The 115,343-nt window shown below is 35.9% G+C and carries 104 protein-coding genes, 1 tRNA gene and 2 pseudogenes (2 of these 107 only partly in view); 43 read left to right on the plus strand and 64 right to left on the minus strand.

All coding sequences use genetic code 11. The features are described from left to right. A protein-coding gene (hemB, locus tag COMX_RS03100; protein WP_034336854.1) for a porphobilinogen synthase crosses the window boundary here: on the minus strand, positions 1 to 57 show its beginning. The gene continues 936 nt to the left of window position 1, outside the view; 57 of the gene's 993 nt are visible here — the first part of the coding sequence; the start codon lies at positions 55 to 57; its stop codon lies off the left edge, out of view. A gap of 27 nt (positions 58 to 84) precedes the next feature. Continuing rightward, positions 85 to 1,548, minus strand: a complete 1,464-nt coding sequence (locus COMX_RS03105; RefSeq protein ID WP_034336856.1) for an amino acid permease — start codon at positions 1,546 to 1,548, stop codon at positions 85 to 87. A 179-nt stretch (positions 1,549 to 1,727) separates the two neighbouring features. On the opposite strand from COMX_RS03105, the gene glyA reads away from it, so the two are divergent. From glyA to COMX_RS03135, 6 genes are all read left to right on the plus strand, one after another. Then, the gene (glyA, locus tag COMX_RS03110; RefSeq protein ID WP_034336859.1) at positions 1,728 to 3,017 is read left to right on the plus strand and encodes a serine hydroxymethyltransferase; all 1,290 of its coding nucleotides are present in this window, start codon (positions 1,728 to 1,730) and stop codon (positions 3,015 to 3,017) included. 57 nt (positions 3,018 to 3,074) lie between these two features. Beyond that, positions 3,075 to 4,277: a glycosyltransferase family 4 protein gene (locus COMX_RS03115; protein ID WP_051461824.1), complete on the plus strand. Its 1,203-nt coding sequence runs from the start codon at positions 3,075 to 3,077 to the stop codon at positions 4,275 to 4,277. After that, the gene (locus COMX_RS03120; RefSeq protein ID WP_034336864.1) at positions 4,274 to 5,380 is read left to right on the plus strand and encodes a glycosyltransferase; all 1,107 of its coding nucleotides are present in this window, start codon (positions 4,274 to 4,276) and stop codon (positions 5,378 to 5,380) included. Before COMX_RS03115 ends, COMX_RS03120 begins: the two co-directional genes overlap by 4 nt. A gap of 12 nt (positions 5,381 to 5,392) precedes the next feature. Continuing rightward, on the plus strand, positions 5,393 to 6,319 hold the full coding sequence (locus COMX_RS03125; RefSeq protein ID WP_034336866.1) for a mitochondrial fission ELM1 family protein: 927 nt from the start codon (positions 5,393 to 5,395) through the stop codon (positions 6,317 to 6,319). 167 nt (positions 6,320 to 6,486) lie between these two features. Then, positions 6,487 to 7,689, plus strand: coding sequence for an NO-inducible flavohemoprotein (gene hmpA / locus COMX_RS03130; protein ID WP_034336869.1), 1,203 nt, complete (start codon positions 6,487 to 6,489; stop codon positions 7,687 to 7,689). 140 nt (positions 7,690 to 7,829) lie between these two features. Further along, the gene (locus COMX_RS03135; protein ID WP_034336872.1) at positions 7,830 to 8,648 is read left to right on the plus strand and encodes a DUF3108 domain-containing protein; all 819 of its coding nucleotides are present in this window, start codon (positions 7,830 to 7,832) and stop codon (positions 8,646 to 8,648) included. Between the two features lie 14 nt (positions 8,649 to 8,662). Here the strand turns inward: COMX_RS03135 and COMX_RS03140 are convergent, their stop codons facing one another. From COMX_RS03140 to COMX_RS03150, 3 genes are all read right to left on the minus strand, one after another. Beyond that, on the minus strand, positions 8,663 to 9,907 hold the full coding sequence (locus tag COMX_RS03140; RefSeq protein WP_034336875.1) for a chloride channel protein: 1,245 nt from the start codon (positions 9,905 to 9,907) through the stop codon (positions 8,663 to 8,665). A 75-nt stretch (positions 9,908 to 9,982) separates the two neighbouring features. Beyond that, entirely contained in the window at positions 9,983 to 11,305 is a 1,323-nt protein-coding gene (locus COMX_RS10570; RefSeq protein ID WP_051461825.1) for a hypothetical protein, read from the minus strand. 31 nt (positions 11,306 to 11,336) lie between these two features. Next, positions 11,337 to 12,017 (minus strand): HAD family hydrolase, encoded by a 681-nt coding sequence (locus COMX_RS03150; protein WP_034336878.1) that lies wholly within the window; start codon positions 12,015 to 12,017, stop codon positions 11,337 to 11,339. 74 nt (positions 12,018 to 12,091) lie between these two features. Between COMX_RS03150 and glmU the strand changes: the two genes are divergently transcribed. The 11 genes from glmU to COMX_RS03205 all read left to right on the plus strand — a co-directional run bounded on the left by glmU (position 12,092) and on the right by COMX_RS03205 (position 26,097). Further along, positions 12,092 to 13,402 (plus strand): bifunctional UDP-N-acetylglucosamine diphosphorylase/glucosamine-1-phosphate N-acetyltransferase GlmU, encoded by a 1,311-nt coding sequence (gene glmU / locus COMX_RS03155; RefSeq protein ID WP_034336880.1) that lies wholly within the window; start codon positions 12,092 to 12,094, stop codon positions 13,400 to 13,402. Positions 13,403 to 13,431: 29 nt separating this feature from the next. Continuing rightward, positions 13,432 to 15,255 (plus strand): glutamine--fructose-6-phosphate transaminase (isomerizing), encoded by a 1,824-nt coding sequence (glmS, locus tag COMX_RS03160; protein WP_034336884.1) that lies wholly within the window; start codon positions 13,432 to 13,434, stop codon positions 15,253 to 15,255. 317 nt (positions 15,256 to 15,572) lie between these two features. After that, positions 15,573 to 17,006, plus strand: a complete 1,434-nt coding sequence (locus COMX_RS03165) for a glycoside hydrolase family 1 protein (RefSeq protein ID WP_051461826.1) — start codon at positions 15,573 to 15,575, stop codon at positions 17,004 to 17,006. Positions 17,007 to 17,261: 255 nt separating this feature from the next. Continuing rightward, positions 17,262 to 18,539 (plus strand): HAAAP family serine/threonine permease, encoded by a 1,278-nt coding sequence (locus tag COMX_RS03170; RefSeq protein WP_034336888.1) that lies wholly within the window; start codon positions 17,262 to 17,264, stop codon positions 18,537 to 18,539. Between the two features lie 162 nt (positions 18,540 to 18,701). Then, on the plus strand, positions 18,702 to 20,069 hold the full coding sequence (locus COMX_RS03175) for an L-serine ammonia-lyase (RefSeq protein ID WP_034336891.1): 1,368 nt from the start codon (positions 18,702 to 18,704) through the stop codon (positions 20,067 to 20,069). 166 nt (positions 20,070 to 20,235) lie between these two features. After that, positions 20,236 to 20,682, plus strand: a complete 447-nt coding sequence (gene cynS / locus COMX_RS03180) for a cyanase (RefSeq protein ID WP_034336894.1) — start codon at positions 20,236 to 20,238, stop codon at positions 20,680 to 20,682. A 360-nt stretch (positions 20,683 to 21,042) separates the two neighbouring features. Continuing rightward, entirely contained in the window at positions 21,043 to 22,074 is a 1,032-nt protein-coding gene (locus tag COMX_RS03185) for a hemin-degrading factor (RefSeq protein ID WP_034336896.1), read from the plus strand. Further along, the gene (locus COMX_RS03190) at positions 22,071 to 22,907 is read left to right on the plus strand and encodes a heme/hemin ABC transporter substrate-binding protein (RefSeq protein ID WP_034336899.1); all 837 of its coding nucleotides are present in this window, start codon (positions 22,071 to 22,073) and stop codon (positions 22,905 to 22,907) included. Before COMX_RS03185 ends, COMX_RS03190 begins: the two co-directional genes overlap by 4 nt. Then, the gene (locus COMX_RS03195) at positions 22,900 to 23,898 is read left to right on the plus strand and encodes a FecCD family ABC transporter permease (protein WP_034336901.1); all 999 of its coding nucleotides are present in this window, start codon (positions 22,900 to 22,902) and stop codon (positions 23,896 to 23,898) included. Before COMX_RS03190 ends, COMX_RS03195 begins: the two co-directional genes overlap by 8 nt. Then, positions 23,895 to 24,677 (plus strand): heme ABC transporter ATP-binding protein, encoded by a 783-nt coding sequence (locus COMX_RS03200; protein WP_051461827.1) that lies wholly within the window; start codon positions 23,895 to 23,897, stop codon positions 24,675 to 24,677. Before COMX_RS03195 ends, COMX_RS03200 begins: the two co-directional genes overlap by 4 nt. 148 nt (positions 24,678 to 24,825) lie before the next feature. Then, positions 24,826 to 26,097 (plus strand): aromatic amino acid transport family protein, encoded by a 1,272-nt coding sequence (locus COMX_RS03205; protein WP_034336903.1) that lies wholly within the window; start codon positions 24,826 to 24,828, stop codon positions 26,095 to 26,097. Positions 26,098 to 26,265: 168 nt separating this feature from the next. Here COMX_RS03205 and COMX_RS03210 read toward each other — a convergent pair whose 3' ends face one another. Next, complete coding sequence (locus COMX_RS03210; protein ID WP_034336904.1) at positions 26,266 to 27,657, minus strand: sugar porter family MFS transporter; 1,392 nt, start codon at positions 27,655 to 27,657, stop codon at positions 26,266 to 26,268. A gap of 142 nt (positions 27,658 to 27,799) precedes the next feature. After that, positions 27,800 to 28,639 (minus strand): undecaprenyl-diphosphate phosphatase, encoded by an 840-nt coding sequence (locus COMX_RS03215; RefSeq protein WP_034336906.1) that lies wholly within the window; start codon positions 28,637 to 28,639, stop codon positions 27,800 to 27,802. Positions 28,640 to 28,818: 179 nt separating this feature from the next. Between COMX_RS03215 and COMX_RS03220 the strand changes: the two genes are divergently transcribed. Continuing rightward, entirely contained in the window at positions 28,819 to 29,277 is a 459-nt protein-coding gene (locus tag COMX_RS03220) for an MlaD family protein (RefSeq protein WP_034336909.1), read from the plus strand. 423 nt (positions 29,278 to 29,700) lie between these two features. Here COMX_RS03220 and surE read toward each other — a convergent pair whose 3' ends face one another. The 10 genes from surE to mutM form a co-directional block, all read right to left on the minus strand. Beyond that, entirely contained in the window at positions 29,701 to 30,462 is a 762-nt protein-coding gene (surE, locus tag COMX_RS03230) for a 5'/3'-nucleotidase SurE (protein ID WP_034336914.1), read from the minus strand. A gap of 150 nt (positions 30,463 to 30,612) precedes the next feature. After that, positions 30,613 to 31,572, minus strand: coding sequence for a thiamine-phosphate kinase (thiL, locus tag COMX_RS03235; protein ID WP_034336917.1), 960 nt, complete (start codon positions 31,570 to 31,572; stop codon positions 30,613 to 30,615). Positions 31,573 to 31,579: 7 nt separating this feature from the next. Continuing rightward, a complete protein-coding gene (gene nusB / locus COMX_RS03240; RefSeq protein ID WP_034336920.1) occupies positions 31,580 to 32,086 on the minus strand; it encodes a transcription antitermination factor NusB in 507 nt (168 codons plus the stop codon). A gap of 41 nt (positions 32,087 to 32,127) precedes the next feature. Continuing rightward, entirely contained in the window at positions 32,128 to 32,586 is a 459-nt protein-coding gene (gene nrdR, locus COMX_RS03245; protein WP_034336923.1) for a transcriptional regulator NrdR, read from the minus strand. A 130-nt stretch (positions 32,587 to 32,716) separates the two neighbouring features. Further along, positions 32,717 to 35,164, minus strand: a complete 2,448-nt coding sequence (gene gyrB, locus COMX_RS03250) for a DNA topoisomerase (ATP-hydrolyzing) subunit B (RefSeq protein WP_034336926.1) — start codon at positions 35,162 to 35,164, stop codon at positions 32,717 to 32,719. Between the two features lie 105 nt (positions 35,165 to 35,269). Continuing rightward, positions 35,270 to 36,376 carry a DNA replication/repair protein RecF gene (gene recF, locus COMX_RS03255; RefSeq protein WP_034336929.1) on the minus strand — a complete coding sequence of 369 codons (1,107 nt, stop codon included), beginning with the start codon at positions 36,374 to 36,376 and terminating at the stop codon, positions 35,270 to 35,272. Between the two features lie 31 nt (positions 36,377 to 36,407). Then, positions 36,408 to 37,535 (minus strand): DNA polymerase III subunit beta, encoded by a 1,128-nt coding sequence (dnaN, locus tag COMX_RS03260; protein WP_034336931.1) that lies wholly within the window; start codon positions 37,533 to 37,535, stop codon positions 36,408 to 36,410. Positions 37,536 to 37,631: 96 nt separating this feature from the next. Next, the gene (gene dnaA, locus COMX_RS03265) at positions 37,632 to 39,131 is read right to left on the minus strand and encodes a chromosomal replication initiator protein DnaA (RefSeq protein WP_034336933.1); all 1,500 of its coding nucleotides are present in this window, start codon (positions 39,129 to 39,131) and stop codon (positions 37,632 to 37,634) included. A gap of 217 nt (positions 39,132 to 39,348) precedes the next feature. After that, on the minus strand, positions 39,349 to 39,618 hold the full coding sequence (gene rpsT / locus COMX_RS03270) for a 30S ribosomal protein S20 (protein ID WP_034336935.1): 270 nt from the start codon (positions 39,616 to 39,618) through the stop codon (positions 39,349 to 39,351). A 112-nt stretch (positions 39,619 to 39,730) separates the two neighbouring features. Beyond that, positions 39,731 to 40,579 (minus strand): bifunctional DNA-formamidopyrimidine glycosylase/DNA-(apurinic or apyrimidinic site) lyase, encoded by an 849-nt coding sequence (mutM, locus tag COMX_RS03275; protein ID WP_034336938.1) that lies wholly within the window; start codon positions 40,577 to 40,579, stop codon positions 39,731 to 39,733. A gap of 23 nt (positions 40,580 to 40,602) precedes the next feature. Here mutM and COMX_RS03280 point away from each other — a divergent pair, with 23 nt between their 5' ends. The 5 genes from COMX_RS03280 to COMX_RS03300 all read left to right on the plus strand — a co-directional run bounded on the left by COMX_RS03280 (position 40,603) and on the right by COMX_RS03300 (position 46,692). Continuing rightward, positions 40,603 to 41,376, plus strand: coding sequence for a class I SAM-dependent methyltransferase (locus COMX_RS03280; RefSeq protein WP_034336941.1), 774 nt, complete (start codon positions 40,603 to 40,605; stop codon positions 41,374 to 41,376). Between the two features lie 459 nt (positions 41,377 to 41,835). Next, on the plus strand, positions 41,836 to 43,038 hold the full coding sequence (gene coaBC / locus COMX_RS03285; protein WP_034336943.1) for a bifunctional phosphopantothenoylcysteine decarboxylase/phosphopantothenate--cysteine ligase CoaBC: 1,203 nt from the start codon (positions 41,836 to 41,838) through the stop codon (positions 43,036 to 43,038). An 18-nt stretch (positions 43,039 to 43,056) separates the two neighbouring features. Beyond that, positions 43,057 to 43,515 (plus strand): dUTP diphosphatase, encoded by a 459-nt coding sequence (gene dut / locus COMX_RS03290; protein ID WP_034336945.1) that lies wholly within the window; start codon positions 43,057 to 43,059, stop codon positions 43,513 to 43,515. A gap of 103 nt (positions 43,516 to 43,618) precedes the next feature. Beyond that, positions 43,619 to 45,352 (plus strand): ABC transporter permease, encoded by a 1,734-nt coding sequence (locus COMX_RS03295; protein WP_034336947.1) that lies wholly within the window; start codon positions 43,619 to 43,621, stop codon positions 45,350 to 45,352. A gap of 14 nt (positions 45,353 to 45,366) precedes the next feature. Next, positions 45,367 to 46,692 (plus strand): ABC transporter ATP-binding protein, encoded by a 1,326-nt coding sequence (locus COMX_RS03300; protein WP_034336950.1) that lies wholly within the window; start codon positions 45,367 to 45,369, stop codon positions 46,690 to 46,692. A 4-nt stretch (positions 46,693 to 46,696) separates the two neighbouring features. Here COMX_RS03300 and msrA read toward each other — a convergent pair whose 3' ends face one another. The 4 genes from msrA to COMX_RS03320 all read right to left on the minus strand — a co-directional run bounded on the left by msrA (position 46,697) and on the right by COMX_RS03320 (position 52,201). Next, on the minus strand, positions 46,697 to 47,245 hold the full coding sequence (gene msrA, locus COMX_RS03305) for a peptide-methionine (S)-S-oxide reductase MsrA (RefSeq protein WP_034336952.1): 549 nt from the start codon (positions 47,243 to 47,245) through the stop codon (positions 46,697 to 46,699). Positions 47,246 to 47,350: 105 nt separating this feature from the next. Next, positions 47,351 to 50,026, minus strand: coding sequence for a valine--tRNA ligase (locus tag COMX_RS03310; protein ID WP_034336955.1), 2,676 nt, complete (start codon positions 50,024 to 50,026; stop codon positions 47,351 to 47,353). A gap of 41 nt (positions 50,027 to 50,067) precedes the next feature. Beyond that, the gene (locus COMX_RS03315) at positions 50,068 to 51,522 is read right to left on the minus strand and encodes a TolC family outer membrane protein (protein WP_034336958.1); all 1,455 of its coding nucleotides are present in this window, start codon (positions 51,520 to 51,522) and stop codon (positions 50,068 to 50,070) included. A gap of 31 nt (positions 51,523 to 51,553) precedes the next feature. After that, positions 51,554 to 52,201, minus strand: coding sequence for a protein-L-isoaspartate O-methyltransferase family protein (locus COMX_RS03320; RefSeq protein ID WP_051461829.1), 648 nt, complete (start codon positions 52,199 to 52,201; stop codon positions 51,554 to 51,556). A 138-nt stretch (positions 52,202 to 52,339) separates the two neighbouring features. Between COMX_RS03320 and COMX_RS03325 the strand changes: the two genes are divergently transcribed. Further along, a tRNA-Cys gene (locus tag COMX_RS03325) sits at positions 52,340 to 52,414 on the plus strand. A gap of 10 nt (positions 52,415 to 52,424) precedes the next feature. On the opposite strand, the gene COMX_RS03330 is transcribed toward COMX_RS03325, so the two are convergent. Beyond that, the gene (locus tag COMX_RS03330) at positions 52,425 to 53,201 is read right to left on the minus strand and encodes an SDR family NAD(P)-dependent oxidoreductase (RefSeq protein WP_051461830.1); all 777 of its coding nucleotides are present in this window, start codon (positions 53,199 to 53,201) and stop codon (positions 52,425 to 52,427) included. A gap of 158 nt (positions 53,202 to 53,359) precedes the next feature. Here COMX_RS03330 and COMX_RS03335 point away from each other — a divergent pair, with 158 nt between their 5' ends. After that, positions 53,360 to 54,538: a hypothetical protein gene (locus COMX_RS03335; RefSeq protein ID WP_034336966.1), complete on the plus strand. Its 1,179-nt coding sequence runs from the start codon at positions 53,360 to 53,362 to the stop codon at positions 54,536 to 54,538. Here COMX_RS03335 and hflX read toward each other — a convergent pair. From hflX to dusB, 7 genes are read right to left on the minus strand one after another with little or no spacing between them, the layout of a single operon-like run. Next, the gene (gene hflX, locus COMX_RS03340) at positions 54,535 to 55,827 is read right to left on the minus strand and encodes a GTPase HflX (protein WP_034336968.1); all 1,293 of its coding nucleotides are present in this window, start codon (positions 55,825 to 55,827) and stop codon (positions 54,535 to 54,537) included. The two genes, COMX_RS03335 and hflX, sit on opposite strands and share 4 nt — an antisense overlap. Continuing rightward, positions 55,827 to 56,084 (minus strand): RNA chaperone Hfq, encoded by a 258-nt coding sequence (hfq, locus tag COMX_RS03345; protein WP_034336970.1) that lies wholly within the window; start codon positions 56,082 to 56,084, stop codon positions 55,827 to 55,829. Before hfq ends, hflX begins: the two co-directional genes overlap by 1 nt. Before the next feature lie 9 nt (positions 56,085 to 56,093). Then, positions 56,094 to 57,512 (minus strand): nitrogen assimilation response regulator NtrX, encoded by a 1,419-nt coding sequence (gene ntrX, locus COMX_RS03350; RefSeq protein ID WP_034336974.1) that lies wholly within the window; start codon positions 57,510 to 57,512, stop codon positions 56,094 to 56,096. Between the two features lie 7 nt (positions 57,513 to 57,519). After that, positions 57,520 to 59,694, minus strand: a complete 2,175-nt coding sequence (locus COMX_RS03355) for a sensor histidine kinase NtrY-like (RefSeq protein ID WP_084051503.1) — start codon at positions 59,692 to 59,694, stop codon at positions 57,520 to 57,522. 40 nt (positions 59,695 to 59,734) lie between these two features. Next, on the minus strand, positions 59,735 to 61,114 hold the full coding sequence (locus COMX_RS03360; protein ID WP_034336978.1) for a sigma-54-dependent Fis family transcriptional regulator: 1,380 nt from the start codon (positions 61,112 to 61,114) through the stop codon (positions 59,735 to 59,737). Between the two features lie 19 nt (positions 61,115 to 61,133). Beyond that, the gene (locus COMX_RS03365; protein WP_034336980.1) at positions 61,134 to 62,216 is read right to left on the minus strand and encodes a two-component system sensor histidine kinase NtrB; all 1,083 of its coding nucleotides are present in this window, start codon (positions 62,214 to 62,216) and stop codon (positions 61,134 to 61,136) included. A gap of 11 nt (positions 62,217 to 62,227) precedes the next feature. Beyond that, complete coding sequence (dusB, locus tag COMX_RS03370; protein ID WP_034336982.1) at positions 62,228 to 63,262, minus strand: tRNA dihydrouridine synthase DusB; 1,035 nt, start codon at positions 63,260 to 63,262, stop codon at positions 62,228 to 62,230. Between the two features lie 130 nt (positions 63,263 to 63,392). Between dusB and COMX_RS03375 the strand changes: the two genes are divergently transcribed. Further along, a complete protein-coding gene (locus COMX_RS03375) occupies positions 63,393 to 64,553 on the plus strand; it encodes a bifunctional 2-C-methyl-D-erythritol 4-phosphate cytidylyltransferase/2-C-methyl-D-erythritol 2,4-cyclodiphosphate synthase (RefSeq protein WP_034336984.1) in 1,161 nt (386 codons plus the stop codon). A gap of 49 nt (positions 64,554 to 64,602) precedes the next feature. Here the strand turns inward: COMX_RS03375 and COMX_RS03380 are convergent, their stop codons facing one another. The 6 genes from COMX_RS03380 to COMX_RS03405 form a co-directional block, all read right to left on the minus strand. Next, a complete protein-coding gene (locus COMX_RS03380; protein ID WP_034336987.1) occupies positions 64,603 to 65,388 on the minus strand; it encodes a DUF3050 domain-containing protein in 786 nt (261 codons plus the stop codon). 110 nt (positions 65,389 to 65,498) lie between these two features. Further along, entirely contained in the window at positions 65,499 to 66,224 is a 726-nt protein-coding gene (locus COMX_RS03385; RefSeq protein WP_034336990.1) for an ATP12 family chaperone protein, read from the minus strand. A 30-nt stretch (positions 66,225 to 66,254) separates the two neighbouring features. Next, positions 66,255 to 68,426 (minus strand): AsmA family protein, encoded by a 2,172-nt coding sequence (locus COMX_RS03390; RefSeq protein WP_034336994.1) that lies wholly within the window; start codon positions 68,424 to 68,426, stop codon positions 66,255 to 66,257. After that, positions 68,423 to 69,400, minus strand: a complete 978-nt coding sequence (locus COMX_RS03395) for an RluA family pseudouridine synthase (protein WP_034336996.1) — start codon at positions 69,398 to 69,400, stop codon at positions 68,423 to 68,425. Before COMX_RS03395 ends, COMX_RS03390 begins: the two co-directional genes overlap by 4 nt. Beyond that, a complete protein-coding gene (locus COMX_RS03400) occupies positions 69,397 to 70,731 on the minus strand; it encodes a replication-associated recombination protein A (RefSeq protein WP_034336999.1) in 1,335 nt (444 codons plus the stop codon). Before COMX_RS03400 ends, COMX_RS03395 begins: the two co-directional genes overlap by 4 nt. 57 nt (positions 70,732 to 70,788) lie before the next feature. Next, positions 70,789 to 71,049, minus strand: a complete 261-nt coding sequence (locus COMX_RS03405; RefSeq protein ID WP_235176750.1) for a hypothetical protein — start codon at positions 71,047 to 71,049, stop codon at positions 70,789 to 70,791. 332 nt (positions 71,050 to 71,381) lie between these two features. Between COMX_RS03405 and COMX_RS03410 the strand changes: the two genes are divergently transcribed. Beyond that, positions 71,382 to 71,753: a hypothetical protein gene (locus tag COMX_RS03410; protein ID WP_034337002.1), complete on the plus strand. Its 372-nt coding sequence runs from the start codon at positions 71,382 to 71,384 to the stop codon at positions 71,751 to 71,753. A 43-nt stretch (positions 71,754 to 71,796) separates the two neighbouring features. Here the strand turns inward: COMX_RS03410 and COMX_RS03415 are convergent. The 6 genes and pseudogenes from COMX_RS03415 to COMX_RS03440 form a co-directional block, all read right to left on the minus strand. Continuing rightward, positions 71,797 to 74,162 (minus strand): annotated as a pseudogene (locus tag COMX_RS03415) (phosphoketolase family protein). A gap of 66 nt (positions 74,163 to 74,228) precedes the next feature. Further along, positions 74,229 to 75,443 (minus strand): acetate/propionate family kinase, encoded by a 1,215-nt coding sequence (locus COMX_RS03420; RefSeq protein WP_034337005.1) that lies wholly within the window; start codon positions 75,441 to 75,443, stop codon positions 74,229 to 74,231. A gap of 188 nt (positions 75,444 to 75,631) precedes the next feature. After that, positions 75,632 to 76,114: an SsrA-binding protein SmpB gene (gene smpB / locus COMX_RS03425; RefSeq protein WP_034337007.1), complete on the minus strand. Its 483-nt coding sequence runs from the start codon at positions 76,112 to 76,114 to the stop codon at positions 75,632 to 75,634. 3 nt (positions 76,115 to 76,117) lie between these two features. Continuing rightward, positions 76,118 to 77,008 carry a 4-hydroxy-tetrahydrodipicolinate synthase gene (gene dapA, locus COMX_RS03430; protein ID WP_034337010.1) on the minus strand — a complete coding sequence of 297 codons (891 nt, stop codon included), beginning with the start codon at positions 77,006 to 77,008 and terminating at the stop codon, positions 76,118 to 76,120. Between the two features lie 52 nt (positions 77,009 to 77,060). Continuing rightward, complete coding sequence (locus COMX_RS03435) at positions 77,061 to 77,912, minus strand: prephenate dehydratase (RefSeq protein WP_034337013.1); 852 nt, start codon at positions 77,910 to 77,912, stop codon at positions 77,061 to 77,063. A 6-nt stretch (positions 77,913 to 77,918) separates the two neighbouring features. Further along, positions 77,919 to 78,650 (minus strand): 3-deoxy-manno-octulosonate cytidylyltransferase, encoded by a 732-nt coding sequence (locus COMX_RS03440; RefSeq protein ID WP_034337015.1) that lies wholly within the window; start codon positions 78,648 to 78,650, stop codon positions 77,919 to 77,921. 125 nt (positions 78,651 to 78,775) lie between these two features. Between COMX_RS03440 and COMX_RS10575 the strand changes: the two genes are divergently transcribed. From COMX_RS10575 to COMX_RS03465, 5 genes are all read left to right on the plus strand, one after another. After that, the gene (locus COMX_RS10575; protein WP_051461831.1) at positions 78,776 to 79,648 is read left to right on the plus strand and encodes a c-type cytochrome; all 873 of its coding nucleotides are present in this window, start codon (positions 78,776 to 78,778) and stop codon (positions 79,646 to 79,648) included. Positions 79,649 to 79,652: 4 nt separating this feature from the next. Then, the gene (locus COMX_RS03450) at positions 79,653 to 80,447 is read left to right on the plus strand and encodes an inositol monophosphatase family protein (protein ID WP_034337017.1); all 795 of its coding nucleotides are present in this window, start codon (positions 79,653 to 79,655) and stop codon (positions 80,445 to 80,447) included. Between the two features lie 29 nt (positions 80,448 to 80,476). Continuing rightward, the gene (gene serA / locus COMX_RS03455) at positions 80,477 to 81,730 is read left to right on the plus strand and encodes a phosphoglycerate dehydrogenase (protein WP_034337019.1); all 1,254 of its coding nucleotides are present in this window, start codon (positions 80,477 to 80,479) and stop codon (positions 81,728 to 81,730) included. Between the two features lie 73 nt (positions 81,731 to 81,803). Further along, positions 81,804 to 82,451, plus strand: coding sequence for a hypothetical protein (locus COMX_RS03460; protein WP_034337022.1), 648 nt, complete (start codon positions 81,804 to 81,806; stop codon positions 82,449 to 82,451). 315 nt (positions 82,452 to 82,766) lie between these two features. After that, positions 82,767 to 84,242, plus strand: coding sequence for a YifB family Mg chelatase-like AAA ATPase (locus COMX_RS03465; RefSeq protein ID WP_034337024.1), 1,476 nt, complete (start codon positions 82,767 to 82,769; stop codon positions 84,240 to 84,242). Positions 84,243 to 84,247: 5 nt separating this feature from the next. On the opposite strand, the gene metC is transcribed toward COMX_RS03465, so the two are convergent. After that, complete coding sequence (metC, locus tag COMX_RS03470; RefSeq protein WP_034337026.1) at positions 84,248 to 85,471, minus strand: cystathionine beta-lyase; 1,224 nt, start codon at positions 85,469 to 85,471, stop codon at positions 84,248 to 84,250. 107 nt (positions 85,472 to 85,578) lie between these two features. Here metC and COMX_RS03475 point away from each other — a divergent pair, with 107 nt between their 5' ends. Both COMX_RS03475 and COMX_RS03480 read left to right on the plus strand, forming a co-directional pair. Beyond that, the gene (locus tag COMX_RS03475) at positions 85,579 to 86,613 is read left to right on the plus strand and encodes an AI-2E family transporter (protein WP_034337029.1); all 1,035 of its coding nucleotides are present in this window, start codon (positions 85,579 to 85,581) and stop codon (positions 86,611 to 86,613) included. Positions 86,614 to 86,686: 73 nt separating this feature from the next. Continuing rightward, entirely contained in the window at positions 86,687 to 87,343 is a 657-nt protein-coding gene (locus COMX_RS03480) for an endonuclease/exonuclease/phosphatase family protein (RefSeq protein WP_034337031.1), read from the plus strand. A 4-nt stretch (positions 87,344 to 87,347) separates the two neighbouring features. Here COMX_RS03480 and cls read toward each other — a convergent pair whose 3' ends face one another. Next, complete coding sequence (gene cls / locus COMX_RS03485) at positions 87,348 to 88,784, minus strand: cardiolipin synthase (protein WP_034337034.1); 1,437 nt, start codon at positions 88,782 to 88,784, stop codon at positions 87,348 to 87,350. Between the two features lie 95 nt (positions 88,785 to 88,879). Between cls and COMX_RS03490 the strand changes: the two genes are divergently transcribed. Beyond that, the gene (locus COMX_RS03490; protein ID WP_034337037.1) at positions 88,880 to 89,254 is read left to right on the plus strand and encodes a YraN family protein; all 375 of its coding nucleotides are present in this window, start codon (positions 88,880 to 88,882) and stop codon (positions 89,252 to 89,254) included. Positions 89,255 to 89,257: 3 nt separating this feature from the next. On the opposite strand, the gene COMX_RS03495 is transcribed toward COMX_RS03490, so the two are convergent. The 9 genes from COMX_RS03495 to purB form a co-directional block, all read right to left on the minus strand. Continuing rightward, entirely contained in the window at positions 89,258 to 89,578 is a 321-nt protein-coding gene (locus COMX_RS03495; protein WP_034337040.1) for a hypothetical protein, read from the minus strand. Positions 89,579 to 89,735: 157 nt separating this feature from the next. Beyond that, positions 89,736 to 90,065, minus strand: coding sequence for a Grx4 family monothiol glutaredoxin (gene grxD, locus COMX_RS03500; protein WP_034337043.1), 330 nt, complete (start codon positions 90,063 to 90,065; stop codon positions 89,736 to 89,738). Between the two features lie 19 nt (positions 90,066 to 90,084). After that, a complete protein-coding gene (locus tag COMX_RS03505; RefSeq protein ID WP_034337045.1) occupies positions 90,085 to 90,315 on the minus strand; it encodes a BolA/IbaG family iron-sulfur metabolism protein in 231 nt (76 codons plus the stop codon). Between the two features lie 4 nt (positions 90,316 to 90,319). Beyond that, positions 90,320 to 92,527, minus strand: a complete 2,208-nt coding sequence (gene purL / locus COMX_RS03510; protein WP_034337048.1) for a phosphoribosylformylglycinamidine synthase subunit PurL — start codon at positions 92,525 to 92,527, stop codon at positions 90,320 to 90,322. After that, on the minus strand, positions 92,524 to 93,225 hold the full coding sequence (gene purQ, locus COMX_RS03515; protein ID WP_034337052.1) for a phosphoribosylformylglycinamidine synthase subunit PurQ: 702 nt from the start codon (positions 93,223 to 93,225) through the stop codon (positions 92,524 to 92,526). Before purQ ends, purL begins: the two co-directional genes overlap by 4 nt. Continuing rightward, positions 93,225 to 93,620 carry a Rap1a/Tai family immunity protein gene (locus COMX_RS03520; protein ID WP_034337054.1) on the minus strand — a complete coding sequence of 132 codons (396 nt, stop codon included), beginning with the start codon at positions 93,618 to 93,620 and terminating at the stop codon, positions 93,225 to 93,227. The genes purQ and COMX_RS03520 overlap by 1 nt, the downstream gene beginning before the upstream one ends. Further along, the gene (gene purS, locus COMX_RS03525) at positions 93,617 to 93,859 is read right to left on the minus strand and encodes a phosphoribosylformylglycinamidine synthase subunit PurS (protein WP_034337056.1); all 243 of its coding nucleotides are present in this window, start codon (positions 93,857 to 93,859) and stop codon (positions 93,617 to 93,619) included. The genes COMX_RS03520 and purS overlap by 4 nt, the downstream gene beginning before the upstream one ends. After that, positions 93,860 to 94,630 (minus strand): phosphoribosylaminoimidazolesuccinocarboxamide synthase, encoded by a 771-nt coding sequence (gene purC, locus COMX_RS03530; RefSeq protein WP_034337059.1) that lies wholly within the window; start codon positions 94,628 to 94,630, stop codon positions 93,860 to 93,862. A 133-nt stretch (positions 94,631 to 94,763) separates the two neighbouring features. Next, entirely contained in the window at positions 94,764 to 96,119 is a 1,356-nt protein-coding gene (gene purB / locus COMX_RS03535) for an adenylosuccinate lyase (RefSeq protein WP_034337062.1), read from the minus strand. A gap of 261 nt (positions 96,120 to 96,380) precedes the next feature. On the opposite strand from purB, the gene COMX_RS03540 reads away from it, so the two are divergent. Then, positions 96,381 to 98,393: a lytic transglycosylase domain-containing protein gene (locus COMX_RS03540; protein ID WP_051461832.1), complete on the plus strand. Its 2,013-nt coding sequence runs from the start codon at positions 96,381 to 96,383 to the stop codon at positions 98,391 to 98,393. Between the two features lie 30 nt (positions 98,394 to 98,423). Beyond that, positions 98,424 to 98,915 (plus strand): CinA family protein, encoded by a 492-nt coding sequence (locus tag COMX_RS03545; protein WP_034337064.1) that lies wholly within the window; start codon positions 98,424 to 98,426, stop codon positions 98,913 to 98,915. A 60-nt stretch (positions 98,916 to 98,975) separates the two neighbouring features. Here COMX_RS03545 and COMX_RS03550 read toward each other — a convergent pair whose 3' ends face one another. The 8 genes and pseudogenes from COMX_RS03550 to COMX_RS03580 form a co-directional block, all read right to left on the minus strand. Beyond that, the gene (locus COMX_RS03550) at positions 98,976 to 99,458 is read right to left on the minus strand and encodes a hypothetical protein (protein ID WP_034337067.1); all 483 of its coding nucleotides are present in this window, start codon (positions 99,456 to 99,458) and stop codon (positions 98,976 to 98,978) included. A 153-nt stretch (positions 99,459 to 99,611) separates the two neighbouring features. Then, positions 99,612 to 100,067 carry a type II toxin-antitoxin system RatA family toxin gene (locus tag COMX_RS03555; RefSeq protein ID WP_034337070.1) on the minus strand — a complete coding sequence of 152 codons (456 nt, stop codon included), beginning with the start codon at positions 100,065 to 100,067 and terminating at the stop codon, positions 99,612 to 99,614. 21 nt (positions 100,068 to 100,088) lie between these two features. Then, a complete protein-coding gene (gene lipA, locus COMX_RS03560) occupies positions 100,089 to 101,024 on the minus strand; it encodes a lipoyl synthase (RefSeq protein WP_051461833.1) in 936 nt (311 codons plus the stop codon). Between the two features lie 57 nt (positions 101,025 to 101,081). Continuing rightward, positions 101,082 to 101,939, minus strand: a complete 858-nt coding sequence (trpC, locus tag COMX_RS03565; RefSeq protein WP_034337073.1) for an indole-3-glycerol phosphate synthase TrpC — start codon at positions 101,937 to 101,939, stop codon at positions 101,082 to 101,084. A gap of 21 nt (positions 101,940 to 101,960) precedes the next feature. Continuing rightward, positions 101,961 to 103,085 carry an anthranilate phosphoribosyltransferase gene (gene trpD / locus COMX_RS03570; protein ID WP_371827975.1) on the minus strand — a complete coding sequence of 375 codons (1,125 nt, stop codon included), beginning with the start codon at positions 103,083 to 103,085 and terminating at the stop codon, positions 101,961 to 101,963. After that, positions 103,059 to 103,640 (minus strand): annotated as a pseudogene (locus COMX_RS11280) (anthranilate synthase component II); the annotation flags it as partial. The pseudogene COMX_RS11280 and the gene trpD, both read right to left, overlap by 27 nt. Positions 103,641 to 103,701: 61 nt before the next feature. Further along, positions 103,702 to 105,204: an anthranilate synthase component I gene (trpE, locus tag COMX_RS03575; RefSeq protein ID WP_034337079.1), complete on the minus strand. Its 1,503-nt coding sequence runs from the start codon at positions 105,202 to 105,204 to the stop codon at positions 103,702 to 103,704. Between the two features lie 17 nt (positions 105,205 to 105,221). Further along, the gene (locus tag COMX_RS03580; protein ID WP_034337082.1) at positions 105,222 to 107,147 is read right to left on the minus strand and encodes a peptidylprolyl isomerase; all 1,926 of its coding nucleotides are present in this window, start codon (positions 107,145 to 107,147) and stop codon (positions 105,222 to 105,224) included. A 205-nt stretch (positions 107,148 to 107,352) separates the two neighbouring features. Here COMX_RS03580 and tpiA point away from each other — a divergent pair, with 205 nt between their 5' ends. From tpiA to kdsA, 4 genes are read left to right on the plus strand one after another with little or no spacing between them, the layout of a single operon-like run. Next, positions 107,353 to 108,102, plus strand: a complete 750-nt coding sequence (tpiA, locus tag COMX_RS03585; protein ID WP_034337085.1) for a triose-phosphate isomerase — start codon at positions 107,353 to 107,355, stop codon at positions 108,100 to 108,102. 47 nt (positions 108,103 to 108,149) lie between these two features. Continuing rightward, positions 108,150 to 108,494, plus strand: a complete 345-nt coding sequence (gene secG / locus COMX_RS03590) for a preprotein translocase subunit SecG (protein WP_034337088.1) — start codon at positions 108,150 to 108,152, stop codon at positions 108,492 to 108,494. A 57-nt stretch (positions 108,495 to 108,551) separates the two neighbouring features. Then, positions 108,552 to 110,183 (plus strand): CTP synthase, encoded by a 1,632-nt coding sequence (locus COMX_RS03595; RefSeq protein ID WP_034337091.1) that lies wholly within the window; start codon positions 108,552 to 108,554, stop codon positions 110,181 to 110,183. Beyond that, positions 110,180 to 111,010, plus strand: coding sequence for a 3-deoxy-8-phosphooctulonate synthase (kdsA, locus tag COMX_RS03600; RefSeq protein ID WP_034337094.1), 831 nt, complete (start codon positions 110,180 to 110,182; stop codon positions 111,008 to 111,010). The genes COMX_RS03595 and kdsA overlap by 4 nt, the downstream gene beginning before the upstream one ends. On the opposite strand, the gene COMX_RS03605 is transcribed toward kdsA, so the two are convergent. Beyond that, positions 110,994 to 111,473, minus strand: a complete 480-nt coding sequence (locus COMX_RS03605) for a DUF3429 domain-containing protein (RefSeq protein ID WP_034337097.1) — start codon at positions 111,471 to 111,473, stop codon at positions 110,994 to 110,996. The genes kdsA and COMX_RS03605 overlap by 17 nt on opposite strands. Before the next feature lie 220 nt (positions 111,474 to 111,693). On the opposite strand from COMX_RS03605, the gene eno reads away from it, so the two are divergent. Both eno and COMX_RS03615 read left to right on the plus strand, forming a co-directional pair. Then, complete coding sequence (eno, locus tag COMX_RS03610) at positions 111,694 to 112,983, plus strand: phosphopyruvate hydratase (RefSeq protein WP_034337100.1); 1,290 nt, start codon at positions 111,694 to 111,696, stop codon at positions 112,981 to 112,983. Between the two features lie 73 nt (positions 112,984 to 113,056). Beyond that, complete coding sequence (locus COMX_RS03615) at positions 113,057 to 113,386, plus strand: FtsB family cell division protein (protein WP_034337104.1); 330 nt, start codon at positions 113,057 to 113,059, stop codon at positions 113,384 to 113,386. Positions 113,387 to 113,469: 83 nt separating this feature from the next. Here the strand turns inward: COMX_RS03615 and rpmG are convergent, their stop codons facing one another. The 3 genes from rpmG to COMX_RS10580 all read right to left on the minus strand — a co-directional run. Continuing rightward, positions 113,470 to 113,637, minus strand: coding sequence for a 50S ribosomal protein L33 (gene rpmG, locus COMX_RS03620; protein WP_008853818.1), 168 nt, complete (start codon positions 113,635 to 113,637; stop codon positions 113,470 to 113,472). A 181-nt stretch (positions 113,638 to 113,818) separates the two neighbouring features. Next, the gene (bioD, locus tag COMX_RS03625) at positions 113,819 to 115,216 is read right to left on the minus strand and encodes a dethiobiotin synthase (protein ID WP_034337108.1); all 1,398 of its coding nucleotides are present in this window, start codon (positions 115,214 to 115,216) and stop codon (positions 113,819 to 113,821) included. Continuing rightward, positions 115,206 to 115,343 carry the 3' end of an alpha/beta fold hydrolase gene (locus tag COMX_RS10580; protein ID WP_051461834.1) on the minus strand. 534 nt of this gene lie beyond the right edge of the window, so only the last 138 of its 672 coding nucleotides appear in the window; the start codon falls outside the window, past its right edge — the gene reads right to left on this strand; it ends in the stop codon at positions 115,206 to 115,208. Before COMX_RS10580 ends, bioD begins: the two co-directional genes overlap by 11 nt.

Here is a 115,343-nt window from a genome sequence, read left to right on the forward strand (position 1 = left end):
TGTTTGATTTAAACGATTACGACGCATGCGTGTTAATGGAAAATTACCAATCATCATTATATCCTTTAACTTTAATTTTTATAATTATATATTTTCAAGTTTTTTATTTAGCTTGCTATGCCAGTATCCATAACTGAAATAAATGATTAACCCAATTGTTAACCAAATAGACATCATAGTCCACGTTAATCCATTTAACGAATACATGAGTACTAAACTTGTTATAACTCCAATTGCAGGAATAATATCGCCACCAGGAGCTTTAAATGTTCTGGGATAATCTTTATAAGTTCTTCGTAAAATTATGACCCCAGAGCACACAAAAACAAAGGCAAATAAGGCACCAATGGAACACATATTTCCCAAAATATCCATCGGCAAAAAGGCACATAGAAAACAAATCATTATCATAAAGAAAATATGGGAATAACAAGGGGTTTTATATTTTGGATGCGTTTTTGAAAAAAATGTAGGAATAAGGCCATCTCTTGCCAATGAATAAAACACACGCGTTTGTCCAATAAGTAAAAGGAACAAGATAGGAATATATCCAAATAAAATACTGAATTTAACAACAGGTTGTAACCATACATAAGGTGTATGGTTAATCGCAGTTGCAACAGGGGCAGCATCCCCAACCAAATCTTTATAGTAAACGAGGCCAACAATAACAAAAGCAAACAAAACGTAAATAATTGCACAGGTTGCAATAATAATTAAAATTGCTTTAGGAATATTTTTTGCAGGGTCTTTAACTTCTTGTGCTGTCGAAGAGACACTGTCAAAACCAATATAAGCAAAAATAACCATACCAGCGGCTTGTAAAATTCCAGAGTAACCAAAATGGCCAAATTGATTTTCAACATTTTCTGGGATAAAAGGGACAAAGTTACTGGCATGAATATAAGGCAAACCAAACGCAATTAATGCGATTACAACGAATATTTTTATAAACACAACTATATTATTTAACGTTAACGATTCTCTTATACCTTTCATTAATACAAATGAAAGAATGATAACAATAACCATAGATGGCAGATTTATTATACCATGCGTAACAGTGCCATCAGCCAACTTAATCGTTTCAAAAGGAGATGCTATATAACGTTGATCAGGATGAATACCAAATCCTTCGAGTAGGGATAACATATATTTGGACCAACTGACGGCTACGGCACCTGCGCCAACGGCATATTCTAATACCAGATTCCATCCTACCATCCAGGCAATAATCTCACCATAAGCTATATAGGTATAACTGTAGGAGCTGCCTGATACTGTTATCATTCCAGCTAGTTCACTATAACATAACCCTATAAAAGCACAGGCAATAGCACCAATAAAAAAGGATAAAATTACCGCTGGTCCTGCATGTTCAGAAGCTGCAATTCCTGTGATAGAGAATAAACCTGTTCCTACAATTCCACCAACTCCAAAGAAAATAAGACTGGGCATACCAATAACGCGTGCTAGACTATTGTGATCAGCAGAAGGTGACTCTATTTTTTTCTTTCTGAATAAAGAGACAAAACCTAATTTTCCCATATGCATATTTTCCTTTAAAGAGGGGAAGGCATCAAATTCTTTTATTTAAAATAAAAAAAGCAAAGATTAAAATTCTTTTTTTTATAATTTTGATGTTTAAAAAATTAAGAATATAATTTATTTATATAGATAGACGAAATTTAATTAAACCCTTTAGTCTTAATAGCAGGAATTTGTTAATGCCCGATACAAAAAATTATAATCAGTTTTTTAATTCTGATTTATCTAGCACGGACCCAGAAGTAAGCCAGTTTATTCATGGTGAACTTGTTCGCCAACAAGACGGTATCGAGTTGATCGCTAGTGAGAATCTTGTCTCTCAAGCAGTTTTAGAAGCTCAAGGAAGTGTTTTAACCAATAAATATGCTGAAGGGTACTCTGGACGTCGTTATTATGGTGGATGTGTCGAAGTTGATAAAGTAGAAACACTTGCTATTGAACGATTAAAGAAAATTTTTGGTGCAGAATATGCTAACGTACAGCCTCACTCAGGCGCAAATGCAAATTTAGCAGCTTATATGGCGACCGTAAAGCCTGGTGAAAAAGTATTGGGAATGAACCTGGCTTCTGGTGGGCATTTAACTCATGGGGCAGCTCCTAATTTCTCTGGGAAATGGTTCAATGCTTTGCAATATGGTATTCGCCGTCAGGATGGATATCTTGATTACGATGAGATGGAAGCAATTGCACGTGCAGAAAAACCAAAATTAATTATTGCTGGAGGGTCTGCATATCCTCGTATCATCGAATTTGAACGATTCCGCAAAATTGCAGATGAAGTTGGTGCATATCTGATGGTTGATATGGCTCATTTTGCGGGCTTAGTGGCTGCAGGATTATTTCCAAATCCAGTGCCTTATGCTGATATCGTGACCAGTACAACTCATAAAACTTTACGCGGACCACGTGGAGGGATTATCCTTACAAATAATCCTGATCTTGCTAAAAAAATTAATTCAGCTGTATTTCCTGGATTGCAAGGTGGTCCATTAATGCATGTCATTGCTGCCAAAGCGGTTGCTTTTGGTGAAGCATTACGTCCAGAATTCAAAGAATATCAAAAGTCTGTTGCTAAAAATGCAAAAGTTTTAGCTGAAACTTTAATTGAATGTGGTTTTGATATTGTAACCGAAGGTACTGATTGTCACTTATTATTAGTTGATCTTCGTCCTAAAAAAGTAACAGGGAAACAAGCAGAAGAAAGCCTCGAAAGAGCAGGGATTACCACCAATAAAAACGCTATTCCATTTGATCCAGAAAAACCTGCTATTACTTCTGGTATTCGTCTTGGAAGTCCTGCTGGAACGTCTCGTGGGTTTGGAGAAGTTGAATTCCGTGAGATTGGCTTATTAATTAACGAAGTACTTACCGCTTTGGCTGATGCTTCAGATGGAGATAACAGTAAAATAGAACAAGAAGTGCATAAAAAAGTTGTTGCACTTTGTAATCGTTTTCCTATATATAAATAGTTTGTTTTATTAGACGGAGTATGACTGCTGATTAAGCCATTACATCAGTTATGGCGTATGTTCCCTCCATCTAGTCGCCGCTATGGTTTGGCTAGGTTTGGGGGGTGTATAGCTCCGTCAATAACACCATCCCCACCAGTTGATTCAGTAGTTATCATTGGTGGTGAGGTTACTCGTGCTTCTGGGCTTGGAGAAGGTGCACGGGTTATGCATCAGGCTTTAAAAAAGCATCACATTGACGCTCATTTACTTGATGTTTCACCTTATTCATTTTCAATGGCACGATATAAAAAATCTGCTCAATTATTATCAAAATATTTACATGCTCCATTGATCTTACATATTAATTCTCCTCAAATTCCCTATGCGTTGCTTTCGTTACCCAGAAAATATATTAAAAATCGAAAAATTATTGGTTATTGGGCTTGGGAACTTGAAGTATTACCAAAAGACTGGATAGTGGGCTTTCAGTTTGTTCATGAAATTTGGGTGCCTTCGAAATTTGTCGCAAAGTCTATGGAGAAATGGGCTAAGCAATTTAATAAAATAATTCGAGTGGTTCCTCATCCTATTGCTGATCGTATTACATATCCAGTAGAAAATATTAGTCGTCAGGCGTTAGGTTTGCCAGAAAACAAAATTATTATTTTAGTTTCTTTTAATTTATCATCAAGTTTTGCCAGAAAAAACCCTATTGGAGCAATTTCAGCATTCCTTAAAGTATATGAGCATGTTAAAAACATAGCTCTAGTACTAAAAATTACCTATGCGGAATATTATCATGATGATATGGCGAAAATTATGAATATGATACAAGATCGTGATAATATTGTTGTTATTAAACATGTTTTATCAGCAGTTGAAAATCAAGCTTTATTTAAATATTCTGATATTATTTTATCGTTACATCGCAGTGAAGGGTTTGGGTTGGTACCCGCTGAAGCTATGTTGTGTGGTAAAGCTGTTATTTCTACAAATTGGTCTGCAACAGAAGAATTTATTGATGAATCTTGTGGAGTTCCTGTTGATTATAGATTAATCCCTGTGCAAGATTCACGAAGTGTATATCAGTTTTCGAATGCATATTGGGCAGAGCCTGATTGTGGTATTGCTGCACAAGCGATACAAAATTTGGTCTTAAATCCGCATTATCGTTTTGAATTAGGTAAAGTTGCATGTAAAAGAGCTAAAGAGCAATTTAATTCACAGTCTTTGATAAAGGGGTTATCCGCCATAGGTGCGGTAATTAATAAAGGATGAAAAAACCTCTTAATATGTTGATATGGCAATGGGGACGTCGCGGTGCTGGGCCTAAGACTGCTGTTGAATTTTCTAAAGCAGTTACGTCAATTCCTGGTATTAACACATATTTATCTTTATCAACCCAAGCTGAAATTGTTATAAAAGCTAATAATTTGGTTGTTGATTTACCTGTAAAAACATATTCTTCTATTTGGGGGTATATATGTCGTATTTTACAAGCCCCTTTAATAATTGCATCTTTGTTTAAATTTATTAAAATAAATAAAATTAATATAGCCATTTGTACCATGCCTGGGCCTATGGACTTAATTATGGCGATAACACTACGATTGTTACATATTCCGTACGTAGTTGTTGTACATGATGTTCACCCACATCCTGGGGATGGATATTTATTTCAGCATTTTTTACAAAAAATCTTGATTAAAAAATCAAGATTAACTGTTACTTTCTCAAAATATATTTATAAGCAATTACTTGCTGTTGATTACGTACCAACGTCTCAAATTATAGAGGGGTGGCATCCACCCTTTTCTTATAAAATAAACAATAGTCAACAAAGTGTGTCTGGAACAGAAATTAAGCTTCTGAATTTTGGACGTCTGTTATTGTATAAAGGATTGGACCTGTTAGAAGAAGCTTTGGATCATGTATCTAGTTCAAAAGCTTACCGCTTGCGTATTGTTGGTCATGGCCCCCAAAATCCTTTATTAGATCGATTAAATGCAAGAGATAACGTTTCAGTTGAAAATAGATGGGTGCCAGAGGAAGAGATTGCGGAGTTAATGCAATGGGCTGACGTTGTTATTTTGCCATATAGAGAAGCAAGCCAAAGCGGTATTGCAGCAACAGCATTGGCATTTGGTAAACCTATTTTAATTACTAATGTAGGCGGTTTAGCCGAGCAATTTAAAAAAGAAGATTTGGATCTAGTTTTTATTTGTGAGCCCACCATAAATGAAATTGCTAAAGGGTTAGATCAAATTTTACAGCTTAATTTTCCTATATCTCGCAAAAAGCACGACGCTGATCAAGAGTGGAAAGAGCTCGCAGAGCATCTGATTAATGAAATTACGAATAAACTCGATAAGTCACCATAAGGTCAAAAGATTATGGCAAAAGCAACTATTTTAACAGAAGATTTCGCAGGAATGAAATCTCAAGCTTTTGGTTTTGCGGAACGTGCAGGGTATCAAAAACAATTATGCAGTTTAACACCTAAAAGGCCTTGGAGTTTTATTTCAGCACCATATTGGCCTTTTCCATTAAAGTCGGTAAAGCCTTTTCATATAGAGCCAAGTGAAATTATAATTAGTGTAGGCAGTGTAGGTGGGGTTATTAATGCAGCGCTTCGCAATTCAGAGCGCCCAGCAATACATATTCAAAACCCTAGGATCTCGCCTAATAAATTTGATTTGGTAATTGTAAACCCTCATGATCGGCTTGAGGGGAAAAATATCCTTATTTCAAGAACGGCTTTGCACCATATTTCGCCGCAACTCTTGGCTGAAAGTAAGGATAAATGGGCTCCTTTTTTCAAAAATTATAAAAAACCTTTGGTTTCAGTATTAATAGGTGGAAACAATGGACGTTTTACTCTTGGGCTGAATGAAGCGAGGCAGATTGCTAATCAATTAGCAGCGTTGATTATAACAGAGAATGTTACTATTGCTTTGACGCCTTCGCGACGCACAGATCCTCAAGCTATTGATGTATTTAAAGCAATACTAACTCCATTAGGTGCTTTTATTTGGGATGGAATAGGTGAGAACCCTTATTTAGGGTTGCTAGCATGTGCTGATTTAATCTTGGTAACAATGGATAGTGTTTCTATGGTTTCAGAAGCTGTCGCAACTTCTGTTCCTGTAATGATCATATCATTACCAGGAAAATCTAAAAGAATTTCTTTGTTTATCCAGTCTATGCAGCAGCAAAAACGAGTCAAATTGTTTTATGGTCGTTTTGAAATTTGGAACACAGGACCTTTGGATGATACAGAAGTCATTGTTTACAAAGCAAAAAAAATATTAGGCTTATAAAAAAATACTTAAAGATGTACAAAATAGTTTACTTTTAATTTTAAAGATGTATATTTTTTATATCTTTAAAGGAAAAGAATGCTTCGAAGCTTTTCATAGTTATAATATTCAATAAGATGTACTTTATTTGCATTTTAGTTTCTATAGTTTGTTGAGAGGTTGTTTTTATGCTCACGGAAAACCAAAAATCTATTATAAAAGCCACAGTTCCAGTATTGGCTGAACATGGTGTTGCGTTGACATCCCATTTTTATGAAAGAATGTTTGCTCAAAATCCAGAATTAAAACAAGTATTTAATCGGGGTCATCAAGAGGCTGGTAAACAACAACATGCGTTAGCTGGTGCTGTATTGGCATATGCACAAAATATTGATAATCCAACCGTTTTACAAGGAGCCTTAGTTCATATTGCTAATAAACATGTAAGTTTAGGTATACGTGCAGAACATTACCCCATTGTTGGAAAACATTTACTGGCTTCAATTAAAGAGGTTTTAGGGGAAGGAGCAACAGACGAATTAATCGACGCTTGGGGCAAAGCTTACGAGCAACTTGCTAATTTATTAATTGAGATGGAAACAAAGCTTTATAATGATCTTGTTCAAGAAGGATCCTGGACTGGTTGGAGAAGCTTTAAAATTGTTAAGAAAATAGCTGAAACAGATCAGATTACTTCATTTTATTTAAAACCTGTTGATCATGGAAAGGTTCCTGAATTTCATCCCGGTCAATATATTTCTGTTCGTGTTTATGTTCCAGAATGGGATTTAATACAACCTCGTCAATATACATTATCTAATGCACCAGGTGCGGACGCTTATCGTATTTCTGTAAAACGTGAAGATGGTAATGCCTATAGTCCTGCAGGTCACGTATCCAATGTTTTACACAAAAATTACAACGAAGGGGATGTGATCGATTTGGCACCTCCTGGTGGAGAATTTTTCTTGGATGAAAAAAGTGATAAGCCAGTTTTTTTAATTAGCGCAGGCGTCGGTATTACTCCTATGGTTTCTATGCTTACTTACTTATCAGAACATCAAACTCAACGGCCAGTTTCATTTATTCATGGTACACGTAATAGTAAAACACTCGCAATGTATGATCAAATTAACGATATCATTCAAAAAAATGATCATATGAAAAGAATTATGTTTTACTCTGAACCAGAAGCTCAAGATGAACAATATGATTATATTGGCAGAGTAGATTTAAATACAGTCAAAGAGACGATTATTCCTGATGCTCAATATTATCTCTGTGGTCCAACAGAATTTATGCAAGAGCGAGCCAAAGATCTTAAAAATTTAGGGGTTCCTGCTAAAAATATTCATGCAGAGGCTTTTGATACAGGGGTATTAAACGTTTAAAGTTGTTCTCTTTTAAATATGGATAGAGTAATTTAATTTCTATCCATATTAATTATAAAATTTAAAAATAAACTAACCTATATAATGCCATAATTCTTTTATATTATTCTAAATTCCATCTTATGATTGAAGGTCTTTGAATGATACAGCGGTTTTTAAAAGTAATGAGTGTGGCATCTTTGTATAGCTTGACTTTATGCAGTGTGGTTTATGCACAAGAAGTATCTAGTGGTAAAAACCAATCTATAAGATTGGTTTATGATATCTATAATAAAGGCTTGCATGTTATTACAATGAAGGCAGATTATGAATTATCGGCAACAACTTATAAAGTGAAAGCAAACTTTGCCTCGGCAGGGATGGCTAGCCTTGTTTTTAGTTTAGATACGAATGCTACTGTTGATGGTGTTTTTAAAAATGGTCATGCTTTTCCTGGAACGTATCAATCCATAGGTAAAGATAAAAATGGTCAGTTCAAGCTAGTAATGAATTCAAATTATGGAACTAAAACTGACATAACAACACTTGAACCAGCACGTGGTGATGACAGGGACGCTTTAACTCCAGCACAACAAACACATAGCCTGGATATATTAAGTGCGATGGCTGATTTGATTTATCACGTTAGAACTACAGGAAAATGTGATAGTCAATTTAATTTATTGGATGGTTTACGCTCTTTTACTTTTCATAGTCAAAGCGTCGGGGAAAGCGAGATGCCCTCAACATGGACCAGCCCTTATAAAGGCAAAGCAATATTATGTAGAGCAACAGCTCAACAAGTGGGTGGTTTTAAAACACATTCTAAGAATCGTGTTTTGCTTTCGCAACAACAGCCAGGCTCAATATGGTTCAAGGATATTGAGGGTATTGGCTATTTGCCCGCTAGATTTGATTTTAAAAATCCTAAAATGGGAATTGTGACAGGCGTATTGAGAAAAATTCAAGTCACTAAGTGAATTTTAACAGATAGTTAAGCTATGTTGGTCAGCTTATTTTGAATAAAATAATAAGTTGGTAAAGCGGTCGCAAAACATAAACAAATTGGATAAAAATAGGCAGGAGAAAAGCGAGATAACTCAATCATAAAGAGTGCTGAAGTTAATGGCATTTTTTGAGCTATTCCTAAAAAAACAGCTGCGGCAATAATTGCTGAACTGGACATTGGAATATTTGGTAAAGCTATGTTCCATAAACATGCTGTAATAAACCCCAGCGCTCCACCAAGCATCATACTGGGGGTAATACGTCCACCATAAGCTCCTGCAACCATTGCCAATAGAATAGCTGTCCACTTAGTAGAAAATAGTCCTATTGCATAATTTAAGCTAATATCAGAGGTAAAAGTAAGTTGATTTGCAGCCTTACCATTACCAAGGATTTCTGGAAATTTAATCGATAGAATACCAATCAACCCAAAAGCACCAATTGATATTAAAATCATAATTGGGTTTGATTTAGGTAATTTAGGTAGCCATTTAATGCTTTTATCAAATAAAAACACTGTTATACCAATGATGGGCCCCGCTATAACCGCCCAAAAGACCAAATATTCGTTAAATCTTAAATACTCTATGGGATATTGCACTAAGTCCCCAAGGCCAATACGCACTATAAAGACTGCTGTACTACAACAAATAAAAGCAGAGATAACCGAAGTAATGCTCCAACTGAGCAATAAGGTTTCCAAGGTAAAGACCATAGCAGCCAATGGCACATTATAAACGGCTGCCAACCCAGCACCCGAGGCACAAGCCAAGAGTATTTTTCGTTCTTCATCGGAAAAATGGCATATTCCTATCCATTGCGTAGCAAAAGTCGCTGTCATTTCTCGAGGGGCAACTTCGCGCCCCAAAGGTGATCCCATTGCTACGGTGATGATTTGCAATAAGGAGTGAAAAAAGGTTGTTAGGAAAGGAAGGTTTTTGTCTTTGTTTAGTACAGCCGTTTTAATATCAACCAAAGGTTGACCATATCGATGAATACAAAACCAACCAACCCCACCAATTAAACCACAAGCTAGCAAAGCCAATACACGTCTTAGCGGAGAAGCATCTTCAACCATCACTCGAAAAGGCATCATTGCATCAATCGGCGCATCAAAAGTAATATGTTGCAAGAAATGCATCAGCAACGTTAAGCCGATACCAACACACCCGCCTATGATTCCAATCAGAAACAAGGAAAAAATTGTTTTAAAGTTCAAATTATATGTCATTTGTCGTGTCTATGACTATGTGGGTCATTTGAAATAAATAAGTTCAAATACATAAATACAGAAAATTAATGGAGATTATAAGGGGGTTGATGAATTAATAATCACTTGCTCGGCCACCAGCTTGATTAATGGGATTTCTTTACTTAACTCTTCGCTGTCTTGATAGGGTTTATAACGTTCTTTGTCATTATCTTTACTATGCACCAAGGCATTGCGTGTTTTATAGATGCGTTGTGCCAGGTGAGTATAAAAATTTTGCTTATCTTTAAACGAAATTGTGGGGGCGTTACTAAATTTGATTTTATTTTGTTGATAATATTCAATTTGTTCAGATGTCAGTTTTTCTTGTAGCTCATCTATTTCAATAAATTTAGTTAGAACTAACTTTAATGATTCTAACTCATTTCCTTGCCCATTTTCCTTGCAATTTTTTATTTCTTTTTTTATAAAATTAATGATTTTATTTAACTCTTTATCATCTTTACTATCAAAATGAGGACTAGTTATTTTATTTTGGAATTGTTTTCGTAGATTTTGGTTAAAGACTTCATCTAGAAAATACTCTGCAATATGATAATAAGAAAGATATTGAGAAAAAGGTTCACGTGATGATAAAGCAAGGCGATAATAATCAAGAATATGTTTTTGATAAATACGTTTAGGTGGTTCAAGAGCACTTTTTAAAGTCCAATATTTATAATTTAACTTATTTGGATTAAGTAAAGAATCTGAAGTAAAATAATATTCACATCCAATATTGGATTTTAGCATTAATTGAAATATAGCAGATTCTGATAATTGTTTAAGTTCTTCAAGAGTTTTAGAATTTTCTGCCTCTATTTTAATAGTTATTGTAAAATAAAAACCTTTAAGCAAAGAATTGATATCGAGATTTTCAGGGGCATTATAAAAGTTAAACAAACTAAAGAATAAAAATACACTAATATCACGTGATTTGTTCTTTTCTTGAGCTTTATTATAAAGATCAAGCGTCATAAGACCGTATTTTTGTGAAGCGCGATCTATAGTTATTGTATATTTGTTATTTATGTTTATATTTTTTATAGTTATAGGAAATTTAGCATCGACCATAAAAGAATAAACATCAGGAAGAAAAATTGCTTCCTCTAAATATATATCAGAATATAGAGATAGCCTTTCATTATCATATTTGTAGCTTTTTAAATCACTATATAATTTCTCGAAATCAGAATAATTAACATTAATATTTCTATTACATTCTTTTAAAATATAAGAAAAATTAAATTCATATCCTTCAATTTTTGCTAGTATGGAGGAATTTTCTACATGTAAATTATGTAGCGTTAAATCCTGTTGAAGCCCTTCTTTAAATACTTTCCATAATTCTGCACAACTATATAATTTAATATTTTGCATAATCCCCTCCTACAAACCCTATTTCATTATATTACTTGATTATAATACTTTCTGCCAAATCAGGTAATTTTGAAATAGAATGTGCACTTCGCGTTGCTTGTTGGCCTAACACAGGTTTTCCATACCCCCATGCTGCGAAAATACTCCCTGCAATTTTGGCATTTTTAGCGACGAGGATATCGTTGATATGATCCCCAACCATTACTGTTTTTGCAGGATCTGCGTTAAGCATTTTCATGATGCCTTCTAAATGGCATGCATTGGGTTTTTTATCAGCGAATAAATCCCCACCACCTACAGCATCGAAAAAATGATCAATCTTGAGTTGAACTAAGATTTGTTCGGCAGCTTTGGTGATTTTGTTTGTGCAAAGGGCAATTTTCCAGCCACGTTTTTTAAATTCTTCCATAGCCTGCACTGCACCGTCAAAAGGTTTGGAATATTCAGTAGAGTGATCCATGTAATAGGCAATAAAATGATCCATGGCTTCTTCAAAATTAATCGCTGAAGCTTTGTCTCCAGCAAAGGCAAACAATCTTTCAACCAACACCCTCATACCATCACCAATCATTAAACGCACATCTTGGTCTGTGACTGAGGGAAGGTCATATTCTTTCATCAAGAAACGTGCACTGTTGGCTAAATCAGGTAAGCTGTCGATTAGAGTACCGTCCATGTCGAACACAATTACGGGATTGGAAATATAAGACATTATTTTTCCCTTTCTAAAGTTATAAAATTGGTTATAAATATAAAGATATTACGAATTTATTATTATGGCGAGTTATGAGTAAATCCACAAATATTTTACAAGAATCTGTTGCGGTTATTTTAGCCGCAGGCATGGGAACCCGTATGAGGTCTTCTAAACCCAAGGCTATGCATCCTTTGGCTGGAAAACCAATGCTGCGTTATCTGTTGGATAATGTGGAGAAAATATTTGATAAAGTAGTTGTTGTCATTGGTCCTGAGATGGATGAAGTGGCAGCTCTTGCAGCCCCTCATCAGGTTGTGGTGCAAAAGGATCGATTGGGTACTGCTCATGCGGCAATGCAAGCCGAACCTTATTTTGGCAAAGGCACTGTCACTATTCTTTATGCGGATAATCCACTAGTTAGTCAAAAAACGTTACGAAATATACTGGAATGTCAACAACAGCATGGGGTTGACATGGTTTTAATGGCTATGGAATGTGTTGATCCTAAATCTTATGGTCGTGTGATTGAAAAAAATGGTTGGGTTCGACGTATAGTTGAAACTGCTGATGCTACTGAAAAAGAAAAGAAAAATCATCTTTGTAATGCAGGTGTTTTGTGCGCAAAAGTTAAATCCTTCAAATATTGGCTGCATCAAATAGAGAATAAAAATAGTAAGCGAGAATATTATCTTGTAGATGCTGTTGCTGTTGCTGTGCAAGAGGGTCGGCGTATCAAAGCACTTCGCGCATCAGAGGATGAATTAAGTGGGATTAATTCTAAATCCGAGCTAGCCATCGCAGAACATATCGTCCAAAAGAAACTGCGAAAAAAAGCAATGGATAATGGCGTAACAATGATTGCTCCTGAAACAGTATTTTTGTCAGCAGATACGGTTTTGGATGAGGATGTTATAATCTATCCACATGTGGTGATTGGTCCTAATGTTCATGTACATTCAGGGGTTGAAATTCGTTCTTTTAGTCATTTAGAAGGATGTGAGGTAAAAAAGGGGGCAATCATTGGCCCTTATGCCCGATTGCGTCCTGCGGCTGTGATTGGACAAGATGCCCATGTGGGTAATTTTGTAGAATTAAAAGCAACGATACTAGGTGAGGGTGCTAAGGTTAATCATTTAACCTATCTTGGCGATACCGAAGTCGGTCGTAAAACGAATATAGGCGCAGGAACGATTACATGTAATTATGATGGCGTGCACAAGCACAAAACGATTATTGGTGAAGAAGCCTTTATTGGATCGGATACGATTTTAGTGGCACCTGTAGAAATTGGTAATAAAAGTTTAATTGCCGCGGGCAGTGTTATCACCGAAGATGTACCAGAGAATACCTTGGCTTTTGGCAGAGCGCGCCAAGTCAATAAAAACAAAACGGCGAAATAGAGCGTCAAGAAAACTAGGAGATTAAATCTATGTGTGGAATTGTTGGGATTTTAGGAAAACAGCCCGCCGTACCTACCATTATCGAAGCTCTGCGTCGTTTAGAATATCGGGGATATGATTCCGCTGGAGTTGCAACCATTGAAAATGGCCATATCGGCAGAAGAAGAGCCTCAGGAAAGCTTGATAATCTTGTAAAGCGTGTGGATGGTGAACCTTTACCTGGTCTTACTGGGATTGGACATACACGCTGGGCAACTCATGGTGCACCGACGGAAAATAATGCGCATCCTCATGCAACTGAAAATGTTGCCGTTGTTCATAATGGAATCATTGAAAACCATGAAGAGTTAAAGCAAGAGCTGATTGAACTTGGTCAGGTTTTTAATAGTGAAACTGACAGTGAAACCATTGTTCAGATGGTTGATTATCATTTGAAACAAGGAAAAACACCCAAAGAAGCAGCATATGCAACATTGCAAAGACTTGAGGGGGCATATGCAATTGCAATGATTTTTGCATCTGACGAAAATATCATGATTGGTGCCCGACATGGTGCCCCTTTGGTAGTCGGTTTTGGTGAAGATGAAATGTATTTGGGTTCTGACAGTTTGGCGGTAGCCCCCATGACCCGCAAAATCGCTTATATGCCTGATGGTGTGTGGACAGTTTTGTCTCATAAAGGTGCTGAATTTTTTGATATGGATGGTTCGACTGTGGAATGTCCTGTACAAACCACAGCATTGATGGCAGGCGCTATTGGTAAAGATGGCTATCGTCATTATATGGAAAAAGAACTCCATGAGCATCCAGTTGTCATTGGTCAAACCTTGCGTCGCTTTGTTAATCCTGTCACGCATAAAATAGAACTTCCAGAGTTGCCGTTTGATATTAAAAACCTTAAACGTGGTATTATTACCGCATGTGGTTCAGCATTTTATGCTGGGGTTATTGGGCGTTATTGGTTAGAAGAAATTGCACGCCTGCCTATTGACTTGGATGTTGCTAGTGAAATGCGTTATCGCAATCCTCCTTTTGATCAAGGGGGTATGGGATTATTAGTTTCACAATCTGGAGAAACTGCTGATACACTTGCAGCACTTCGTGCTTTAAAACAAGCAGGGCAAAAAATCATTTCTGTGTTAAATAACGAACATAGCTCCATGGCTCGTGAGAGTGACGTGGTGTTAGGAATGGATGCTGGGGTTGAAATTGCGGTTGCTTCGACAAAAGCGTTTACAGCGCAATTAACGGTGCTTGCGTGTTTAACTTTGGTAATGGGGCAAGAACGCGGGACAATTTCTTCTGAATATGCAGATGAATGTTTAACCGCTTTATTAGATTTGCCTAGCCGCGTGGCAGAAATCTTGCAAATGCAAGAACAAATCCAAAAAATGGCGCACATTATTTCTCAGGTTCAAAGTGTTATTTATTTAGGCCGTGGGATTATGTTCCCCGTAGCGATGGAAGGCGCTTTAAAACTTAAAGAAATCTCTTATATTCATGCCGATGCATATGCTGCTGGGGAGATGAAACATGGGCCTATTGCGTTAATTGATAATACCGTGCCTGTCATTTCTCTTTTACCATCAGGGCCTTTATTTGAAAAAACTTTGTCGAACTTGCAAGAAGCTAAAGCCAGAGGTGGACGTATTTTGATATTTACTGACGCCAAAGGTGCTGAGCGGGTAAAAAATATTGCAGAGCAAATCGTTGTGCTTCCTACAGTGCATTCTTTTGTTACACCGCCGCTTTACACGGTTCCTGTGCAAATGTTGGCTTATGAAGCTGCTTTACTCAAAGGAACGGATGTAGATCAACCCAGAAATTTGGCTAAGTCAGTAACTGTCGAATAAACAGAGTTATTTACAAATTTTTTTAAATCCAGTTTGCTCATAGAGCTTACTGGATTTTTTTTTACTAATCTGAAAATAATTATTTCTTTATAGAGTATAGTTTTTTTTTAAAAGTAATAAAATAGTATATATAAATATATATTTTGATATTGGAATGAATTAGTATTTATTTAATATAAAAAAAGGTATATAATATTAAATATAAAGAATTATAAGTATATATTTCTTTATATTATCAATTATTATTATATTTAATAAATTTTTAATCAAATTATATTTAATTATACTTTGATTTTTTTACAAAAAAGGTAATTAAAATGGAAAATCAATTTAATACAAATATTTATCAAAATAGATGTTCCACTAATTCAAATTTCAAAATCAAAAAAGGGTTTTTATGGGGAGCCGCTTCAGCAGCTTACCAAGTTGAAGGTTGTGTCAACGAAGAAGGTCGTGGCAAATCTATTTGGGACTATTATTTAAATGAAAAACAACTGGGTGGACTGGGTGTAACGGGTGATGTTTCTATTAATTTTTATGATAGAAATCAATATCTTGAGGATATTCAACTGTTAAAGAAAGTTAAAATCAATTGCTATCGCTTTTCAATTTCATGGCCCCGTATTATTCCCGATGGTCTAGGGCCTGTTAATATGAAAGCAGTTGAACATTACCGCAGGTTTATTGCTGATTTAAAAGCAGCAGGTATTAGCTCTTTGGTTACATTATATCATTGGGATATGCCTCTGGCTCTTGCAAACAAAGGGGGCTGGGAGAACAGAGACTCTATTGATTGGTTTAATTATTATGCACAAATTATATTTACGCATTTCTCAGATTTGATACAGGATTTCGTCTTGATTAACGAACCTTCTGTTGAAGTTGCACAAAATATTCTTGCAAAACGTTATTTGGCAGGTAATTTTGACAATACTGCGTTACCAGTTATAGCGACTTCTGAAACTATGGAGGTTTCGCTTAAATCCTATAATCATATTTTGTTAGCCGCAGCAAAAGCTAAAGAATCTTTCCGTGCTGGTGGGTATAAAGGACGTTTAGGTATGGCTTTGCCTTTGAGTCCAATTCTTACGGATACAAATGCGAGTGCTGCTGATAAAGCTGATGCAAAAATTGCCGATGGTGTGCTTAATAGATGGTTTCTTGATGCGATTTATAAAGGTCAATATCCAGAAGATATTTTATCGCTGGTAAAAAGCATGAATATAGATATTGGAGTTCAAGCTGAAGATGCTAAAACTATTCAGAATGCGCAATTTGAATTTTTAGGTATCAATTTTTATGCACCTAACTATGTTCGTCATGGGAAAGGTCCTGGATATAATCCAGAAACCTTTATTCCAGTTGGGCAAGATGCAGCTTTTAATGGACCAGTTCGCCCTGATCAATTAACTGCACTATTAGATCGAATTCGTACGGAATATGGTAACCCCACAGTTCTTATTACAGAAAATGGTGCTGGTTTCCCGGGTGAAGACCAACTGATCAATGGTAAAGTAGAAGATACAAAACGTTCTAATTATATTCAGTTACATATTGAAGCAATGATATTATCCATGCAACGTGGTTCAAACATAGATGGATATATGGTTTGGTCAAGTCACGATAATTTAGAGTGGTTTAGTGGTTATAAATCAAGATTTGGTATGATTTATGTTGACTGGCAAACACAAAAACGCACTATAAAGCAAAGTGCTTACCTTTATAGTAACATAATCAAAGAAAAAAGATGATTAATTTAAAGTTTTTCATGCGAATTTTAAGCTAATTAATAAAACCTGTTATATTCATCATTAATGATATAGCAGGTTTTTTTTTACTATAATATTCAATCAATTTACCTGATAACCATAATTTACATATTGCACGAAGCTCAATATGTAAATTATAGTTTTAATTATATTAAATATAGATAAATTTTATTTGGTTCTTGCAGATTTCGAATTAAATATTAGAAAAATTCGTTCTTTAATTTTGAGTAATAAAATATGGAAAAAAACATTTCGAGTGAAATGCCCAAATGGCGTTCTTCTGACACTATTTGGATGCTCAGTCTTTATGGAACTGCGATTGGGGCAGGGGTATTGTTTTTACCTATCAATGCCGCAGCAGGGGGATTAATTCCTCTATTAGTTTTAGCTGTACTTGCCTTTCCGATGACTTATTACGCACATCGTGCACTATGTCGATTTGTGCTGTCTGGAACTGCATCTTTCAACGATGATATTACCAAAGTAGTCGAAGAGCAGTTTGGTAAAAAAATGGGTTTTCTTATCACTCTATTATACTTTTTAGCAATTTATCCTATTTTGCTTGTGTATAGTGTCAGTATTACAAATACCGTGATTAGCTTTATTGAAAATCAATTACATATGACGCCACCGTCAAGAATAATTATTTCTTTTATTTTAATTAGTTTTTTGATTTTAATTGTCCAATTTGGCGAAAATTTAATTGTTCGGGTAATGTCCACGTTGGTTTATCCATTTGTGGCCGTTTTAATGGTAATAGCTTTATATTTGATCCCACAATGGACGGGGGATATTTTTCAAAATGTGAGTTTATCTGGTGCTACTCAAGCAGGTGGTAAGGGACTTATAGTTACTTTATGGTTGATTATTCCTGTTGCGGTTTTCTCATTTAATCATTCACCAATTATATCCTCATTAGCTGTTGCAAAGCGTAAAGAATACGGGGAATTTGCTGAAAAAAAATGTTCAAAGATTATTCAATATAGTAATATTATGATGGTTGTTACTGTATTGTTTTTTGTATTTAGTTGTGCGCTTTGCTTAAGCCCTGCTAATTTAGAGCAAGCTAAAGCGGATAATATTTCTATTCTTTCCTATCTTGCCAATCATTTTCAAACACCATTCTTGGATTGGGTTGCACCCATTGTTGCTTTTGTTGCAATTTCTAAATCATTTTTAGGGCATTATCTTGGGGCTAGGGAAGGGTTTAACGGCGTTGTTCTAAAATCAATGCACTATTTTGGAATGAGTGCAAAGGAGAAGACATTAAACAAATTTGCTTTGATTTTTATGTTTGTTACAGCATGGATTATCGCTACATTAAATCCTAGCATTTTAGGAATGATTGAATCTATTGGCGGACCTGTATTGGCTATGATTTTATTCCTTATGCCGATGTATGCTATTCACACAATCCCTTCTTTGACAAAATATAGAGGTAAATTAAGCAATATCTTTATTGTTATTATGGGATGTATTGCTATTTCAGCAGCTGTCTATAACTTATTTATATAGAGCGAATTGCAAACAAAAGAATATTAGATAGATACTCATATCATAGATAAACTGTTTGAATTATTTTATATATTTTATGTGCTCTCGATAATTTATACATGTTTATACTATTATTTAAAAAATAAAATATTATTTTGTTTGCTAAAGTTGAAGGAAAATAAAATGAAAAGTGTTGTTGATATTTATAAGATCGGTATTGGGCCTTCTAGTTCGCATACAGTAGGCCCTATGATAGCAGCCAAACGTTTTATTGATTCTGTAATACAGCTTAATTTAATGAATAAAATAACAAGAATGAAAGTCGATTTGTATGGTTCACTCTCCTTAACAGGCAAAGGACATAAAACTGATATTGCTGTTATATTAGGATTGATGGGCGAGGAACCTGATAAAGTTGATATCGATCAAATTGAAATATATATTAATATAATCAAAAGTACACAAAAGCTTTCTATTTATCAGGGTAAATATGTAATCCCTTTTTCAATAGAAAATGATCTTATTTTCAACGAGCAATTTTTACCCTTACATGAAAATGCACTGACCATAACGGCTTTCAATAAACAAGAAATTCTTGAGCAACAAACATATTATTCTGTCGGAGGGGGAAGAATTGTTTCAGAGCAAGAATTCCATCATCCTGTTATTGATAATATGAATGTTCCATACCCTATAGATTCTGCTAAAACTTTACTCGGATATTGTGAAGAGCTTTCTTTGCCAATCTCAACAATAGTTATGAAAAATGAACTTGCTTATCGGAACAAAGAAGAAATTGAAAGCTATTTTGTTGGTGTTGGTAAGGTAATGCATAAAGCAATTGAACGCGGTCAAAAAACGGATGGATTATTGCCTGGCCCGATTAAAATATCTCGTCGCGCACCGTTGTTAAATCGTATTTTAATGGCACAAAATAAATGGTCAAATGATCTTATGGTTGGTTTAGATTGGATTAATATGTTTGCCTTGGCAGTCAGTGAAGAAAATGCTGCGGGTGGACGTGTGGTTACTGCGCCAACCAATGGAGCCTGTGGGATTATTCCTGCGGTATTAGAATATTATGATCGATTTGTTGAACCTTTAACGGATGAGATGTATGTTCGCTTTTTTTTAACCTCTGGTGTGATTGGAGGGTTATATCAACAAAATGCTTCTATCTCCGGGGCAGAGGTTGGTTGCCAAGGCGAGGTCGGGGTTGCTTGCTCTATGGCAGCGGCCGGATTAACAGAACTGATTGGGGGCAGTGCAGTTCAAGTTTGTATTGCTGCTGAAATCGCGATGGAACATCATTTGGGGTTAACATGTGATCCTGTTGCTGGACTGGTACAAGTCCCATGTATCGAAAGAAATGCTATTTCTGCTGTTAAGGCTGTTAATTCTGCCAGAATGGCAATGCGACGGACAACACACCCAGCCGTATCATTGGATAACATTATTGAAACGATGTATCAAACTGGTAAAGATATGAATGCCAAATATCGAGAAACCTCACAGGGTGGATTAGCAGTGACATTGGCTCCCTGTAATTAAAATCATAATAATTTTATTAGTATATTTGACTGGTTTATATTCTACTTTAGATGATGCAAATATAGCCAATGTATCTATATCAATAAGTTGTTTTTTTTTATATTATAAAAAAAATCTAATAAAAAGACCATAAATTATTTAACAAATCAGTAATATGGAAAATATGATGAGTAGTAGATTAGAAGTTACTGAAAAGATTATTACGAGTAAAGTAACACAAGGTCTAAAATGGACTGATATTGCCAAGAAGGTTGGTCGTAGCAAAGAGTGGGTTACGGCTGCATGTTTAGGCCAAATGACTTGTAATGAAAAGCAAGCTTCTGTTCTTGCAGATATTTTTAAATTAACTGAAGAAGAAAAAAAATGGTTGATGGTGGTTCCTTATAGAGGAAGTTTACCCACCATCATTCCTACAGATCCAACAATTTATCGTTTTTATGAATTGGTCAGCGTTTATGGCACGACTTTTAAAGAGCTGATACATGAAGAATTTGGTGATGGGATTATGAGCGCAATAGATTTTAAAATGGATTTAAAACGTGAAAATGATCCTAATGGCGATCGAGTAAATATTGTGATGAGCGGTAAATTTTTGCCTTATAAAGAATTCTAAGCCTCAATATAAACTGTTGAGAGATTTGGCTGAATCATATTTTTATGGTTCAGCTTTTTTTAGTTTAAAATAAATATTAACAGTTAAATATAATTAACGTATAAATGTTGATCAAATTATAATTATTCCAAGAGAGTATAATTATACAAAATACATCATCATTTTTTAATTAAGAAATAAAGTTGATAGTAAAACGAGCATCCGTAGAAAACCATAAATATTGATATGAGAGTTTAAATAGTTTGATTTAGAATATGATGTTAATAATTAATATCATTTGATATTGATAATCGTTCTTAGTTATGCTTATATAGGCCAAATTGAATATGAAACCTTATTACTGCATAGAGATAATTCATTATGAACGCATATTATCAACGTTATTTAACCTTAAAAGCCGAACATACGAATAAATTCGCACGTGACCTTGCTACAATGATAGGTATCAGTGAGGCAGAGCTTTGTTATGCACGTATTGGTGCCGATGCAAAACCGTTTAGCACAGATTTTGCTGCTTTGTTAAAAGAATTACATAAAGTCGGTGAAACCATGAATATTGTTCGTAATGAATATGCCGTTCATGAACAAGCTGGGCAATATGACAATGTAAAATTGGGAAATCATGGTGGGCTCGTTTTAAACCCACGTGCTTTGGATCAACGTCTTTTTGTCAGTAAATGGGTCAGTTCTTTTTATATCAAAGAAATGACAAAGCGAGGTGAAAAAGAAAGCATTCAGATTTTTGATGCTTATGGTGATGCCATTCTAAAAATTTATATGACCGATAATACAAATCGTCAGGAATGGGATGCTTTGGTTGCACAATTTGTAATGGAATCTTTGGATCAGTTCTTAGTTTCCCCACACGAGCATATTTCTGAAAACCTTCTATTTGATGCCAAGAAAATAGAAGAAGAATGGCGTGCGATGACAGACGTTCATCAGTTCTTTAACTTGTTAAATCGTCATAATGTCACCCGTCAACAAGCGTTTTCATCAGTCAGTGATACGCTAGCATGCCAAGTGGATAATAGTGCTTTATCAGAGATCCTTAATTTAGCTTTGAATGATGGTAATGAAATCATGATTTTCATTGGCAATCGTGGTTGTGTGCAAATCTTTACGGGTGTAATTGAAAAATTAATGCCGAAAGATAATTGGTTAAATATTTTTAATCCTAAATTCACGATGCATTTGATGGAAGATCAAATTGCAGAAACATGGGTTACGCGTAAACCAACCAAAGAAGGATATGTGACCAGCCTTGAACTATTTGCCAAAGATGGCACGCAAATTGCTCAGCTTTATGGACAAAGAACAGAAGGCGATTTAGAACAAGAAACTTGGCGTAATCAAATTGATGCGGTTGCTTTGAAAGCCAAAGTAGCATGAGACTTTCTTATTTATTTTATGCAACTCTATCGTTGGTGATGACATCTTTTTCAATACAAGCCAAAGAGCGTGTCATTTCTATTGGAGGTGATGTCACAGAGATTATATACGCTTTGGGCGCACAAGATGAACTGATTGGACGTGATACTACCAGTAATCAACCTAGTGCAGTAAAAGATATCAAAGATATCGGATATATGCGTCAATTGAATACAGAAGGTATTTTGTCGCTTAAACCAACGATGATTATTACCAGCGATTTGGCTCAACCTTCTGCAGTTCTAGAGCAAATTAAAAAAGTCGGTATTCCTGTGGTATATGTTTCTGGAAAACACTCCTTGGAGGTTATTCCTAAAAAAATTAATGTGATTTCTACGGCGTTGCATCGTGAAAAAGAAGCCAAACCATTGCTTGCAAAGGTGGAAAAAACTATTGAATCTATGCCCAAGAAGCAATTACCCTTACGCGTAATTTATATTATGGCACATACTGGGATTAATAACTTGGTTGCTGGGCGAGATACAGCAGCGGACGCTGCTATTCATGATGCAGGGCTGCAAAATGGGATGGGAAGTTCTTTGCATTATCAACCGATGTCTCAGGAAGGTATCATTGCAGCAGCTCCTGATATTATCATCACCGATAGTGATGCGATTAAAACCATTGGTGGGGCAGATAATCTATGGAAGTTACCTGGAATTGCTTTAACTCCAGCAGCCAAGAATCGCAATTTAATTATTATTGATCAAATGGCATTACTTGGGTTTGGATTACGCACCCCTCAAGCGATCAAAGATTTACGAATGAAGGCTGAAGCAGACGCTCATGGATAAACGATATTTTGTTTATCTGATGGTTTTATTATTGCTTTTAATCGGAGCAATAATAGGAGCAGCCAATATTGGTCCTGTACATCTTTCTTGGTCTTCTTTGTTTAATTTTGATCCTGAAGATATAGATCATCGTATTTGGATGAATATCCGTCTTCCTCGTATTTTATTAGCAGTGATTATTGGGGTTGCTTTGTCAATATCGGGAACAGTGATGCAGGGATTATTTCGTAATCCTCTGGCTGATCCTGGTTTGCTCGGGATTAGCAGTGGGGCTGGATTTGCTGTTGCTGTGGCATTGGTAATTCCAATGGCACTACCTCATTTTTTAACATTGTGGTTACCTGTGATTGCTGCATTTGTTGGTAGCTTATTAGTTACGATACTTATTTTTCAACTTAGTAATTTAACCAAAGGCAATCTTTCCAGTTTGTTACTCATTGGTATAGCTATTAATGCCTTGGGCGGCGCAGCTGTAGGAATTTTATCCTGGGTAAGCAATGATCAACAACTTCGTCAACTTTCCTTGTGGGGTATGGGAAGTTTGGGGCAAACAGAGTGGCCATTAATTTTTATTACACTTATTTTAATTATTCCAACTGTAATTATTATTCAATTCTATGCCCAGCGTCTGAATTTGTTACAACTAGGCGAAGAAGATGCACATTATTTGGGCCTTAATGTTCATAAAACACAAAAACAATTATTAATACTCAGTGCTTTATTGGTTGGAACGGCTGTTTCAGTGAGTGGGATTATTGGTTTTTTGGGTTTAGTAATTCCCAATGCTATGCGTTTAATCTTTGGAAATAATCATAAAATTTTGCTTCCGGCCTCGGCGTTAAGTGGAGCACTTTTATTACTCGTTGCTGATACCTTGGCTCGAATAATGGTACAGCCTGCTGAAATGCCTGTTGGCTTATTAACGAGTCTTTTGGGAGGACCATGGTTCTTTTGGTTAATTTTGAAAGAACAATGGAGACGTAGAGCATGATAAAGCACACTTTACATGGAAAAAATATTCACCTTGTTAAAAACAATCATAAGATTTTGTTTGATGTGTCTATTACCTTAACTCAAGGGGAATTAATTACCCTAATTGGTCCCAATGGTGCGGGGAAATCTTCTTTATTCAAAGTGTTGACGGGATATTATCCTTCAACGCAAGGAGAATGCTTTTTAAAAGGTAAACCTCTACACTTATGGCGTAAAAAAGATCTTGCTAAAGAACGTGCCGTGATGAAACAGCAGAGTATTATTCCGTTTTCACTTTCTGCACTGGATATTATCAAGTTAGGTCGATCTCCATGGGAAGAACCCATGAATAAAAATATCCTTGATCATGTTATTGAAATTACCCAATGCGTTCCACTAGTGCATAAAGATTATGCGTTTCTTTCTGGAGGTGAACAACAACGTATTCAGCTTGCAAGGGCGTTAATTCAGTTATGGAGAGAAGAGGGGCCATCAGGTTGGTTATTTTTAGATGAGCCTACCTCAGCACTCGATTTATATCATCAGCAACAAATGCTTCGTTTATTACGTAGTCTTGTTAAAAAATATTCTTTATCGGTTTGTATGGTGTTACATGATTTAAATCTTGCATCGCTTTGGTCAGATCAAATTTATTTACTTAATAAAGGTTCCATTGTTGCAAGTGGCAGTGTTACAGATGTCATTACCGAAGAAATTTTAATTAAATGGTATGGCGCAGATCTGAAAATTATTAAACATCAAGAGTATGAAAAACCTTATGTGATGCTTTGTCCTTGATATACCTGTCTTAATTATATGCCGTTGATAGATTATTTACTTATATTTCATTAAAATAGTTTTAATTCGATTTAATTTGAAATAATATTACAATGCGTTTTTTACAAACAAAATTTTATTTTATCATTAACAAAGTGACTATTTTAATATGGGACAAGATAATTCTGGCGAAATGCCAAAGTGGGGATCCTCTGATACCGTTTGGATGCTCAGTCTTTATGGTACAGCAATCGGCGCAGGTGTATTATTCTTGCCAATTAATGCTGCATCAGGAGGAATTATTCCCTTACTAGTATTGACCATACTTGCTTTTCCTATGACTTATTTATCACATAGGGCTTTATGTCGGTTTATTTTGGTTGGCAAAGGTGCTGATATCACAGTTGTAGTAGAAGAGCAGTTTGGTAAATATCTGGGATACCTCATCACCGTACTTTATTGTTTTGCTTTATATCCTATTTTGTTAATGTACAGTGTCAGCTTAACCAATACGATTGAAAGTTTTATTCAAAACCAGCTTCACATGATCCCACCATCCAGAGCACTTATAGCCTTTATTTTGGTTGGTTTTTTAATGATGATTGTGCAATGCGGTAAAATGCTAATCGTGAATATCATGTCAACATTAGTTTATCCTTTTATTGCTATCCTCATGATTATTTCTGTATGTCTTATTCCTCAGTGGACGGGTGAAATTTTTAAAAGTGTCAGCCTTTCTGGCGCCGTGCATCAAGGTGGCAATGGACTGTTATTGACATTATGGTTGTTAATTCCTGTTACTGTTTTTTCATTTAATCATTTTCCTATTATTTCATCTTTGGCTGTTGCAAAAACAGAAGAATATGGTGATAAAGCAGAAAAGAAATGTTCTAGTATTATTAAATACAGTAATATTTTAATGGTAGTAACAGTTTTATTTTTTGTGTTTAGCTGTTCTTTATGCCTTACTCCAGAAAATCTGCATGAAGCAAAAATACAAAATGTTTCAATTTTGTCTTATCTAGCCAATCATTTTCATACACCATTCCTTAGCTGGGTAGCCCCAATAGTAGCCTTTGTTGCTATGTGCAAATCATTTTTAGGGCATTATTTAGGTGCAAAAGAAGGAATTCATGGGGTTGTTATCAAAAGTTTTAAATTTGCAAATATAGATGTAAAACAAGGTAAATTCTTACAAATTTTTACAACGATTTTTATTTTTATTACAGCATGGCTGGTTTCAATATATAACCCTAATGTTTTAACTTTAATTGAATCCATCAGTGGCCCAGTATTTGCTATATTTCTTTTTTTAATGCCAATGTATGCTATTCATACTATTCCAGCACTGGCTAAATATAGAGGAAAAAAAAGCAATATATTTATAACAATTATTGGGTGTATAGCTGTATCTGCTGCAATTTATCAATTTTTTGTATGAGATTTTAGGTTATTATTTCGTTAACTATATTCTTAATATAATCAAAAAGTTTGATGTATGATGTAAAGAAATTATATAAAAAAATGATATTGATTGTAAAATCAACAATATTTACTAAAAAAGCCAACCTAAAATTATTTCAGGTTGGCTTTTTTTTAATACTAGGGGCTAACGTCCAATTTTACGAAGTGGTTTGCCTGCCATAAGATTTTCTTCAATCTTCTCTAAGCTTACCTTAGATGTTTCTGGAATAAACCAGAAGGTAACAGCAATAAAGATGACGTTTAATATAGCGTAAAGAAGAAATGTATGTGATGAGCCAAGGTTATTGTTCAAGGTCAAGAAAGTATAACCAACAACAAAATTAGCTAACCAATTGGTTACCGTAGAAGCAGCAACACCGAAATCTCTTCCTTGTAATGGTTGAATTTCAGAACATATTGTCCAAACCAATGGGCCTGCAGACATCGCAAAACCAACAATAAAGAAAAGCAACATAGCAACACAGAAAAGCTGCATTGTAGGATCAGCAATATTTCCATTTCTCATTAAGAAACTAATGACACCTAACCCTACTGCCATAACAGCAAAACCAGCATATAAAGTAGGTTTACGACCAAGTTTATCACAAGTACCAATGGCAATAAAGGTTGCAGCAACATTGACTAAACCAACCAAAGCAGTAAACCATAAGGTAGCACTGCCTTGATATCCCATATCAGAAAAGATACGAGGAGCATAATACATAACTACATTCATACCTGTAAATTGTTGAACAATTTGCAAGGTAATACCAAGCCCAACAGAACGTCGAAAATTACGATTAGACATAAATAAACTAAAGCCTTTTTTAGGGCTTTTAATTTGCTCTTCAATCTCTTCTACTTCTTTTTGAGCGATATGTTCATTACCACCACGTAAGCTTAGCAAAATATCATAAGCCTCTTGTCTGCGATTGCGCATAACAAGCCATCTTGGGCTGTCTGGTAAAGAGAATAATCCAATTAGGAATAGAATAGCAGGTACAGCAATAATACCTAACATCCAACGCCAAGCACTATAATATCCTAAAATAGTATCAGATATAAATGCCAGTAAAATTCCAACAGTAACCATTAATTGGTAAGTTGAAATCATTGAACCACGTTTTTCTTCTGGTGCAATTTCTGCGATATACAAAGGAGCTGTCGTACTGGCAATACCAATCGCAAGTCCAAGAATAAATCGCCAAATAGCCAAATCAATAATGCCTTGGGCTAATGCACATCCAATCGCAGAAACGATAAAGATCAAAGCACTTAGGATCAGACAGCGATTACGTCCAAACTTGGCAGATGCCCATCCGCATCCCAAAGCGCCAATCGCAGCACCAAACATCATGCTGCTGACGATGGTTTCAATATCGTGATCTGATGCAGAAAATTCATGTTTAATAAAAGCATTGGCACCTGACATTACACCAATATCAAGACCAAACATAAGCCCTGCAAGTGAGGCTAAGAATCCAACCATCATAATATTATAGGTGGATGTTGTTTTTGTAGGCGTATTATTTTTCATAATATACTCACCGTATTTTGTTATAAATTGAGTATATGGCATTAAAAAAAAATTAAACGATAAAAAAATAAAAGCTTTTATTTTAATTTAAACCGTTGCTAAAGAGCTTCGTTTTATTGTAAACGAAGCCTTTATTCAGAGGCTAGATTAAAAAAATAAGTAGGCTGATACTGCCTAAAGCGATACAATAAAAACTAAATGGCGTTAAAGCCAATTTTTCATGATTATGAAAATATTTCATTATTAAAGTAGTGCTGATTAAAGCTGTTACTCCACCAACTATCGTTGCAATAAATATCGTCCCAAAATTTTCAATTGGAATATTATGTTTATAAATTTTCCATGTTTGATGAATGGTCGCTGCGAAAATAATAGGTAATGCTAGCAAAAAAGAAAAACGAGCAGCATTTTCGTAAGATAATTTGTGTATTACACCACCAACTATGGTTGCACCAGATCGTGATAAGCCAGGAAAAAAGGCTAGGCATTGGAAACAACCAATGATTAAAGCATCTTTGGGGGTTAAGTCTGCGATAGCAATGATTGAGTTTTGATTTTTTTTTCTGAGTTTTTCAGCAGCAAAAAGCATTAATCCGTTACAGATTAAAAAAATTGATACCATTTCAGGTGTTGAGAAAAGCCCTCGAATAAAACTCTCTAATATAGAACCAATTATTATGGCGGGTAATGTTGCAATTACAAGTAGTAAGACAACATAAATACTTTGCTCACGTATTGCGGGTCCCTCTTTTCCCATAACACCTCTGGTTAAAGCCTGCCAATCCTTCCAAAAGAATATGAGTAACGCAAACATTGTACCAAAATGTAACATCACGATAAAAGGTAAAAATGTTTGATCTTGAGGATTGATAAGCCATCCCAGCAAAGCTGGAATCACGACAGCATGTCCCAAACTACTGACAGGGAAGAGCTCTGTTGCACCTTGTAAAATTGCAATAAAAATAGCCTGAAGGAATGACATAAATACCCATCCGTATTGTATATATTTTTTATTTTTGTATTTTGAGACGAAATATTCTAAAAGAAAATCTTATAGGATAAGATAAAACTATATCGTATTTCATCTTATATGAATATAATCTTAATTACTGAACGACAATTTAAATTTAAATTGATTTATATATATACGAGGATTACAGAGTGAAAAACATTAAAGTAAGCGCTTATATAGCAAGTGGATTGGTATTAGTGGTTGCTATTGGTTTTTACTCTTATTCAAGAATGACAATGTTTGGTATTAAAGGAGATAAATACCCTTTGACTGCTCAATTTTACTCTGCCAATACACTTGAACCTGGTGGAAGTGTTATCCTTTCAGGTGTGCCAGTTGGGGTAGTACGTTCGGTTCAACTAAATAAAAAAACATTTATGGCCGATGTAAAACTAGAGATCAATAAAACCATTCATCTTCCTGATGATAGCAGCTTTAGTATAGGTTCTTTAGGGATGACAGATAGTGGCTCTATAATGGTTCATCCTGGAAAATCAAAGGAATATTTAAAACCTGACAGTTTTGTTACTAATACCCAACCATATACTAGTATTGAACAGCAAATCAGTAATTATATTTTTGGTGGTGGAAATTTATCGGCCAAATAATGCAAGATGCAATTAAACGCTTATGTAAAAACTTAAAATTATCTTTTGCTCTGATAATATTCAAGATTGGGAGTACGGGTTACCCAATGAGTTTTGAACACAAAAATGGCTTTCAAAATATATAATCGTTTATTTAGGCATTAATTCTTTTGATCCAAGGCGACATATATTGTTGAATTTAATGTTAGATATCATCAACGACTATCTATGGAATGGTATAGAAGTAAACATACCAATTATTCAGGAAGTCTTAGATCTATTAAGAAAAAAGACTGAACATCAACATCTGCTTAAATATTGGTCTATTTTGGATGAGGTTCAATCGGTAAACCTTTTTGCAATTTCAAGGTTTACCCGTTAAATTTCCTTGGGCAAGGATTGAATGAGAAGGAGAAATATTATTTTTCCCTTATTATCAAATCATTAAGATTTCATTTTTTGTAAAAGGTCATTATTCGTACGGTCAAAGGAGAGGGGAGTAATAGAAATGGATTTATTATTAACCACTTGAGTTTCAGTAAGCTCTATATCTTCTTTGATAGGACGATCAAAGTTAAGCCAATAATATGGTGTTTTACGCATATCTGTTTTTTTTACAATAGAAATATCATCAATATAACCAATACCTTGTTTGGTAAATTCAATAGATTTCACTTCATCATAGGGACAATCTGGAAAATTTACATTTAAACAGGTTCTTGGATGTTGCCAAGAAAGAGTTGAAAGCTTTTCCATGACTTTGGGGCCATAATGATAGGCTGTTTCCCAATAAATATCATGCCCATCTCTGAAGCTTTGACTAAATGCAATAGAGGGAATATTTAATAAACATCCTGTCATAGCAGCACCCACAGTGCCAGAAAAGAGTGTTTCTATACCCAAATTACAGCCACGGTTAACACCTGATAAAATTACATCGGGTAGTTGCGGCATAATTTGTCTCAGTCCCATAACAACGCAATCTCCTGGAGTTCCAGTTACAGCATAATGCTTATCACTTTTTTCAAAAGCACGAAGGGGATTATGTATTGAAATAGATTGAGAAGTTCCACTTTGATCTTGTTCAGGGGCTACAACCCAGACTTCCTTGGCAATCTTAGAGGCTATATTTTCAAGAATTTTTATTCCAGGTGCTTCTATGCCATCATCATTGGTTAAAAGTACGCGATCATAAAGATAAGTCATAAAATTTCCCTTTGAATATAAAATAAATTTGAAAGTTTAGGTTAACATAGATTTCTGAAGTTTGTTAAGGATATAGGTGTTATTTTTGAATTATAATAAAGAACGTATAATATATATTATGCCAACTCAATTTATTAAAAATATATCAACTTAAATATGACTCCATCCTGTATTTTTAAAATTCATTGTAATCTTATTGCTATCATAACAAATCACAGAACCTTGTTGGTCTGTGCAATAACCAATTTTAGTTAAAGGAATATTTGCTTTATGACTTTGAGTAATTGCTTGTTGTTCTTTATCTTGTGGTATGGTTAACAAAAGTTCATAATCATCACCACCAGTTAAGCAAGTTTCTAAATATGAATTACCTAGTATCTTAGCTTGTTTAGATAATGGTATTTGATCAGCGTATATAATGGCTCCAACTTGACTTTCACGAGTTAAATGGCCTAAATCTTGTATTAAACCATCAGAAATATCCATTCCTGCCGATGCAATATCCACAAGATTTAATCCTAGTCTTGGTTGGGGTAAATGATAACGCTGCGTTAAAAAACCATCCACATCATTTATTTCATTTTTTAGAGCCAAAAGTCCCAGAGCTGCATCGCCGATTGTTCCTGTAACCCAAATACCATCTCCAACTTGGGCATTATTCCTTCTTAAGGATTTGTTTTTTAATGTTTTTCCAATAGCGGTGAGAGAGAAAACCATGTTATGAGGGTTACTTGTGGTATCCCCACCTAATAAGGAAATATGAAATAACTCTTGATCTCTTTGTAAACCACTGGTGAATTGCTCAAACCACATAGCGTTAAAGCAATGTTTAGGCAAAGACACAGTTAAAAGATACCCGACAGGTTCTGCCCCCATTCCCGCCAAGTCTGATAAATTACAACGCAGCAATTTTTGTGCGATTAAATCAACAGCATCACTGGAAAAAAAATGTACATGTTCAACCATAGCATCTGCTGTTAATACCAGCTCATATTCAGGTTCTACAGACAATATAGCAGCATCATCTGTTAGTCCTAAAGCGCCCTTTCCTGCCAATTTTTTTATATATTGGTGAATGAATTGAAATTCAGGAGCAAGAAAGTTTTGCATAGAAACCTTATGTTTGATCAGCAGAAGATGCGTTTTCAGGACGTAATTGACGACTTATATTATCTAAAATACCATTGATTAAAGATGATTCATCTCCCTCACAAAAAGCATGAGTTACATCAATATATTCATTAATAACCACTTTGGTAGGTGGATCTTTGGCATCATTGAGTAACTCTGTAATTGCAGCTCTTAAAATTGCTCTCACAACAGGATCAAGTCGATGTAAAGGCCAATCTTTGGGTAATGTTTTGATTAAAATAACATCAATTTCAGAGTGTTGATGCACAAATTGTTGAATTATATTTTTAAACAAATTTACATTAGGGATATAGGCCTTGCCATCATTATATATTTCTTCATTACATTGAGGATCAATACGGTGCAATAAAAACTGTTCTATAATTAAATTCGCTGCTTTTTCAGTCCCTTGCTCCCATTGAAACAAGGCTTGAACAATAGCAATTCGAGTTAAAGTTCTTGGTCGTTGAGTAATTTGAGTATTAGTATTCATTGTTAACCTAAAGTGAAATTCTTTATTTTAGAGTAAAACTTTTATTTATCGTGATGTTCCATAGTTTGCAAAATTTCTGCAAAATCTTTAACATTTTTAAAATCAGAATAAACGCTGGCAAAGCGAACATATGCAACTTTATCGATATCTTTTAAAATTTCCATAGTGGCTCTACCAATTGATTCAGAGGAAATCAAGTTTTCACCTAAATCAATAAATTGCTTTTCAAGCTTGTTGGCAATCTGATCAATTGATTCAGCAGATATTGGTCGTTTACGTGTTGCCAGATCAATAGAACGGATCAGCTTTTCTTTTTCGAAAGGAACGCGCTGTCCACTGCGTTTTAAAACCATAATTTCACGTGTTTGAACACGTTCCAGCGTGGTAAAACGCTCATTACATTTCGTGCAAACACGTCTTCTGCGAATAGCCGTTCCATCTTCTGTGGAACGGCTATCTTTTACCATGGTATCTTCGTTTCCACAAAAGGGACAAAACATCAGACAATTTAACCTTTATACATAAATTCATTGGTATGAAATAAATTGTAAAGTAATATTTCTTTTTAAAAGATGCTACATAAAAATAATGCCTTTCTTTAGTAATGAGTATTATTTTTATGATGAAAATCTAAATATCTAAATTTGCTACTTTTAACGCATTATTAACAATAAATTCTTTTCTTGGTTCTACGACATCGCCCATTAATGTGGTGAATACTTGATCAGCCTCTTCTGTTTCTCCGACTCTTACTTGTAATAAAGTTCTGGTTGCTGGGTCTAAAGTCGTGCTCCATAATTGGTCATCATTCATTTCACCTAAGCCTTTAAAGCGGTTAATAGCTAAGCCTTTTTTCCCGTAATTGAATAATTTTTCATATACGCCACTTGGACCACTGATTTTTTCTTCTTTATTATCAATACTCAAAACTGCACTTTCATAGAAATCACGAGTCATTGCATCTTGATGAGTATTGATCCAATGAATATTACGCCCTTTTAAAATAGAGGCTGGAATAAAATAATTTTCACCAACACCTCTAACTGTGCGATTTATGCCTATTCCTGTATCATCATTTGTGACTTTCCAAGTTTGCTCATTAGGCAAAGATAATGCGTTTAATCTATTTTGAAAATCCTCTAAATGAGGCTGTGCCATAACAGGATCAGCATGTAGAAATTTACTAATAACTGCTTGTTCTAAAATCCATAAAGGTGCATGTTTTTCCAAAGACTGAAGTTTTTGTGTAATTTTTGCATATTCAAGAACTTCGGTTGTTAAACTATCACCAGAAAGACTGTTACCATTTGAAAAAGTTAGAATAGCATTTTGTATGGCTTTACCCAGTAAATAGGTTTCTAATGCTTCATCATTTTTCAGATAGCGTTCATCATTTCCTCTTTTCGCACGATACAAAGGTGGTTGAGCAATATAGATATAGCCTTTTTCAATAAGCTCGGGCATTTGGCGGAAAAAGAACGTCAATAATAAGGTTCGAATATGAGATCCATCAACGTCAGCATCTGTCATAATAACGATTTTATGATACCTTAGTTTTTCAATAGAAAAACCACCTTGTTCAACTTCACCACGACCTATGCCTGTTCCCAAAGCCGTAATTAAAGTACCAATTTCGGCAGAATTCAGCATTCTATCAAAACGTGCCCGTTCCACATTTAGGATTTTACCTTTTAAAGGTAATATAGCTTGAAAACGACGATCCCTACCCTGCTTTGCTGTACCGCCTGCAGAATCTCCCTCTACAATAAAGATTTCAGATTTTGATGGGTCTCTTTGTTGGCAATCAGCAAGTTTTCCAGGCAAAGAAGAAATATCTAATATGCCTTTACGTCTTGTTAATTCGCGTGCTTTACGCGCGGCTTCTCTGGCAGAAGCAGCATCAAGTGCTTTAGCAATAATAATTTTTGCTTCTTTGGGATGAGTTTCAAACCAATGCCCCAAAGCATCTGATATACAGCTTTGCACAACTGGTTGTACTTCTGAAGAAACCAGCTTATCTTTGGTTTGTGATGAGAATTTGGGATCAGGTACTTTCACAGAAAGAATAGCTGTCAAGCCTTCTCTCATATCATCACCAGTCAACGCTAAAGTTTCTTTTTTATTCATAACGCCTTCGGCGTATTTCGTTACAACACGAGTTAGAGCTTGTCTAAATCCAGCAAGGTGCGTTCCCCCATCTTTTTGAGGAATATTATTGGTGAAACAAATAACATGTTCGTTGTAACTGTCATTCCAAACCAAAGAGCATTCAACTTTAATATTGCTTTTTTCATGATATACATCGCCATTAATCGGTTCAATAAGATTGTTTTTGGCTCTTGTCATCCATTTAACAAATTCCTCTAATCCACCTTCATAATGGAATTGTTCTGTTGTTATCTCTTCTTCACGTTTATCGGTAACAGTAATTTTTAATCCTGAATTTAAAAATGCTAACTCACGAAGACGTCGAATTAATATTCCGATTTCAAATGTAATATGGGTAAAAATTTCGTCACTGGCTTTAAAGGTAACTTCGGTGCCAGTAGGTTCATCACTGGGGCCAATTTCTTTTAAAGGACAAGTCGTATCCCCATTTTCAAAACGAATAAAATGCTCTTTGCCATTACGCCAAATACGGACTTCCATCCATTCAGATAAAGCATTTACAACAGCAGCACCAACACCGTGTAATCCACCAGAAACTTTATAAGAATTTTGGTTAAATTTACCCCCAGCATGCAGTTTTGTTAATACAACCTCAGCCGCACTGACCCCTTCTTCGTGATGAATATCAGTAGGGATACCACGTCCATTATCTCTGACCGTAACACTGCCATCCGTATTAAGGGTTAATGTACATTGATCTGCATATCCTGCTTGGGCTTCATCAACAGCATTATCAATAATTTCAAACACCATATGGTGCAAGCCAGACCCGTCATCCGTATCACCAATATACATACCAGGTCTTTTTTTGACGGCTTCCAGTCCTCTTAAAACAGAAATAGAAGATGCGCCATATTCATCATTGGTATCTGTAGATGAATCTGTAGAAGGATTTTGTGGGGTGACCATAATCGATAAGGCTCCGAAATAACGAGATAGCTATCTTTTTTATAAAATAGACAAAGTGAGAAAATTAAGAAAATCATAGCAGATTTTCTATAAAAAAGAAAAGATTTACACGATTTCCCCCTGAATTATTTGTAAAAATTCAGCCTTTTTCGTGCATTGTTTAAAAGAAGAATGATCTGTTCCTGTCATCATGGTGAAACTGTCAAGATTTAACAATGTCGAAAGCAACGTTTGACGATGAATCTCATCTAAATGAACCAAAGGTTCATCTAATAACAATAACGGTAGACTGATATTTTGACTTTTAATTAACTCGGTCAACTTGAGTATTATCCCAATTAATAATGCTTTTTGTTGACCCGTACTTGCCATACCAGCCGGTGTTTGTGATTTTTTTTCTATAAATATTACATCAGAACGATGAATACCAAAGCGTGTAGATTTGCTTTGAGCATCAGGGTGCCGATCTTTTTTCCATTGTTGACGAAGGAAGTCCTCAACCACAATAGCTGGTTCTTGCATTAAACGATCAGCAATAGGACATTGTAGCTTAAGGATGGCTTCGGGAAACACGCCATTAATAATTCTTAATTGATTCATTTGATGAATGAAAGTGTTTCGGGTTGCAGTGATAGCTACTGCATGTCTAGCCATTGATTCTTCAATAGCGTTCAACCAATTGGGATCATAATTATTATTTGCCAGAAGTTTATTGCGTTGGCTCATAGATTTTTCATATGCAAAGACTTCTTTGGTATGAAAATTTTCCATTGTAATAATTAATCGATCCAGAAAACGTCTGCGCCCTCCTGCACTCTGAGAAAATAACTGATCCATTTGTGGCGTTAACCAAACAGCAGATAAATACTGTGATATTTCATGCTGACTGCGCACTGGTGTTTCATTTAGGCGAAATTGTTTTTTGTTATTGTTAGGAAAACACCCTGTACCAATTTCGAAATTATTGATAAGAGGGTGCGAAAATTGTCCAACAACTCCCCACCCTAAGTGTTGACGATCAGATTTGACAAGATCTTCAACACGACTTTTTCTTAATCCTCTTCCAGGAACCAGAAGAGATAAAGCCTCCAGCAAATTTGTTTTACCACTACCATTTGCTCCGTAAACAACTATTTTTTGAGCAGAGGGTGACCAAACCAACCGATCGTAATTACGAAAATTAGTCAAGGTAAGACGAAGTAAAGAAGTCATCCCTAACTTTACAGAGCACAAAAATTAAACATTAAACTCGCATTGGCATTAGAACATATAAAGCAGACATATCATCAACATCACGCACAATAGTCGGTGCTGAATTATCAGCCAATACAAACTCTACTTGACTGTCAATTTGATCAGTAATGTCATTTAGATAACGTGCTTGAAATCCAATCTCAAGTGGGCCGCCGTCATATTGTACTTGCGTTTCGTCAAGTTCTTCTTTGGCATTGCCCTGATCAACACTGCTGGCTGATAAAATCAGAGAGTTGTTATCTAATGATAATTTAACTGGCTTTGAACGTTCCATACTGATAGCAGCAACACGAGCAACAGCTGTCGCAAAATCTTGTTTTCCAACACGTAATATCTTGGTATTGTTTTTAGGAATTACGCGTTCATATTCTGGAAACGTACCATCAATTAATTTAGACGTTAATGTAATATATCCAAATTTAAATTGAATACGAGTATCAGAAACAGATAATGAGATCTCATCATTTGCTTCTTCAAGCAATTTATAAGCCTCATATACAGTTTTACGAGGAATAATAATTCCTGGAATATTTTCAGAACCCTCTGGCATTACGCTTTCTACTCTAGCAAGTCGATGACCATCGGTTGCAACCGCACAAAGTTTTTTATTTCCTTCACTCGTTTCCATAATATGTAAATAAATACCATTAAGGTAATAACGAGTTTCTTCGGTAGAAATAGCAAAACGCGTTTGCTCAATCAGTTTTTTCAATGTTTCAGTTGGAATATTAAACTGATGTGGAAAATCCCCAGATGTCATAGATGGAAATTCATCGACATTTAAAACATTTAAACTTGTTGCATACTTTCCTGCACGAAGGGATAAAGGCATGTCATCATTCGTATGTGTTAATTCAATTTGTGCAGTATCTGGCAGTTTACGAACAATTTCATATAGAACTGATGCTGGTGCTGTAACAGCACCATTTTCCAATGATTCGGCTGGAATGGTTTCGACAATCGCAATTTCCATATCAGTTGCGGTTAATGTCATCATTCCGTCTTGCACTTCGATTAAAACATTGGCAAGAATGGGAATAGTGTTACGTTTTTCTGCAACACTTTGAATATGTGCCAGGGCTTTAAGTAAAATAGTGCGATCAACTTTCAGCTTCATCAACTATGACCTATTCTGTAATATGTAAACATTTATATATGCTATGAATCTTTATTTAGTAACAGAATATTAGGCTTTTTTCTACAAAAAAATGAATCAGCTTTCCAACATTCTGCGTAAAAGCTCGACATCCTCAGCAAAAGCACTGTCTTTTTCAATTAGTTCAGAAATACGGCTAATTGCATGCATCACAGTCGTGTGATCTCTGTTACCAAATTTACGACCAATTTCGGGTAAAGAACGGCTGGTTAGTTGTTTGGCTAAATACATAGCAATTTGTCTGGGTCTAGCAACGGCTCTGGCTCGACGAGCAGAAGTCATATCTGTTTGGCGAATATTACAATGTTCTGAAACTTTTCTTTGAATTTCCTCAATTGTAACTCGTCGTTCATGAGATTTCAAAATATCATGTAGAACTTCTTGAGTAGCTTCCAAAGTAATAGGGCGACCAAATAAGTTCGCATGTGCGATTAATCGATTTAAAGCGCCTTCAAGTTCTCTGACATTCGTTGTTATTTTGTGAGCTAAAAATTCCAAAACTTTCGGAGAGATAACAACTTTTGCCGAAGCAGCTTTGGCTTCAAGAATAGAAATGCGCAGCTCATAAGTCGTTGCATGGATGTCTGCTACCATACCACATCCTAAACGGGTGCGTAAACGATCTTCTAAACCTGAAAGATCCGACGGTGATTTATCCGCAGAAACAATAATCTGTCTTCCCGCATCAATCAATGCGTTGAATGTATGAAAGAATTCTTCTTGTGTATTATCTTTGCCAATAAGAAACTGTAAATCATCAATCATCAATACATCAACAGAGCGTAACTCTTCTTTAAATTCAATGGTAGATTGAGAACGAATAGAAGCAATAAATCGATACATAAATTTTTCTGCAGACATATAAGATACAGAAATATTGCCTGCTTGGGCCAGTTCGAACCCTATTGCATGCATCAGATGTGTTTTACCTAAACCAACACCACCATATAAAAATAATGGGTTAAATCCAGGACTAGAAGGGCGTTCTGCTACACGCCTTGAACATGCATAAGCAAATTCATTAGGTTTGCCAACAATAAAATTATCAAAGGTAAATCGTGGGTCAAGTTGTGTTTGTAAAGGAAGTTTACTGCCCTCATCTTCTTTATTATCTGTAATTGGAACAGATCTTTCTTGAATAGGTTGAGTGCTATCTTTGTTTGCTCTATTTGACGGCGAGGCTATATGATTTTCTTGAGTAACTTCCGTTTTAGTAGGGCTATCTTCCGAGTTTGCTGATGGAATGGTTAAAGCCAACTCTACACGACGAATCTGAGAAAGCTCGCTGTTCCAGAGTTGATTTAATTTACTATTATATTGTGATCTTACCCAGTCCCGCAAAAATCGCGTAGGCAAATAAAGAGTTAATTCGTCTTCTTCTATTCCACCTAGAGTAATTTGTTGAAGCCATGTACGATATTCAACTTCACCCACTTCGATTTTCAAGCGAGAGCAAATACGATCCCAATGAATTTCTAAAATGCTTTTCAAGGTTTCTGGATCTGCATCTTTTAAGGAGAGCGTAAATTCGTTAGATTCTTCGGTAAAATCAGACATTGGCGATTGGGGCTCGGCTCTTAGGTTAAATAACGAGTGATATGTATAAAGGATACACTGCTTCATATGTTTTATAAAGCATCAAATATTTTTATTATTATAGACAAAAAAAATCCGATGAATGAAAACATTCGTCGGTTTTTTAATAGTTTTATAGATAAATAAACAAAAGGTAAAATATCTTTTGTTTATTTATTATTTTACTTTTAACACAAGATTAAGCAGATACAATGCTTTTAATTCTGTGAGATAGACGAGAAATCTTACGTGCCACAGTATTTTTGTGTGCAACACCTTTCCCGCATGCTCTTTGCATTTCTGGCTGTGCATTACGAAGAGCTACGACTGCTTCTTCTTTGTTACCAGAAGAAATAGCTTCTTCTACTTTTTTAACAAACGTACGTACTCTTGATCTGCGAGCTTTGTTTCTCTCGGTACGTTTTAACGTTTGACGTATACGCTTACGCGCAGATGCGATATTCGCCATGGATTTCCTGTTTACTTCTTCTTATAAAAACAAACTAATATCAATAAGATGATATACTAATTAAAACCAGATTTTTAATCTTTTATTTAAGCCCCGTCAAGGGAAATATCTTTTATTTTTGACAATTATCACAATAAAAGCTGGATCTTCCGCCTTGAGTTATCCGTTTTATTCCTATTTTCTTTCCTTTTGTCAAACAATTTATGCATAAATCATGTTCTTTACCATAAACTTTCCATTGCATTTGAAAATATCCTTTTTTGCCATCTGAATGAACATAGTCACGTATACTCGACCCTCCAGCTTCGATGGCTTGGGTTAATATTTCTTGAATTCTTTTAACGATTTTAATAATTTCAGAATGCTTTAACGTTTTAGACTCTCTTAATGGTGAAATCCCAGCAAGAAACAATGCTTCACATACATATATATTTCCTAGGCCTGAAATTATATGCTGGTCTAATAAAGTCAGCTTAATAGGTTGTTTCTTATTCGCTAAATATTTTTGCAAATGTATGATCAGAGTTTGTTGATAAGCATTATCCCCCAAAGGTTCTGGCCCCATACGCCTTAATAAAGGATGGATTTGTGCACTTGGATATAAATCTATTACTCCAAAACGCCGAGGATCAATATAACTTAATCTTTGCCCCTCTTGGGTAATTAGGGTCATATGCTCGTGCTTTTGTATGGTGGAATTGATAATTTCAGGGCTAATAATTATTTTTCCTGACATACCCAAATGAAATAAAATAGTTTGTTGGTTATTTAGCCCGATTAAGATATATTTACCTCGTCTGGCAAAGTTGATCATCTTGGCATGTGTTAAATCGGACTCTATTCGTCTTGGAATGACTTGACGTAGCGTATCACGATGACATTTTACAGATAAAACGGTCTGATTCTTTAGACTATTTTCTAGTCCTCGTTTAATCGTTTCGACTTCTGGTAATTCTGGCATAGGTTTTTCTTAAAAATAATCACATGAATAATAATAACAATCATTCTTCTTTTGCAGAAGAAGATCAAGTCACAGATTTTGGGTTTCGTAAAGTTAATCAAACAGAAAAATCTTCGATGGTCAGAGAGGTATTCGACAGTGTTGCCTCTAAATATGATGTGATGAATGATTTAATGTCTTTGGGAATTCATCGTGTTTGGAAGAAAATTTTTATTCAAGAACTAGCTCCCAGACCGAATCTGACTTTGTTAGATCTTGCGGGGGGAACAGGCGATATTACATTTGGTTGGTTAAAAAATGGAGGCGGCCCTGCTTATTTAACCGATGTAAATTATAGTATGTTAAGTGTTGGACAAAGCCGTGCTTTTGATAAAGGTTATGTTAAAAATATTAATCTTTTTTGCGTCGATGGCGAAAAAATCTGTTTGCCTGATCGCTCAGTAGATCGTGTGACTATTTCTTTTGGTTTGCGTAACTGCACGAATAAAGACAATGTTCTTGCTGAAGCACGTCGTGTCTTAAAACCAGGTGGTCGTTTTTTATGTTTAGAGTTTTCTAAGCTTATCATTCCTATGTTACGCCCTTTGTATGATGCATGGTCTTTTCAAGCACTTCCACGGATTGGTCAAATCATTGCCAAGGATGGAGACAGCTATCAATATTTAGCTGAGAGTATTCGTATGTTTCCTGATCAAGAAACATTAAAAGGCATGATGGAAAATGCAGGGTTAGAACGGGTAACTTATCAAAATCTTTCTGGAGGTATTGCTGCAATTCACTCTGGATGGCGTATTTAATCTCAAAATTAATAAAAAGCCTTAATGGCTTCTATCATAATGGAATATAGTTTTTCTAATTTACGTAAAGCAAAGATATTTGATCAAAAAAAAGCCTCAAATATCTTTATGTTTTTTTTAAAGTTAATTGAAACTATAAACTACAAAAAAACATTGAATTGGATGGATTGTTTAAGCTCGTAATTGATCATCGCTATTTGATTATAAGTAATCATCCAAGATATAAAGTAAAACCGTTTTTTAACAGGGAATGTTATTGAAACTAACAAAAATGATCTGCTAGATTATATTTTTAAAGCGGTCAATAAAGATGATTGGATCAATCCTTTATTTATTATTCCTGCTTTCGATAATAATCCAGATTATGTCATAATTACTCAAGAAGATCCTGTTTTAACAGTATTAACCAAAATATAAAACTTTACGATCCTAGTAAGAAATTTAAGAGAGCTTTAGCTGATGAAAAAAAATATTCTTTTGATTATTAGTGGTGGTATTGCTGCTTTCAAAGCCCTTGAGTTTATTCGATTGCTACGCACTCAAGGGATGAATGTAAAATGTATTCTTACTAAGGGCGGAGAACAATTCATAACACCTCTTTCTGTTCAAACCCTCAGTGGACAGGAAGTATATCAAGATTTATTCGCTCTCACTCAAATAAGCGAAATCGAACATATTACCCTTAGCAGGCAAGCTGATATGGTTATTATTTATCCAGCCAGCGCTGATTTAATAGCTAAAATGGCAACGGGGTTGGCTGATGATTTGGCCAGCGCACTGCTGCTGGCAACATTACCGACTACCCCTGTTTTTGTTGCTCCTGCTATGAATGTGCAAATGTGGGAAAATGCAGTAACTCAAGAGAATATACAAAAATTGAAGCAACGAGATATTGTGTTTGTAGGACCAGATCAAGGGGATATGGCTTGTGGTGAGTATGGGTTTGGTCGTTTAGTCGCTCCTGAAACAATGATTAATCAAGTTAAGCATTATTTTACTGCGACAAAGCCACTATCTGGAAAAACTGCGTTAGTCACAGCAGGGCCAACCTATGAACCGATTGATCCAGTGCGATTTTTAGGAAATTATTCTTCGGGTCGCCAAGGATATGCCATTGCTGAAGAGTTACATGACGCTGGAGCTCAGGTTACATTAATTTCAGGACCAGTTTCTTTACTTCCACCACAGAATATTCGTCTTATTTCAGTGCAAACGGCTCAAGAAATGTTGGATGCTTGTTTATCTAATATTCCAGTCGATATTGCCGTAATGACCGCAGCAGTAGCTGACTGGCGTGTTAAAAATATCTCAAATAAAAAAATAAAAAAAACAGGTGATGCACAAACGCCAACTTTTGATTTGATAACAAACCCAGATATTTTAGCAACGATTGCTCAGAAAAATATCAATCGTCCTAAGCTTGTTATTGGTTTTGCCGCGGAAACAAACGATTTGTTAGATAATGCAGATGCGAAAAGAAAACGTAAAAACTGTGATTGGATTGTAGTTAATGATGTAAGCCCTGATACAAAAATCATGGGAGGAGTCGAAAATGAGGTGACAATCTTGTCATCCTCTGATAAGCAACATTTTAAACGCGCTGATAAAAGAGAAATTGGCCGTTTGTTAACTAAAGAAATCATTAAGTTTTTTAATCATTAAAACATAAGGGGTAACGTTATGACATTACCACCCTTCCCTATTATTTTGGTAAAACGATTGGCACATGCCAAAGATTTACCATTACCCTCTTATGCTACTGCGGGTGCTGCGGGTATGGATTTATTAGCAGCTGTTGATGAACCTATCATACTTTTCCCCCAAGCAAGACTACTTATTCCTACTGGTTTGCAAATTGCGTTACCTGTGGGATATGAATTACAAATTCGCCCTCGTTCAGGACTTGCGTTAAAACACGGTATTATGCTTCCAAATTCTCCTGGAACAATTGATGAAGATTATCGTGGTGAGATTAAAGTTATTCTTATCAATACAGATAAAGAATCTTTTATCATTGAACGTGGAATGCGTATTGCCCAAGCTGTATTAACGCCTGTTGTGCGTGGTGTGTGGCAGGAAACCGACAGTTTAGATGACACCGAACGATCGAGTGGTGGTTTTGGCAGTACAGGCCATTAAATTTTAATAAAAAATTCATTAAAATGAGATGCTTAGTATCTTGTTTTAATGCTATATTCTTCATTACCACATTAACAATTATATAAGGATAAAGGCGGGTTCAATGGCAAAAGACAATATCCCCGCCAGCGTTGCTGCTCGGGCAAAACCGAATTTTTTTGATGTTATTACTATCCTGTGTGTTATCGCACTTGGGATTGCCATTGCATCGGCAACGCGGCATGTACTACAACCTTTAAATATCCCTAGTGCTCAGGCAATTAACCTGGATCCATCATATCTTCCTGGATATGCAATACGAACAACATTACGAATGTTTGCAGCCCTTTTTGCTTCTTTGGTTTTTACGTTTACCTATGCTGTGGTAGCAGCAAAAAGCCGAAGAGCCGAAATGATTTTGGTTCCTATATTAGATATTTTACAGTCAGTTCCTATTCTAGGGTTCCTAACTTTTACGGTTGTATTTTTCATGGGATTATTCCCAGGGCAAATTATTGGTGTTGAGCTAGCTGCTATTTTTACGATTTTTACAAGTCAAGCCTGGAATATGGCATTCAGCATGTATCAATCTCTAAAAACCATTCCAGAGGATATGAGCGAAGCAGCTAAGTGCTTTGGGTTAACCTCTTGGCAAAGATTTTGGAAACTAGAAGTTCCTGCAGCTATGCCAGGGTTAATCTGGAATATGATGATGTCCATGTCTGGTGGTTGGTTTATGATTGTCTATTCAGAAACTATTTCTGTAGGTAACACTGAAATCACCCTTCCTGGTATTGGTTCTTATGTCGGAACGGCAATTGTACATAAAGATCTAGCTGCTATTTTTTATGCTATTGGGGCAATGCTATTTGTTATCTTAGCTTATGATCAATTATTATTCCGTCCTCTTGTAGCGTGGTCTGCTAAGTTTCGCTTTGAAACAACAAATAGCGATACGGATACAACTCCTTGGTTATTACGCCTTATGCATCGTACCAGCTTTATACGTTGGATTTCGGATTATATTGAGGGATTTGCACACAGGATCGCAATCTTACCGATTGGTAAACGCCCATTTAGACAATCATATTTGTCTAAAAATATCATCTCTTCAAAAACGATCGATATTATTTATGTGACGATCTTGTGTTTGCTAGGGATAGCAGCTGCTTATTTTATTTACCAATCCGTCTATGGGCATATCTCGTTTGAAGAAGTGTTGCATGTTATTGGTCTTGGATTTATTACCTTAATTCGCGTAGTGGTTATGATCATTATTGCTACAATTATTTGGGTGCCAGCAGGTATTTGGCTTGGATTGCGCCCTCAGTGGGCTAAAAGAACCCAAGTTGCAGCACAGTTCATGGCGGCCTTTCCTGCCAACTTATTTTTTCCCTTTTTTGTTGTAGGTATTGTACATTTTGGTTTGAATAAAGAAATATGGCTAACCCCTTTGATGATATTGGGAACCCAATGGTATATTTTATTTAATGTTGTTGGTGGAGCTTCTACATTTCCAGGAGACCTTAGAGAGGCATCAAAAAGTTTTCATATTAAAGGATGGCTTTGGTGGTCCAAAGTTATGTTACCCGCGATTTTCCCGTATTATATCACGGGGGCATTGACAGCCTGCGGTGGAGCATGGAATGCATCAATTGCGGCCGAAGTTGCCAGCTGGGGAAATGATACTTTAAAAGCAACCGGGCTTGGGGCTTATATTGCCGAGGCGACCGATGCTGGAGATGTTTTCCAAGTGGGTCTGGGTATGGTTGTTATGTCTACGTTTGTTATTTTATTTAATCGTTTAGTTTGGCATCCTCTGTATGATTATGCTCGACGTCGCCTATCCTTTTCGTAAGAGGAAGTTAAAGTATGAATACTCAAGAAACCTTGATCGAGGTAAAAAATTGTAAACAATCTTATCCGAAAGAGAACCACTCAGAATTAGTGGTATTGGATGATGTTAATGTTACACTTAAAAGTGGTGAGATTGTCGGCCTATTGGGACGTTCGGGTTCTGGAAAATCAACCTTACTGCGTATTGTTGCTGGATTATTAGCACCAACCAAAGGTGAAGTTCGTTGGAAAGATCAAATCTTATCTGGCCCTGCCGAAGGAGTTGCAATGGTTTTTCAATCCTTTGCTCTTTTTCCTTGGCTTACAGTGCAAGATAATGTGCAACTTGGATTAGAGGCCAAAGGCGTTAATAAAAAAGAACGTGAACAATTAGCAGAAGAAGCTATTGATTTGATTGGATTGGGTGGATATGAAAAAGCCTATCCAAAAGAACTATCTGGGGGTATGCGCCAACGTGTTGGGTTAGCCAGAGCCCTTGTTGTGCATCCTGACTTACTTTTGATGGATGAGCCCTTTTCTGCTTTAGACGTATTAACTGCTGAAAATCTACGTACCGACTTAATTGAGTTATGGGTTGAAAAAAAGCTACCTGTAAAGGCTATGCTGATTGTTACCCACAGTATTGAAGAAGCTGTTTTAATGTGTGACCGTTTGTTGATTTTTTCTTCAAACCCAGGAAGTGTTGCACATGAAGTAGAGGTTACTTTCCCTCATCCTCGCAACCGTGAAGATTTTGCGTTTCGTCAATTAGTAGATAAAATCTACACATTAATGACGCATCGTGAACCAGCTAAAATAAGCCCTGATAATTTGGATGTTAAACAAGCAAACAGTAATCAATTTGTAGCAATTCCGCCGATGTCTATGAATTTAATGATCGGAATGGTCGAAGCTTTGTTAGCAGAACCATATAAAGGTCGAGCTGATTTACCTAAACTTGCACAAAGTTTACAAATGGAACTGGATGATTTGTTACCTATTGGAGAAACTTTGCAAATGCTGGGTTTCGCTGACATGGCAGAGGGGGATATTATCCTTACAGAGCTAGGAAAAGAACTGGTTCACTCTGAGATCGAAGAACGAAAAGATATCTTCAGACATAGTCTTGTCAAAAATGTAACTTTGATTCGTGCTATTCGCAGTGTATTGGATGAACGTTCTAATCATCGAGCCAGCGCGGAAAGATTTAGGGACGAATTAAAAGATACAATGTCACCAGAATATGCAAGGCAAACGTTATCCACCATTATTGGATGGGCACGTTATGCCGAGATATTCGATTTTGATGAAGAATCAGATCAATTCTTTTTGGATGAAGATGATAAAACCGTTAAACAATAAATCATTATTTTTTTAAATAATCAGTAAATTCTTTACGAACTTTAAGCACCTTGGGGGCGATTACAGCTTGGCAATAAGCTAACTCAGGGTGCAATTCGAAATAATTTTTATGCTCTATTTCTGCGGGATAAAAATGATCTAATTTTTTTATCTCTGTCACAATGGGTTTGTCCCAAATATCAGCTTTTTCAATCTCGTTCTTGATTAAAATTGCAGCTTTTTCTTGTTCTTCATTAGCAGGAAGAATAACGGAGCGGTATCTTGTGCCTACATCTGCACCTTGTGCATTCAGTGTCGTTGGGTCATGAGTTAAAAAGAAAATACGAAAAATATCTTCAATCATAATCAAACGAGTATCAAATGAAATTTTGATAACTTCTGCATGTCCTGTTTGATCTGTATAAACTTGTTTATAAGTTGGATTTTCAGTATGTCCCCCTGCATAGCCAGGTATAATTTCTTTGATACCTTTGAATTGGCTTAACATTGCTTCGACACACCAAAAACATCCGCCACCAATGACAACAGTTTCGATATATTCTTCATCTTTCATTATAAATTCCCCTAGTTTAAATAATTAATTTCTTATTATCAAAAAAATAGCTGCTGAAAGTTATTTTTCAACAGCTATTTATAATTATTTTATAATTCATTTCATTTAAAAATGATTTAACGCTAATTCAATACGTTCTTTATCATGTGTCAGCTGTTTTAAACGTTCGCGACTCTCTTCAATAATTTCAGGCCGCGCCTTTTGTATGAAATTTTGATTAGATAATTTAGTGTTTAACTTTGTAAGTTCGTCAACAATTTTATCTAATTCTTTAGCTAAGCGCGCTTTTTCGGCGTCAATATCAATAATACCCGCTAAAGGTAAAATAACAGTCGCTTCATTTACAATAGTTTGCGCAAAATCTTTCGGTAATTCCCCTTGCAGATACTCGATAGAATCTACTCTTGCCATACGTTTGATAGCATCACCCCAAACATTCGCATATTGCAATGTATCTGCATTAGCATCTTTTAAATAGGCTGAAATAAATTTTGCTGGTGGTACATTCATTTCGGCTCTTAAAGTTCTGATCTCTGTAATAAATCGAATCACCCAACCTATCTCTTCAGAAGACTCTTGTGTTTTTACCGTAGAGAACATTTCTGCAATTGGCCATTCAGAAACCATTAATGTTCCTTTGTTGCCAAAATTAAATTCTCCCCATAACGTTTCTGTTATAAATGGAATAACTGGATGTAAAATCTGAAGAAGTGTTTTTAAGACAAGCGCTGCTACAGCTCTTGTTTCTTCGACAATCGTTTGATCTTCATTCTGAAAAGCTGCTTTTGCGAATTCTAGGAACCAGTCACAGAATTTATCCCATGTGAAATGATAACAAACAGAAGCATACTCATCATAACGGAATGATTCCAATGCTGTTGTTGCATCTATAATTGCCTGTGACAGCTCACCTAAAATCCAACGGTTTAAAGATAGTTTAGCATTGTTAACTGAGAAATTAGGATTATATTTAACTTCGTTCATTTCACAGAAACGTGCAGCATTCCATATTTTAGTAATGAATGAACGATATTCTTCGATACGTTTCTTTCCAAGTTTAATATCACGACCTGGCCCTGTTAATGCACAAACCGTAAAGCGCATTGCATCTGCACCAAATTCATCAATAACCTCCAAAGGATCTATTCCGTTTCCTTTGGTTTTGGACATCTTTTGTCCTTTTTCATCACGCACCAGACCATGAAGATAAACCGTTTCAAAAGGAATATCTTGCATAAAATGCGTACCCATCATCATCATTCTGGCAACCCAGAAGAAAATGATATCAAATCCTGTAATTAATACATTACCTGGGTAATATTTTTTTAATTCAGCAGTTTCATTCGGCCAACCCAACGTCGAGAATGGCCATAATGCAGAAGAAAACCAAGTATCTAATACATCTTCATCGCGACGTAAAATTTCTTCTTTACCATAATGCTTGAATGCTTGTTCTTTGGCTTCATTTTCATCATAAGCAACAAAAACATGATTATCTGGGCCATACCATGCTGGGATTTGATGACCCCACCATAATTGACGACTGATACACCAAGGTTGAAGGTCACGCATCCATGCAAAATAAGTATTTTCCCATTGTTTAGGAACAAATTTGATTTTACCAGTCTGTACAGCTTCAATTGCAGGTTTGGCCAAAGTTGGAGCATCACAATACCATTGTGTTGTCAAACGAGGTTCAATAACAGCCCCACCTCTTTCTGCATGAGGCACTTGATTGCGATGAGGTTCTGCTTTCTCAAGCAACTCAAGTCGTTCAAGCTCGGCAATGATTTGCTTTCGTGCTTTATCTCTTGGCAAACCATCCAATGAAAGCACAAACTCTGTTCTTTCATTATCTGATAACTCACTCAGATCTATGGCTGCACTCTCATCTAAAATAGTAATGAGTTTTAGATTATGTCTTCGTCCGACTTCAAAATCATTAAAATCATGTGCAGGCGTGATTTTAACAGCACCAGTCCCTTTTTCAGGATCAGAATATTCATCAGCGATAATGGGAATTAAACGACCAGTTAATGGTAATATGATGTTCTTACCAACAAGATGTTTATATTTTTCGTTTTCAGGATGTACTGCAACAGCAACGTCGCCCAACATTGTTTCAGGACGAGTGGTGGCAATCGTAATTATCGCATCACTATTTTCAATAGGATAGTGAATATACCAAAGATGTCCATTAACTTCTTTGTTTTCAACTTCGAGATCAGAAACCGCAGAACGAAAAACTGGATCCCAATTGACCAGGCGATTATCTTGATAAATCAAACCTTCGCGGTATAAAGTTACAAAAACTTTTTTAACGGCTTCAGACAAGCCTTCATCCATCGTAAAGCGTTCTCTTTTCCAATCCAGAGAAGCCCCTAACCTGCGTAATTGTTTGGTAATCTCTCCACCAGACTCAGCTTTCCATTCCCAAACATGCTTAATAAATTCATCACGACCAATGGATTTACGATCAATTCCTTTTTCACTAAGTTTACGATCAACAACAAGTTGTGTTGAAATGCCAGCATGATCAGTGCCAGGTTGCCATAATACATCATATCCTTGCATACGCCGCCAACGGATTAAGGTATCTTGCAATGTCATTGTTAATGCATGACCCATATGCAATGTTCCTGTCACATTTGGTGGAGGAATCATAATTGCAAATGGTTTTTTATCTTTTTGTTCAGGGTTAGCTGAGAAAAAACCAGACTCCTCCCAAAGGCGATAAAGATCATTTTCAACAGAGGAAGGGATAAATTTTTTATCTAACATTGGATGATATAATATACTAAATAGAGTGGAAAAATATAATATTAACGACCAGGCTGATCTTGTGCATAGTCATTCATTCCCCACCATCTATTTTTAACTGCATTATAATAAGCAGTATAATCGTAATGAGGAACGTTAAGTTTTAAATCTTGTGCTGTTAACCGTCCCATAGCAGCAGCAACGTCATAAGATGCAGTAACCATGGTTCCAAGATTTTGAATCAGTGTAGTTTGAGAATTTAACAAAGTTTGTTGTTGTTGCAACATTTCCAAAGTTGTGCTGGTTCCAACCACAGCTTGTTTTTCAACACCAGCCAAAGCAACGATATTCGAGGCAATTGCTGAACGGTTGCTGCTAATTGATGCTTTTGCTGATTGAAATTTTTGCCAGTTGCTAGAGGCAAGTTGCATCGCTGTTCTTCTTTGACTGCTAACTTGCCGATGCGCTGCTTGAACTTGTTGTTTAGCCTGACGAATAGCAGAATACTCAGAACCACTTTGATAGATAGGCATTGTCATTTGCACGGTCCCTACTTTGCTATCAGTTTGATTTAGACCAATACCTTGATCTTTTGACCTTGAATATTGCAAACTAGCATTAACCTTGGGCATAATTTCAGAAATTGCCAGATTGACAGCTGCTTTTTGTGCTGCTTCAGCAAACAAAGCCGCAATAATATCTGGGTTATTAGATGCAGCAATTGAGATTGCTTCTTGTTCTGTTTTTACCGGTAAGATTAAAGGTTGTGGCGGTGTTAAATTAGGAGGTGGTGCAATCCCTACAACTTGTGCATAAGTAGCTTCAGCTTCTCTAAGGCTTCCATCGGCAGTTTGTCGTTTCGCACGTGCATCAGCCAATGCAGCCTCTGCCTGAGCTGTATCTGTACGAGTAATTTCACCTAAACTGAAACGTTGCTGTGTAGCACGCACTTGTTCAGCAAGAATTTTTTCGTTGTTAATGTTAATTTGTAAAAGTTGCTGTGCTTGAATAACGCCTACATAAGCTTTGACAACTTTTTGAAAGACTTGTTGTTCTGTTGATAGCAATTTGGCACGCTCGGCCATAACTTGACTGGTAGCTTGATGTGTTTTAGCAGTTGTTTTACCACCTTGGTAAATAGGCTGAGTAATGACAACTTGTGCTTGATACCCTAATTGCCCATTAGAGCTCTGTTGGCTATTACTTGTATATAATTGCCCACCTGCTTCAGATGTCGATACCCCATTACTATCCCCTTTGTTGATAGATCCAGCTAATGTTGTCTGAATTGTAGGTCGCCAACCAGCATTTGCTTGGGATACGCCTTCATCTGCTGCTCTTAGATTGGCACGCTCTTGTTGCAACTCTGGGTTGGTTAAATAAGCAGTGGATAATGCTTCTTCTAAAGTATGAGGAACAAAACTGGGAGATCCAGTTCCATCGTAATTTTGAGCCCAAGCTGTAGAGCTTACTAAAAAAGTAAATAAACTTACACCAAAATACCGACACTTTATCATCACAGCAACCTTCTACCAAATACTTCTAATGTTAGTTTTGTAATTCTTGCAATAAAGGTAAACCCGCATAAAAACAAGAGCGTATTGAAATTCCATCTGTGGTTTTTTCAATTTTTACAGCGTGGCTGACTTGTTGCTCTTTTTTCATAATGGTGATTATTCGTCCATTTAGGGCTAGCTGATCAATTAAATCAGAAGGAATATCTGTGATTGCACCATCAATAATAATGATATCAAATGGTTTTTGTGTATTAAAACCTTCTGATAACTTTCCTGTTTGCCATTGAACATTTTTTGCATATTTTTTACAGAATGCTTGCCCTTGAAGGGAAAGTTTTTCATCTTCTTCAATAGCAAAGACTTCAGCTTCTAATAGATCAGCAATTGTTGACATATATCCTGTAGAGGCACCAACAATCAAAACCTTTTCAGATGGACGGATTTCAGCTAATTGCATTAACCTTGCAACTACTCTAGGTTCACTTAAAAAACGATTGTTTGATAGCGGTAAATTAATATCAGCATACGCCATTTCACGTTGAGAAACATCAACACATTCCTCACGAGGGATCGCGCGCATGATTTCAATGATTTGTGTATGGTTAACTTCAGCAGGACGAAGTTGATTTTCAACCATATTCTGTCGTGCTTGAGCAAAATCAAAATGAGAGTGATTCATTGTTTCCTAAAAGATCCGTAATAGTGTGCTGTGTTTAAATACCATGAAATCGTTATGGATGAAAAGTAAAGTTTTTTACATTTTTTTCTTGACCTTTTTGTCATAGTAGATGATACAAGCATTTATTGAGAGTCAAATGGTCCGGTGGCAGAGTGGCTCATGCAGCGGATTGCAAATCCGTTTACGGGGGTTCAATTCCCTCCCGGACCTCCATTTCCCTAAATTAATACTGTTTGACTTTGATCCGAGATAAGATGAAATCTCGGATACAATCAGGGGAAAGTAAATCAATCCATTTTAATAGTTTGAAAATTCTAGGTAAAACAAGCTCTCTTTTACCTTTTGCTATGGCGTTCGTAATTTGAAGGATTGCTTTGTCTATTGGGATTAAAAAGGGTTTATCACATTCTAACCGTTGACTCATTGGTGTATCAATAAAACCAGGTGTAATTAATGTGATTTGAATTTTCCATTTTTTCACAGCAATTCTAAGGGAATCGCTGAATCGTGCCAAACCTGCTTTTGAACTGCTATAAGCTGTGGCAAAAGGTAAAGAGTGAAATCTTGCAACAGAACTAATTAATACGATCTTTCCCTGAATTTGTTTTTGTATCATTTGTTGTGCTATTAAATTAGCCATTAAACTTGGGGTCACATAATTTAACATAGCTAAGTTATAAAGTAATTGTTGTGATTCTATATCATCATTATCTGCTTTGATATCTCCTGATCCAGCACCAAGAATTGCCATATCTATGTTATATTTATTTAATATTTCATGTAATAATTTCGTAGTTTTAATAGGATTCGTAAGGTCACTTTGATAAAGATATACAACTGCCCCTTTATCATGACATTTTTTTGCTGTTTGCTCTAATTTCTCTTTTGAACGTCCCCATAAGAACAGTTTTTTCCCTGGCTCAGCATAAAAATAAGCTAAAGATTGACCGATACCACTTGAGGCACCCGTAATTAAAATAGAGTTTAATGAATTGGGCAAAGAAATTTCCTTAAAATAATATTTTTTTGTATAAAGTTATATCTATAAAGATAAAAAACCTTTATATAAAACTCTGATAAGTAATTTTATACTTCTCCTTTTCCTAAATTTCAAAAATATAAATTTCATTTTTGATTTAATTAACTAATGGTTTTCACATGACTGTACCTCCCGCTATATCGAACGATTTAAAAGTATTTCCTGTACGAACGGCAAAACAACTGGATCTTTTTATTCGATTGCCGCGCTTATTATACAGTAAATATTCTGGTTATGTTCCTCCCTTGGATTTTGAAGAAAAAGCATTATTACATCCCAAAAAATCTGCTTTTTTTAGATATGGATCAGCTCAATATTTTCTTGCATATAAGAATAATGAACCCGTTGGGAGAATTTCCGCACAAATTGATCCAAATGCATTACGCCAATGGAAAGAACCTATTGGTTTGTTCGGTGCCTTAGATGCTATTGATGATGCAGAAGTTGTACAGCAACTTATTAGTACTGCGATTACATGGTTGAAAAAACATGGCATGGAAAAAATTAGAGGCCCTTATACTCTTAATGCAAACTCGCAAGCTGGAGCAATGGTTGAAGGGCAAAATGAACCCCCTATGATTGCTATGCCATGGCATCCACAGTATTTGGTTAAACATATAGAGGCTGCGGGTTTATTCAAAGCTATGGACTTAGTTTCTTATCAAATGATTATGTCAAAAGAGATCAGACAAGCTCATAAAATTCCTTCAGGATTAAAAGTAGGATCAAGTCGTCTTGGTAATATCACAACTAGAAAATTGAATATGAAAGAAATTTCTCGTGATGGAGAAATTTTGCGTCAACTCTATAATGATGCTTGGGATGACACATGGGGATTTGTTCCTTTAACACCAACTGAAATGTCTATTTTAATCCGAGATTTAAAATTGATGCTCACACCAGATAACTATGTTTTGGTAGAGCAAAACAAAATGCCTGTCGCTGTTGCTTTGATGATCCCCAATATTTTTGATCTTTCAGAGGAAGTCGGCCCTTCACCTTCTATAATTGGATGGGGTAAATTGGGTTATAAAGCTTTACGTCATCAGTTTAAATCTGCTCGGGTTATTTTATTGGGAATCAGTCACTCAATCCGTGATACGGCGATGGGTGCGTTAATCCCTTCTCTTGTTATTGATGAGTTGTTTAATCGTGGTGAAGCTTTATCTTACAACATGATTGAATTAGGATGGATCTTAGAAAGTAATAAAGCGATGCGTAATTTGATTGAACGCCTTGCTCCAAAACCTTGTAAAACCCATCGTGTATTCGAAGCTCAATTAGATTGTAAAGACTAGTAAGAATAAAGCTGTTCAAAGCGTGCTTTGTTGGCTGGTGACAGTCTAACAAACACGGCTATATTCTTTTCATCATCTTGGCGTTGCAAAACTTCACCATGATCATAAAGCCATGATAATGCAGCACCATCATTAACAGGAATTGAATAGTTGGCTTCTTCCATTAATTTTGCCAAACGATCATCAATCATTTGAATAAGAGAAGATAAATTTTCACCTGTCAAAGCAGAAATACCAATAAAATCAGATGGTTTTTCAATCAAAGCAATATTTTCAATTAAATCAATTTTATTAAGTACTTCAATTGTGTTTTCTCGCCAATTTGCTTCAAGAATTTGATCTTTAACCATCATATCTAAAACAGAAAAGACATCTTGACGTTGATCGCTTGTTTCTGGATGAGAAATATCACGAACGTGAAGAATAATATCTGCTTCTGCTGTTTCTTCTAATGTTGCCCTAAAGGCGGCGATTAACTCTGTAGGCAAATCACTGATAAACCCTACCGTATCTGACAAGATAATTGTTTTACCAGAAGGAAGCTGTAATTTTCTCATCGTCGGGTCAAGCGTTGCAAATAACTGATCCTGAGCATGAACGTCTGCCCCCGTTAAGTGATTAAACAACGTAGATTTACCCGCATTCGTATATCCAATTAAAGCGACAATCGGAAAAGGAACCTTTTGTCTAGCTTTACGATGTAATCCTCGAGTACGGCGAACTTGCTCTAGATCTTTCTTTAATCGAATAATACGCTCATCAATAAGACGTCTATCTGCTTCAATCTGAGTTTCCCCAGGACCTCCCATAAATCCAAAACCACCTCGTTGGCGCTCTAAATGGGTCCATGATCTAACCAAACGACTACGTTGATATTGTAAATGAGCCAATTCAACCTGTAACGTTCCTTCTTTAGTTTGTGCACGTTCACCAAATATGTCCAGAATCAAAGCTGTTCTGTCGATGACTTTACACTCTAAAGCTTTTTCAAGATTACGTTGCTGAATAGGGCTTAGTTTTGTATCGAAGATAGCAATTTCAATTTCGTTTTCTTCTATAGATTTTCTTAATTCTTCTATATGTCCCTGCCCGATTAATGTAGCAGAGCGATAAGAGCGTAAATTAATAATTTCTTGATATAAAATATCCAAGCGTATTGAAGAGGCTAGCCCAATAGCTTCTTCTAATCTGGATTGTGAATTTCGATTATTCGATTGACGATTTGAAACATCCCAAGGAACAATGACTGCGGCACGTGTTTGTTGATGATCTAAATCAAAATCTGTCATTAATTATCTTTCAATTGCTCTTCTGGTGTATTAAACGGAAGTTGCACTGGTGTTGCAGGCATAATTGTACTTACTGCATGTTTATAAACAAGCTGAGAGTGACTATCTCTTCGTAATAGAATTGAGAAATTATCAAAACCAGAAACAATCCCTTGTAATTTAACCCCATTCACTAAAAAAACCGTGACTGAAACCTTAGATTTTCTAAGCTGATTTAGAAAAACATCTTGAATATTTTGATACGTATCTTTTGACACAATGAAACCTTATTGATTGTTATTGTTATTGTTATTGTTATTTTTTTCTTCTGAAGAAGTAACCCCTAATTGTTTTAGCTTACGATGAAGGGCACTGCGTTCCATTCCGACGAATCCTGCTGTTCGGCTGATATTTCCACCAAAACGCATAAGTTGAGCTTGTAAATATTGTGTTTCAAATAGGTCTCTGGCCTCTCTAAGAGGCAAACTGATAATGTCAGTCTGCGTATCAACTTTTAATAGACCAGGAGCATTTTGACCAATATTACTTGGGAGCATATCAGTACGAATAGCTTCACTGACATTTCCAGGCATCATAATCATCAATCGCTCCATCAGATTGCGTAATTCACGCACATTTCCTGGCCAATCATAGGTTTGTAGTGTGGTGAGCGCATCAGCTGACAAGTCAATCAAAGGAAGCCCTGTTAATTCAGAACAACGTTTTAAAAATAGTCTAGCAAGCTCTGGAATATCTTCACGTCGTTCCTTAAGGCTGGGAACTTTTAAAGGAACAACTGCAAGGCGATAATATAAATCTTCTCTGAAATTACCATTACTAATTTCAGTATTTAAATCTCTGTTGGTTGTTGCTATAACTCTTACGTCTACTTTTACGCGTGTAGAGCCACCAACACGTTGAAAAGTTTGATCTTGCAAAGCTCTGACAATTTTCCCTTGGGTTTCAAGAGGCATATCAGCCACTTCATCCAAAACCAAAGTCCCACCATGTGCTCTTTCAAGAACACCTGTTCTTCTTTGTTGGCTGCCATCAGCCGTTCCCTCAATTCCAAAGAGTTCTTCTTCGAAACGATTAGGAGACAAAATTGCACAATTTAAAACTAAAAATGGCCCACTTGCACGTTTTGATAGATTATGAATGGACCTAGCTGCAATTTCTTTACCTGTTCCAGGAGCACCAGAAATTAAAACTCTGGACCCAGTTGGTGCAACTTTGTCAATTTGACTTTTTAAAACGCTAATAGCTTGGCTTTGACCATCAAGTTGTATTTCTACTCCACTGCGTATACGTAACTCAGCATTTTCTTGTGTTAATCTTGCGCTTTCTAATGCACGACGAACGACAACGAGTAAATGATCAGAAGTAAAGGGTTTTTCAATAAAATCGTACGCCCCATACTGTAATGCTGCAACTGCAGTTTCAATTGTTCCATGACCAGAGATCATAATAGTTGGAACTGCTGGTTTTTCATTTTGAATTAATTTCAAAATTTCCAAGCCATCCATTCTGGAACCTTGTAACCAAATATCCAGAATGACTAAAGAAGGTCTTCTTGCATGAAAAGCATTAATCGCAGAATCAGCATCCCCTGCGAGACGTGTTGAATATCCTTCATCTTGTAAAATTCCTTCGATAAGCATCCTGATATCAGGTTCATCATCGACGATTAGAATTTCATGCGCCATATTATCCTCATTTTTGAAAAGTCAAAATTGATGTTGTACCTTTTCCTTCGGCACGATCTTTTAATTGTAAGGTTCCTTTATGATCTTCCATAATTTTCTTTACAATCGCAAGGCCTAATCCTGTTCCCTTAGGTTTATGAGTAACATAAGGTTCTGTCAAACGTAATCTGTCTTCTTGAGGAAGACCAACGCCGTCATCACTTACGGATAAGCATATTTCATTTTTAGTTTCTTGTACTTTAATCCATATATTTCCTGTAATTTCTGATTCATTTTTATTATCTTTGTTAACCATACCAATAGCATCTGCAGCATTTTGGAACAAGTTTGTTAATGCTTGTCCTACCAATCTTTGATCACAATCTAGAAACGGACCATGGTCTGGTATGTCTACATGATAGGTAATTTCAGAGTGTGCATTTTGTTGTAAGATCAGAGTATCTTTAACAATGCGAGAAATATTATTTTCTTTCATTACAGGATGAGGCATTCGTGCAAAGGAAGAGAACTCATCCACCATCCGCCCAATATCGCCTACGTGACGTACAATAGTATCAATACATTGGCTAAATATATGGCTATCTGATTGAATTTCTTTAAGATATTTACGTTTTAAGCGCTCAGCGGATAATTGTATAGGGGTTAGTGGATTTTTAATTTCATGAGCAATTCGTCTGGCAATATCTGCCCAAGCAGCTTTTCTTTGTGCGGATTGTAGGTCTGTAATATCATCAAAGGTAATAACAAAACCTTCGATTTCGGAACCTTGAATTTCTGGGCCAATTTGTACTAATAAAACATGGCTTCCTGTTTGTGTTTGAATTTGTATTTCTTCTGGTTTTGATTGTTGAACATTATTTGTATTTTTATTTAAAAAATCTGTAAACTCTGGTACGATATCTGTAATTTTTTCTCCAACATGCTCGAATAAGTCAACATCTAGCAATTGATTTGCAGATCGATTCGGAAGCTCTATGGCCATTTTTTTATCTAATCCAATTACACCACTGGATACACCAAATAAAACTGCCTCGGTAAATCGCCTTCTATCATCAATTTGTTTATTTGCTTCGACTAACTCTGTGTGTTGAACAGCCAACTGATTCGTCATTTGATTAAAAGTGCGGGATAAATCAGTTAACTCGTCATCCTTATCTCGCTCAGGAACACTAACATTAAGATCCCCTTCGCTTACTCTCTTCGCAGCAAGCGTTAGAAACCCAATGGGTCGTGCGATTTGATTAGCAAGATATAGTCCTAATAGTACAGCTGCTGCCAAAACTAATAAAGCAACCAATCCAAAAATAATTATAAACATAATTTGTATTTTTGATTGATTAGCACTTAATAAATTATACTGATTAACGACCTTTTCAGTTTTGTACATGTGGTTTAAAATGTTTGGATCAACTGGACGAATAATCAATAACATTAAAGGCGGGGTATCATTTAAAGAAATTGCCGCCCTAACCGTTTCTTCGTCTGATGAATCGAGAATAGCCACATCGTTATGAGACATGAAACTTGTCGTTGTACGGGGTAAATTTTTAATATAAGAAATATTATTTAATAACCCTCCAGAGGCAATAATCTTTTGTGTAGAAGGATTATAAACAATAGCTGCATTTAATCCTCTTAACGTCGCTTGCGAATCAAGAATTTGATCTAAAACGCTGGGATCATCAAAGAGATCTTGCCCTGCTTGAGCTAAATTATTTTGCATTCCTTGAATATAATTAGCTAATGCAAAAGCCTCAGTACGAATATTTGCATTATGTTCCTGCAAATATCCTCTTGAAGCTTGTAAAGCCTCATTTAAGGCGGTGCTAACACGATTATTAAACCAAATTTGTATACCATAATGAAATAAAATAGTTGCAAAAATACCGACTAAAATAGTGGGAAAAGTAGCAATAATTCCAAAGAGAACAACCAGTTTTACATGGAGCTTGGAGCCTGCCATTCCCCTGCGTCGCTCTGCAATAACACGCAAAATACGAACAAATAAAGTGGTTACTAATAACAATAAGACAAATAAATTTAATAAAGAAATTATTAGCTGTATATGATGCTTGTGTGAAGTAACGATCCCTCCAGACAAAAAAATAAAAGTAACCACACCAAAAAATAAAGCTAGTGCTACCAATGTTATAGTTGCTTTCCTGCCTGAAAGCCTTTCCATTAGCCTTAAGAGTGTTTGACGATTGACTTTACTAGACACATTAAGCCTTTATTTTGATATATGTAATATTAAAATCTTTAATTTTTTTTCGTAATGTATTTCGGTTAATACCTAAAATAGCAGCAGCTTTGATTTGATTACCTTCCGTTTCAATTAAAGTTTGCTCTATTAGTGGTTTTTCAACTTCAGCAACCATTTGACCATATAATTTATTAATTGGTAAGCCTTTATTTTCAAAAAAATAACGTCGAATGTGATCTTCAATAAATACAGACAAAGATAAAGTTTCGGATTGTTTTTTCTGAGACAATTTTTTTTGTAGACTTTTGGTGATCAAATCATCTTGTATCAATTGATTTGGATATAATGCAGCCAAGCGTACAACCAAATTTCGTAACTCACGAATATTACCTGGCCAGTGATAAGTTTTTAAAAGATTAATAGATTGTTCTGTTAATGTTGTAGAACTTGAATTTTCTTGTAAAAAATATTGGATTAATAAAGGAATATCTTCAGCACGATCCTTTAGTGGGGGCATGTACACGGGAATAATATTCAAACAATAATATAAATCTTCTCTAAATTTTTGATTCTGTACCAATGTGAATAAATCTTGGCGTGTAGATGCTATAATCCTCGTTGATAATTTCGAACCTTTACTATTATCTTTTAAAATTCTGATTAAACGTGTTTGAACTTCAATTGGCATTTCTCCTATTTCATCTAAAAATAGAGTGCCTTGAGCTGCTTGTGTTAAATATCCTGGTTGATAATTATCTGTATCTTCATTTCCAAATAGCTTATTTTCAATTTCACTGGCAGACATAGCCGTAATATTCAAGGATATAAAAGGATAATTTCGTCGATTGCCATAATGATGCAAAGTTTTTGCAACAGCTTCTTTACCTGTACCACTTTCCCCAGAAATAATGACGCTTAGATCAGAATTGATTAGGCGTGCAATCATACGATAAATATTTTGCATTACAGCAGATTTGCCAACCAGTGGTAGTGCTTCGGTAATTTCTGATTGTTTATTTACATTATTAGAAAGCGTTAACGCTTGTTGAACAGCATTAAGAAGTTTATCTAAGTCAAATGGTTTAGGTAAATATTCAAAAACACTTTCTTTTTCAGCTTGTAAAGCCGTTGATAAAGTTGAAAGCGCACTGATAATAATAATCGGTAAATCTGGATTAATCTCTTTAATCTTTGGGATGACTTCAAAAACATTTTTATCTGGCATTGAAACATCAGTAATAATGACGTCTCCTTTTCCAGCACAAACCCATTGCCATAACTCTGTAGCATTATCGGTCAGTTCTACATTATATTTTGCACGGTTCAATGCTTGCTTTAGGACGGTGCGAATAGAACGATCATCGTCGGCAACAAGAATTGTTGGAGCGTTTTGAAACATTATTAAAAATATCCAGGAGTTAAAAACCAGTAAGTGGTAAAAATATTTTTATATCAGTTTTACCTTTTTGGCTATGAATATCAATGATTCCTCCATGATCATTAATGATTTTTCCACAAAGTGCCAATCCTAATCCTGTTCCATTAGGTCGACTGCTGACAAAGGGCTCAAATAAACGTTGTTTGATAGAATCTGAAATGCCAGGACCATTATCACGAATAATGATCATCATAGGCAATGTTACTCTTTTTTTAGCTTTGGAAATATTCATAACCAAATGAGGTTCATATCCAATAATAAGCGTAATCTCTCCATCCTTACGCGTTGTACCAATAGCTTCAGCCGCATTTTTAATGAGATTAATAAAAACTTGGATTAATTGATCTTTATCAGCTTTTATCAATGGCAAAGAAGGATCATAAATAGTTTTGATAGGTATAGTGGAGGCAAATCCATTTTCAGCTATTTTTTTTACGTGTGCTAATACAGAGTAAATATTAACATCACTAATTTGCAAAGTTCGATTATAAAAAACGCCTGTTCGATCAACTAGGTTCTTAATTCTCTCGACCTCATTACAAATTAAGGTTGTAAGCTCTTTATCATTTTCATTTAAAGAATTCTCTAGTAATTGAGCAGCTCCTTTTATACCAGAGAGTGGATTTTTTATTTCGTGAGCAAGCAAAGCAGCCATATTTGCTACACTTCTAGAAACTTTATGGAAGCTTTCTTTTTCTTCAATTGTTTTAACAATTGAATAATCATGAAGACTGATCGTTATATAGTTTTCATTATTAATAAAAGGCGCAATATATAATGTTATTGGTTTAATGATCTGATTGTAAGTAAAAATATCGACTTCATATTCAACAATAGCCCTTTTTTTTGCTTTTACTTTTTTTATAAGGTCGGCAACGTCATAGGCTTTGGGGAAGAATGAGTAGAGAGAATATTGATGAAGGTTTTTTCTCGAAATCATTAAAAAATCTTCAGCAGCACCATTCATATATAAGATATTGTATTGATCATTTGCCACAATCAAAGGGGTTGGCAAGGATTCAATAATATCATAGCCATTCGAATCTTTAAGAGGTTCTTGCATTTTCACAAATATTAATGAAGTAAAGCTTCTTGTTGATGTTGAATATTTTGATCGTAAAAGGTCTGAATAGCTGTAATCACGTCTTCAGGATTATCCATTTGATTGATTGATGCCCTAAAAGCAGCCGAACCATGTAATCCAGCTGAATACCATGAAATATGTTTGCGTGATAATCTGACCCCGGAACGATCACCGTAATAAGATAACATACTGTTATAATGTTTTAATAAAATCTCTTTTTGTGCTGGCAAAGAAGGATCATCAAGGATTTCATGATGCGTAAAATAATGTCTTAATTGTGCAAGGAACCAAGGTTTTCCGTAACATCCCCTCCCAACCATTAAGCCATCTGCTCCAGACTGTTGAAGTGCGATTGTTGCTGTTTCAATATCAATAATATCTCCATTCACAATGATAGGAATAGAAACAGCTTCTTTGACGCTACGAATGAAAGCCCAATCGGCAGAACCACGATAAAGTTGTTGTCGAGTGCGACCATGAATCGTCACCATTTTAACTCCACAATCTTCCGCAATTTTCGAAAGTGCTGGCGCATTCAAAGATTGTTGATCCCACCCCATACGCATTTTCAGGGTCACTGGCACGTTAACTGCTTTGACAACAGCTTTTAAAATAGTTGCTGCTTTTTCTTCGTCCTGCATCAATGCTGAACCTGCTTGTTGACCAACAGCTACTTTTTTAACAGGGCAACCAAAATTAATATCAATGATATTTGCCCCATGATCCACAGCGATTCTAGCAGCTTCGGCCATTGCTGTGGGATCAGAACCTGCCAATTGTGTAGAATTTAAACCATCTGTAAGAGGCTCAGCCATTTGTAAAGTTGTTTTGTTTTCTCGAATAAGCGCCCAAGATGCAATCATTTCAGAAACGACCAGCCCTGCTCCGAATTCTTTTACCAATTTACGAAAAGGATAATCCGTTACCCCAGCCATAGGGGCAAGAATAATGGGAACATCTATAATTTTATCTTTGTCTAAACAAATTGGTTTTAATACAGGAATAGTTTTAGTAGAAATGGTCACAATCTTTTGCTTTCTTTACAATCACCTGGCAACATTATCATAATAGCTCTATTATTCAATCTTGAATAAAAGCTTATTCTTAAATAAAAACACTTAGTAAAATCTTCAATAAGTTGGATATCTTAATTTTATGCGTATAGCCCTTATTATCCTCGCAGCCGGTGTAGGAAAACGTTTCAATAAAGATGGAACTGTGCCAAAGCAATATATTCATTTGCTGGGGCACCCTGTCATTTATCATGCCACAAAAGCTTTTTTACCTCACGTAACTTGTATTCAACCCGTTGGTGATCCCGATCAACTTTTATCTATTTTGGCACCTTTAAATAGTAACAAAATTTTACCTCCTATTATAGGTGGCGCCGAACGTCAAGACAGTGTTCGTGCAGGATTAGAAGCTCTAGCGAAGTTACCTGCTGAGAAGCAACCTGATATTGTGTTAGTTCACGACGGGGCCAGACCTAATATTTCTACCGATATTATTCTAAGAGTTGTTGAGGCTTTAAAAGATTACCCAGCAGCTATTCCTGCTATTCCTGTAGCAGAAACCTTAAAACGAAATAAAGATCAGTTCATAGAAGAAACTGTTTCTAGGGATAATTTATACAGGGCACAAACCCCTCAAGGGTTTCAGTTTCAGCCTTTCTTGACAATTCATAGGCAGGCCGCGGGTTCCAGCGCAACAGATGATGCTGCATTATTTGAAAATGTTGGTCTAAAGGTTGCTATAGTTCAAGGGGATGAAAATAATATAAAACTTACCTATCAGGAAGATTTAAAAAGACTGGAATGTTTAATGAGTAATATGATGTTACCCAGAGTTGGTGCTGGATTTGATGTGCACGCTTTTGAAAAAGGACGTCCTCTTCATTTATGTGGTATAGAGGTTCCTCATGAATTTGGGCTGGCTGGTCACTCTGATGCAGACGTTGGTTTACATGCATTGTGTGATGCAATTTATGGTGCCTTGGCAGAAGGAGACATTGGGGCTCATTTTCCACCATCTGATAATCAATGGAAAAATGCAGATAGTAAACAATTTTTAATTCATGCAGGTGAACGTGTACGCATACGTGGAGGAAAGATTATTAATATTGATCTAACTTTGATTTGTGAACGTCCCAAAATGCGCCCATATATTGATCAAATGCGCGAAAAAGTGGCAGAGCTTTTGCAAATTGAATTTTCTCGTGTTTCCGTAAAAGCAACAACAACTGAAAAACTTGGTTTTACAGGTAGAGAAGAAGGTATTGCTTGTCAGGCAATGACGAGTATTTTGTTACCAGAATAAACATGAGTAAGTAAGGTTTATTAAAAAACCTTACTACTTTATTTAAAAGTTATATTTTAGCGACACCAGCGGTTAAATCTGTATAGATTCCATCCCATAGATTAATTCGATGTTGAACAGCAGCTATGGCACTTTTTAATAAGGAGATATATTTTTCTGGGTTATCTTTTAAGTTGGAAATGATACTATTGACGGCTGGACCATGAGAATCGCCATCAAGTTCAATATGTCTGACTAAATAATACACAAATTTAGGATAATCTTCCTCTTTTAATCCCCATTCCTTTAGTAAATTACTAAACATTTCAGGAATAGCATCTTCTCGGCCATAAAAAAAAGAGCCAAGAACTTCATCTATGCTGCCATTTATGGCTGTATTTAAATTATGGGTTACAAATTGTTTGACGTAATCAGGAATGTCTTGTTTAGCAACGATTTCGTTGAAATTCCCTTTTGGATTTTTTTCAAAATCACTTACCATAGTAAGAACTTGTTTAGGATCTGCTTGAACATCTTTCATCGCATGTAAATACATTTCGTAATGAGAGGCGTGTGTTCCATCAAGGTTAACATCAGTTTCTTCGCCAAGAATAATATCATTCATAGCTCTTGCTGCTTTATTATTGCTTTTAGGAGTCCAAGGAATGGTTACGCATGTAAATTCTTGTTGCAGACGTTTTGCAAGGCTCATAAAGTCCCAAACAGCAAAAACATGATATTTCATGAAATAACGTAAATCATCAATTGTTTTAATATAGCTAAACAACTTATGATTTCTCATTTTATGATTAGCTTCTTTGAGTTCAGCTTCGTATGTTGAAATTTTATTTGACATCTTGTTTCTTCTTAAAAAATCTTATTTCTTTGTTCTAAAAACATACATTCTTAGTAGAATTATACTACTTTGAAAATGTCATAAATAAAATATATTTTTATTGTGAAATATTAATTTTTAGAAATTTTTAAAAACTCGAAAGAATCAATTAAATCTGCATTAATTTTCTTTAATCTTTCTTGTTGTTCTGTATCTTTTCCCCAAATTTCCGCCTGAATGGTTTCGTCAAGATAAGCATATTTAAAAGCTTGTTGTGTATTAATTTTACCTTCTTTTAAAGCAATAGTTAAAATCATACTTCCTAATAAAGGGATAGTAATAGCAAAAAAAGTTAACTCTGCATCATCAAGTTGCAAAAGGTAACGTTCAAAAATATTAATGACCTCTGGTTGTTGATTGATTGGCATGATTCCAGGTTGAATCTTTAGCTTGATTTGAAATTTATCCTCTATCCATTTTATCAAAGGAATCCATTTTTCTTGCTGTTGCACAATAAGTTTTTTGGGAGTTTCAGCATGATAACATAATAAATCCCCATTGACGTATGGCAGCAAAGCTTGAATATAAATTTGGCGATCAGGTGCAACTTTTTCAATCATTGTTCCTGTAATTTGGGTCATTGGTAAATCATCAAAAGAGAATGTATCGCCTTTTTTAGCCCCTGCTTTTCCCCATTCTTCAGCAATTTTTTCTGCTAATACATGATTTTGAACAAAAAGCTCTGTTTTTTTAGGTAATTTTACGGGACGTTTATCTAATAAAATTTGATATCCCATATCATTATGAACAATACTCACAGTTTCCCAAAAGCGACGTAATTTAATAACTTCACTCATAATGATATCTTATCCTTCTTAAACATTTACTTATTTTTTCAGAGAAATCCCCAAAGGGTTTCTAGCCTTATCCAATGCGTCCTTACAATAATTTGTAGGAACTACTGATTTTGTTAATGCATTGATATTCAGAGAAAAAACCTTATTTTTATTCTTATCAAAAGTTGTATAAGGTTTTGAAAGCGTTCCCCCCACCCGTATGGGTGCAGAAGCACTGATCGCTCCCAGACGAATATCAGGAGTAAAGTGGAGATTTAATTTTTGATCAGGAATATTCAAATCACCTTGTCCATTCAGCGCAAATTGATTGGTTTGTAAGGTTAATGTATCAAAATATAATATTTCAGGATTAATCTGCGCACGAACTGCCAGACATTGAGTTGCCAAAGATTCTTTTAAGGGCAAAGTTGAAGCCGCTTGGCCAATATAATGTTTAAGACCTTCTGCTTCTAACTTGCCGTCTGTTCCCAGCAATCCCAATTTTCCTGTGATATTATTTTTCCATTCTTGCCAATCATAACCTTTACTGAAGAAATCTCCCATAATAGTCACTTGTCCTGTATAGACATTGGCAATAGCAAAATATGCTTCCATCCATTTCATAGGAAATGAAGATGGTTTTAGGTTAATAGTTATTGTTGGAGGGGCTTGCTTTATAGAATATAAAATATTTCCTTTGAAATTACTCACATTATTAGCAAGTTGAAACTGCGTTAAAGCAAGCTCTTTATTTTTCCAAGCAACATTAGTAGAGAAATTATCGAAATGAAATTGATTAACTTTGATACTATTACTAGTTAACTTGCCATTTGTATAAATATTATACAAATCCTCGTTGGACATATGCATAAAAAAAGATAATATTAGTGGAAATGAAGCTGTAATTTTTCCTGTATATTTAATATTTTGAGCATTAATATCTCCTATTCCTTTAAAGTAATTATTATATTTTAAAAGATTTAGATTAACATCTAATGATGGTGTATTACCGCCTATATTTCCGTTTAATTCGAGATTATAATTGGCAGAGGTCAATTTTCCTGATACTGAAAGCATTTTTTTAGTTTGAAAGAAAAAGTTATTTTGTAAAGATCTTAATGATCCCAAATCTCCTGACCAGCGAAACATAGTGCCATATAATTGACCTGTAATCTGAGTATTGACATTACTATTTAAATCATTGGCAATGATTTCAGTGCTGGTAAGTTGTAAATCAGCAGGCAAAAAATCTGCTTTTATTTTACCAGTATGAAGTTGTAGCTGATTAATTTGGGGTTTAGCCACTGGATCATTATCAGAAGCAACATCTTTAATAGCCGTACTCAAGGTTATATTTTCAATAGAAGGTAAATTCGCATGAGGTAAAAGTTGGTTCAAATCATTTAGATTTAAAATAGTTCCTCGCAGTGTAATATCATATCCTTTTATTTGAACGAGATTTTTCAAAGTCCCACTGACACGTAAACTGCCAATATTTTGCTTGCGAATATACTGCGTTAAATTGACTTGAAATTTAACGGGTTGCGAAACAATCCCTTCATTTTCTAACAACTCATCAAAATGACTTACCCTGCCAGAAATAGTAAAGTCAGCATGATGATGTGAACCATTAATGTTAAATTTAACTTTATTTGATTCAAGCTGATTCAGCTCTGCTTGAGTAAATATAAGATGTGCATTTTTGTGGGTATAAGCATCATCATACCAACATTCCACATTTAAAAGTTGTACGTTGTTAAACTGCCATTTCCATTTACGTCGAGATACTTTATTTGCATCTATTGCAGAAATATCTTTTGGCTTTTCAATAGATTGTAAATCCCAATTTTTCTTTCCTTGTGCATCACGCTCCAGATATATTTTAACATCTGATAGCTCAATGGTTTGAAAATGTATTTTTTTCTGCCACAGAGACCATATATTTAAATCAGCTTTTAAATGACCTGCGGTAATAAAATCAGGGTTTTTACCATTCGGCATGTTGGACAAGGTTATCTGAGAAGCTTGGATTTCTGGCCAAGGGAAAATATGAATATCTAGATTAGTAAGAGTTAATTTTCGCCCTGTCTGTTTTTCGACATTCGAATACAGTTGTTCTAAGATCATTTTGCGATCAACAAAATGATCCAATGCGAACAAACTACCCCCTATTAAGCAGAATATAATTCCACAACTTCCAAGAATAACCTTTTTTTTATTCATTTTTTAGTCCGAATAGCTGTTTTTTCTGTTGGGATCACAAACCCTAAATGCTCAAATGTTTCTTTCATATGCTCAGGCAAAGGTGCCTCTATAACTAACCTTCCCCCTGACGGATGAGGCATATCTAGGGCACGCGCATGAAGATGTAGTTTCTGAGAAAAACCATCCATAAAAGGCATTTCTTTATTATATTTTTTATCACCTAGAATAGGCGTTTTCATTTCTGCACAATGAACACGCAGCTGATGCATACGCCCTGTTAAAGGATAAAGTTCAACCAAAGCAAGCTTTCTGGCGGCAAAATCTTTAACTTCGTACTCTGTAATGGCACGTTGTGCTTCTTTATTTTTAGCATCAGCGGCCTCTATATGAGAACCATTTTGGTATTCTACTTTTAACAAAGGTAAATCAATACGGCCACTGAGTGGTGAAGGTCGACGCGTTGTAATCGCCCAATAGGTTTTTTTCATCTCCCTACTTCTGAAAGCTGCTGAGAGTTTAGCAGCAGAAGCTGGGTGGCGTGCTATCAACAATAGTCCAGAAGTATCTTTATCAAGACGATGTACCAAAGAAGGGCGATATTTACTGTCAAATTGTAAAGCTTCTAATATTCCATCAATATGACTGGTAACGTTACTGCCACCTTGTACAGCTATGCCAGAAGGTTTATTGATAACAAACAAATCATCGTCTTGATAAATAATCCATTCTTTTAATTGTTTTGCTAGTTTAGGATCAACTTGTTGAGGTTGCTTGGCTTTTTCATGATCAATCTCAACGATTGGAAAACGAACGATCTCACCTTCTTTTAAATGTGTTGCGGCTTGAACTCGTTTTCCATCGACACGAATTTGTCCTGTACGACATAATTTTTGGATTACGCCTTGGGTGATATTAGGATTTTGCCGTTTGATCCAACGATCTAGTCTAACATCGCCATCTTCTTTTAAAATTGAAATATGTAAAATTTTCATACAGAACGCTTTTTTCTTAGTTGATTCCAGTGAGACAATCGTTGAGCAATAGTATCCTCTACGCCACGATTAGTCGGTGTGTAAAATTGTTGAGGTTGCATTTCATCAGGAAAATAATTTTGACCAGAAAAGCCCTCTTCAGTATCATGATCATACTCATATCCTTTTCCATATCCTAAATCCTTCATCATATTTGTTGGAGCATTCAAAATATGTGCAGGGGGCATAAAGCTTCCAGTTTTTTTAGCAATCGCTCTTACTTCGTTATATGCCTTGTAAACAGCATTAGATTTGGGAGCTGTTGCTAAATATACAACCAATTCTGCTAAAGCAACCTCACCCTCAGGCGTACCAAGACGTTCATATGTTTCCCACGCTGCAATTGCAAGGGTTAATGCATTAGGTGATGCAAGTCCTACATCTTCAGCTGCAAAACGAGTTAACCTGCGCGCAATATATCTGGGATCTTCTCCACCCTCTAACATTCGAGCAAACCAGTATAAAGCAGCATCAGGATCAGAGCCCCTTAATGATTTATGCAAAGCTGAAATTAGATTATAATGTCCATCACGGTTACGGTCATATAAAGTAGCCCTGCGGCTCAGGATACGTGTTAAATCTTTACTATCTAGAATTGTATTCTTAGCATGTAAAATAATTTGTTCAACCATATTTAATAAATAACGACCATCTCCATCAGCCATAGAAATTAAATCATTACGTGCATTTTTAGATAAAGGAAGTTGACGATCTAATTGCTGCTCTGCACGAGACAAAAGTAAACTAAGAGCCTGTTCATCTAACCTGCGTAAAACTAAAATCTGACAACGTGAAAGCAAAGCACTGTTCAAAGTAAAAGACGGGTTCTCTGTTGTCGCACCAATAAGGATGATCGTACCATCCTCTACAACAGGCAAAAAGCCATCTTGTTGTGCACGGTTAAAGCGATGGATTTCATCAACAAATAATAAAGTGCCTTTACCAGAGTGATTGCGAAACCGTTTCGCTTCATCAAAAGCCTTTTTTAAATCGCTAACCCCTGAGAAAATAGCTGATATTTGAAGGAAATGCAGATCTGTTTCATGAGCAAGAATACGTGCAATTGTTGTTTTTCCAGTGCCTGGGTTTCCCCATAAAATTAAACTTGATAAAGTATGATGTCCTAACATATTCGTTAAGATACCATCAGGGCCCAACAAATGATCCTGACCAATCACTTCATTTAAAGTTTTCGGACGTAAAGCATCAGCCAAAGGGGATTTTTCTTTGGCTGTACCATTAACAGATATAGATTGTTTTTCTGAATCAGTATCAGATGCGAATAAATCCATTGAAAAGTTATCCGTATCTGATTACAAAGAAATTAAAAATATTCATCAACGAAATAATTATTTTGCGTGAACATTTCCGTAAGAAGCAGCCCCAAGACCAGGACAACTACAAGGAGATCCCAAAGGAACAGGATAAGGAGTATTACAAGAATATGCTCCTGCTTTACAAGCTGTACCATATCCAGCTTTTGATTCTGTTCCAGGAGGCACTGGCGTGCCAGCTGTTCCAGTACAAGCTGCTAGTAATAAAAGAGAGCCTAGTAATGAGGATTTAATCCCGAAAATGGCTGCCTTTTTTTTATTTTTATTCATAGACATTTTATACTCCATTAATAATCAAATCTTTAACTATTTGCGATAAAACAAGATACCATATAATTCTTAGCTTTAAATAAAAGATTTTTCAAATTTGTATGTCTTTTTTAAAGTGCATGCAAAAGTTATCCACAATTTCGGGGATAAGCTTGAGGAATAGTCTGTGTATGATATAAGGATAGTAATAGGATAGAATGTATAAAATTAAAGAAAGTTATACAAACTTTTAATATGACACATTTTTTTACAAAACAAAAAACTGAATAATAAAAGTTTTATAGTTTCCATTTTTATTTTGATATAATATTGAGTAATCATTACATAGGGATATTTATGTGAAAAAAGCTATATGTCTAAGTATATTTTTAAGCTCAAGCATAATTGTATGTTCTGCTTTTGCTCAGTCAAATGATGAAAAAGCGATTAGCTTTTTAGATAAACATTTGCAAACAATGTTCAAAGTTTTGAATTCCAAACCTGAGACAATCAGTCCAACATGTATGGATAGTTTAAAAAAACTACATAATTTAAAAGAACAATTAACAAAAGCCCCCAATACCCAAAGAGATATTAATCTCGCTATATTAAGAGCGCTATATTCGAATTCTATACAATTTTGCGAAACAGATGTTCAAGCGATTTGTAGTAAACGAGCAGAACCTTCTGTAAGGATTATATGTAAAGAAATATCCAGTCAAAATAATTAGGAGGAAAAGACTATTTCCTCTTCTCCTCCATTATCATTTTAATTTAAGAAGTCCAAGACCAATTACGGATCTCGGGCATATCCTGACCATGTTCGTGGATATAACGTTTATGTTCTACTAATTTATCACAAACCATTTGGTTTATATAAGCAACTTTTGAACTATTCTTGGCTGTACGATTAACAATATTCGCAACCAAGTTATAACGATCTAAATTGTTTAAAACTACCATATCAAATGGGGTTGTTGTTGTTCCTTCTTCTCTAAAGCCATGAACATGGAAATTTTTCGCATTTGTTCTTTTATAAACCAAAGAGTGAATAAGTTGAGGATATCCATGATAAGCAAAGATCACTGGTTTATCTTTAGTGAAAAGGGAATCAAATGTGCCATCTGACAGACCATGAGGATGTTGAGATGGTGCAGCCAATGTCATTAAATCAACAACATTAACAAAACGAACTTTTAACTCTGGCATATGTTCATGTAAGATTTTAACGGCAGCTAATGCTTCCATCGTTGGAACATCACCTGCACAGGCAAGAACAACATCTGGCTCATGCCCTTTGTCATTACTGGCCCATTCCCAAATACCAACACCTTCAGTACAATGTTTAATTGCAGCATCCATACTGAGCCATTGTGCTTGTGGTTGTTTACCAGCAACAATCACGTTAATTCTGTTACTTGTACGCAAACAATGATCAGCAATATAAAGCAAAGTATTTGCATCAGGTGGTAAATAGATACGACTAATATCAGATTGTTTTCTGACCACATGGTCAATAAAACCAGGATCTTGATGGCTAAATCCATTGTGATCTTGTCTCCATACATGGGATGTTAACAAGATATTTAATGAAGCAATTGGCCTGCGCCATTCAACCTCTTTGGCACCATCAATCCATTTAGAATGCTGGTTAACCATAGAATCGACAATATGGATAAAAGCTTCATAACAAGAGAAGAAACCATGACGTCCTGTTAACAAATATCCTTCTAGCCATCCTTCAATTGTATGCTCACTGAGGATTTCCATGACTTGACCTTCATGAGCCAAATGATCATCAAAATCAAAAATCTCTGCATTCCAAACACGGTTAGTAACTTCCAAGACGTTATTTAAGCGGTTAGAATTGTTTTCATCAGGAGATAAAACTAAGAAATTATTTTTATTTGCTTTAACAACATCACGCAAGTAACTACCTAAAATACGTGTAGCCTCTCCTTCCTCTCTTCCAGGTGCACTAATAGCCAAAGCATATTCTGTAAAATTAGGTAGTTTTAATGCTCGTTTGACTGCACCACCATTACTTTGAGGTATAGCACTCATGCGTTTAAAACCTACTGGGTTTAACGCAGCAATTTCGGGGAATAATTTACCAGATTCATCAAATAACTCTTCTGGATGATAGCTTTTCATCCATTTTTCTAATAGCTCTAAATGCCCAGGTTTTGTTAAATCACCAAATGGTACTTGATGGGCACGCCAGAAATCTTCTACTCTTTCGCCTTCGATTGTTTTTGGACAAGTCCATCCTTTAGGGCTGCGCAGAACAATCATAGGCCATAATGGACGATCTGTTTTATTGTTTTCTCTGGCATCTTTTTGGATTTGTCTAATTTTATCAAATGCCTCATCAAAAGCGACAGCCATTTTTTGATGCATTTCATTAGGATCATGCCCCTCTACAAAAATAGGCTCATGACCATAACCATGCATTAAATTTGATAATTCTTCATGAGAAATACGAGCTAGAACAGTTGGATTAGCAATTTTATATCCATTAAGATGTAAAATAGGCAAAACAGCACCATCTGTTTTTGGATTAACAAATTTATTACTATGCCACGAAGCAGCCAATAGCCCTGTTTCTGCTTCACCATCACCAATAACACAAGCAACGATTAAATCTGGATCATGAAAAATCGCACCATAAGAGTGAGATAGAGAATACCCTAATTCACCACCTGCATGAATAGAGCCGGGAGTGGTTGGTGCGGCATGACTTGGAATACCCCCTGGGAAAGAGAACTGTTTGAAAAGTTTTTGCATTCCAGCTTCATCTTCAGTAATATCGGGAAAAAGCTCGGTATAAGTTCCTTCAATATAAGTTGAAGCAACAACACCTGGAGCCCCGTGACCTGGACCTGCAACATATAAAATATTTAAATCACGATTTCTAATAATACGGTTTAAATATAAATAGATGAAATTTAAACCAGGTGTCGTACCCCAATGTCCCAACAAGCGGGGTTTTGTATGTTCTAATTTTAAAGGCTCTCTGAGAAGCAGATTTTCATTAAATAGATTTGTCCAACGGACAAATAATTAGCAACATGCCACCATTTGTTAAATAGCTCTACTTCTTTAGAAGATAAAGGATTCTTATTCGTCGTTTTATCCACGTCCTTTTTTTTATTATAATCTACAAATATCAAAGTCTTTCATTAATAAAATTGTTGCAGGTTTCTTTAATTCTTGGCGAACTTCAAAACTTCCTGAAGCATAATCAACTCTTCATTTGTAGGAATAGTCTGAACTAAAATTTTACTTTCTGGTTTACTGATAATCAGATCTCCAGAATTATTTGCTTCTTTGTCAATATTTACGCCTAACCACTCTAAAGCTTTACAAACTTCAAACCTCAAAGTTGAAGAATGTTCACCAATACCAGCTGTAAATATTAAACCATCGAAACCTTGTAAGGAGGTAACTAATCGTCCAATTTCGCCAACCAGTCTATATGTAAATAAATCAAGTGCTTGTTTTGCATAAACTGCATTGGTGCCGTTTGTATTGACTTCTTCGACAATATCACGCATATCACTTGAAACCTCTGAAACACCCAAAAGGCCAGATTTTTTCCAAATCAAATCTTGAATTTCATCAGCAGATAACTTTTCCTCTTGTAGCATATACAAAATAATTGCAGCATCAATATGTCCAGTACGTGTTCCCATGACTAAACCATCAAGCGGTGTAAAACTCATAGAGGTATCGATACATTTTCCATTATGAATTGCGGTGACACTGGCACCATTTCCTAAATGTGCAACAATAACTTTACCATTGGCTAAAGGAGAGTTCGTTTCTTGTAAATATTGGACAATATATTGATAAGACAAACCGTGGAAACCATAGCGCCGTACCCCATCGTCATAATATTTTCTGGGTAATGCAAAACGTTTTGCATAATCAGGCATGGTTGCGTGAAAAGCCGTATCAAAACATGCAACTTGAACAATTTCAGGTCTTTTATCAAGCATCACGCGCATAGGCGATAAACTACCAGGCTGATGTAAAGGTACGAAAGGAGTGAGGGCTTTTAAATCTTCATATACTTTTTCATTAGCAATAGCAGGAGCAGAGTATTTAGAACCACCATGAACGAAACGATGTCCAATACCAATAATTTGATCATTGCCTAGATGAGTAAATAGCCACTCCATCGTTTCATCAAATAGGGCACCTCTGGCACTTGATTGGAAGAGTTTAGGATCTATCCAATTTTTCTCATACAGTATATTTTTTTTATTATCTTTAATGATGAGATGAGGTTTGTTGGTCCCAATCCCCTCTAGCAACCCATTAGTGCTACAAACAAACTCTTGCTTTGCATCTTCACGATACAAAGAAAATTTTAGACTTGATGAACCTGCATTTATTATTAATACCGAATCTGCCATTCAAGAAAACCTTACTAGAAAAATAGTGTATATCTAGAGCGTGTTCAACAACAGGAAGCCTTAAGAGCTTGAAATCATTATTATATAAAAATTAAATAGTTTCACTAAGTTTTCACTCTCTCTTTTGTGATCACCTCTGTTTTATGATGGTACTTTATTTAGTTTTTGTCAAAAGTTTCTTAGAAAATTTAAACTTTATTTCTTAATAGTCTTGCCTTGTCTCTTTTCCAATCACGATCTGCGATTGCCTGGCGTTTATCGGTCTTCTTTTTACCTTGCCCTAACCCCAAAGAAACCTTGGCTATCCCTCTGGAATTAAAGAATATATCCAAAGGAACAAGCGTCATGCCTTCGCGTGTGATTGATCCCAATAATTTGTTAATTTGCTTTTGATGCAATAACAATTTGCGTGGTGCTTTGGGATCAAATTTGGACAGAACACCCCCCTGATATTCAGGAATATAGCTGTTAAACAACCATATTTCCCCGTCCCTTTCTCCGGCAAAAGCCTCATTAATTGTTGCGCGGCCATTACGTAAACTTTTTACTTCTGGCCCTTTTAACATAATGCCCGCCTCAATTTTTTCTATTATAGAATAATTGAAAGTAGCTTTTCGGTTTTTAGCAACATTTCCAAAAGAAATTAAACTATTCGTTTTTTTCTCAGCCATAACTTAACCTAATAATCCAACCACCTCTAGGGCGTGTTTAATTTTTTGCCTTGAAGCATCAGTAATCGGTGCCAAAGGCAGGCGACAAACTTCGTTACATAAACCTAAGAGCGATGCTGCATATTTAACAGGCCCTGGGTTACTTTCACAGAACATTGCATCATGTAGTACAGAAAGACGATCTTGCAGAGCAATCGCCTCTGCAACCTTTCCTTCTTTCCAAGCTTTGTGTATTTGCGCACAAAATTTCGGGGCAACATTCGCAGTCACACTGATACATCCATTCCCACCAGCAGCTAGATAAGAAACCACTGTTCCATCCTCACCAGAAAGCAAATTAAAATGTTTTTTAATCGCACGGCGCTCTTGAATAGGGCGAACTAAATTCGCAGTTGCGTCCTTCACACCGACAATATAAGGGTTTTCCGCTAATCTAGCCATCGTTTCTACAGACATATCAATTACAGAACGTCCAGGAATATTGTAAATATATATTGGGAACTCTGATGCATTAGCAATGGCTGAATAATGGAGGAACAACCCTTCTTGAGTAGGTTTGTTGTAATATGGCGTTACAACAAGAGCCGCATTTGCACCGATCTCTTTGGCAAAATTCGCCATTTCAATTGCTTCATCTGTACAATTAGAACCAGCACCAGCTAAAACAGGCACACGCCCAGCAGAGACTTTAACTGCAATTTCAACAATCTTTTTATGTTCTTCATGAGACAAAGTTGGGCTTTCCCCTGTTGTTCCAACAGGTACAAGCGCAGAGGTGCCTTGTTGTATTTGCCAATCTACAAATTTCTCAAACGCCTTAACATCCAAAGAACCATCTTGATTCATAGGAGTAATTAATGCTGTAAGTGAGCCCTCTAGCCAAATATTTGTCATGAAATGTTCCTTTGTATTCTTTCTCTTAGTAATTTATAGCATAAAATATAGATTAATGTTGTTTTGATTGACGATATGGTGATGCAGGATAGACCCCTAAAATAACACATTCCTCGGCATAAAAACGCAACTCATTAATAGCACGCTTTAAACCAGCTTCCTCTATATGTCCATCAACATCAACTAAAAATTTTGTAGCTATAAAAGTCCCATCAGCCATGCAGCTTTCCAACCTTGTCATGTTAATATTATTGGTAGCAAACCCTCCCAAAGCTTTGTACAAAGCTGAAGGAATATTTTTAGTTTTAAATAACAATGTTGTTATGACATCTTTTTCGTGAAATGGTGGAACATCTTTTTCTTGGGCTACAATGTAAAACCGTGTCGTATTATAGGATTCATCTTCTACATTGTGACGTAAAACCTCAAGTCCGTTAAGTTCTGCAGCCAAGGAAGATGCGATTGCTGCGTCTTCTTTATTATTTAACTGAACAATAATTTCAGCAGAACCCGCAGTATCAAATTCAATAATTGGTTCAATACCTAAATCTTGAATAAGCGCTGCTACTTGCCCCATAGCTACGGGATGCGTATGCAAACGTTTAATGTCTTCAATTTTTGCCCCTCGGATTCCTATTAAACAATGTTCAACTCTCTGAAAATGTTCATCAACAATGAATAACCCTGATGAAGGTAACAATGTATGAATATCAGGCACTCGCCCGACTAAATTATTTTCACAGGGCAACATAGCTTGATCTGCTTTGCCTGTTTGAACAGCTTTAATGGTTGCATGAAAATCTTCACACGGTAAAGTCGTCCAACCAGGTCGGGCTTCACGACAAGCAAGGTCAGAATAGGCGCCAGGTCTGCCTTGGAAGGCAATAATTTTTTTTTCTGTCATTATAGATTAACCTTTTATTATTTTTCTGACATTTTCCAAGTCTTCTGGTGTATCTACACCGAATGGCGCATCTTGAATAGTCGCACAACCAATACTCATCCCAGCCTCTAAAGCTCTAAGTTGCTCAAGCTTTTCTCTGCTTTCCAAATAGGATGCTGGTAAAGAAATAAAACGTTCTAATGCAGCCTTGCGATAAGCGTAAATTCCTACATGATGCCATAGAGGCCCTTCTCCTGAAGGAATAAGCGCTCTGGAAAAATAGAGTGCTTTTCCTATAGTATCTTGATCTTTAAAGCTACATGCTACTTTGACCACAGAGGGGGCGTTACGTTCAAAATCGGTTTTAATAGGTGCAATCAAAGTCGCAATATCAACCGTTGAATCTGATAATGGGCGTAAAGACTGACGGATATCATCAGGATTTATCAAAGGCAAATCCCCTTGTAAATTAATGATAACATCATAATCTTGATGGTTTTCAACTTTCAGAAATGCTTGATAAACGCGGTCTGAACCAGAAGGAAGATCAGGGTCTGTATCAATAACCCTGCCCCCAGCTTGAGTAATGATATCTGTAATTTCTTTGTCACCAGAAGCCACAATAACAGGACCAATATTGGCTTTTTGTGCTTGTTCCATCACATGCACAATCATTGGTTTTCCATAAATATCGGCCAAGGGTTTATTAGGTAACCTTGTAGAGGCCAGGCGTGCGGGGATTATAATTAACGCATTCATTTGGTTGTGGTTCTCAATTAAGATCGTTTTTTTTCTTTTCTTTTATAGCTGATAACGTATCTTTATTCTATAAACAAATAATGGTTGTCTAGCTCATTTTACAGTATAAAGAAAATTATTCAAAAATGGACAGTTTCGATTGGAATAGATTAGCAGTCGCCGGCGTATTTTCTGTTTGTGTTTTAGCGGGAGCTTGGGGCATAGGATCAGTAATGATTCGCGATACAACGCCTTTTAGACCTGCTTTTTTTATTGATGGTGATCAAAATGAGCATATTGATCTTGCCTCTGGAAATGTTACCAAAGGGAAAGAGCTTGCTGCTCAACAATGCAGTCTATGCCATACATTCACCAAAGATGGTCCGCAAAAAATAGGCCCTAACTTATATGATATTATGGGTAGTCAAATCGCATCTGTTCCTGGTTTTTACTATTCAACCAGTTTAAAAAAGCATGATATAGAATATTGGAATGCACAAAATCTTAATTTGTGGCTGTCTCGCCCTATGAATTTTGCTCCTGATACAATTATGGCTTATCCTGGCGTTCCATCAACCCAAGATCGCATCAATATTATTGCTTATTTAAAAAGTATATCCCCTTCTGCTCCTGCTATTGAATCTAAAACTACGCCTACAGCTAACAAACAATCAGAACCAACCAAAGACAAAAATCCTCAAGTTGTTCAAGGTAAAGAAGATTTTCAACGTAATTGTGCTGTTTGTCATACAGATACCCAAAATGGAAATGCCAGATTAGGACCCAATTTATATAATATTATAAACAAACCAATTGCGTCACAGTCTAATTATACCTATTCTGGGGTTCTTAAAAATAAAAAAACGAATTGGACTGAAAGTGATTTGGATCAATTGATAGAGAATCCGCAAAAATGGGCTCCTGGCAGCAAAATGATTTATAAAGGTGTCAGTTCTGCAGAAGTAAGAAAAAATATTATTTCATATCTTCGTTCTCTTTCTCCACAGGGTAACCATTAATCTTATGACTAAACATCACTTAGATTCCTATCTCCAAATAGCTCAGGAAGCTGCTACACAAGCGGGTAAAGCGGTTCGACCTTATTTCAGACAGCCTTTATTACAAGCAGACATCAAATCAGATGAGTCTCCTGTTACGCAGGCAGATCGCGAATCTGAAACAATTATTCGTGCAGTTTTACAAAAAGAAACACCTCATTTTGGTATTATTGGTGAAGAATTTGGGATTAATAAAACCAATTCAAAATATCAATGGGTTATTGATCCAATTGACGGTACACGTGCTTTCATTACAGGGCGTCCCTCATTTGGTATTTTAATTGCTCTGTTATATGAAGGCAGTCCAGTTCTGGGAATTATTGATCAACCCATCACACGTGAACGTTGGATTGGCGTTCAAGGACAGCCTGCACAATTTATTTCAGAGTTTGGTGGGAAAATTGGTACCAGAATTTGCTCTGAACTAAGGTTTGCTGAGGCATCATGTACTGCACCAGAAATCTTTGAAACTGCGCCTAATACATATTGGAAAAAAGTTTTAAATCAGGCAAAGCGCATTAGCTGGGGTGGTGATTGTTATGCCTATGGTCTATTGGCCTTGGGGCAAATTGATTTAATTATAGAATATGGAAATAAAATATGGGACTGGGCAGCTTTGGTCCCTATTATCGAAGGTGCTGGTGGAAGTATCACAGATTGGCAAGGAAATCCTTTGAATTTAAATAGTAAAGAAACCGTGTTGGCACTTGGTGATCCCAAGTTAAAACAACAGGTGGTTAATTTACTAAATAATGACTAATTTTTTTTATTGGAATATAGGAAAATAAAATGGCTTCTAATCTATCTTTACCCAAAGATAAAATTCGTATCTTGTTGTTGGAAGGTGTGCATGACAGTGCTGTAGAGCTTTTAAAACAAAATGGGTATAATAACATTACCTACTTAAAAACTGCTTTGGAAGAAGATGCTTTAAAAGAAGCTATCAAAGGGGTTCATCTGGTTGGTCTTCGTTCCCGCACCCATTTAACCGAAGCCGTGTTAGATGCTGCGGATAAATTAATTGCCATTGGTTGTTTCTGTATTGGTACAAACCAAGTTGATTTAGACGCTGCACGTCATCGCGGTATTCCTGTATTTAATGCACCTTTTAGTAATACACGCTCTGTTGCTGAATTAGTAATGGGTGAAATCGTAATGCTATTACGTCGTATTTTCACCCGTTCAGATGAATGCCATAAAGGGCTATGGGATAAAAGTAGCACAAATAGCTGGGAAGTCAGAGGGAAGACGCTTGGAATTGTGGGGTATGGATCTATTGGTTCCCAACTTTCTATTTTAGCAGAAGCATTTGGACTACATGTGATTTATTACGATCCAATTGATAAATTAATGCATGGAAATGCACGGCCTGTTGAGTCTTTGGCTGCACTGTTAAAACAAAGTGATATTGTCAGTTTGCATGTTCCACATCTGGAAAGCACTGTTAATATGATTGGGGAAAAAGAAATTGCTATGATGAAGCCTGGCTCTTTCTTAATTAATAATGCTCGTGGTCAAGTGGTCGATATTGATGCTTTGGCAGCGGCATTAAAAAGTAAGCATTTATTAGGTGCTGCTATTGACGTGTTCCCCAAAGAGCCTAAAGAAAAAGGTGAAGAATTTTCATCTCCTTTGCGTGGATTGGATAATGTTATTTTATCTCCACATATTGGGGGCTCTACGATCGAGGCTCAAGAACGTATTGGTCGTGAAGTTGCTAATAAATTCATTGAATATTCAGACGTCGGTTCAACACTTAGCTCTGTGAACTTCCCAGAGGTTCAACTTCCTATTCGCTTAAAAGGAACAAGATATATGCATGTGCATAAAAATGTTCCTGGTATTATGCAAAAAATCAATAATATCTTTACCGAAGCTAACGCAAATATTTCTGCACAATATTTGCAAACCAGTGGTGAAGTTGGTTACGTCGTTATTGAAGCAACAACTGAAGATGATAAAGATATCGACATTTTACGTTCTCTACGTAAATTAGATGGCACTATTCGTGCTCGTATTTTATACCGTCCATGTGATAAATAAGCTTTAATATAATTATGGGTGTTTTCTTGCACCCATAATATGATATTTTTATGCAAAACTTTGACTTAAAATTATGAATTATACAAATACATTTATTTCACAATCAGATGTTTTTGATTTTCTTAATATGCTTTACGATTATTTTCATGAAGAAAGTAAGAATTTTCTATTTGAATTAATTTTTTCAACAGATAATTATTCTGAATTTTTTGATAATAAATATCAGAGTAAAATACAAAAATATCAAATGATTGATGAAGTAATTTTATATTTTAAAGATGATGTTCTGAAAAATATTGAGTTTATAAGAGATATAAAAAATTACCTAAATAATGATGGCTATTTAGTCATTCATATATTTTATGATTTAGTAGATTTGATTTATGTCTATGAAAATGGTTTCGAAAACACTGTGAATAATGAGTTGCTGAGATTTGAGGTATCTAGATTAAACTGGGAAATTATTAAATTACCTAATCCATATTTATATACAGATCAATTATCTGAGGATGTATATCATCAGCTTGATAATAATTATGACTTAATTAACCTTGGACAATCAACTATTTCATTAAGAAAGCCATGGCATATCACTTTAAATTACATATCAAATAAGCACTATTTAGATAATCAAATATTTAATGAGAAAAATGAGGTTTATACTCAATTTAACCAGATTATATATGATATCAGCAAGCAACTTTGTGGTAATGAAGAATAATATAATCAAACAAGGCAGTTTGTATCTATTGACTTGTTGTTTTGTAGGAATGAAAATTAGATAATACGACTTATATTTTTATTTGAGCATGTAAGCTCAGATTAAAGAAAATCATCCAATCTTTCTAAAGAGATTTTTTTGATGAAGTATGATGCTTATTAGTTTTCAATAATTATATTTTTCCATTACTTTATAAAATTTTCTATTTATATATTATATTTGTAAATTTTATCTATTGATAAAAAAGTTGTTAATTTTATAAAATTATATATTTTAATTTCATAATGTAATGTTAACTTTATGGATCGATAGAAAATGAGTATTATCAGAGTTCTAACTTTTTCATTTTCTGGTATTGATCCTGTTCCTGTAGAGGTCCAGGTTCAAATGACCCGTGGATTGCCAGCTTTTATTATTGTGGGGTTGGCTGATAAAGCCGTTACAGAATCACGAGAAAGAGTTCGTGCCGCATTAACCTCGATGGGGATTGCCTTGCCCCCCAAACGAATTCTAGTTAATTTAGCTCCCGCAGATATTGTCAAAGAAGGCACGCATTACGATTTGCCGATTGCACTGGGCATTTTATGTGCAATGGATATTATGCCTCAAGAAGAACTGATGCATTATGCAGCTTTGGGGGAACTCTCTCTAGATGGTGCTTTGGGAAATGTGAATGGTGTAATCTCTGCTTCAATTGGTGCTGCAGCGGAAGAGAGAGGGTTAATTTGCCCTTATAATCAAGGAAGCGAAGCTTTACTTGGTGGGGATATTGATATTTTAGCCGCCCCTTCACTATTAGCGTTACTACATCATTTTACTGGCAAACAAATCCTATCTAAACCTGAATTTTCTGATTTTCCACTTCCTCCCAAAGATCCTGATTTATATGAGGTCAAAGGTATGGAAGGGGCAAAACGAGCCTTAGAAATTGCCGCTGCTGGTGGGCATTCTATGCTTATGATTGGCCCTCCTGGTGCTGGAAAATCTATGTTAGCAGCACGTTTACCAAGTTTACTTCCTAACTTAACCCCACAACAATCTTTGGCTGTGACACGTATATACAGCTCTGCTGGGTTATTACCTAATTCTGCACCAATTATTCGCCCTCCTTTTCGTAGTCCTCATCATTCAGCAAGTCAAGTTGCCATTACAGGCGGTGGTGTTAGAGTCAAACCTGGAGAAATTAGCTTAGCTCATCATGGAGTTTTATTTTTAGATGAGCTCCCTGAATTTGCCAGAAATGCTTTAGAAGCTTTACGTCAACCAATAGAAACAGGCAATATCTCAATTGCCAGAGCTACATCGCATATAACTTATCCTGCATATTTTCAGTTTATAGCTGCTATGAATCCTTGCCGTTGTGGGTATGCAGGCGATACCGAGCGCGAATGCCACCGTATTCCTAAATGTAAAGAAGAGTATACCCGAAAGATTTCAGGTCCTTTACTTGATCGTATTGATTTAATTACTAATATAGAACCTGTTCTACCTAAAGATATTATTAATATTGCCTCTGGAGAAAAAAGTGAAATCGTTGCAAAACGTATAAAATTGGCCAGAGAACAACAACTAACACGACAAAATATGCTAAATAATGAAATTAATACTAATCATATTCAACTCGATCAAGTAGTTGCAGAAATGGTAGAAAAAGCCTCCCTGCAATTAAAATTATCTGCTCGAGGTATTACTCGACTTTTAAGAGTTTCCAGAACCATTGCTGATCTGGCATTAAAGTCGGAAATCGATATATCCAGCGTTGCCGAGGCTTTAACTTTTCGACAACGCTAATTTTTTTATGAACGCCAAATAGAGAAAGCACTATTTAAATCATCAATTAAATCTTGAGTATTTTCAAGGCCAATATGCAATCGACATGCCGACCCTGTTAAGAGTTGATTAGGAAAATTCCTGTAGATCTCACCATCAGTCAGTAAAATCAAACTTTCATATCCGCCCCATGATGCACCAATAGCAAAAAGATTTAACCTTTCAATTATGTTAATAACTTGTTGGGTTTGAATATGACTTTTAAAAACGAGTGTAAAAAGGCTACTTGCACCTGAAAAATCTCTTTTCCATAAGTTATGACCATAACAACTTGATAAAGCTGGATGTAAGACACGCTCTATCTCTGGTTGGTTTTGGCACCACTTGGCAATATGTAATGCAGAAATTGATTGTTGTTCCAACCGCGCACCCAAGGTTCTAAGGCCCCTTAGGGCTAACCAACAAGCATCAGGTCCAGCGACCTCACCAAGAGCAATCGCCGTGTCTCTTAATAGATGCCAGTCTGGATCACTGTTTACTGTCACAGCTCCAAGCACAAGATCAGAATGCCCATTCGCATATTTGGTTAAAGCTTGCACAGAGACGTCAACGCCATGCTCAAATGGCTTAAAGATCCCTATTCCCCAAGTATTATCCAAAAATAGTTTGATATGATGTTGATGTGCCAGCCTAGCAAGTGCTGGAATATCTTGAATTTCAAAAGTATGACTGCCTGGGCTTTCTGTAAAAATGACTTTGGTATTGGGTTGTATGTATCTTTCGATTTCAGCGACCGTAATATCTGCTGGATAATAGCTTATCTCTATACCAAAACGTTTCATTACTTTTTCTGAAAAGCGCTTTGTAGGTCCATAAATACTATCAATTAATAAACAGTGATCTCCAGAAGACAAAAAAGCCAGTAAGGGTAAAGTACAAGCCGTTAATCCTGAGGATACAATTTGGGTATGACTTCCACCCTCTATCAACGTCATAACTTTTTCAAGTTCATGTTGATTGGGAGATCCCATTGCTCCATATAAAGTATGATGTTGATATTGTTGACCTTCAGTATTACGCATTGCCGAAACTGAGGGATAAATTACAGTTGAACCTCGATGCAAAGGGTCGTTTACAAATTGACCTTGATCAGAAAGAGATTCTTTATGTCTACCTGCAGTAACAAGTAATGTTGATAATTCCTTCCAACCATGAGAAACTGCGTATTCATCAGGAGATAAAGTAACCATAGTCTATCCTTGCCAATTTTAATGATGGTATTTTTAACAATTCATATTGTATAAAGTTTTTAATCTTTTTACAGTCTTTTATATAAAATATATTGATAGAGAAAATTATGAATCAGCGTGTCATTTTATATATTATTCTAGCAGCAATTGCATATGGATGTTGGTTAATATTACACCCTCTTTTCTCTTCTATTTTATGGGCAGCTATTATTAGTTTTGCGACTTGGCCAATGTACGTTTTCCTAAAAAAATATATTGGGAAAGTCTTTGCAGCTTTATTAATGACGCTTTTTTGCGGTTTGTGTATGGTCATGCCTATTATTATTTTATCTTCGGCAATTATCGATGATGTTCCAAGGGTTGTACAAACGATTTCCTCGGCAACTGCTTCTATTAATTTTGTAACCCCACCCAATTGGATGAAACATATCCCTATTATCAATAATTATTTAGCCAAAACTTGGGAGCAAGGCGCTGAACATTTATTAAGTATTGGAGACAGCCTTCGTCCTTATCTTTATGATATTACTAGAGCTTCTTTTTCTGTTTTTTTACAAACAATTGGTGGGTTTATTCAATTTGCTTTTGCATTATTCATTTCTTTTTTCTTTTGGTTAAGTGGTGATTATTTAGGAAAAGTAATCTTAGATATTATTTTTAAAATTGCAGGCCCGTCTTCTAAACGTCTAGTCGAAATGACAAATAAAACAATTCTAGGAACTGTATATGGGATTATCGGAACAGCTCTTTTACAGGGTATTTTGACGGGTTGTGGTTTAGCACTATTTAATATTCCAGAACCTGTTTTATTAGGAGGTATTGCAGCTTTTCTATCTCTTTTCCCAATTGGGGCTCCAGTTGTATGGATTCCAGCAGTTATTTGGCTTGGTTTTTATCATCATCATATCATTTCTGCATTGTTACTCTTGACTTATGGTATTGTAATTATATCTGGTGTAGAGCATGTGATCAGACCCATGTTTATTTCCTCTGGTAATAAGCTTCCATACTTATTGAGTGTCCTTGGTATTCTAGGAGGGGTTTTGGCTTTTGGCGGATTAGGGATTTTTCTTGGGCCCGTTTTATTAGGATTAGGATATACGTTGACTTTGGAGTTTTCCAAAGAAGGCATTGAAAAATAATATTTTCAATTATAAACAAAGTGTGATTATGATAGACTCAGCAAATATTTATAAGTGACAAGTAATAATATTTATGTCTTACCCATCTAAAATTGACGCCCATTACCGTGTTGATACACAGCCAGATCTACAATATTTCAAAATTATAAGTTGGAATTTATTAAGAAAAGTTGGTGCTTCTCCATATGACGTTGCTTATCTCGTAAATACGCACCAACCAGAATTACTTTTAATGCAAGAAGCAACAGAAGAAATGAATATTTTACCTCAATTAATAGGTGGATATTACAGTCGTTTCCCTCTCCCTGGGCGTATCCACGGTGTTGCTTGTTGGAGCCCTTATCCTTTCAAAGCACCACCCTCAACATATACCTTGCCCAAAGGCGCTTTGATAAAAAGAGTAGCTCAATTAATTGACTATGGGAAATTTTGGATTGCTAACGTTCATTTATCACATGGACAGATTCTAAATAGAAGACAATTGCAAGTACTTTCAGATTATTTACCAGACTGTGCCGCTGTTTTAGGAGACTATAACTTGGTTGGTCCTGTTATGCTTCCTGGGTTTAATGATGTCGGCCCCCGTGTGCCAACTCATAAAATGATTAATATACTCCCTATTCGTTTGGATCGTTGTTTAGTCAGAGGAATGGAATGTATAGATAAACAAGTTCTATCACGTTCTTCCTCTGATCATCGTCCCATTATGGTTACATTGAGACCTCTATAATACGTTATAAATAAGGCAGCAAAAGCCTTGTAGTTGCATCTCTAAACTTAGCAATTGCTGGTCTTTGTTGCAAAGCATCTAATGTTAATAATTTATCTCGATGGGAACCCATAAAGTCATCTATACTTTCGGCAAATTCTTTATCATAAACTTCCATATTAATTTCAAAATTTAAGCGTAAGCTGCGCATATCAACATTAGAGCTGCCAACAAAAGACCAAACCCTATCAACAACCATTAATTTTGAATGATTAAATGGGGGGTTAACTAACCAAATTTTACACCCAAGTTGTAATGGCATAATATTATTGATGTTCCGAGCCCAGTCGACTAATTGTTGATTACTTTGCTTGGGAATAATAATTTCAACATTCACACCTCTGACAGCAGCAAGACATAAAAGAGATAAAAAACGATCATCAGGTAAAAAATATGGTGTCATAATACGAATAGACTTTCTGGCCAAACTTATTGCCTGCATCATCGTATATTTGATTTTTTCCAAATCGGAATCAGGGCCTGCAGTAATAATCCTACAAACCATATCTCCTTTTATTTCAGGAGTAGGATAAAATTTCTTTTTGTTCAAATCCTCTGAAGTAACAAAAAACCAATCTTGTAAAAATGCTTCTGTTAACTCATGCACAATTCCCCCTGTTACCTGAAAATGTGTATCTGATACAGGATGTTTAGGTTTTTTTAAAAGCACATTTTCATTAGCTATATTAAGTCCACCAAGAAATCCAACCTTACCATCAACAACTAATATTTTTTTATGTGTCCTAAGATTAATAAAAGGCATTTTCCAAGGTAAAAAGGAATGCATAAAACGATCAACAATAATCCCATTTTTTTTTAGGTAATTAGCAATAGGACAATAAAAATATCCACTTCCTATTCCATCAATTAAAACCCGAACCGTTGCCCCTCTTTTTTGGGCTTCTATTAAAGAATCAGCAAATATTTTTCCTGTGGCATCACTTTTTAAAATATAAGATGATAAAAAAACACATTCCTTAGCAGAATTTATAGCTTGTAACATAATAGGATAGGCTTGATCCCCATTATTTAAAATGTCCACCTGATTACCCATTAACAATGGGCGTTGTGTAAACCCTTCCACGACCTTAGCCAAAGGATAAAAATGCCCCTTAACAGAATATTGGGTCATATTACTTAATAATTGACTGTGCCAAGGACGGTTATTGAACATTTTTTGTGCTCGCCTCATCACACGGTTCACACCAAACATAGAGTAAAGAATAAAACCAGTAATCGGCATAATTAACGTAAAGCCAATCCAACCAATAGTAGCTCTGGTATCGCGAACATGACGTAAAGAATGAAATATAACAAATAATATCAAAATAAACCGTAAGATCGCTAAAAACCAATCTTGCTTGAAATCTGTTAAAAATAAATACGTATAAAATACATGCATTCAATCAAACTTTCAGTTTTTAATGATATTCATAATAAAAATATAATACTAAGATTTATTTTATAAATAGAGTTATTTCATGATAAAATATCACAATGAAAAATAGCAATCAAAAACTAGGTATGTTTGCCTATCATAAAGGCTTGTCTGCTGAAAATATTGTTGCAAATTATTTAATAAAACAACAGTGGAATATTTTACATAAACGATTTCACAATCCGTATGGTGAAATCGATTTAATTGCTAAAAAAGAAAACTTGTTATTATTTGTTGAGGTCAAAGCTAGGAAAAAAATGAATGATGCTTTGGCAGCAATCAGTCTACATCAACAAAAGAGACTGTTAAAAGCAGCATCATATTATTTAGAATATCATTATCCTGAAATAGAAAATGTTCGATTTGACCTGATCGCTATTGATCAATTAGGACAAATCGAACATTTCGAAAATATCATTTTAACAGAAAATTAAAAATTAGCTGCGATGACGTTTTGATGTTGTCTTTCTGTGTGCAGAAGACTTATAAACAGCGTTTTTTACAGTAAGTTTGCCTTTTTGTTTATAAGAAACGTTTCTAACAAGTTTTGAATGGCTTTTTTGTGAAGAAGAATTATAAGAAACTTTTCTTGCCTTATAATGACGAGCGGCTGGAGCAGCAGTTAAAGATTCAAAGGTCAGTTTACCAGCTTCAGTTTCAGTAACAATATGTTGTGCTTTTGCTGGAGATGGAGATAAGGAAATAAGTGCTGCGGCACCAAAAAGCATACAAACTGTTTTTTTAAAATGTCTGACCATTTATTCTCTCTTTAACGATATAAGATTAACTGCTGACGGATACATAAAATGTTACGCTAAAAGCTAACTTAAAAAGTTTGTCTTGGATATACATGAATAAGAAGAAAAATCATTTTTTAATAATTTTCCTTCTTATGTTGTTTTTATGTGACAAATATTAATGACAAGAAATGGCATTATCTTTAAAAAGTTGAGCTAATTCACCAGATTCATGCATTTCTCTGATGATATCACACCCACCAACCAATTCTCCCTTGACGTAAAGTTGAGGAAACGTTGGCCAATTAGAGAATTCTTTTAATCCTTGGCGTAAAGAATCGTCTTCTAAAATATTTACATCTTTAAAAGAAACACCTAAATCAGCAAGAATATGTGAAACTTTTGCAGAAAATCCACAGCTTGGGAAATCTGCTGTTCCTTTCATAAACAAAACTACATCATTAGAATCGATTATATTTTTAATCTGATCAAAAACAGGATTACTCATTTTTTTTCCAATATTTAATTTAAGTTAAGAGAGCATCAGTTTGTAAAGCTAAAGCATGAAGATCTTGTTGAAGATAATCCCCTAATGCTTTGTATACTAACTGATGCTGTTTAATTTTATTTAAACCAGTGAATTCTTTTGCTGAAATTTTACAATAAAAATGCCTTCCATCTTTTTTTAATGCACCGACATCAATCTCTGCATCAGGAAAAGCGGTTCGTAGGCGATTTTCGATTTCAGATACATCCATAAAATTAGACTTTCATTAATTTTTCAAAAAAGCTTTTAGAAGCAGTTCTCATTCGAGCAATTGTTATCACTGCACCAGAAGGCATAACTATACTGTCACCACCAGTGCAACCAACAAGTCTTGCTGGAATATTATGCTCTTTGGCGGCTTGTAAAAGCGTATCTTTTTTGGAGGTCATGATTAAATACCGTGCTTGGTCTTCACCAAACCAATAAGCTTCTGGACGCATTCCCACATCAGGTACATCTAAAGTACAACCGATATTACCTGCCATTGCCATTTCAGCAATTGCAACTAACAAACCACCATCAGACAAATCATGACAGGCATTGATTAAACCATTAGCAATTTGCTCTCTGACAAAATCACCATTACGGCGTTCTGCTTGCAAATCTACTTGGGGTGGATTACCAGTTTCTTTACCCAAGATTTCTCTTAACCACAATGTTTGTCCTAATTCGCCCTTGGTTGCACCAATGACAACAAGGTCATAGTCTGCTTTAAGGGTATTTCCGACCGTCTTAGAAACGTCATCAATCACACCCAAGGCACCAATGGCAGGTGTTGGTAATACAGAAACGTTCTCGCCATTTGCATCCCGAGTTTCATTATATAATGAAACGTTACCGCTCACGACTGGGAAATCCAGAGCATTACATGCATCTCTCATACCTTCAATAGCGGCAACAATTTGTCCCATGACTTCTGGTTTTTCAGGATTACCAAAGTTCAGATTGTCGGTAACTGCCAAGGGTTTCGCACCTGTTGCGGTGATATTACGCCAAGCTTCTGCAACCGCTTGAGCTCCACCTTGATATGCATCAGCTGCACAATAACGCGGTGTGCAATCTGTGGTTAACGCAAGACCAATTTGAGTTCCATCAACACGAATAATTGCAGCGTCAGCTTGACCAGGGCGATATACGGTTTGTCCACCAATAGTACTATCATATTGATCCCAAATCCAAGAACGAGAAGCAAGATCTGCACATCCTAGCAATTTAATTAAGGACTGTTCGATACTGACATTCACATCTAATGCACCCAGGGGTTCTGGTTTTGGAGAAGGCGCAGTTGGACGATGATATACAGGTGCCTCATCAGCCAAAGGTTTTAATGGAATATCGGCTTCAATTTTATCATGATGCTTGATAACAATATGACCTGTATCGGTCAAATGACCAATAATAGCAAAATCAAGCTCCCATTTTTCAAAGATTTCTTTTGCTAGATCTGTACGATCAGGACGTAAAACCATTAACATACGTTCTTGGCTTTCTGACAACATCATTTCATAGGCTGTCATTTGTTCTTCACGTTGAGGAACATGATCAAGGTTTAATTCAATTCCTACATCACCCTTTCCTGCCATCTCTACAGCAGAAGAGGTCAGCCCAGCCGCACCCATATCTTGAATAGCAACAATCGCATCCGTTGCCATGAGTTCCAAACAAGCTTCAATTAGTAATTTTTCAACGAAAGGGTCACCAACTTGAACAGTTGGACGTTTTGATGCTGCGTCCTCGTCAAACTCAGCAGAGGCCATAGTTGCGCCATGAATGCCATCACGACCAGTTTTAGACCCCACATAAATGACAGGGTTCCCAATACCAGCAGCAGCAGAAAGAAAAATACGGTCTTGTCTGGCAACACCGACGTTCATGGCATTGACCAAAGGATTCCCATTATAGCTGGCATGGAAGTTTACTTCACCACCAACTGTTGGAACGCCAACACAGTTTCCATAACCACCAATGCCACGTACAACGCCATCAACAATATGACGCGTAGCAGGATGATCTGGGCTGCCAAAACGTAAGGCATTTAAATTGGCAACCGGACGTGCGCCCATGGTAAAGACGTCACGTAAAATACCACCAACACCTGTGGCAGCACCTTGATAAGGTTCGATAAAGGATGGATGATTGTGGCTTTCCATTTTGAAAATAGCCGCCAACCCTTGACCAATATCGACAACACCAGCATTTTCACCTGGTCCATGAATAACCCATGGTGCTTTGGTTGGCAGTTTACTGAGCCAAGCACGTGAAGATTTATAAGAACAATGCTCAGACCACATCACGGAAAAGATACCAAGCTCTGTTAGGCTCGGGGTTTTGCCCATGATCGTTAAAACTTTGGCATATTCGTCTTTTGAAAGACCAAATTCTTTACCAAGCTCTTCATTTACAATAAGTTGTGGTTTACTCATCGTGTTAATGTCTCCATGATTCCTTGGAAAAGAGGTTTTCCATCTTCGCTGCCCATTAATGGGTCAACCATATCTTCGGGATGAGGCATCATTCCACAAATACGACCCGTTTGATCTACAATCCCTGCAATCGCATTAATGCTACCATTTGGATTATAATCTGAATTCAATGGATCAATTTCTCCGTTTGGAGAAGTATAACGAAACACAACCTGCCCTTCACTTTCAAGGCGTTTTAATCCTTCTGCATCACAGAAGTAATTACCATCACCATGCGCAGTTGCGGTTTTGAATACATCACCTTGCTTCCATCCACGAGTATAAGGCGTATCATTACGCTCAATACGCAAATGGCAATCTCTTGAAAGAAATCTTAAACTTGCATTCGGCAATAACGCACCTGGTAAAAGGCCTGCTTCAGTCAAGATTTGAAAACCATTACAAACACCCATGATATATCCGCCTTTTTGTGCAAAAGCTTGAATTTCACGCATAATTGGCGAGTGTGCGGCCATCGCACCACAACGCAGGTAATCCCCGTAACTGAATCCACCAGGCAGTACAACCATATCAAGTTGTGGTAACGATGTTTCACGATGCCAAATGATACTTGGTCTAACCCCAATTACGCGCTCAAAAGCAATAACCATATCTCTTTCACGATTAGTGCCTGGAAAAACAACGATACCTATTTTCATTATTTTTTTCCATTTTGATTAGGATTACATGGATAGGCATCATGTAATGCAGTAAATACAGCCGCCCCAGCAGGTTGCGTCAGTTTGTCTGAATGACCATCCATCCACGCAATCACTTTATCCCTCATTTCTTTACCAGAAATATTAGTGGCAATACAAAAACCAGCAGGTGATTTCACATCTCCTTGGTTTTTAGCAAACATTTTTGAATAAGCAACAGAATCAGAAATTCCACTGATATACGCATCACATAATTTTAAGGCTTTTGGATTTTTACAATATTGCAAGAATTTACCTGCTTGTAATTGTGTTACTCTTTGTGCCATAGCATTCGGAGTAGCAAAAATCACCATCAATCCAAAACCAGCCAAAAGTAAGGCTCTTTTTGTATTCATGTTAGAACCTCGACTTGAAAGTCTTCAATCACACCATTTGCAAGCAATTGCTGAGCCATTTCAGTAGCTCTGGCTTTTGCTTTTTCAGAAGATGTTTCTGTGACTTCTAAGTCAATCACACGACCAACGCGAACATCTTGGACTTCTTCAAAAGACAGGTTATGTAGAGCATGATTAATTGCTTTGCCTTGAGGATCTAAAACCCCTTGCTTTAACATAATGATTAAACGAACTTTCATTTAGATACTCTCCAAGCCTTCTTTACCTTTGAGGGATTCAATATTTGATTCTGGAATTATTTTTAAACGACGCGCAACTTCTTGATAAGCTTCTTCAACTTTACCTAAGTCACGACGGAAACGATCTTTATCTAGTTTCTCGCCACTTTCAATGTCCCAAAAACGACAATTATCAGGGGAAATTTCATCAGCCAAAACGATGTGAGATTCATCATCTTTCCAAAATCTGCCAAATTCCAGTTTGAAATCAATCAATTTGATACCAACACCAAGAAGTAATCCACTTAAGAAATCATTAATTCTGAGTGTATAAGTTACGATTTCATCCATTTCTTGAACGGTTGCCCAATTAAATGCCGTGATATAATCTTCTAATACCAACGGATCATTAAGATCGTCATTTTTAAGGTAATATTCTACCAAAGGACGTGGTAAACGTAGACCCTCTTCTAATCCCAAACGCTTAACAATACTGCCTGCAGCAACGTTCCGAACAACGATTTCCAGAGGAATAATCTCAACCGCTTTGACCAACTGTTCGCGCATATTTAAACGACGAATAAAGTGGGTCGGTATGCCAATATCTTCGATTTGCGTCATTAAATATTCGCTGATGCGATTATTTAAAACACCTTTTCCTGTAATAGTTCCTTTTTTGGCACCATTTCCAGCAGTGGCATCATCTTTGAAATATTGAACAATTGTTCCAGGTTCTGGCCCCTCATAGAGGATTTTTGCCTTACCTTCATAAATTTGTCGACGGCGGGTCATAATCGTCCCTTAATATATCGTAATAAAGTTGTAACAATTAAATAATATCAAACGGAATATGTTCTATTATTTAATATCATAGATATCATATTGACAGAATAGCTTGATTTACAAGCTATTTTATCAAAGATAATTAATTCTTTGGTTTAGGTCCTGTTTCACCAAATACATTTTGATAAATGTGATCAAGGTTTTGAACATGCATACTGCCGTCCATAGCTTTGTCTAAGATCGAAGAATCAATACGACCTGTAATTTCTGGATCGTTTTCTAAATTCTCTCTAAAGCTTTTACCTTCAGGCTTCCCTAACTTAGTCCAAGTCTCCATCGCAGAGCGTTGCACAATACGATAAGATTGCTCTCTTGATAGTCCAGCACGTGCAAGTGCTAATAATACTTCACCAGAATGAACAACCCCACCAAGACTTTCGATATTTTCCTGCATGCGATCAGGATATACGACTAATTTTTCAATAACGCTTGCAAGTCTGTTTAATGCAAAGTCAAGGGTAATGGTGCCGTCTGGGCAAATCATGCGTTCAACGGAGGAATGGCTGATGTCGCGTTCATGCCATAATGCAACATTTTCCATCGCAGGCACAACATGAGAACGCACAATACGAGCTAGACCCGTTAAGTTCTCTGTTAATACAGGATTACGTTTATGTGGCATTGCAGAAGATCCTTTTTGTTCAGGATGGAAATATTCTTCTGCTTCACGGACTTCTGATCGTTGAAGATGTCTAATTTCAATAGCTAACCGTTCGATAGAACTGGCGATAACGCCTAATGCAGCAAAAAAGGCTGCATGACGATCACGAGGAATCACTTGGGTTGATACAGGTTCTGCTGTTAATCCCAATTTTTCAGCAACGTAAGATTCAATTCTTGGATCAATATGCGCATAAGTGCCAACAGCGCCAGAAATTGCACAAGTTGCAATTTCTTCACGTGCCTGTAATAAACGCGTTTTGTTACGTGCAAATTCTGCGTAATAACCAGCCAATTTTAAACCAAAAGTCACAGGTTCAGCATGAATGGCATGACTACGACCGATAGTTAAGGTATATTTATGCTCAAAAGCACGATTTTTTAATGCTTCTAATACTCTATCCAAATCTTCTAATAAGATATCAGCAGCTTGGGTTAATTGAACAGATAAACATGTATCTAATACATCGGAAGAAGTCATGCCCATATGAACAAAACGACTATCTTCGCCGATATTTTCAGCTAACCATGTCAAAAAAGCAATCACATCATGACGTACTTTTGCTTCAATTGCGTCAATTTTAGCAACATCGTCAGCATTAAACTTAACCATGGCTTTGTCGCCATTTTCACGAATGTTTTTTGCTGATTGTTTGGGGATAAAATCATATTTGGCCATTGCTTCACAGGCCAGAGCTTCGATTTCAAACCAAATACGATAACGATTTTCAGGTGCCCAAATTGCAGTCATTACTGGGCGGCTATAACGCGGTATCATCCCCGTCGTTCCTTTCTATGTCGATAGCTTAAAAATAGTTTATATCATATTTTTTTCCGCTTTCATCCAGATTTTTTAATTTTAAAATAAATTAAATTTACATGACATCTTGTTAAATTTGTTATGGTATCGGCAAAAGCATATAATTAATAGTTAACATAATCGTCAATAAATAAGATTATTCATTGTTTTTTATAGGATAATTGAATTAATATTTGTCTGACAAAAACATTTGACCCTCATAAAGGCTATATTCTTTAGATGAATATCTTGACAATGAAATCCTTTTTTAATTTTACAACTATATTAACCGTTTTTTCCATATCTATCGTTGGATGCAGCAGCAATAGTAACTCCGTGAAATCTCAACCTTATGCACAAACGCTATCCAATACAGCGCCTTCGTCAGGAATTCCACAAACGTTCTCAGAAAAAAATGATGTGGATGATGTTGGTTTATCCCCCAACGCAACGGTACAACAAAAAGTCGATTTATATTTACAGCTTTTACAACCTAATGGTGGCAGCACCATAACTTATGCGCAATTTATACAAGAAAATCCATCTTGGCCCAATCGCCAAGTATTTATCCAAAAAATGCAGCAGGCTTTATTGACCGAAACTGACAAAAATGTCATCAAATCAATATGTGAAAACCAATCTATTACAACTGCAGATGCGTTAACTTTTTGCGCGCAACAAACTCAAATCACAAATCGATTGATTCAACAAGCTCAGTATGCTTGGACACATTCCATAACGAAACTTGCAGATGCACAGCAAATATTGACTATTTTTAACAATAAATTAACAGCACGAAACCAATGGGAACGGTTCAACTACCTTGAGTCCTATGGTTATCTAGCAGCAGCATCCAAACAAATTCAGAATTTACAACCTTCCGAACAAAAAATTGCATCTGCTATTCTAGCTTTACGCAAACAACAACCCGATGCGGAAAGTTTGCTTTCTTCGCTTAATTCATCTGATTTAAAAATACCTGGATTAGTTTATGCTCGATTACGTTGGCTACGTTCACAAAGCAGAAATGATGAAGCTGCAAAATTGTGGCTAGAAACTGGCTTTCAAGTAGAACGTAATTCTGATCAAAAACGATTTTGGATAGAACGCAATACCCTTATTCGTTCTTTGTTGGATGAAGGGAATATTAAAACTGCTTTCGCTTTGGCTTCAGTAGAAGCTTGCAATAATGATTCATGCTCTGCAGATTCATCATTTTTAGCAGGATGGATTTTACTAAGAAAATTAAATAAACCTTTAGATTCAATCGGATATTTTAAGAAGTTAACTCAAGCAAGTTCTGTAATCACCACTAGCCGAGGTTATTATTGGTTAGGACGTGCTTATCAAGACATGAATAATGCTTCGTCTGCCCAGCAAGCTTGGCAACAAGCAGCACAATTACCAACCACTTTCTATGGGCAAATGGCAATTGCAGAGCTAGAAAATATTCATAATGGTAGTGTTATTTTAAATCCATCATTAATCTCAAATGCCATTACAAAATATCTGTCAAATATCAAAGAGTCATCATGGTCGTCTTCAGAGTTAAATTCTTTTAAAAACAAAGAGTTAATTCAAGCAGCTCAGATTTTAGTTTCACGAAATGATTTTCCACATGCACGCCCATTTTTGCTGGCAGAAAATAAACAAAGCAGTTCTACGATAGAACAAGCAATGAATGCCAGTATTGCTAATCAAATGAATTTACCCGAAGATGCTGTAATGATGGCAAGATTTGCTGGAGCTAAGGGCACCATTTTATTAAAAAATGGTTGGCCTCGTCCTTATGCCATTCCATCATCTAACTTACCTGAAGGCCTTGAACTTGGTGTAATGCGTCAAGAAAGCAGCTTTGATCCAAAAATTGTCAGCCCCTCAAATGCCTATGGTTTAATGCAATTATTGCCTTCTACTGCCAAAGAGGTTGCCGTTCAAATTGGTCTACCTGCAAAAATGGGAAATCCTGGTAATTTGATTGTTCCAGAAAATAATATTAAGCTTGGCACTGCTTATTTAAACAAACTGATGACACGTTTTAATAATGTTATTCCTTACACAGTTGCTGGATATAATGGAGGCCCTAACCGTGTACAAAAATGGATTGTTCAATATGAAGATCCATCCAAGGGCTCTGATGCTCAAAATCAATTAATCGATTGGATAGAGCAAATTCCATATACAGAAACCAGAAATTACGTTCAAAGAGTAATTGAAAATACAATTATTTATCAGACATCAATTAATAAATAAGTAATAAACATTCAAAGAGGATATAAGCGAGTGAATATTGATATTTTAAAGCAAGAATTATACTCTTTATGTTTAGAATTTTCAATTTTGTGTAAAACGAATGATCTTAAACTTGTTACAGCAGAAAGTTGTACAGCAGGCCTAATCTGTGGATATCTCACAGATTTACCTGGCTCTTCCGCTTATATAGAAGGCGGTTTTGCAGTTTACTCTAATCATATGAAAGCCACTATATTAGATGTTAGTTGTCAGACTCTTGAGGAATTCGGAGCGGTTAGCGAGCAAACTGCTCTTGAGATGGTTTCTGGTGCTTTGAGCAAAGCATCAAATGCAAACATAGCCGTGTCAGTTACAGGATATGCAGGCCCAGACGTGCATGACAATGTTGGTTTAGTATGGATTGGATTTAAAGAAAGTAATGCACAAGCAATATGTAAAAAATATAATTTTCTGGGAAATAGAGAAGCGATAAGATTGCAAACAATTAATGAAGCAATCAAACTAATTTTGAAACAATATTAAAACAAAATAGCCCCTTAAATTGAGTTAAGGGGCTATTTCTTGTCTTCTAGCAACAATTAATTATTGCACAGGAGGCATATTATTTGGATTAACTGCACCAGGAGGTGGTGGTGCAACCGTATTTCCAGTACCAGGAGCCACAATTACACGACGACCCCGACTGTCATATCGGTTAACATCTTGCATGCTATCACGATTTAAAGTTTGTGTTGTTTGATTTCCACTCAATGGCACTCTCGCACTTGGAGGGAGTTGCATTTCTGGATTTGGAACAACTTGTTGAACCGCTGCAGGGTTTCCCCCATTATTCACAGTTTGAACTGCTTGCAAGCTACGAGCATTCAAATCTGCTGTTTCTTGATCAGCAGGTATTTGCTGATGTTTGCGTGCTTGTTTACCAGTTTTTTTAACTTTTTTGCTAACTTGGTGCCCTTTGTAATGTTTATGAGCATCTTGATTATGTGCAGGCGCAGCCATTGCAACATTTGAAGCTGCAAAAGTCATAGCAGCAGCAAATAGAGATAGTTTAAAAATAGACTTCATAACAAACCCTTTACTTAAATACGAAACCAATTAATGTCTCTTCATTGTAACCTAAATTGGTTTTATTGATAAATGATAAAACTATAGTTTATCATCTAATTATATCATTAAAAATTACAAGAGAATAAACTTATATTTATTAGATATATTTTATTATTTCTGTATCTTTTTATAGTTTTCAGAGTAACAGAAATCTGCTCTTTTGACAAATGCAGATACCATTTTTTGAACAGCTTCGTTAAAAACAAGCCCCATTGCTTTTTGCATGATTCTTGATTTAAATTCAAAATCAACAAAAAAATCAATAATACAGCCTTTCGGGTCAGGTATGAAAAGCCATTGATTACTTAGATATTTTAAAGGACCACGGTCATAGGTCACAATAATTTTATTTTCACTCTTATATAATTCTACACGACTACCAAACACTTCTTTGAAAGGTCCAAAACCTACTTTCAAATCTGCTAATAATAATTCCTTATCTCGATAACGAATAATCGCGCCCGTACACCAAGGTAAAAATTCTGGATATAAATCAACTGCTGCAACTAAATTAAACATTTGTTCTGGAGTATGAGCAATAAAGCGCTTTTCAGCATGTGTAGGCATAGGATTTAATCTCCAAAATATTTAATTTGATAAATGTGTAAAAAGGCGTTTTTTTTGTAATACTGCAAAATCAGCATCTGCATGATAGGAAGAACGCGTCATAGGCGATGAGCTAACCAATAAAAACCCCTTAGATTTAGCAATATGACGATATTCATCAAATTCCTTAGGAGTAACATAACGCTGTACTGATGCATGTTCAATTGTGGGTCTTAAATATTGTCCTAATGTTAAAAAATCGACTTGTGCACAACGTAAATCATCCATAACTTGCGTCACTTCTTCTTTGCTCTCTCCTAGACCAAGCATCATTCCTGATTTCGTAAAAACATTCGGTTGTAATTGTTTAATTTCATGTAAGATTCTCAACGATTGAAAATAACGTGCACCAGGACGAATGGATGGATATAATCTGGGAACTGTTTCCACATTGTGATTAAAAACATCAGGCTGAGCTTTACCAATAGTTAATAATGCCCCTTCTTTTCTCAAAAAATCTGGGGTTAAAATTTCAATTGTTATAGAAGGCGATGTTTTTCTGATCTCAGCAATAACATTAGCAAAATGTTGTGCCCCACCATCTTTCAAATCATCTCTGTCTACAGAAGTAATTACAACGTGTCGCAAGTTTAATTTCTGTATCATTGCAGCCAAACGTTTGGCTTCTTGTGGATCTACAGCTGATGGTTTTCCCGTAGCCACATTACAAAAAGCACAGGCACGAGTGCAAATGCTGCCTAAAATCATTACAGTTGCATGACGTTTAGTCCAACATTCACCAATATTAGGGCAAGCTGCCTCGGCACAGACAGTATTAAGTCGATGCTCCTTAACCAAATCACCCATTTCATTATAAACAGTTGATTGATTAACTTTGACCTTTATCCAATCTGGTTTAGGTAACGAATTTACAATTTGCTTTTGTTCATGTTGCACAAGAATTCGTTTTACCGTCATTTATAATTCCCTTGTAAATCGTTTATCAAACCAATTTACAACAATATAAAATACAGTCTAGGCTATACCGAGTAAATTTCTGACAGCTGCCCCTGCGTTTTGTTGTGATAATAAACTTTCACCAACCAATACCGCACTGGCACCAATAGACTGTACTCGGCGAATATCATCGAATGTTTTTAATCCGCTTTCTGAAACAACCAATCTATCAGGTGGTACCAACGGAGCCAAAGTTTCTGTAACATTGATATCAGTTTTTAATGTGCTTAAATTTCTATTGTTAATTCCAATCAAGCATACATCTAAGGCTAAAGCTCGGTTTAACTCTTCTTCATTATGAACTTCAACTAGAATATCAAGCTCAAGACATCTGGCTAACTCAACCAAATCATTTGCTTCTTGATCTTTCAAAGCAGCCATAATCAGTAAAATACAATCTGCATCAATCACACGGCTTTCATAAACTTGCCAAGGTTCAAGGATAAAATCTTTACGTAATACAGGTAAAGAACATGCTTCTCGAGCAATTTTCAAATCTTCGTTATTACCATAAAAATAACCTGTTTCTGTTAAAACAGATAAGCAACTAGCCCCTGCATTTTCATATTGAACAGCAATCATCGCAGGATCATAATCTTGACGAATTATCCCCGCAGAAGGAGAAGCTTTTTTACATTCTGCAATTAATCCCATATGACCTTTGGCCATTTTTTCTTTTAATACCCGTGCAAAACCACGTGTTGGATTTTTCTTGTTTTTTGCCTCTTCCGCAATCTCTTTAAGAGATTTAACACTTGCCTTTTGATGTGTTTCTGCTCTGGTTCTAGCACAAATTTGTGCCAAAACATCAGATTTTTCACTTTCGGATTCTAATATTGCATTTAAAACAGGATCAGATGTTGTGATTTCATTCATAATATATAACTGGTGTTTACTTTAATTATTTTGCTGAATTGCATGTAATATAGATAATACAGCACCACTATCAATAGCTTTAGCTGCTTCTAAAATTAATTTTCCTAAGATATCAGTATCAATTTTTCCGCTAGCATTTATTAAAGAATAATCTTTAACGATATGTAATGCAACAGCTGTATTAATCAATACTGTATCACGATAAGCGCCTTTTTGACCATTAAATAATGCAAGCATAGATGCAGCGTTTTCTTTGGGTGATCCGCCTGTAATTTCTGACAAAGGCGCAGGCGATAATCCAGCATTTTGGATATCTTTTAAAGATAAAGTAACAGGGATAATTTTATTATCTTCTAAGGCCATAATTTTAGATGGCCCAGCTAAAGTAATTTCATCAACCCCTTGCTTTTGTTCAGTTTCGTCAAGAAGGCCATGAACTACCCATACTCTTTTAGAACCAAGATTTTGTAAAACTTTGGCAAAAGGCTCTAACCACTTCGTATCATAAACACCTATCATTTGATATTGAACATTTGCAGGGTTCGAAAGTGGTCCAAGCAAGTTAAATATAGTTCGAATACCAAGCTCTTTACGAACAATATTAATTTTACTTAAAGCAGGATGATGTACAAAAGCGGGTAAAAAAGCTAGTTTATACTTGTTTAAATGATTTTGTAAAATATTCAAATTTGTTTGTGGTGTAAGGTTTAATGCCCCTAGAACATCAACACCACCAGATCTGGATGATTGGGCACGGTTTCCGTGTTTAGCAACAGAAACCCCCATTGCCGCTAATACAAAACTGACAGCTGTAGAAACATTTAATGTACTTTGACCATCCCCACCCGTACCACACACATCAATTGTCAAAGGATCAGACAACGTAATCGGCAACATTTGATGACGCATTGATCTGGTTGCGCCTTCTAATTCTGCAACGCTTACGCCTCGTATCCGAAGAACCATCAAAAAAGCCGCTATTTGTGTATCAGGAACAGATCCCGAGAGAATAGCATTAAAAATCTCTGTCGTTTCTTCCAAAGAAAAATTGTTTTTTTGTAAAGATTTTTCTAAGGTCGGTGTAAATAAATAAGGTAAATATTTACTAACATTTAAAGCTTTTTTTTTATTCCAATCACTGGCCAAGTTCATAAAATTCTGTAGTAATTCGTGACCTTGCTCGGATGCAATACTTTCTGGATGAAATTGAACACCATATATAGGCAGTTCTTTGTGTTGAAATGCCATTAAAATACGATCTTCTGTAAATGCTGTTGGTAAGAAACTGTCTGATAAAGTATCTAATTGCACAACCAAAGAATGATAACGCGTTACTTTTAAGGGATTATTCAATCCTTTAAAAACGCCCTCTCCTGTATGCATAATTGGAAATACTTTACCATGTGCTGGTATTTCTTTAACAACCTTTGCACCAAAAGCTTGTCCAATCGCCTGATGTCCTAAACATACACCTAATATAGGGATCGTCGTTGCGGCAGCTTTGATTAAGTCACAACAAATTCCAGCTTCAGAGGGCGTGCATGGCCCAGGAGAAATCACAATGGCTTCAGGTTTTAACGCAATAACTTCTTTTACCGTAATCTCATCATTACGACGAACCTGACACTCATAGCCTAAATCACCAAAATACTGAACCAGATTATAGGTGAAACTATCATAATTATCGATGAGTAAAATCATGTGGCCTTGCCAATCAATAAAATCTGCATTTTTTAAAATTATTCATTCTTTATATATTGGATTAATGAGCTTGTGGGTCAATATCTGGAACAAAAGACCATGCATCTTCTGCTGCACGAAATAAAGCCCTTGCTTTATGTTTGGTCTCTTCATACTCAGATTCAGGATCGCTATCTGCGACAACACCGCAACCTGCCTGAACATACATCGTTTCATCTTTGATCAATGCCGTTCTTAGACCAATACATGTGTCCATACTCCCATCAGCACCAAAATAACCAATACATCCCGCATAAGTTGCACGTTGCGTATGTTCAATTTCGTCCAAAATTTCCATTGCTCTGATCTTAGGAGCCCCCGTTAAAGTCCCAGCAGGGAAGCCCGCAATTAAAGCATCAAGAGCTGTTAGATTTTGTTTTAATTTTCCCTCAACATTAGAAGAAATATGCATAACATGGCTAAATCGCTCTATTACAAATTGTTCTGTTACTTTCACAGATCCAACTTCACAAACGCGCCCCACATCATTCCGACCCAAATCAATTAACATTAGATGCTCGGCCAACTCTTTTGCATCAGCCAGCAAATCTTGTTCTAATTGTAAGTCCTCTTCTTCAGTCTTTCCTCTGGGACGTGTACCAGCCAACGGTCTTACTGTGACGGTTCCATCACGCAACCTTACTAAAATCTCAGGGGATGATCCTACTAAAGCAAAATTATCCAGCTGTAAACAAAACAGAAAAGGTGCTGGGTTTATTCTTCTTAAAGAACGATATAATGCAACAGGTGGAAGTTTAAAAGGAATGGAAAAACGTTGACTGGGCACTACCTGAAACGCATCTCCAGCAAAGATATATTCTTTTGCTTTCTCGACTGCTTGTTTGAACTCTTCTTTGGTAAAAGTTGAGGATGGCGTTTGAGCATGATTATTAGTGGTCTGGTTGAATTTTTTATCAGAGGGTATAGGCTCATTTAATGCTGCCTGAGCTTTTCGAAGTAAGTTTTTAGCTTTCTCTTGCTCTTCAACAGTTTTGCCTCTCAGAGGAACAGCCAATGTCAACTCATCTTTAACTGTATCGAAAATTGCAAACACAGACGGGCGGAACATTATCCCTTCGGGAAGTTGAAGATCATTTTTAGGAGGGCTGGGCAAATGTTCCATTTGTCTAACCATATCATATCCCAAATATCCAAAAATACCGCCAACCATTGGTGGAATGGTATCGGGAATATCCAATTGACTATCATCAATAAATTGTTGAAGTGATGCAAGTGGATGAATATCTTGAATAACGAATTGATCAGGATTATTCAAAGGGTCAGTATTCAATGATACAACCCCTTGATGACATTTCCACACCATATCTGGAAGCAACCCAATAATTGAATAACGTGCTCTGGCTACACCGCCTTGCACACTTTCCAGTAAAAAGATATTTTTTGGATTTTTACCCACGATGCCAGATAACTGTAAAAAAGCTGAAACAGGTGTAATTAGATCAGCAGAATTTACAGTATAAACAACTGTTTTTTTATCACTTATTTTAAATTCATCATAAGACACTGATGTAAAATCCTTTTTTAGTTACTACCCTGACCGATAATATTATTAACAGCTTTTTGGTTCACATCAACCTTACCTTCTTTATTAATAAAGATAACATAGCTATTGTAAATATCGTTACTTTCCGCCTGTTTTAAAGTATCTCTTAATGCATTATAAGAAGCTTGATCATCTTGAGGCTTTGGTTTTTTTATATTATCTAAAGTTGCTATATAAAAGCTATCTGGAGATTCAAGCATAGTCGTTTGCCCAATTTGCATCAAAAAAGCCTGTGCTTGTAATTCTGCAGGCAGGGTTTTTGATGGGTTAACACGAGAGAAAGATTCACTTTCTTTGGCTTGAAACTGCTGATTAACCAACTCTTTTACAGATTTCTGGCTATCTTGAGTTTGTTTGTATATTGCTGTTCCAGTAATATTCGCTTGTCTCTTGATATTTGCTTGTTGCCAAGCTTTAATGACACGATCTTTGGCTTGTTCAAAAGTTTGTTGATGTGCTGGATCAATATCTTCTACAAAAAAGGCGTAGTAAATATTATTATCCCCTTGAATTAAGGATGCTGGCGCATCTTTAGCTTTGGAGAAAACATTCCCAAGAATTGCTTGCTTTACTTTGTCATCAGAAGGAATAGGAGCAGGTTGTCCATCTAGATTTAATCCTTGTTCATTCAATGTTCCCCTGAGGGCTACAATACCTTTTCCACCAAGATATTTCACACCTTCATCATCCAATCGTCCCGTACTACCCGCCAACATATCTTGCGTTGATTTGATATTATCAACAAATTTTTGTTTAGCACGTGCTTGAGTAATTTGAGCTTTTAATTTGTCTTTTACTGTATTAAAAGCAACTTCGTGAGGTTGTAAAATGGCAGTTACCTTAAATACACTCCATCCCATAGGGGTTTTAATTGGAGCAGAAATTATATTTAAAGGAGCTTTTTGAACAGCATCGGCTAATTCCGCAGAAGGAGACGTTTGATGAGTAAACTCGTTTAAAGTTGTTGCAAAACCATTTGCCTTTTGTGTTTCTTTTTGGATATTTTCCCAAGGTTCTTTGGTCCAAGACCCAGCAAGATCCTCTGCTGTTTTTTTATCTTTTACGGTTATAATTTCAAGATTTTTTGATTCTGGTTTATTAAATTCTTGTTTACGTGAATTAAAATATTGTTGTGCATCTGCGTCAGAGACCTCAATACTTTTCTCTACAGTTTCAGGAGTAAAAAAGATCATTCTGATACGTCTGAATTCTGGAACCGTAAATTCCCAAAGATGATTATCGTAATATCTTTTCAAAACAGCATCAGAAGGTGTAGCCTCGGCTTTAAACTGGCTAAATGGTAATTGTATATAAGTAAGCTTTCTTGTTTCATTACGAAAAGCAAAAATAGATTTCACCATAATATCAGAGGTCGTTGCACCAGCGGTGACGGGTTCTGTTAATCCTGAAATCGCAATTTGATTGCGTAAAATGTCCAAGAAAGCTGCTTCTGTCATATTTGTTTGTTTTACATAAACATTAAAAAGCTCTCTACTAAACTTACCATTGGTTTGAAACACAGGTAATGAAAAGATCAAGTTACGCAAAGTCTCATCAGATACACTTAATCCAGCATGCTCAGAAGCAGCAATTAAATTCTTTTGAATAATTAATTGTTGTAATGCTTGATTAACTAATGATCCCCTCATCACATTAGGAACTTGTGAAGGATCAGAAAATCCTTGTTGTGTCGCATATTGTTGAAGTTGCATTTTTGCTGCCGAATCTAGTTCTTGCATTGTCACTCTTTGACTGCCAACCCAAGCAACAACATTCCCATCTCTTTGAGACCAAGATTCAATAATGGTTTCAGCACCCCAACTGATAAATACAAGAAAAATAAGGCCAACTAAAATACGCCCTAACCAAGAATCAATAAGTAAATGTCTTAACCGAGACAACATGTAACGTAACCCAATAATTTAAATGCGAATAATTAACTTTTTAATATAAAGTAGCAATAACCTATATATGTCCAAGCTGCAAAAAAAATGTTATATCTTTTGAATTATATCAAAATATTTTATATTCTATGATACCATCATTCAATTATAAATCGAACTTTTATAATTCATTCATAATAATATTCATATATAGGGAGTATTTAACATGGTTAAACCAATAATTATTGGTAACTGGAAAATGAACGGCTTAACACAAGAGGCTGATCATATCGTCTCTTCTTTACTGGCCTATGCTGAAAAAAATAAAGATCTAGCACCTACTGTTATTTGTCCTCCCTTTACACAATTATATCATATTGGCAAACATCTTAAAAACACACCATTTGAACTGGGTGCTCAGGACTGTCATGTAGCTGAAAAAGGTGCTTATACAGGAAATATTTCCGCAGCAATGCTAAACGATATTGGTGTTAAATATGTTATTTTAGGTCACTCTGAACGTAGATCAGAATATAAAGAAAGCAATGCGTTAATTAATCAAAAAGCAACCGCAGCACAAAATGCAAATATATTACCTGTTGTTTGTATTGGTGAAACCAAGGAAGAAAGAGAATCTGGTCAATATAAAGAAGTTCTTGCTGAACAATTAAAAGGATCTCTACCTGAACATTTTGTTGGTTTAGTTGCATATGAACCTATTTGGGCAATTGGTACAGGAGTTACTGCGACAAATGAAGAAATCGCCGAAGTGATTCTCTTCATTCGTGAAAAACTTGTTGCTCAATACGGAGAAAATGGTAAAAAAACACTTATATTATATGGTGGATCAGTTAAGCCAAATAATGTAAAGGATATTTTTGCAACTTCTGAGCTTGGTGGTGTATTGGTTGGCGGGGTCAGTTTGATCCCAGAAGATTTTTTACAACTCCTTACAATCGCTCAAGATTTTACATAGTTTTTTAAATCTTCTTTCTTGACTGCTAGTGAAAGTATACAAAACACATGATGACTATTCTTCTATTCGTACAATTATTGGTCACTCTGGCTTTGATAGCTGTTGTTTTAATTCAACGCAGCGAAGGTGGGGGCTTGGGTATCGGAAGCAGTCAAGGAATGGGATCTTTTATGACTGGGCGTGGAACTACTAATTTATTAACACGCGCAACGGCGATATTGGCTTCAATTTTTATGATTTTATGCATCACCATAGCCGTTATGAATAAAGGTGGTGGTTCTAATAAAATTGACAGTATCCTTGATCAATCCCCAAAAACAACTCAGTCTCAACCAAAACCTGCACCTCAGACACAACCACAACAAAATGACAAAACGACACCAAATAAATAATTTTATTTAAAATTTATTAATTTTTTACTCTAGTTAGAACAATATAAAGAAGGCTATATGACGCGATTTGTGTTTATTACTGGTGGTGTAGTTTCCTCTTTGGGAAAAGGTATCGCCTCTGCAGCGCTGGCAAGTTTGTTGCAGGCGCGTGGTTATTCTGTTCGGTTAAGAAAGCTTGACCCTTATTTAAATGTTGATCCAGGCACAATGAGTCCTTATCAACATGGTGAAGTTTTTGTAACAGATGATGGTGCAGAAACCGACCTTGATCTGGGACATTATGAACGGTTTACAGGTGTTGATGGATCGCGTCATGATAATGCCACATCTGGACGTATTTATTCTGATGTAATGATGCGTGAAAGACGTGGGGATTATCTGGGGGCAACAGTTCAAGTTATTCCTCATATTACTAATGCAATTAAATCTGTTATTTTACAAGATGCAGATGCTGTTGATTTCATGTTAGTTGAAATTGGTGGAACCGTTGGTGATATCGAGAGTCTTCCTTTCCTAGAGGCAATTCGTCAATTGCGTAATGATCTAGGAAATGATCAAACACTATTCATGCATTTAACATTAGTGCCTTGGATCGCATCTGCGGGCGAATTAAAAACAAAGCCTACACAGCATTCTGTTAAAGAATTGCAAAATGTCGGTATTCAACCACAAATTTTATTATGCCGTTGTGATCGTGCTATTCCTAAACACGAACGTCAAAAAATTGCTAATTTCTGTAATGTTAGAACAGAATCTGTAGTTCCTGCATTAGATGTTGATACAATTTATGCATGTCCTATTGAGTATCACAAAGAGGGTTTAGATACAGAAGTTTTGCGTCATTTCAATCTGCCTTATGATAAAGAACCTGATTTAAGCAAATGGCATAAAATTGTTGATGCACTCAGGAATCCTGATAGTGAAGTAACAGTTTCAATTGTTGGTAAGTATACTGCTTTACTTGATAGCTATAAATCTTTGATAGAGGCTCTTTTACATGGTGGAATTGCTCATAAAGTCAAAGTAAAAATTAAATGGATCAAAGCTGAAGATCTAGAAGATGCACAAGATGTTGACAGCTTTTTTGAAAACACGAATGCAATTTTAGTTCCTGGTGGTTTTGGTGAGCGTGGCAGCGAAGGTAAAATCAAAGCTATTCGCTATGCACGTGAGAATAACATTCCATTCTTGGGTATCTGTTTTGGGATGCAAATGGCAGTCGTAGAATGTGCAAGAAATCTTGCTGGATTGCCCCGGGCTTCATCTTCCGAATTCGGTCCTACGGAAGAACCTTTGGTTGGGTTATTAACAGAATGGATTGATTCTGGACAAGTAAAGCGCCGTTATTCAGGGGATAATATGGGGGGTACCATGCGTCTTGGTGCTTATACTGCTGAGCTTACACCAGGATCAAAAGTCGCAACTATGTATGGTAACACAACCATTCATGAACGCCATCGTCACCGTTATGAAGTCAATATTCACTATCAAGAACAAATTGAACGTGCTGGATTAAAATTCTCTGGTATGTCACCTGACAAAGTTTTACCTGAAGTCGTCGAATATGAGGATCATCCTTGGTTTATTGCTGTGCAATATCATCCAGAATTAAAATCCAAACCTTTCGCCCCTCATCCATTATTTTCTGGCTTTATTAAAGCTGCAATTGATCAGGAAAAATCTAAATGAATTTGAATAAATCAGTCCATGTTGGTTCTTTAACAATAGCAAACAACTTGCCATTTACTTTGATTGCAGGCCCATGTCAGATCGAATCTAAGGATCATGCATTAGAGACTGCACACCAATTAAAAGAAATATGTGCAAAACAACAAATTGGACTGATTTATAAAAGCTCTTTTGATAAAGCAAATCGTACCAGTATCCAAAAACAAAGAGGATTGGGAATAACAAAAGGTCTAGCTATATTAAATGAGGTTAAAACTCAATTAGGACTACCGATTCTTACGGATGTGCACTCTGCTGAGCAATGCTCAGAGGTGGCTCTGGTTGCTGATATATTACAAATCCCTGCATTTTTATGCCGTCAAACCGATTTGTTAATTGCAGCTGCTAAAACAAACCGTGTTATCAATGTAAAAAAAGGCCAATTTCTTGCTCCTTGGGATATGAGAAATGTTGCTGATAAAATTGCATCTTCGGGCAATGATCAGATTTTACTTTGTGATCGTGGCACTTCTTTTGGATATAATACCTTAATAAGTGATATGCGTGGTTTACCCATCATGGCGCAAACAGGATATCCTGTTGTATTTGATGCAACTCATTCAGTACAGCAACCTGGTGGTATGGGTGATTCTTCTGGCGGGCAACGAGAATTTGTAGGTTACCTTGCAAAAGCCGCCATGGCTGTTGGAATTGCAGCTTTATTCATTGAAACCCATGAAGATCCCGATAATGCGCCAAGTGATGGTCCCAATATGATTAAACTTTGTGATGTCCCTGCCCTTTTAAACAAACTTAATCAAATTGATAAAATTACCAAGGCGCCCTAAAAACTATAGCACTTACCAAACAAAGTTGAATAACCAAGGTTGTAAGCCACCTAATGGATCTATAACCGATAGGTTGTTCAGTTTGCAAATAAGCGTTTCTTTCCAAAAACAATGTGGTTGCATACCCGATAATTAATAAAAATAATGCAATTGCCCATTTTTGATTAGCTGTACATATAATTGCAAACTGTGCAAATAAGCAGGGAACTACTGCTATAAGTAACCTTTTTTTACTAATGTTATTCGTATCATTATCAAGCAAAATAACAGGTTTTTGCATTGCGAGAATCCAGTTTATTCCACCAATAAATGCAAGCATAATTGCTGCGTATCCTACAAAAGAAGGCCCCAATATTGGCAACGCAGTTTGTGGTGAATAAAACATCATCATAAAAGCCATAATCACCAAAGGAACTGGTGATAAAACCCCTAATAAAAAAAATATAAGAGGCATACGCTTCATTAAGATTCTCCTAAAACTACTATTATGACTCTAAAATAAATAAAGGGATATCTAGTAAAATAACATTTTCTTTACTATACTAATTTGTATTTAACAAAGTTCCTTTGCTAATACATATGCTTTTATATTGCTTTAACTTGAACTTTGGCAGTATTCTTAAGAAATGTGATTTTATTATCTAAAATATTTTTAAAACACTTAATATACGTTAGGATAGAAAATGAGTGCAATTGTTGACATCGTAGCACGTGAAATTCTTGATAGTCGTGGTACACCAACTATTGAAGTAGATGTAGAATTAGAATCTGGCGTGGTTGGTCGTGCTGCAGTTCCTTCTGGTGCATCAACTGGTGTTCATGAAGCGGTTGAACTACGTGATGGCGATAAAAATCGCTATTTTGGTAAAGGCGTTTTAAAAGCTGTTAATAACGTAAATAGTGAAATCTTAGAAGCAGTGGTCGGTATTGAATCTTTAGACCAAATGCTTGTTGATGAAGTTATGATTGAACTTGACGGAACACCAAATAAAGGTCGCTTGGGTGCGAATGCAACACTTGGCGTGTCAATGGCTGTAGCAAAAGCATCTGCTGATGAACTTGGCCTACCTTTATATCGTTACCTTGGTTCTCCCTACTCTCATGTATTACCTGTTCCAATGATGAATATCGTCAATGGCGGTAAACATGCTGATAATCCTATTGATATTCAAGAATTTATGATCGTTCCACATGGTGCATCTTCTATTGCTGAAGCAGTCAGAATGGGTTCAGAAATCTTCCATACTTTAAAAAATGATCTACATGCAGCTGGGTTAAACACCAGCGTTGGAGATGAAGGTGGATTTGCCCCAAACCTTAAATCTGCTCATGAAGCTTTGTCTTATATTATGAAAGCTATTGAAAAAGCCGGTTATAAAGCTGGTGAAGAAGTTTCATTAGCTTTGGATCTTGCATCATCCGAATTCTTTAAAGACGGTAAATATAACATGACAGGTGAAGGTAAAATCTTTACCTCTAGCCAAATGGTTGAATATATCGTTGGTCTTTGTAATGATTTCCCAATTATCTCTGCAGAAGATGGTCTTGCTGAAGATGATTGGCAAGGATGGTCAGAACTGACACAAAAACTTGGTAATAAAGTTCAATTAGTTGGTGATGATTTATTTGTAACAAATCCGGAAAGACTTGCAAAAGGTATCAAACAAGGCATTGCTAATTCATTGCTTGTTAAAGTTAATCAAATTGGTACATTAACAGAAACTTTCAGAGCTATGGAATTAGCTCATCGTCATGGTTATTCAACCGTTGTCAGCCATCGTTCTGGTGAAACAGAAGATTCAACTATTGCTGATATCGCTGTTGCAACTAATGCTGGTCAAATTAAAACAGGATCTTTATCCCGTTCAGATCGTATTGCTAAATATAATCAATTGATCAGAATTGAAGAAGATTTAGGTAATGCAGCAAGATATGCTGGTCGTAACGCATTTAAAGCATTAGAAATTTTATAGTCTTTTGCTTGACAAAGTCGGAAGTTATAGATTACTTCCGACTTTATCCATAATTTTTCATAGGGTTTAGTGAATGCAGTTTTTACATATTGTTAAAAAAGCTATAAAAGCAACTATTCCCCCTGTTTTCTTTTTAAGCTTAACAGGTTTTTTTCTGTGGAACACAATGGATGGTGCTCATGGATTAAAAAGCTATTATGTACAACAAAAACTTTTGGTTGAAGCTCAACAAGCACAACAAGATGCTATTTCAGAGCAACAAGCTTGGGCTAGAAGGGTTGTTGGATTGAAAGAGGGTCGTTTAGACAAAGATTTATTAGATGAACGTACCCGTGTAATGCTGAGTTTCTCTCAAGAAAATGAAATTGTTATTCCATATAAAGCTAACGATCATCTTTATTAAAGTTAGTGTCTATCGATTGAGCATAAAAAAAGCTGGAACAAAACTGCCCAGCCTTTCTTATTTGTTATTTCAATTAAGAAAAATTATTTAATTTTTGCTTCACGGAAAACAACGTGTTTACGAACAACTGGATCGTATTTCTTTAATTCCATTTTACCAGTATGTGCTCTGGCATTTTTTCTGGTTACATAGAAAAAACCGGTTTCAGCAGTTGAAAGTAATTTAATTTGAATTGTGTTACTTTTAGCCATTACATCCTCGTTTTGATCAGCTTATCTTCATATTAAAATATTGCTTTTATCTAAATGCTTACATTTTATCAAAAGATCAAGTTAATTCTTACAATCTTCCTATTTTCATGCAATTTTTTCAAATTATATCAAATAGTCAATCGTGGTTCCTGTTCTTTATACAACAAATTACTTAATAGTTCTAATAAAATAACGCAATTTCTTGGGAAAGTTGCGATATAAATTCAAGTGATAGTTTTTCCATATGTGGAATTTCGGTAATAACTTTGATTTTACCATGACGCTCTATAGCTTCTTTGTTTGCAGGATTGGGTTTCCCATTTAAAATTACGCCTGCAATCGGTATATGATATTTTCTTATAACCTCAAGAGTTAGTAATGTATGATTTAAAGTCCCAAGTTCAGTTCTGGCTACAATAATTACAGGTAAATTTATTTTCTTCATAAGCTGGATCATAAACTGATATTCAGCAATTGGTACTAATGCCCCCCCTGCGCCTTCAACAATATAAGGCTGATCGTGAAATGATAATGAAAGGTCCAATTGCTCAATATCTAATATGATATTTTCTCGCTCGGCAGCTTCTTCTGGCGAAAATGGCTCTTGAAGCTCTATCAAAGGGGTAATGACTTGCTGATCTGATAACATTGCAAGCTGCTGAACAGTTTTTGTATCCCCTTGATCACAATTTAATCCCGTTTGAATTGGCTTCCAATATTTAGCATTTAAAACTTTGGTCAAACATGCTGAAACAAAACTTTTTCCGACATCTGTATCTGTTCCCGTTACAAAAAAACCTTTGGCTGAAAAACGTTTAAAGTAACCAAAAGCAACCTGATAAGTTGTATATCCATAATCACTGTTGAATTTGATAATAACCTTGCGTAGTTGTCCCGCTGATAAGGAATGATGAGATGCCAAAGATGTATGCGCACCAATGCAACGTAGCTCTTTGATAAATTCAAGACCATCTGGAATAGAATCAATAATACTTTCGGTCTCCCAATAACCGCCACCAGTTAAAGTTGGCCAATAGGATTCTAACTTATCTAATTTGGGATAAGATTGAAGTGGACAAGAATAATCATAATGATCGTAGATGGCTCTCCACTCTTCAAAGCTTTCTTGAGCCAAAGTCGAACAAAGCAATACACCATTAGGGTTCAAAAAATCAGTTATTCTCTGTAAAGCACCTTTTAAATCTTCAAACCATTGAAATGCTAGGCTGGAGCAAATCAAATCAAAAGATTGATCAAGTTGGAGAGCTTCGCCGTCCATAATTTTAAACTGAACATTTGAATATTTTTTTTCAAACTTGGCTTTTGTTCGCTCAACCATCTTCGGAGAAATATCAGTAATTACAAATTTTGCTTTGGGAAATAACTCTAATAAATATTGTGTAAGTAATCCTGTTCCACAACCGATCTCAAGAATCAATAAAGGTTGGCTTGGATCAAAATTGAGTTCCTTTATATAGGAAACCAATCGTTTCACTACTGTTTTTTGAATTTTAGCTGATTGCTCATATGAATCAGCTTGATTAAAAGAGTGAATGATTTTTTGCTTATTATAATTCATTTGATATGAGGGTATTCCTGATGATTGAAGCGCATAATTCAGGTTTTTTTATTGGTAGTATATGCGTTTTGTCTTCTATCCATTGAATGGGTTGATTTTTAAAAGAGTGGCTTGTCATTTCCTTTGA

It is taken from the genome of Commensalibacter papalotli (ex Servin-Garciduenas et al. 2014), from assembly GCF_000527695.1.
In the GTDB taxonomy this organism is placed as follows: Bacteria; Pseudomonadota; Alphaproteobacteria; order Acetobacterales; family Acetobacteraceae; genus Commensalibacter; species Commensalibacter papalotli.

Excerpts from the sequence above, each read along its gene's own strand:
- COMX_RS03105 (WP_034336856.1), bottom strand. The coding sequence starts at position 1,548 with ATGGGAAAATTAGGTTTTGTCTCTTTATTCAGAAAGAAAAAAATAGAG.
- glyA (WP_034336859.1), top strand. The coding sequence starts at position 1,728 with ATGCCCGATACAAAAAATTATAATCAGTTTTTTAATTCTGATTTATCT.
- COMX_RS03115 (WP_051461824.1), top strand. The coding sequence starts at position 3,075 with ATGTTCCCTCCATCTAGTCGCCGCTATGGTTTGGCTAGGTTTGGGGGG.
- COMX_RS03120 (WP_034336864.1), top strand. The coding sequence starts at position 4,274 with ATGAAAAAACCTCTTAATATGTTGATATGGCAATGGGGACGTCGCGGT.
- COMX_RS03125 (WP_034336866.1), top strand. The coding sequence starts at position 5,393 with ATGGCAAAAGCAACTATTTTAACAGAAGATTTCGCAGGAATGAAATCT.
- hmpA (WP_034336869.1), top strand. The coding sequence starts at position 6,487 with ATGCTCACGGAAAACCAAAAATCTATTATAAAAGCCACAGTTCCAGTA.
- COMX_RS03135 (WP_034336872.1), top strand. The coding sequence starts at position 7,830 with ATGATACAGCGGTTTTTAAAAGTAATGAGTGTGGCATCTTTGTATAGC.
- COMX_RS03140 (WP_034336875.1), bottom strand. The coding sequence starts at position 9,907 with ATGACATATAATTTGAACTTTAAAACAATTTTTTCCTTGTTTCTGATT.
- COMX_RS10570 (WP_051461825.1), bottom strand. The coding sequence starts at position 11,305 with ATGCAAAATATTAAATTATATAGTTGTGCAGAATTATGGAAAGTATTT.
- COMX_RS03150 (WP_034336878.1), bottom strand. The coding sequence starts at position 12,017 with ATGTCTTATATTTCCAATCCCGTAATTGTGTTCGACATGGACGGTACT.
- glmU (WP_034336880.1), top strand. The coding sequence starts at position 12,092 with ATGAGTAAATCCACAAATATTTTACAAGAATCTGTTGCGGTTATTTTA.
- glmS (WP_034336884.1), top strand. The coding sequence starts at position 13,432 with ATGTGTGGAATTGTTGGGATTTTAGGAAAACAGCCCGCCGTACCTACC.
- COMX_RS03165 (WP_051461826.1), top strand. The coding sequence starts at position 15,573 with ATGGAAAATCAATTTAATACAAATATTTATCAAAATAGATGTTCCACT.
- COMX_RS03170 (WP_034336888.1), top strand. The coding sequence starts at position 17,262 with ATGGAAAAAAACATTTCGAGTGAAATGCCCAAATGGCGTTCTTCTGAC.
- COMX_RS03175 (WP_034336891.1), top strand. The coding sequence starts at position 18,702 with ATGAAAAGTGTTGTTGATATTTATAAGATCGGTATTGGGCCTTCTAGT.
- cynS (WP_034336894.1), top strand. The coding sequence starts at position 20,236 with ATGAGTAGTAGATTAGAAGTTACTGAAAAGATTATTACGAGTAAAGTA.
- COMX_RS03185 (WP_034336896.1), top strand. The coding sequence starts at position 21,043 with ATGAACGCATATTATCAACGTTATTTAACCTTAAAAGCCGAACATACG.
- COMX_RS03190 (WP_034336899.1), top strand. The coding sequence starts at position 22,071 with ATGAGACTTTCTTATTTATTTTATGCAACTCTATCGTTGGTGATGACA.
- COMX_RS03195 (WP_034336901.1), top strand. The coding sequence starts at position 22,900 with ATGGATAAACGATATTTTGTTTATCTGATGGTTTTATTATTGCTTTTA.
- COMX_RS03200 (WP_051461827.1), top strand. The coding sequence starts at position 23,895 with ATGATAAAGCACACTTTACATGGAAAAAATATTCACCTTGTTAAAAAC.
- COMX_RS03205 (WP_034336903.1), top strand. The coding sequence starts at position 24,826 with ATGGGACAAGATAATTCTGGCGAAATGCCAAAGTGGGGATCCTCTGAT.
- COMX_RS03210 (WP_034336904.1), bottom strand. The coding sequence starts at position 27,657 with ATGAAAAATAATACGCCTACAAAAACAACATCCACCTATAATATTATG.
- COMX_RS03215 (WP_034336906.1), bottom strand. The coding sequence starts at position 28,639 with ATGTCATTCCTTCAGGCTATTTTTATTGCAATTTTACAAGGTGCAACA.
- surE (WP_034336914.1), bottom strand. The coding sequence starts at position 30,462 with ATGACTTATCTTTATGATCGCGTACTTTTAACCAATGATGATGGCATA.
- thiL (WP_034336917.1), bottom strand. The coding sequence starts at position 31,572 with ATGCAAAACTTTCTTGCTCCTGAATTTCAATTCATTCACCAATATATA.
- nusB (WP_034336920.1), bottom strand. The coding sequence starts at position 32,086 with ATGAATACTAATACTCAAATTACTCAACGACCAAGAACTTTAACTCGA.
- nrdR (WP_034336923.1), bottom strand. The coding sequence starts at position 32,586 with ATGTTTTGTCCCTTTTGTGGAAACGAAGATACCATGGTAAAAGATAGC.
- gyrB (WP_034336926.1), bottom strand. The coding sequence starts at position 35,164 with ATGGTCACCCCACAAAATCCTTCTACAGATTCATCTACAGATACCAAT.
- recF (WP_034336929.1), bottom strand. The coding sequence starts at position 36,376 with ATGACTTCTTTACTTCGTCTTACCTTGACTAATTTTCGTAATTACGAT.
- dnaN (WP_034336931.1), bottom strand. The coding sequence starts at position 37,535 with ATGAAGCTGAAAGTTGATCGCACTATTTTACTTAAAGCCCTGGCACAT.
- dnaA (WP_034336933.1), bottom strand. The coding sequence starts at position 39,131 with ATGTCTGATTTTACCGAAGAATCTAACGAATTTACGCTCTCCTTAAAA.
- rpsT (WP_034336935.1), bottom strand. The coding sequence starts at position 39,618 with ATGGCGAATATCGCATCTGCGCGTAAGCGTATACGTCAAACGTTAAAA.
- mutM (WP_034336938.1), bottom strand. The coding sequence starts at position 40,579 with ATGCCAGAATTACCAGAAGTCGAAACGATTAAACGAGGACTAGAAAAT.
- COMX_RS03280 (WP_034336941.1), top strand. The coding sequence starts at position 40,603 with ATGAATAATAATAACAATCATTCTTCTTTTGCAGAAGAAGATCAAGTC.
- coaBC (WP_034336943.1), top strand. The coding sequence starts at position 41,836 with ATGAAAAAAAATATTCTTTTGATTATTAGTGGTGGTATTGCTGCTTTC.
- dut (WP_034336945.1), top strand. The coding sequence starts at position 43,057 with ATGACATTACCACCCTTCCCTATTATTTTGGTAAAACGATTGGCACAT.
- COMX_RS03295 (WP_034336947.1), top strand. The coding sequence starts at position 43,619 with ATGGCAAAAGACAATATCCCCGCCAGCGTTGCTGCTCGGGCAAAACCG.
- COMX_RS03300 (WP_034336950.1), top strand. The coding sequence starts at position 45,367 with ATGAATACTCAAGAAACCTTGATCGAGGTAAAAAATTGTAAACAATCT.
- msrA (WP_034336952.1), bottom strand. The coding sequence starts at position 47,245 with ATGAAAGATGAAGAATATATCGAAACTGTTGTCATTGGTGGCGGATGT.
- COMX_RS03310 (WP_034336955.1), bottom strand. The coding sequence starts at position 50,026 with ATGTTAGATAAAAAATTTATCCCTTCCTCTGTTGAAAATGATCTTTAT.
- COMX_RS03315 (WP_034336958.1), bottom strand. The coding sequence starts at position 51,522 with ATGATAAAGTGTCGGTATTTTGGTGTAAGTTTATTTACTTTTTTAGTA.
- COMX_RS03320 (WP_051461829.1), bottom strand. The coding sequence starts at position 52,201 with ATGAATCACTCTCATTTTGATTTTGCTCAAGCACGACAGAATATGGTT.
- COMX_RS03335 (WP_034336966.1), top strand. The coding sequence starts at position 53,360 with ATGACTGTACCTCCCGCTATATCGAACGATTTAAAAGTATTTCCTGTA.
- hflX (WP_034336968.1), bottom strand. The coding sequence starts at position 55,827 with ATGACAGATTTTGATTTAGATCATCAACAAACACGTGCCGCAGTCATT.
- ntrX (WP_034336974.1), bottom strand. The coding sequence starts at position 57,512 with ATGGCGCATGAAATTCTAATCGTCGATGATGAACCTGATATCAGGATG.
- COMX_RS03355 (WP_084051503.1), bottom strand. The coding sequence starts at position 59,694 with ATGGAAAGGCTTTCAGGCAGGAAAGCAACTATAACATTGGTAGCACTA.
- COMX_RS03360 (WP_034336978.1), bottom strand. The coding sequence starts at position 61,114 with ATGTTTCAAAACGCTCCAACAATTCTTGTTGCCGACGATGATCGTTCT.
- COMX_RS03365 (WP_034336980.1), bottom strand. The coding sequence starts at position 62,216 with ATGCAAGAACCTCTTAAAGATTCGAATGGCTATGATATTATTGAATCC.
- COMX_RS03375 (WP_034336984.1), top strand. The coding sequence starts at position 63,393 with ATGCGTATAGCCCTTATTATCCTCGCAGCCGGTGTAGGAAAACGTTTC.
- COMX_RS03380 (WP_034336987.1), bottom strand. The coding sequence starts at position 65,388 with ATGTCAAATAAAATTTCAACATACGAAGCTGAACTCAAAGAAGCTAAT.
- COMX_RS03385 (WP_034336990.1), bottom strand. The coding sequence starts at position 66,224 with ATGAGTGAAGTTATTAAATTACGTCGCTTTTGGGAAACTGTGAGTATT.
- COMX_RS03390 (WP_034336994.1), bottom strand. The coding sequence starts at position 68,426 with ATGAATAAAAAAAAGGTTATTCTTGGAAGTTGTGGAATTATATTCTGC.
- COMX_RS03395 (WP_034336996.1), bottom strand. The coding sequence starts at position 69,400 with ATGAAAATTTTACATATTTCAATTTTAAAAGAAGATGGCGATGTTAGA.
- COMX_RS03400 (WP_034336999.1), bottom strand. The coding sequence starts at position 70,731 with ATGGATTTATTCGCATCTGATACTGATTCAGAAAAACAATCTATATCT.
- COMX_RS03405 (WP_235176750.1), bottom strand. The coding sequence starts at position 71,049 with ATGTCTATGAATAAAAATAAAAAAAAGGCAGCCATTTTCGGGATTAAA.
- COMX_RS03420 (WP_034337005.1), bottom strand. The coding sequence starts at position 75,443 with ATGGCAGATTCGGTATTAATAATAAATGCAGGTTCATCAAGTCTAAAA.
- smpB (WP_034337007.1), bottom strand. The coding sequence starts at position 76,114 with ATGGCTGAGAAAAAAACGAATAGTTTAATTTCTTTTGGAAATGTTGCT.
- dapA (WP_034337010.1), bottom strand. The coding sequence starts at position 77,008 with ATGACAAATATTTGGCTAGAGGGCTCACTTACAGCATTAATTACTCCT.
- COMX_RS03435 (WP_034337013.1), bottom strand. The coding sequence starts at position 77,912 with ATGACAGAAAAAAAAATTATTGCCTTCCAAGGCAGACCTGGCGCCTAT.
- COMX_RS03440 (WP_034337015.1), bottom strand. The coding sequence starts at position 78,650 with ATGAATGCGTTAATTATAATCCCCGCACGCCTGGCCTCTACAAGGTTA.
- COMX_RS10575 (WP_051461831.1), top strand. The coding sequence starts at position 78,776 with ATGGACAGTTTCGATTGGAATAGATTAGCAGTCGCCGGCGTATTTTCT.
- COMX_RS03450 (WP_034337017.1), top strand. The coding sequence starts at position 79,653 with ATGACTAAACATCACTTAGATTCCTATCTCCAAATAGCTCAGGAAGCT.
- serA (WP_034337019.1), top strand. The coding sequence starts at position 80,477 with ATGGCTTCTAATCTATCTTTACCCAAAGATAAAATTCGTATCTTGTTG.
- COMX_RS03460 (WP_034337022.1), top strand. The coding sequence starts at position 81,804 with ATGAATTATACAAATACATTTATTTCACAATCAGATGTTTTTGATTTT.
- COMX_RS03465 (WP_034337024.1), top strand. The coding sequence starts at position 82,767 with ATGAGTATTATCAGAGTTCTAACTTTTTCATTTTCTGGTATTGATCCT.
- metC (WP_034337026.1), bottom strand. The coding sequence starts at position 85,471 with ATGGTTACTTTATCTCCTGATGAATACGCAGTTTCTCATGGTTGGAAG.
- COMX_RS03475 (WP_034337029.1), top strand. The coding sequence starts at position 85,579 with ATGAATCAGCGTGTCATTTTATATATTATTCTAGCAGCAATTGCATAT.
- COMX_RS03480 (WP_034337031.1), top strand. The coding sequence starts at position 86,687 with ATGTCTTACCCATCTAAAATTGACGCCCATTACCGTGTTGATACACAG.
- cls (WP_034337034.1), bottom strand. The coding sequence starts at position 88,784 with ATGCATGTATTTTATACGTATTTATTTTTAACAGATTTCAAGCAAGAT.
- COMX_RS03490 (WP_034337037.1), top strand. The coding sequence starts at position 88,880 with ATGAAAAATAGCAATCAAAAACTAGGTATGTTTGCCTATCATAAAGGC.
- COMX_RS03495 (WP_034337040.1), bottom strand. The coding sequence starts at position 89,578 with ATGGTCAGACATTTTAAAAAAACAGTTTGTATGCTTTTTGGTGCCGCA.
- grxD (WP_034337043.1), bottom strand. The coding sequence starts at position 90,065 with ATGAGTAATCCTGTTTTTGATCAGATTAAAAATATAATCGATTCTAAT.
- COMX_RS03505 (WP_034337045.1), bottom strand. The coding sequence starts at position 90,315 with ATGGATGTATCTGAAATCGAAAATCGCCTACGAACCGCTTTTCCTGAT.
- purL (WP_034337048.1), bottom strand. The coding sequence starts at position 92,527 with ATGAGTAAACCACAACTTATTGTAAATGAAGAGCTTGGTAAAGAATTT.
- purQ (WP_034337052.1), bottom strand. The coding sequence starts at position 93,225 with ATGAAAATAGGTATCGTTGTTTTTCCAGGCACTAATCGTGAAAGAGAT.
- COMX_RS03520 (WP_034337054.1), bottom strand. The coding sequence starts at position 93,620 with ATGAATACAAAAAGAGCCTTACTTTTGGCTGGTTTTGGATTGATGGTG.
- purS (WP_034337056.1), bottom strand. The coding sequence starts at position 93,859 with ATGAAAGTTCGTTTAATCATTATGTTAAAGCAAGGGGTTTTAGATCCT.
- purC (WP_034337059.1), bottom strand. The coding sequence starts at position 94,630 with ATGACCCGCCGTCGACAAATTTATGAAGGTAAGGCAAAAATCCTCTAT.
- purB (WP_034337062.1), bottom strand. The coding sequence starts at position 96,119 with ATGATACCGCGTTATAGCCGCCCAGTAATGACTGCAATTTGGGCACCT.
- COMX_RS03540 (WP_051461832.1), top strand. The coding sequence starts at position 96,381 with ATGAATATCTTGACAATGAAATCCTTTTTTAATTTTACAACTATATTA.
- COMX_RS03550 (WP_034337067.1), bottom strand. The coding sequence starts at position 99,458 with ATGAAGTCTATTTTTAAACTATCTCTATTTGCTGCTGCTATGACTTTT.
- COMX_RS03555 (WP_034337070.1), bottom strand. The coding sequence starts at position 100,067 with ATGCCTACACATGCTGAAAAGCGCTTTATTGCTCATACTCCAGAACAA.
- lipA (WP_051461833.1), bottom strand. The coding sequence starts at position 101,024 with ATGACGGTAAAACGAATTCTTGTGCAACATGAACAAAAGCAAATTGTA.
- trpC (WP_034337073.1), bottom strand. The coding sequence starts at position 101,939 with ATGAATGAAATCACAACATCTGATCCTGTTTTAAATGCAATATTAGAA.
- COMX_RS03580 (WP_034337082.1), bottom strand. The coding sequence starts at position 107,147 with ATGTTGTCTCGGTTAAGACATTTACTTATTGATTCTTGGTTAGGGCGT.
- tpiA (WP_034337085.1), top strand. The coding sequence starts at position 107,353 with ATGGTTAAACCAATAATTATTGGTAACTGGAAAATGAACGGCTTAACA.
- secG (WP_034337088.1), top strand. The coding sequence starts at position 108,150 with ATGATGACTATTCTTCTATTCGTACAATTATTGGTCACTCTGGCTTTG.
- COMX_RS03595 (WP_034337091.1), top strand. The coding sequence starts at position 108,552 with ATGACGCGATTTGTGTTTATTACTGGTGGTGTAGTTTCCTCTTTGGGA.
- kdsA (WP_034337094.1), top strand. The coding sequence starts at position 110,180 with ATGAATTTGAATAAATCAGTCCATGTTGGTTCTTTAACAATAGCAAAC.
- COMX_RS03605 (WP_034337097.1), bottom strand. The coding sequence starts at position 111,473 with ATGAAGCGTATGCCTCTTATATTTTTTTTATTAGGGGTTTTATCACCA.
- eno (WP_034337100.1), top strand. The coding sequence starts at position 111,694 with ATGAGTGCAATTGTTGACATCGTAGCACGTGAAATTCTTGATAGTCGT.
- COMX_RS03615 (WP_034337104.1), top strand. The coding sequence starts at position 113,057 with ATGCAGTTTTTACATATTGTTAAAAAAGCTATAAAAGCAACTATTCCC.
- rpmG (WP_008853818.1), bottom strand. The coding sequence starts at position 113,637 with ATGGCTAAAAGTAACACAATTCAAATTAAATTACTTTCAACTGCTGAA.
- bioD (WP_034337108.1), bottom strand. The coding sequence starts at position 115,216 with ATGAATTATAATAAGCAAAAAATCATTCACTCTTTTAATCAAGCTGAT.